Annotated in this window: 103 protein-coding genes (2 of these 103 running past the window's edge); 64 read left to right on the top strand and 39 right to left on the bottom strand. The window is 46.1% G+C overall.

Features of this window, described 5'->3' with window-relative positions; translation table 11 throughout:
* Both MHM94_RS08415 and MHM94_RS08410 read right to left on the bottom strand, forming a co-directional pair.
* Positions 1 to 286, bottom strand: partial view of a response regulator transcription factor gene (locus MHM94_RS08415; RefSeq protein WP_235419289.1) — the start only. Its footprint begins 380 nt before the window's first position; 286 of the gene's 666 nt are visible here — the first part of the coding sequence; its start codon is at positions 284 to 286; the stop codon falls past the left edge of the window.
* Entirely contained in the window at positions 267 to 1,400 is a 1,134-nt protein-coding gene (locus tag MHM94_RS08410) for a histidine kinase (protein ID WP_235419290.1), read from the bottom strand. Before MHM94_RS08410 ends, MHM94_RS08415 begins: the two co-directional genes overlap by 20 nt.
* A gap of 151 nt (positions 1,401 to 1,551) precedes the next feature.
* Here MHM94_RS08410 and MHM94_RS08405 point away from each other — a divergent pair, with 151 nt between their 5' ends.
* The 4 genes from MHM94_RS08405 (at position 1,552) to MHM94_RS08390 (ending at position 5,763) form a co-directional block, all read left to right on the top strand.
* The gene (locus tag MHM94_RS08405) at positions 1,552 to 2,289 is read left to right on the top strand and encodes a hypothetical protein (protein WP_235419291.1); all 738 of its coding nucleotides are present in this window, start codon (positions 1,552 to 1,554) and stop codon (positions 2,287 to 2,289) included.
* Positions 2,290 to 2,352: 63 nt separating this feature from the next.
* Entirely contained in the window at positions 2,353 to 2,958 is a 606-nt protein-coding gene (locus MHM94_RS08400; RefSeq protein ID WP_235419292.1) for a fumarylacetoacetate hydrolase family protein, read from the top strand.
* 46 nt (positions 2,959 to 3,004) lie between these two features.
* Positions 3,005 to 5,143, top strand: a complete 2,139-nt coding sequence (locus tag MHM94_RS08395) for an exonuclease domain-containing protein (RefSeq protein ID WP_235419293.1) — start codon at positions 3,005 to 3,007, stop codon at positions 5,141 to 5,143.
* A gap of 2 nt (positions 5,144 to 5,145) precedes the next feature.
* On the top strand, positions 5,146 to 5,763 hold the full coding sequence (locus MHM94_RS08390) for a LysE family translocator (RefSeq protein WP_235419294.1): 618 nt from the start codon (positions 5,146 to 5,148) through the stop codon (positions 5,761 to 5,763).
* On the opposite strand, the gene MHM94_RS08385 is transcribed toward MHM94_RS08390, so the two are convergent.
* A complete protein-coding gene (locus MHM94_RS08385) occupies positions 5,720 to 6,622 on the bottom strand; it encodes an ABC transporter substrate-binding protein (RefSeq protein ID WP_239348337.1) in 903 nt (300 codons plus the stop codon). The genes MHM94_RS08390 and MHM94_RS08385 overlap by 44 nt on opposite strands.
* A gap of 184 nt (positions 6,623 to 6,806) precedes the next feature.
* On the opposite strand from MHM94_RS08385, the gene MHM94_RS18510 reads away from it, so the two are divergent.
* A complete protein-coding gene (locus MHM94_RS18510) occupies positions 6,807 to 9,896 on the top strand; it encodes an ATP-binding protein (RefSeq protein WP_235419296.1) in 3,090 nt (1,029 codons plus the stop codon).
* Positions 9,897 to 9,918: 22 nt separating this feature from the next.
* Here MHM94_RS18510 and MHM94_RS08375 read toward each other — a convergent pair whose 3' ends face one another.
* The 3 genes from MHM94_RS08375 to gorA form a co-directional block, all read right to left on the bottom strand.
* Complete coding sequence (locus tag MHM94_RS08375; RefSeq protein ID WP_045979671.1) at positions 9,919 to 10,971, bottom strand: aldo/keto reductase; 1,053 nt, start codon at positions 10,969 to 10,971, stop codon at positions 9,919 to 9,921.
* Positions 10,972 to 10,975: 4 nt separating this feature from the next.
* Positions 10,976 to 11,413: a thioesterase family protein gene (locus MHM94_RS08370; RefSeq protein WP_022944255.1), complete on the bottom strand. Its 438-nt coding sequence runs from the start codon at positions 11,411 to 11,413 to the stop codon at positions 10,976 to 10,978.
* 254 nt (positions 11,414 to 11,667) lie between these two features.
* Positions 11,668 to 13,026, bottom strand: a complete 1,359-nt coding sequence (gorA, locus tag MHM94_RS08365) for a glutathione-disulfide reductase (protein WP_022944254.1) — start codon at positions 13,024 to 13,026, stop codon at positions 11,668 to 11,670.
* A 138-nt stretch (positions 13,027 to 13,164) separates the two neighbouring features.
* Between gorA and prlC the strand changes: the two genes are divergently transcribed.
* The 5 genes from prlC (at position 13,165) to MHM94_RS08340 (ending at position 19,753) form a co-directional block, all read left to right on the top strand.
* Positions 13,165 to 15,204, top strand: coding sequence for an oligopeptidase A (gene prlC / locus MHM94_RS08360; protein WP_235419297.1), 2,040 nt, complete (start codon positions 13,165 to 13,167; stop codon positions 15,202 to 15,204).
* 127 nt (positions 15,205 to 15,331) lie between these two features.
* Positions 15,332 to 16,378 (top strand): response regulator, encoded by a 1,047-nt coding sequence (locus MHM94_RS08355; RefSeq protein ID WP_045979654.1) that lies wholly within the window; start codon positions 15,332 to 15,334, stop codon positions 16,376 to 16,378.
* 72 nt (positions 16,379 to 16,450) lie between these two features.
* A complete protein-coding gene (locus tag MHM94_RS08350; RefSeq protein ID WP_130148631.1) occupies positions 16,451 to 17,209 on the top strand; it encodes a class I SAM-dependent methyltransferase in 759 nt (252 codons plus the stop codon).
* 101 nt (positions 17,210 to 17,310) lie between these two features.
* A complete protein-coding gene (locus MHM94_RS08345) occupies positions 17,311 to 19,254 on the top strand; it encodes a methyl-accepting chemotaxis protein (RefSeq protein ID WP_235419298.1) in 1,944 nt (647 codons plus the stop codon).
* Between the two features lie 25 nt (positions 19,255 to 19,279).
* Complete coding sequence (locus MHM94_RS08340) at positions 19,280 to 19,753, top strand: peroxiredoxin (protein WP_022944249.1); 474 nt, start codon at positions 19,280 to 19,282, stop codon at positions 19,751 to 19,753.
* Between the two features lie 62 nt (positions 19,754 to 19,815).
* Here MHM94_RS08340 and MHM94_RS08335 read toward each other — a convergent pair whose 3' ends face one another.
* The gene (locus tag MHM94_RS08335) at positions 19,816 to 21,957 is read right to left on the bottom strand and encodes a S8 family peptidase (protein WP_022944248.1); all 2,142 of its coding nucleotides are present in this window, start codon (positions 21,955 to 21,957) and stop codon (positions 19,816 to 19,818) included.
* 206 nt (positions 21,958 to 22,163) lie between these two features.
* On the opposite strand from MHM94_RS08335, the gene MHM94_RS08330 reads away from it, so the two are divergent.
* Positions 22,164 to 23,348: an NAD(P)/FAD-dependent oxidoreductase gene (locus tag MHM94_RS08330; protein ID WP_235419299.1), complete on the top strand. Its 1,185-nt coding sequence runs from the start codon at positions 22,164 to 22,166 to the stop codon at positions 23,346 to 23,348.
* A 161-nt stretch (positions 23,349 to 23,509) separates the two neighbouring features.
* Here MHM94_RS08330 and MHM94_RS08325 read toward each other — a convergent pair whose 3' ends face one another.
* The 8 genes from MHM94_RS08325 to MHM94_RS08290 form a co-directional block, all read right to left on the bottom strand.
* Entirely contained in the window at positions 23,510 to 25,054 is a 1,545-nt protein-coding gene (locus tag MHM94_RS08325) for an N-6 DNA methylase (RefSeq protein WP_235419300.1), read from the bottom strand.
* A 28-nt stretch (positions 25,055 to 25,082) separates the two neighbouring features.
* Positions 25,083 to 25,958, bottom strand: a complete 876-nt coding sequence (locus tag MHM94_RS08320) for a hypothetical protein (protein ID WP_235419301.1) — start codon at positions 25,956 to 25,958, stop codon at positions 25,083 to 25,085.
* On the bottom strand, positions 25,958 to 27,709 hold the full coding sequence (locus MHM94_RS08315) for an AAA family ATPase (RefSeq protein ID WP_235419302.1): 1,752 nt from the start codon (positions 27,707 to 27,709) through the stop codon (positions 25,958 to 25,960). Before MHM94_RS08315 ends, MHM94_RS08320 begins: the two co-directional genes overlap by 1 nt.
* Positions 27,709 to 29,472 (bottom strand): restriction endonuclease subunit S, encoded by a 1,764-nt coding sequence (locus MHM94_RS08310; protein WP_235419303.1) that lies wholly within the window; start codon positions 29,470 to 29,472, stop codon positions 27,709 to 27,711. The genes MHM94_RS08315 and MHM94_RS08310 overlap by 1 nt, the downstream gene beginning before the upstream one ends.
* Positions 29,469 to 32,276 carry a type I restriction-modification enzyme R subunit C-terminal domain-containing protein gene (locus MHM94_RS08305; RefSeq protein WP_235419304.1) on the bottom strand — a complete coding sequence of 936 codons (2,808 nt, stop codon included), beginning with the start codon at positions 32,274 to 32,276 and terminating at the stop codon, positions 29,469 to 29,471. Before MHM94_RS08305 ends, MHM94_RS08310 begins: the two co-directional genes overlap by 4 nt.
* Before the next feature lie 8 nt (positions 32,277 to 32,284).
* Entirely contained in the window at positions 32,285 to 33,202 is a 918-nt protein-coding gene (locus MHM94_RS08300) for a restriction endonuclease (protein WP_235419305.1), read from the bottom strand.
* Positions 33,203 to 33,215: 13 nt separating this feature from the next.
* Complete coding sequence (locus MHM94_RS08295) at positions 33,216 to 33,401, bottom strand: helix-turn-helix domain-containing protein (RefSeq protein WP_235419306.1); 186 nt, start codon at positions 33,399 to 33,401, stop codon at positions 33,216 to 33,218.
* 182 nt (positions 33,402 to 33,583) lie between these two features.
* Positions 33,584 to 35,137 carry a BCCT family transporter gene (locus tag MHM94_RS08290; protein ID WP_328283189.1) on the bottom strand — a complete coding sequence of 518 codons (1,554 nt, stop codon included), beginning with the start codon at positions 35,135 to 35,137 and terminating at the stop codon, positions 33,584 to 33,586.
* 256 nt (positions 35,138 to 35,393) lie between these two features.
* On the opposite strand from MHM94_RS08290, the gene MHM94_RS08285 reads away from it, so the two are divergent.
* From MHM94_RS08285 to MHM94_RS08260, 6 genes are all read left to right on the top strand, one after another.
* The gene (locus MHM94_RS08285; protein ID WP_235419307.1) at positions 35,394 to 38,270 is read left to right on the top strand and encodes a M14 family metallopeptidase; all 2,877 of its coding nucleotides are present in this window, start codon (positions 35,394 to 35,396) and stop codon (positions 38,268 to 38,270) included.
* A 107-nt stretch (positions 38,271 to 38,377) separates the two neighbouring features.
* On the top strand, positions 38,378 to 38,593 hold the full coding sequence (locus MHM94_RS08280) for a hypothetical protein (RefSeq protein WP_235419308.1): 216 nt from the start codon (positions 38,378 to 38,380) through the stop codon (positions 38,591 to 38,593).
* Between the two features lie 97 nt (positions 38,594 to 38,690).
* A complete protein-coding gene (gene murI, locus MHM94_RS08275) occupies positions 38,691 to 39,548 on the top strand; it encodes a glutamate racemase (RefSeq protein ID WP_235419309.1) in 858 nt (285 codons plus the stop codon).
* 175 nt (positions 39,549 to 39,723) lie between these two features.
* The gene (gene pdsO / locus MHM94_RS08270) at positions 39,724 to 40,440 is read left to right on the top strand and encodes a sortase-associated OmpA-like protein PdsO (protein ID WP_022946505.1); all 717 of its coding nucleotides are present in this window, start codon (positions 39,724 to 39,726) and stop codon (positions 40,438 to 40,440) included.
* A 28-nt stretch (positions 40,441 to 40,468) separates the two neighbouring features.
* Positions 40,469 to 42,568: a marine proteobacterial sortase target protein gene (locus MHM94_RS08265; protein ID WP_235419310.1), complete on the top strand. Its 2,100-nt coding sequence runs from the start codon at positions 40,469 to 40,471 to the stop codon at positions 42,566 to 42,568.
* A complete protein-coding gene (locus MHM94_RS08260; protein ID WP_235419311.1) occupies positions 42,561 to 43,154 on the top strand; it encodes a class GN sortase in 594 nt (197 codons plus the stop codon). Before MHM94_RS08265 ends, MHM94_RS08260 begins: the two co-directional genes overlap by 8 nt.
* Here MHM94_RS08260 and MHM94_RS08255 read toward each other — a convergent pair.
* Complete coding sequence (locus MHM94_RS08255) at positions 43,058 to 44,002, bottom strand: DMT family transporter (RefSeq protein WP_045979711.1); 945 nt, start codon at positions 44,000 to 44,002, stop codon at positions 43,058 to 43,060. The two genes, MHM94_RS08260 and MHM94_RS08255, sit on opposite strands and share 97 nt — an antisense overlap.
* Positions 44,003 to 44,124: 122 nt before the next feature.
* On the opposite strand from MHM94_RS08255, the gene proB reads away from it, so the two are divergent.
* The 6 genes from proB to MHM94_RS08225 all read left to right on the top strand — a co-directional run bounded on the left by proB (position 44,125) and on the right by MHM94_RS08225 (position 50,066).
* The gene (gene proB / locus MHM94_RS08250) at positions 44,125 to 45,231 is read left to right on the top strand and encodes a glutamate 5-kinase (RefSeq protein WP_235419312.1); all 1,107 of its coding nucleotides are present in this window, start codon (positions 44,125 to 44,127) and stop codon (positions 45,229 to 45,231) included.
* Between the two features lie 84 nt (positions 45,232 to 45,315).
* On the top strand, positions 45,316 to 46,305 hold the full coding sequence (locus MHM94_RS08245) for a GGDEF domain-containing protein (RefSeq protein ID WP_235419313.1): 990 nt from the start codon (positions 45,316 to 45,318) through the stop codon (positions 46,303 to 46,305).
* A gap of 54 nt (positions 46,306 to 46,359) precedes the next feature.
* The gene (locus MHM94_RS08240; protein WP_235419314.1) at positions 46,360 to 46,719 is read left to right on the top strand and encodes a glutaredoxin; all 360 of its coding nucleotides are present in this window, start codon (positions 46,360 to 46,362) and stop codon (positions 46,717 to 46,719) included.
* 116 nt (positions 46,720 to 46,835) lie between these two features.
* Positions 46,836 to 48,326: a glutamate--tRNA ligase gene (gene gltX / locus MHM94_RS08235; RefSeq protein WP_235419315.1), complete on the top strand. Its 1,491-nt coding sequence runs from the start codon at positions 46,836 to 46,838 to the stop codon at positions 48,324 to 48,326.
* 140 nt (positions 48,327 to 48,466) lie between these two features.
* A complete protein-coding gene (locus MHM94_RS08230) occupies positions 48,467 to 49,165 on the top strand; it encodes a DUF3581 family protein (RefSeq protein WP_235419316.1) in 699 nt (232 codons plus the stop codon).
* 130 nt (positions 49,166 to 49,295) lie between these two features.
* Positions 49,296 to 50,066 (top strand): MipA/OmpV family protein, encoded by a 771-nt coding sequence (locus tag MHM94_RS08225; protein ID WP_235419317.1) that lies wholly within the window; start codon positions 49,296 to 49,298, stop codon positions 50,064 to 50,066.
* On the opposite strand, the gene MHM94_RS08220 is transcribed toward MHM94_RS08225, so the two are convergent.
* Together MHM94_RS08220 and waaA are read right to left on the bottom strand one after the other, a co-directional pair.
* Complete coding sequence (locus tag MHM94_RS08220; protein WP_235419318.1) at positions 50,047 to 50,595, bottom strand: DUF1415 domain-containing protein; 549 nt, start codon at positions 50,593 to 50,595, stop codon at positions 50,047 to 50,049. The two genes, MHM94_RS08225 and MHM94_RS08220, sit on opposite strands and share 20 nt — an antisense overlap.
* A complete protein-coding gene (waaA, locus tag MHM94_RS08215; RefSeq protein WP_235419439.1) occupies positions 50,588 to 51,850 on the bottom strand; it encodes a lipid IV(A) 3-deoxy-D-manno-octulosonic acid transferase in 1,263 nt (420 codons plus the stop codon). The genes MHM94_RS08220 and waaA overlap by 8 nt, the downstream gene beginning before the upstream one ends.
* Positions 51,851 to 51,984: 134 nt before the next feature.
* On the opposite strand from waaA, the gene MHM94_RS08210 reads away from it, so the two are divergent.
* Both MHM94_RS08210 and hldE read left to right on the top strand, forming a co-directional pair.
* Positions 51,985 to 52,569 carry an SIS domain-containing protein gene (locus MHM94_RS08210; RefSeq protein ID WP_022946494.1) on the top strand — a complete coding sequence of 195 codons (585 nt, stop codon included), beginning with the start codon at positions 51,985 to 51,987 and terminating at the stop codon, positions 52,567 to 52,569.
* Positions 52,570 to 52,574: 5 nt separating this feature from the next.
* Positions 52,575 to 54,020, top strand: a complete 1,446-nt coding sequence (gene hldE / locus MHM94_RS08205; RefSeq protein ID WP_235419319.1) for a bifunctional D-glycero-beta-D-manno-heptose-7-phosphate kinase/D-glycero-beta-D-manno-heptose 1-phosphate adenylyltransferase HldE — start codon at positions 52,575 to 52,577, stop codon at positions 54,018 to 54,020.
* A gap of 36 nt (positions 54,021 to 54,056) precedes the next feature.
* Here the strand turns inward: hldE and MHM94_RS08200 are convergent, their stop codons facing one another.
* A complete protein-coding gene (locus MHM94_RS08200) occupies positions 54,057 to 55,616 on the bottom strand; it encodes a capsule assembly Wzi family protein (RefSeq protein ID WP_235419320.1) in 1,560 nt (519 codons plus the stop codon).
* Between the two features lie 179 nt (positions 55,617 to 55,795).
* Between MHM94_RS08200 and MHM94_RS08195 the strand changes: the two genes are divergently transcribed.
* Positions 55,796 to 56,905 (top strand): glycosyltransferase family 1 protein, encoded by a 1,110-nt coding sequence (locus MHM94_RS08195; protein WP_235419321.1) that lies wholly within the window; start codon positions 55,796 to 55,798, stop codon positions 56,903 to 56,905.
* On the opposite strand, the gene MHM94_RS08190 is transcribed toward MHM94_RS08195, so the two are convergent.
* Entirely contained in the window at positions 56,900 to 57,625 is a 726-nt protein-coding gene (locus tag MHM94_RS08190) for a 3-deoxy-D-manno-octulosonic acid kinase (RefSeq protein WP_235419322.1), read from the bottom strand. The two genes, MHM94_RS08195 and MHM94_RS08190, sit on opposite strands and share 6 nt — an antisense overlap.
* Positions 57,626 to 57,758: 133 nt before the next feature.
* On the opposite strand from MHM94_RS08190, the gene MHM94_RS08185 reads away from it, so the two are divergent.
* From MHM94_RS08185 to glpG, 6 genes are all read left to right on the top strand, one after another.
* Complete coding sequence (locus MHM94_RS08185) at positions 57,759 to 58,805, top strand: glycosyltransferase family 9 protein (protein WP_235419323.1); 1,047 nt, start codon at positions 57,759 to 57,761, stop codon at positions 58,803 to 58,805.
* Positions 58,802 to 59,347, top strand: a complete 546-nt coding sequence (gene gmhB, locus MHM94_RS08180) for a D-glycero-beta-D-manno-heptose 1,7-bisphosphate 7-phosphatase (protein WP_235419324.1) — start codon at positions 58,802 to 58,804, stop codon at positions 59,345 to 59,347. The genes MHM94_RS08185 and gmhB overlap by 4 nt, the downstream gene beginning before the upstream one ends.
* A gap of 173 nt (positions 59,348 to 59,520) precedes the next feature.
* A complete protein-coding gene (locus MHM94_RS08175; protein ID WP_022946487.1) occupies positions 59,521 to 60,717 on the top strand; it encodes a glycine C-acetyltransferase in 1,197 nt (398 codons plus the stop codon).
* Between the two features lie 10 nt (positions 60,718 to 60,727).
* Positions 60,728 to 61,753, top strand: coding sequence for an L-threonine 3-dehydrogenase (gene tdh / locus MHM94_RS08170; protein WP_022946486.1), 1,026 nt, complete (start codon positions 60,728 to 60,730; stop codon positions 61,751 to 61,753).
* Between the two features lie 56 nt (positions 61,754 to 61,809).
* Positions 61,810 to 62,127, top strand: a complete 318-nt coding sequence (gene glpE / locus MHM94_RS08165) for a thiosulfate sulfurtransferase GlpE (RefSeq protein WP_022946485.1) — start codon at positions 61,810 to 61,812, stop codon at positions 62,125 to 62,127.
* Positions 62,124 to 62,945 carry a rhomboid family intramembrane serine protease GlpG gene (gene glpG / locus MHM94_RS08160; RefSeq protein WP_235419325.1) on the top strand — a complete coding sequence of 274 codons (822 nt, stop codon included), beginning with the start codon at positions 62,124 to 62,126 and terminating at the stop codon, positions 62,943 to 62,945. Before glpE ends, glpG begins: the two co-directional genes overlap by 4 nt.
* A 24-nt stretch (positions 62,946 to 62,969) precedes the next feature.
* Here the strand turns inward: glpG and MHM94_RS08155 are convergent, their stop codons facing one another.
* The gene (locus MHM94_RS08155) at positions 62,970 to 63,320 is read right to left on the bottom strand and encodes a flagellar basal body-associated protein FliL (protein ID WP_231658170.1); all 351 of its coding nucleotides are present in this window, start codon (positions 63,318 to 63,320) and stop codon (positions 62,970 to 62,972) included.
* Positions 63,321 to 63,532: 212 nt separating this feature from the next.
* On the opposite strand from MHM94_RS08155, the gene MHM94_RS08150 reads away from it, so the two are divergent.
* Entirely contained in the window at positions 63,533 to 64,075 is a 543-nt protein-coding gene (locus tag MHM94_RS08150) for a chorismate lyase (RefSeq protein ID WP_268838133.1), read from the top strand.
* A complete protein-coding gene (ubiA, locus tag MHM94_RS08145) occupies positions 64,072 to 64,941 on the top strand; it encodes a 4-hydroxybenzoate octaprenyltransferase (protein WP_053911417.1) in 870 nt (289 codons plus the stop codon). The genes MHM94_RS08150 and ubiA overlap by 4 nt, the downstream gene beginning before the upstream one ends.
* Here ubiA and MHM94_RS08140 read toward each other — a convergent pair.
* The 4 genes from MHM94_RS08140 to MHM94_RS08125 all read right to left on the bottom strand — a co-directional run bounded on the left by MHM94_RS08140 (position 64,938) and on the right by MHM94_RS08125 (position 68,778).
* Positions 64,938 to 65,558, bottom strand: a complete 621-nt coding sequence (locus MHM94_RS08140; RefSeq protein ID WP_053911415.1) for a 2OG-Fe(II) oxygenase — start codon at positions 65,556 to 65,558, stop codon at positions 64,938 to 64,940. The two genes, ubiA and MHM94_RS08140, sit on opposite strands and share 4 nt — an antisense overlap.
* A gap of 211 nt (positions 65,559 to 65,769) precedes the next feature.
* Complete coding sequence (locus tag MHM94_RS08135) at positions 65,770 to 66,657, bottom strand: LysR family transcriptional regulator (RefSeq protein WP_022946479.1); 888 nt, start codon at positions 66,655 to 66,657, stop codon at positions 65,770 to 65,772.
* A gap of 141 nt (positions 66,658 to 66,798) precedes the next feature.
* A complete protein-coding gene (locus MHM94_RS08130; protein WP_130148577.1) occupies positions 66,799 to 68,325 on the bottom strand; it encodes a DUF3369 domain-containing protein in 1,527 nt (508 codons plus the stop codon).
* A gap of 48 nt (positions 68,326 to 68,373) precedes the next feature.
* Positions 68,374 to 68,778 carry a DUF2721 domain-containing protein gene (locus MHM94_RS08125; RefSeq protein WP_235419327.1) on the bottom strand — a complete coding sequence of 135 codons (405 nt, stop codon included), beginning with the start codon at positions 68,776 to 68,778 and terminating at the stop codon, positions 68,374 to 68,376.
* A gap of 203 nt (positions 68,779 to 68,981) precedes the next feature.
* On the opposite strand from MHM94_RS08125, the gene MHM94_RS08120 reads away from it, so the two are divergent.
* The 3 genes from MHM94_RS08120 to MHM94_RS08110 are packed head-to-tail and all read left to right on the top strand — an operon-like array spanning position 68,982 to position 71,321.
* On the top strand, positions 68,982 to 70,418 hold the full coding sequence (locus MHM94_RS08120) for a hypothetical protein (protein ID WP_130148573.1): 1,437 nt from the start codon (positions 68,982 to 68,984) through the stop codon (positions 70,416 to 70,418).
* Positions 70,418 to 70,747, top strand: coding sequence for a DUF2007 domain-containing protein (locus tag MHM94_RS08115; RefSeq protein WP_022946475.1), 330 nt, complete (start codon positions 70,418 to 70,420; stop codon positions 70,745 to 70,747). Before MHM94_RS08120 ends, MHM94_RS08115 begins: the two co-directional genes overlap by 1 nt.
* A complete protein-coding gene (locus MHM94_RS08110) occupies positions 70,731 to 71,321 on the top strand; it encodes a YjaG family protein (protein WP_022946474.1) in 591 nt (196 codons plus the stop codon). The genes MHM94_RS08115 and MHM94_RS08110 overlap by 17 nt, the downstream gene beginning before the upstream one ends.
* A gap of 14 nt (positions 71,322 to 71,335) precedes the next feature.
* Here MHM94_RS08110 and rsmD read toward each other — a convergent pair whose 3' ends face one another.
* Positions 71,336 to 71,938 carry a 16S rRNA (guanine(966)-N(2))-methyltransferase RsmD gene (rsmD, locus tag MHM94_RS08105; protein WP_053911406.1) on the bottom strand — a complete coding sequence of 201 codons (603 nt, stop codon included), beginning with the start codon at positions 71,936 to 71,938 and terminating at the stop codon, positions 71,336 to 71,338.
* Between the two features lie 138 nt (positions 71,939 to 72,076).
* Here rsmD and ftsY point away from each other — a divergent pair, with 138 nt between their 5' ends.
* The 4 genes from ftsY to rpoH all read left to right on the top strand — a co-directional run bounded on the left by ftsY (position 72,077) and on the right by rpoH (position 76,789).
* Positions 72,077 to 73,903 (top strand): signal recognition particle-docking protein FtsY, encoded by a 1,827-nt coding sequence (gene ftsY / locus MHM94_RS08100; protein WP_235419328.1) that lies wholly within the window; start codon positions 72,077 to 72,079, stop codon positions 73,901 to 73,903.
* 27 nt (positions 73,904 to 73,930) lie between these two features.
* Positions 73,931 to 74,611, top strand: a complete 681-nt coding sequence (gene ftsE, locus MHM94_RS08095) for a cell division ATP-binding protein FtsE (RefSeq protein ID WP_022946369.1) — start codon at positions 73,931 to 73,933, stop codon at positions 74,609 to 74,611.
* Positions 74,608 to 75,594, top strand: coding sequence for a permease-like cell division protein FtsX (gene ftsX, locus MHM94_RS08090; protein WP_022946368.1), 987 nt, complete (start codon positions 74,608 to 74,610; stop codon positions 75,592 to 75,594). Before ftsE ends, ftsX begins: the two co-directional genes overlap by 4 nt.
* Positions 75,595 to 75,925: 331 nt before the next feature.
* Positions 75,926 to 76,789: an RNA polymerase sigma factor RpoH gene (gene rpoH, locus MHM94_RS08085; RefSeq protein ID WP_053911402.1), complete on the top strand. Its 864-nt coding sequence runs from the start codon at positions 75,926 to 75,928 to the stop codon at positions 76,787 to 76,789.
* A gap of 102 nt (positions 76,790 to 76,891) precedes the next feature.
* Here rpoH and ispB read toward each other — a convergent pair whose 3' ends face one another.
* Entirely contained in the window at positions 76,892 to 77,863 is a 972-nt protein-coding gene (gene ispB / locus MHM94_RS08080; protein WP_235419329.1) for an octaprenyl diphosphate synthase, read from the bottom strand.
* A gap of 344 nt (positions 77,864 to 78,207) precedes the next feature.
* Between ispB and rplU the strand changes: the two genes are divergently transcribed.
* From rplU to MHM94_RS08040, 8 genes are all read left to right on the top strand, one after another.
* On the top strand, positions 78,208 to 78,519 hold the full coding sequence (gene rplU, locus MHM94_RS08075; protein ID WP_022946364.1) for a 50S ribosomal protein L21: 312 nt from the start codon (positions 78,208 to 78,210) through the stop codon (positions 78,517 to 78,519).
* 17 nt (positions 78,520 to 78,536) lie between these two features.
* Positions 78,537 to 78,794 carry a 50S ribosomal protein L27 gene (gene rpmA, locus MHM94_RS08070; protein WP_022946363.1) on the top strand — a complete coding sequence of 86 codons (258 nt, stop codon included), beginning with the start codon at positions 78,537 to 78,539 and terminating at the stop codon, positions 78,792 to 78,794.
* A gap of 111 nt (positions 78,795 to 78,905) precedes the next feature.
* Entirely contained in the window at positions 78,906 to 80,063 is a 1,158-nt protein-coding gene (gene cgtA, locus MHM94_RS08065; protein WP_045979625.1) for an Obg family GTPase CgtA, read from the top strand.
* 51 nt (positions 80,064 to 80,114) lie between these two features.
* Complete coding sequence (folA, locus tag MHM94_RS08060) at positions 80,115 to 80,606, top strand: type 3 dihydrofolate reductase (protein ID WP_235419330.1); 492 nt, start codon at positions 80,115 to 80,117, stop codon at positions 80,604 to 80,606.
* Between the two features lie 77 nt (positions 80,607 to 80,683).
* Positions 80,684 to 81,055 carry a DUF3718 domain-containing protein gene (locus tag MHM94_RS08055; protein ID WP_022946360.1) on the top strand — a complete coding sequence of 124 codons (372 nt, stop codon included), beginning with the start codon at positions 80,684 to 80,686 and terminating at the stop codon, positions 81,053 to 81,055.
* Positions 81,056 to 81,185: 130 nt separating this feature from the next.
* Positions 81,186 to 81,815 carry a uracil phosphoribosyltransferase gene (gene upp / locus MHM94_RS08050; RefSeq protein ID WP_053911398.1) on the top strand — a complete coding sequence of 210 codons (630 nt, stop codon included), beginning with the start codon at positions 81,186 to 81,188 and terminating at the stop codon, positions 81,813 to 81,815.
* A complete protein-coding gene (locus MHM94_RS08045; RefSeq protein ID WP_235419331.1) occupies positions 81,815 to 83,053 on the top strand; it encodes a uracil-xanthine permease family protein in 1,239 nt (412 codons plus the stop codon). The genes upp and MHM94_RS08045 overlap by 1 nt, the downstream gene beginning before the upstream one ends.
* A gap of 109 nt (positions 83,054 to 83,162) precedes the next feature.
* The gene (locus MHM94_RS08040; RefSeq protein ID WP_130148563.1) at positions 83,163 to 83,726 is read left to right on the top strand and encodes a phosphoribosyltransferase family protein; all 564 of its coding nucleotides are present in this window, start codon (positions 83,163 to 83,165) and stop codon (positions 83,724 to 83,726) included.
* A 75-nt stretch (positions 83,727 to 83,801) separates the two neighbouring features.
* Here the strand turns inward: MHM94_RS08040 and MHM94_RS08035 are convergent, their stop codons facing one another.
* Positions 83,802 to 84,452 carry a Crp/Fnr family transcriptional regulator gene (locus tag MHM94_RS08035; RefSeq protein WP_022946356.1) on the bottom strand — a complete coding sequence of 217 codons (651 nt, stop codon included), beginning with the start codon at positions 84,450 to 84,452 and terminating at the stop codon, positions 83,802 to 83,804.
* A gap of 248 nt (positions 84,453 to 84,700) precedes the next feature.
* On the opposite strand from MHM94_RS08035, the gene MHM94_RS08030 reads away from it, so the two are divergent.
* The gene (locus tag MHM94_RS08030; protein WP_045979623.1) at positions 84,701 to 84,931 is read left to right on the top strand and encodes a YgjV family protein; all 231 of its coding nucleotides are present in this window, start codon (positions 84,701 to 84,703) and stop codon (positions 84,929 to 84,931) included.
* Here the strand turns inward: MHM94_RS08030 and MHM94_RS08025 are convergent.
* The 8 genes from MHM94_RS08025 to lptD all read right to left on the bottom strand — a co-directional run bounded on the left by MHM94_RS08025 (position 84,916) and on the right by lptD (position 95,450).
* The gene (locus MHM94_RS08025) at positions 84,916 to 86,577 is read right to left on the bottom strand and encodes an amidohydrolase (RefSeq protein ID WP_235419332.1); all 1,662 of its coding nucleotides are present in this window, start codon (positions 86,575 to 86,577) and stop codon (positions 84,916 to 84,918) included. The two genes, MHM94_RS08030 and MHM94_RS08025, sit on opposite strands and share 16 nt — an antisense overlap.
* A 129-nt stretch (positions 86,578 to 86,706) precedes the next feature.
* Positions 86,707 to 88,722, bottom strand: coding sequence for a methyl-accepting chemotaxis protein (locus MHM94_RS08020; RefSeq protein ID WP_053911390.1), 2,016 nt, complete (start codon positions 88,720 to 88,722; stop codon positions 86,707 to 86,709).
* Between the two features lie 103 nt (positions 88,723 to 88,825).
* Positions 88,826 to 89,644: a symmetrical bis(5'-nucleosyl)-tetraphosphatase gene (locus tag MHM94_RS08015; protein ID WP_053911388.1), complete on the bottom strand. Its 819-nt coding sequence runs from the start codon at positions 89,642 to 89,644 to the stop codon at positions 88,826 to 88,828.
* Positions 89,645 to 89,648: 4 nt separating this feature from the next.
* Positions 89,649 to 90,038, bottom strand: coding sequence for a Co2+/Mg2+ efflux protein ApaG (gene apaG, locus MHM94_RS08010; RefSeq protein ID WP_235419333.1), 390 nt, complete (start codon positions 90,036 to 90,038; stop codon positions 89,649 to 89,651).
* The gene (gene rsmA, locus MHM94_RS08005; RefSeq protein WP_053911387.1) at positions 90,022 to 90,828 is read right to left on the bottom strand and encodes a 16S rRNA (adenine(1518)-N(6)/adenine(1519)-N(6))-dimethyltransferase RsmA; all 807 of its coding nucleotides are present in this window, start codon (positions 90,826 to 90,828) and stop codon (positions 90,022 to 90,024) included. The genes apaG and rsmA overlap by 17 nt, the downstream gene beginning before the upstream one ends.
* The gene (gene pdxA / locus MHM94_RS08000) at positions 90,825 to 91,817 is read right to left on the bottom strand and encodes a 4-hydroxythreonine-4-phosphate dehydrogenase PdxA (RefSeq protein WP_053911490.1); all 993 of its coding nucleotides are present in this window, start codon (positions 91,815 to 91,817) and stop codon (positions 90,825 to 90,827) included. The genes rsmA and pdxA overlap by 4 nt, the downstream gene beginning before the upstream one ends.
* A 5-nt stretch (positions 91,818 to 91,822) precedes the next feature.
* Positions 91,823 to 93,115: a peptidylprolyl isomerase SurA gene (gene surA, locus MHM94_RS07995; protein WP_022946348.1), complete on the bottom strand. Its 1,293-nt coding sequence runs from the start codon at positions 93,113 to 93,115 to the stop codon at positions 91,823 to 91,825.
* A 13-nt stretch (positions 93,116 to 93,128) separates the two neighbouring features.
* Positions 93,129 to 95,450, bottom strand: a complete 2,322-nt coding sequence (lptD, locus tag MHM94_RS07990; protein ID WP_235419334.1) for an LPS assembly protein LptD — start codon at positions 95,448 to 95,450, stop codon at positions 93,129 to 93,131.
* A 244-nt stretch (positions 95,451 to 95,694) separates the two neighbouring features.
* Between lptD and djlA the strand changes: the two genes are divergently transcribed.
* On the top strand, positions 95,695 to 96,534 hold the full coding sequence (djlA, locus tag MHM94_RS07985) for a co-chaperone DjlA (RefSeq protein ID WP_235419440.1): 840 nt from the start codon (positions 95,695 to 95,697) through the stop codon (positions 96,532 to 96,534).
* Here the strand turns inward: djlA and MHM94_RS07980 are convergent.
* From MHM94_RS07980 to rapA, 3 genes are all read right to left on the bottom strand, one after another.
* Entirely contained in the window at positions 96,531 to 97,385 is an 855-nt protein-coding gene (locus tag MHM94_RS07980; protein WP_235419335.1) for a DUF3530 family protein, read from the bottom strand. The two genes, djlA and MHM94_RS07980, sit on opposite strands and share 4 nt — an antisense overlap.
* Positions 97,386 to 97,483: 98 nt before the next feature.
* Positions 97,484 to 98,137 (bottom strand): bifunctional tRNA pseudouridine(32) synthase/23S rRNA pseudouridine(746) synthase RluA, encoded by a 654-nt coding sequence (gene rluA, locus MHM94_RS07975; protein WP_235419336.1) that lies wholly within the window; start codon positions 98,135 to 98,137, stop codon positions 97,484 to 97,486.
* Positions 98,138 to 98,179: 42 nt separating this feature from the next.
* Positions 98,180 to 101,071: an RNA polymerase-associated protein RapA gene (gene rapA / locus MHM94_RS07970; RefSeq protein WP_235419337.1), complete on the bottom strand. Its 2,892-nt coding sequence runs from the start codon at positions 101,069 to 101,071 to the stop codon at positions 98,180 to 98,182.
* Positions 101,072 to 101,388: 317 nt separating this feature from the next.
* Here rapA and MHM94_RS07965 point away from each other — a divergent pair, with 317 nt between their 5' ends.
* From MHM94_RS07965 to MHM94_RS07905, 13 genes are all read left to right on the top strand, one after another.
* Positions 101,389 to 102,756, top strand: a complete 1,368-nt coding sequence (locus MHM94_RS07965) for a PIN domain-containing protein (protein WP_235419338.1) — start codon at positions 101,389 to 101,391, stop codon at positions 102,754 to 102,756.
* Positions 102,756 to 104,138, top strand: coding sequence for a PhoH family protein (locus MHM94_RS07960; protein ID WP_062566157.1), 1,383 nt, complete (start codon positions 102,756 to 102,758; stop codon positions 104,136 to 104,138). The genes MHM94_RS07965 and MHM94_RS07960 overlap by 1 nt, the downstream gene beginning before the upstream one ends.
* A gap of 194 nt (positions 104,139 to 104,332) precedes the next feature.
* Positions 104,333 to 104,695 (top strand): hypothetical protein, encoded by a 363-nt coding sequence (locus MHM94_RS07955; RefSeq protein WP_016708261.1) that lies wholly within the window; start codon positions 104,333 to 104,335, stop codon positions 104,693 to 104,695.
* 208 nt (positions 104,696 to 104,903) lie between these two features.
* Positions 104,904 to 105,941, top strand: coding sequence for a hypothetical protein (locus MHM94_RS07950; protein WP_016708260.1), 1,038 nt, complete (start codon positions 104,904 to 104,906; stop codon positions 105,939 to 105,941).
* Positions 105,938 to 106,255: a hypothetical protein gene (locus tag MHM94_RS07945; protein WP_045979610.1), complete on the top strand. Its 318-nt coding sequence runs from the start codon at positions 105,938 to 105,940 to the stop codon at positions 106,253 to 106,255. The genes MHM94_RS07950 and MHM94_RS07945 overlap by 4 nt, the downstream gene beginning before the upstream one ends.
* A 13-nt stretch (positions 106,256 to 106,268) precedes the next feature.
* Positions 106,269 to 106,616 carry a hypothetical protein gene (locus MHM94_RS07940; RefSeq protein WP_045979609.1) on the top strand — a complete coding sequence of 116 codons (348 nt, stop codon included), beginning with the start codon at positions 106,269 to 106,271 and terminating at the stop codon, positions 106,614 to 106,616.
* Between the two features lie 156 nt (positions 106,617 to 106,772).
* Positions 106,773 to 107,138 carry a hypothetical protein gene (locus MHM94_RS07935; RefSeq protein WP_235419339.1) on the top strand — a complete coding sequence of 122 codons (366 nt, stop codon included), beginning with the start codon at positions 106,773 to 106,775 and terminating at the stop codon, positions 107,136 to 107,138.
* A gap of 107 nt (positions 107,139 to 107,245) precedes the next feature.
* Entirely contained in the window at positions 107,246 to 107,743 is a 498-nt protein-coding gene (locus MHM94_RS07930; protein ID WP_016708256.1) for a DUF411 domain-containing protein, read from the top strand.
* A complete protein-coding gene (locus tag MHM94_RS07925) occupies positions 107,743 to 109,170 on the top strand; it encodes a TolC family protein (protein ID WP_062566153.1) in 1,428 nt (475 codons plus the stop codon). Before MHM94_RS07930 ends, MHM94_RS07925 begins: the two co-directional genes overlap by 1 nt.
* Positions 109,170 to 110,927 (top strand): efflux RND transporter periplasmic adaptor subunit, encoded by a 1,758-nt coding sequence (locus tag MHM94_RS07920; RefSeq protein ID WP_055022008.1) that lies wholly within the window; start codon positions 109,170 to 109,172, stop codon positions 110,925 to 110,927. The genes MHM94_RS07925 and MHM94_RS07920 overlap by 1 nt, the downstream gene beginning before the upstream one ends.
* Before the next feature lie 14 nt (positions 110,928 to 110,941).
* The gene (locus MHM94_RS07915) at positions 110,942 to 114,106 is read left to right on the top strand and encodes an efflux RND transporter permease subunit (RefSeq protein ID WP_055022009.1); all 3,165 of its coding nucleotides are present in this window, start codon (positions 110,942 to 110,944) and stop codon (positions 114,104 to 114,106) included.
* A gap of 79 nt (positions 114,107 to 114,185) precedes the next feature.
* Positions 114,186 to 114,806 carry a PepSY domain-containing protein gene (locus MHM94_RS07910; protein WP_235419340.1) on the top strand — a complete coding sequence of 207 codons (621 nt, stop codon included), beginning with the start codon at positions 114,186 to 114,188 and terminating at the stop codon, positions 114,804 to 114,806.
* A protein-coding gene (locus MHM94_RS07905; protein WP_045979604.1) for a 2Fe-2S iron-sulfur cluster-binding protein crosses the window boundary here: on the top strand, positions 114,806 to 115,343 show its 5' end (the start). Its footprint extends 1,295 nt past the window's final position; 538 of the gene's 1,833 nt are visible here — the first part of the coding sequence; the start codon lies at positions 114,806 to 114,808; its stop codon lies beyond the right edge, outside the window. The genes MHM94_RS07910 and MHM94_RS07905 overlap by 1 nt, the downstream gene beginning before the upstream one ends.

The following is a 115,343-nucleotide window of genomic DNA, read 5'->3' as shown; positions in this document are numbered from 1 at the left end:
ACAAAATGTCGCTGTCGTTGAAGGTGGTTAGGATAAGGCAGGGAGGCGCGTGGTACTTCGCAAGTGCCTGTAGCACGCCTATGCCGTCTAATCGTGGCATGCGTACATCCAGTAGAATTACATCCGCATCCACGTTTCCCTGTTGATAACACTCTAAAAAGGCTTGGCCGTCCACAGACTCACCACTGACATGGATGCGCTTATCGAGCGCCAGCAAACTCGCCAACCCTGCACGAACTAAGTGTTGGTCGTCAACCAGATGAACTTTAATGGCTGTCGTTTGCATAGGGAAACTCCGCATTTAACACCATGCCTTTGCTATTGGGGGTGAACGTAAACGTGCCGCCCAAGGTTTCAACGCGCTCCTTTAGCCCCAACAGGCCATTGCCAGGCACTGGATTATGTAAGTGACCACCATTGTCACTTATCGTCAACCGCAGTGGGTTATGGTTATATAAATGTATATGTAGCTCCGTAGCAAGCGAATGCTTTAAAGCATTGCTAATTCCCTCTTGAGCACAGCGCAGCACACATTGGGCATAATTAAGTTGTGCCAGCAGTGGGTGAGCTTGGTAGTGTACAACCACCGCAATGCGTGGCGTGCTTTCAGCTAACTGCATTAAGGTAGGCTGTAAATCAATCGGGCTGTGGTTGCGTTTATCACTGACCACAGAGCGGACACTAGCAAGCGTTTGCCGAGCATGTTGATAACAGTGTTCAAGTTGTGGTTTAAGCGTATCCGAGGCGGTACGCCGAGCAATATCTAGTTGCATTATAAGGCTCGTTAATTGATGGCCTACATCATCATGCAGTTCACGCGCAAGGTGTAAGCGCTCTTCACTTGCTCCAGCTTGGATTAATAAGGCTTGAGTGGTTTGTAATGAAGCATTACTGATTTGCAGTGCTTCTTTGGCTTGCTGTTCGGCCATTGTGCGTTGACTCACCACTAACGCGAATAAGCAAAAGGCGCTGGTAGAAAGCGTATTCAAAACAGGCCATGGGTGATGCCAATAAAATCGCTGTAGGAGTAAAAAGAGTACCGCGTTAACAGCAATGCTGAGGTAACAGTAACGCAGCGGCAAGTAATAAACTAAAATGGCGCTAAACATCACCATGTAGATGAGAATCAGTGTTGCGCTAGTGAGCAGTTGCAGGCCGATAATGCCCGCGCCAATAACAACGAGTAGTACATAGCGTACCGGGTAGCCGTAACTTTGCTCTTGCTCGTTTATGACCAGTAGTAAGCAAAACAACATGAGTGTGTGTATCACCACTTCTATGGTGGCTAATGTAGTAACCCCATGCTCAGTGTTGACCATGATGCGCGGTATCGCGATAACGGCCCAAGTTACGAGCACGACCACTAACCAAGATAACTGATAACGAAAGTATTTTTTCATTTCTTAACTATATCCACAGCACGCATCTAACACCAGCAGTGCAACGCATGTTGTGACAGATGTCATGCGCCAAAATGACGAATGTGACTTACCGTGCCAGCATGGCGTTTGTACTCTAACACTGTTAATTGGCAACACAGTGAGAAGAGTTATGTATTGGTTACATCAAGGGGCGCTTTATATACATATTGTATTAGGATGCATTGCTTTAGTGTTATTTTGGCTGCCAGTGTGCGCGGCCAAAGGCTCCCGGCTGCACAATCAAAGTGGTAAGGTCTATGCGTATGTGATGTACGCAATTGCAGGCAGTGGCCTTTTGTGCTGTGCACTAGTGCTATTAGACCCGTTGGGCGCGCGCAATATCGACTCCCTGAGCACGGCAGAAGAGTTGCGCCGCTATCTACAGGTTAACCATCGTATGGCATGGTTTTTAAGCATGTTATCAATATTGGTGTGGGTGTCGGTTTATCATGGTCGGCGAGTGTTGGTGGCCAAGGAGCAGCGTTCCTTATTACGCACGCCAGCTCACCTTGGGCTTATTGCAGCACTGGCTCTATGTGCTTGTTATACCTTTTACCTAGGGTGGCAACAGCAACAAGTGTTATTGCTGGCGTTTTCGGTGTTAGCCATGGTTATCGCAGTCACTATGGCGCATTATATTTACCGATCCTCTCTGCGGCCTCGTAGCTGGGTTATTGAACACCTAAGCGCCATGTTAGGCTCCGGTATTGGTGTATATACAGCTTTTGGTGCCTTTGGCGGACGCCGTCTATTTAATGCGGTATTAGGAAGTGATGCCCAGTTAATTGGTTGGCTGCTACCCACTTTGGTAGGTAGCGCGGGCTTGATGTACGCCGCGCAGCACTATCGTCGACGCTATGGTGTCTAGCTTGGCGCTCTTTATAAAGGCAGTTACACTGAGCGGCAAATAAAGAAAAAAGAGATAACGCCCATGAGCTTACCGGGAAAAATTGTATGTATTGGCCGTAATTATGTTGAGCATATTCACGAGTTGGGCAATGCTATTCCAGAGCAGATGGTGGTATTTAACAAGCCTAGCAGTAGTCTTAGCCAGCATCTTTATGCTCAGCATCAAGGCGATAGGTTACATTACGAAGCTGAGATCTGCTTGCGTATGACCGAGCAAGGTCTCACTCAAGCAGCGGTGGGCCTTGATTTAACTAAGCGCATGCTGCAAAGCCAGCTCAAGCAAGCAGGACTGCCTTGGGAGCGTGCTAAAGCCTTTGACGGTGCCGTGGTGATGAGCGACTTTATTGATATTAGCGAAGCACAGATTTCGCAATTGGGTGTGCGTTTACTGATTAATGGCAAGCAAGTACAACACGGTGAAGTAAAGCATATGATGTATCCGCCTCTTATGGCGGTGCAAGAGCTGGCCACATTTATGGCTTTGCAGCCGGGCGATTGGCTGATGACTGGCACCCCTAAAGGCGTTGGGGAAGTGCACGCAGGGGCTGAGTTTACGGCGCAGCTGCTGCTCTCCCAAGAGGTGATAGTGAGCCAGAGGTGGCGCGCAAGAGATAACTTGACTGTATAAATAAACAGTATTAGGCTTGTGCCACCAAGTCGGAATTACCGAGTTTATGTACAACAAGTCTTTACCCCCAACCTATTATCATGATCACTTCTTGGAGTTGCTGCATTTTTTCCAGCACCAAGGCTGGCATTTATGCGGTGCCCATGAACAGCGCTTTATTGATAACTTTTTAGCCTTACCAAAAAATGCCCAGTGTGTGTTGGTGCGTGGCTTTAATCGCAAGTCTGATTTTCTTGAACAAAGCAGCTTGCATTATGACGAGATAGAGCAAGCGCCACTGGCGCTCGCCTTACTCAAGCGTCGAGGTTGGTTGCGTCATGTACACGAGGGGGAGTTTGAACAATGGTTGGTGGCATTAACCAAAGCTGAGCTAGTCGCACTTTGTCGTGAACTGGGACTACCCGGGGTGGCGTTGTCTAAGCGTAAAGAGCAATGGTTGGGCTATTGCCAAACCCACGTGAGCTTTGCCAAAGCTTGCCACAGTCATGTATTCCTCAGTTATGTAGTCCATGCCTATAACCCGGTTTTAGCTTATTTATGTTTTATCTTTTTTGGTCGCCTACAAGCTGGACTGGGTCATTTTTCGTTACGTGATTTAGGGATCATGCGCACCCAACAAGGCAAGGTCATCCCGCGCTTTGACACCTTAGAGGAGGCTAAAAGTGCGTTCACTTATGCGCAATTACGGGCCCAGGTTAGCGAGTTGAGCGAGCAGCAGCTGATGCAGCATGGCGAGCAAGTAACGCAGCTACCAAGCGCTATAGGTGCGCTGGCAGAGCGCTACTCGCATGAGTATCTCTATCGTTTAGGTAAAGCCTTACTCGCGGAAGCGCCGCATCAAGATTTAGCATTATCAGTGCTAGCACACAGTGAGGATAACCGCGCCATTGAGTTGCTGCTGCGTCAGCGCTTTAAAAAAGGGCACAGGCAATGGGTTGAGCAGCGTTTATGCGCACTGATTGACGATCCGCCTAGCGATGAGGTATTTGTATTTGCCGAGGATTTTTACGCTTTAAAATATCAAGGCAAACGCACCAGCGTACTGAGCGAACTGCTGGCTGAGAAAGAACCGTTGGCTATAGATGAGGCGTATCGCCATCAAGTCGAGCAGGGGGTGATAGATTTATATACCCAACGCGGCGAACAAGCGCTACATAGCGAAAATCAGCTGTGGCAACACTTATTTGCGCTCTGTTTTTGGCACTTATTGTTTGATGGCGAACAGGCTGGCAGGGGGAGTGAGTTTGATGTTTTTCCTGCAAGCTTACGTGACGGCCAGTTTTACCAATATTATCAGCAGCAAATACGCGAACTGTTCGCAGAGCATAGCAGTAAAGGGGCGTTAATCACTCACATCAGCGCGGCGGCCAGTCGCTACTACCATCAGCCTAACGCATTTATTCGTTGGCATGAAGAAGTATTAGCGCCATTGGTCGCACTCATCAACCATGCCCCCCTAAGTGCGGTTTATACACAGCTGGAAACCATGGCGAAAGACTTCCGCAGCGCCAAGGACGGTTATCCAGATTTGATGGTGATCACATCTGGCAAAGTACGTTTTGAAGAAATAAAAGCGCCGGGTGATAGCTTGCGCCGTAACCAGCTGGTGGCGTTAAAGCAATTGCAGCGTGCCGGGTTTGATGTCAGCGTGCAAGCCGTATGCTGGCAGGTGAACAGTGAACAGCCTTATGTGATTGTTGATATAGAAACCACCGGTGGGCGCCATCAAAGCCATCGGATCACCGAAGTCGCCGCTATCAAGGTGGTGGCTGGTAAGGAAGTCGCACGTTGGCATTCGTTAGTTAACCCACAGCGTCACATACCGCGAGCAATTACCGAGCTTACCGGCATAGATAATGTGATGGTGGCCGATGCCCCTGTATTCGCAGAGTTGGCAGAATCGCTGTGGCAATTTATGCAAGGCTGTATTTTTGTCGCCCATAACGTTAACTTTGATTATGGCTTTTTAAAAGCAGAATTCGCTCGTACCGAGCGCCACTTAAGTATGGCGAAACTATGTACAGTGCGCTTGGGTCGCAGTTACTTGCCCGGACATGCATCATACTCTTTAGCACGTTTAAGTGCCGATTTGGATATTGCATTGTCGCGGCATCACCGCGCCATGAGTGACGCAGAAGCAACGGTGGCAATTTTTAATTTAATACAACAACAAAGGCAAGAATAACAATGGAATTATCAATGTGGTTAGCGCTGGTAGGAATATGCTTAATGGGGGCGATGTCTCCCGGGCCTAGTTTGGCTGTGGTGCTGAAGCATTGTCTAGCCAGTGGCCGTACGGCGGGTATTATCACCGCATTGAGCCATGGTTTTGGTGTGGGTGTGTATGCCTTCATAGCGGTGTTAGGGTTGGGCGCACTTATTCATCAGTGGCCGATGTTGTACACCGCGCTCATTTATGGGGGGGCGGCTTATCTCGTATACCTCGCTATTAACAGTTGGCGTAGTAGCGCAGGAAAGCTGACCATTGAGACAACCCGAGGGAGCTATAAAAAAGCCGCCACAGATGGCTTTGCTATCGCTTTTTTGAATCCTAAATTAGCCATTTTCTTTATCGCGTTATTTTCTCAATTCATCCCCGCAGAGCAAGTCAGTACCGTGCAAGGCGCTGTTATGGTGGCAACGCCTACCCTCATTGATGCGAGTTGGTATGTGATAGTGGCACTATTGTGTAGCCATGGTCGATTTTTACCTGTATTGGAGCGCAATCAAGTGTTGATCAATCGCTTACTCAGTGTTGCCTTTATGGGTCTTGCGTTGATGGTGGTTGCTCGTCAGTGGCTTTGAGCACGTGAGTTTTATAAACCGCATCAAAGTCAGTGAAATAGGGGGCTAACCAAAAACGCTGTGACAGCACGTAATTGGTATTTTCCAACACGTCTTGGTTGAGCGCTTTGTTGATGGCCGAAATAGCTTGCTCAGCGAAGCCGTCTGCAGCGCTCGCGGAGCAGCCTACTGCGCCTCTGACTAAGTCTTGTGTGAGGTTGGTTTCTAAGGCGCGGATATTGCCGTATTTCTTAGCAAAATAGCGAGCCATATACGGGTAATCAAGGGTGTAGTCGATGATGTCATGTTGTAGCATTTCGGCAATTGCACCGCTTTCGCCATCGGCGCGATAACTCAATACCGCAGGGCGGGAGTGAGCCGTTTGTTGTAGCAACGTTTGCAGCTCGCCACTAAAACGTCGCGCAGCCACTTGGCCATAAGTAAAAGAGTCATCGGCAAACAAACTCGCCAAATTAATAGGCTTGCCATGGACTTGTGTGAGTTTATCGCGCTTGTCTACCGTAGTGATAAGTGTAAAGGGAGGATACACCGCTGTGGGGATACTGAGCCTTGCAGTATGTGTATCTTTATTTCGGTGGATCATACACGGGAAGCACACCTTTTCGCCTTCATTCATATAGCGGTGAATACGCTTTTGCGGCAATAGTAGCTTTTCATGTTCAATATTTGGCATATTGGTGATGAGCTGGTTTAGCAACTCATCACATAGCCCTGCAAAGGGATACTCTGTAGTACGAGGTAAATGGAAAGGCGGAGTCTTGCTTTGTAGCCAAATGATTTTCTCTACCGTTTGTGCCTTGGTACTCCAAGCTGTACATAAAACCAAAGTGGCAACAAGTAGTTGTCGTGGCTTAAGCATAGTCTCTCCCTGTGCGGTAATGGTATTTACAGTGTGCTCTAGGTGAGTATAGAAATTCACATGAGTCTCGCCAGTTTCTCTAAGGGGAAGACAAAGCGCGAGATCCATGTTGTGAAGTGCGGGAACTCATCTAGACTAAAAAGACGGGTGTCCATGAGGCATAATCACTAAAGGGACGATGACAGTGACATGGTTTGAGCGCTACGGGTTAATAGTCATGCTGGCCGTTCTCACTACCCTGTTTGCGGGGGTCGGTTATTACGCATACGTGTTGGTCCAAAGCAGCGAAGCAAGTAACGCCAAACAAACAATCAATAGCCAGCTAGCGATGCGAGTTGACGACGTACAGCAGCATTTCGAATACGGGCGCAGCCAAGTTCGATTTCTTGCTAATACTCCTCCTAATCGTGGCATTATCCGCGCCCTTGATAACCAAGGCTTTGATGAACAAGATAAAACATCGCTAAGTCAATGGCGTGACCGCCTCGCGACTATATTTCGCTCCTACATTCAAGAGCACGGAGATGTGCTGCAAATTCGCTATATTTTGGCTGATAAAAATTATTCCGAATTGGTTAGGGTGGAGCTCGTCGACGACGAAATAGTACGTACACCACAGTCCCAACTACAAGCTAAAGGGGGCAGAGACTATATATCCCATAGTATGCAGCTGCAAAGCCAGCAAACCTATGTCTCTGATATTAACCTGAATCACGAGTTTGGACGCGTGCAAGAGCCTTACCAGCCGACTTATCGCATCACGCAACTGATTCATGATGAGCAGGGCCAACCCCGGGCCATATTAGTCGTCAACTATGACGCTAATGTATTGATTAATTCGATAGCACAGGGGCTTGCTCAAGGCTTAGAGTTAATTGGTATCGGCGCTCAACAGCAGTTTTTTGCTCATCCTGATACACGCTGGCTATTTGCCAATGAATTCAATGCTACCTTCGTGCCCGCGCAGCAGCAATTTGTTCGCACCAATAAACAAGAGTTGGGAATGCCGGTGTACTTAGATAAGCTTTCTGCTCAACACGTTTATGCGCAACAGCAGTCGATAACCGTTGGCAGTCCACAAACACCTATCGCCCTAAGCCTTGCACTTTATCTCAGTAAGGAAAGTCTCGCCATGGCGATAGATAGGCGTTGGCAGGTGTGGCTGGGGGTCCTCATCATTCTCTATGTTATTTTGCTACTCAGTGCCCTAACGTATCACCATTTTGTTATTCGTCAGCTGACCTTGTCGCGCACGATTCGTGAGTACCACACCATTTTTCAACGCACCGCAATGCCTGTGCTGCTGTTAAATAGCAAAGGGGCTGTGTGCAGTGCTAATCCGGCGGCTGAGCAGTTATTTAATTCTGTAAATGGTTCGGAAAATCAGCACTTTGCCACATTGTTGGGCTTCGAAGAGCGGCAATGCAAGCAAATTCAAGCCGCTATCGATAAGCGTGAACACCTTGATATGGAATTGGGTATCAGTAAGGCTGATGGTGAAGAACGACAAGTCAATGTTAGCGTGCTACCTGTGTACGAGCAGAAGCAGCCAACCTCTTCTGCGGTGGCTGCATTGCTGCTTTATGATCATACTACTGAGTTTAATTTACGCCGACAATTGCAGAGTATGAATGCCTCTCTCGAGACTAAGGTAGCCGAACGCACAGAGCAACTTGAAGCGACGCGCAAGGAAGCGGAGCAAGCCAACGAAGCCAAAAGTCTATTTGTAGCCAATATGAGCCACGAGCTGCGCACCCCCATGAATGGCGTATTTGGCATGCTCAACCTGATCAAAAAAGAGCCGTTAAGCGAGCAACAAAACCATTATCTGCAATTAGCACAGGCCAGTGCTACGAATCTAACTGGGCTGATCAACAGTGTGCTTGATATCTCTAAAATCGAAGCAGGAAAGATGGAGCTTGAAGTACAAAGTGTCAATTTAGAAGTGGTGCTCAGTGAGTTACTGCAATCCAATTCCATTCGCCCAAAAGAGAAGGGGCTGTTGCTGTTATTAGATAGCAGTGGCTTGACTCAACCTACGTTTTTGGGAGACGTCACCCGTATTCGACAAATTTTTACCAACCTGCTTGGTAACGCCATTAAATTTACCGACAATGGTCATGTGTTAATCAAGGTGCAAAGTCGGCTACAAGAAGGTCAGTACCGTATTGATTTTGTTGTAGAAGATTCAGGTGTGGGTATTGAGCCAAGCAAGCTAAAAGATCTCTTTAACTCGTTTACGCAGGCGGATAACAGCATTACCCGCAAGTATGGCGGCACCGGACTAGGGTTAGCTATCACTAAACAACTTGTGCAGCTGATGGGGGGCGAGATCCGTGTTGAGAGTGAGCTTGGCAAAGGGTCGCGCTTTATCGGCCATATCATGTTAAGCAGTGCTGAAAACCGTGCGGTAATGGCTGAGCCTTTGGCTGGGTCTCGCGCAGTTATCATCGATGAAGTGGCCATACGTAAACAGGTGATCACTAATCATTTGCGTCAGTGGGGCGCAGAAGTAATCGACGCCGACTGGCATGATGTTGACGAACTCGCAGCTTCTGGTGATTTCCATCAGTTGTTATTGTTTGTCGACGCTACGAAACAAGGCCGAGAGGTGCAAGCGCATTTACATACTTTATTACATGCCCAGCACAGTGAAAAACTTAAAGTCATCGTCAATTGTAGTCAGTATCAAATGAATACGGCATTTGCTGAGCAATATGACAATGTTGAATGCCTCTTACCACCTATTTCTGCTGTGGTGTTGGCCCATATTTTGTTTTCAGCCGAAGGGGCGGAGCAGCCACTGTGTGATAGCCCACCGGTCACCGCACTCGACTTTCATTCGGTTTCAGGTGCAAAAGTGCTAGTGGTAGACGATAACGCTATTAACCAAGTGGTTGTGACCGGTGTCTTTAAAGATTTACCCATTACCCTAGTCAGTTGTGGGGATGGCAAACAAGCGTTAGATATTCTCAATGCTGATCCGCACTTTGACGTCATTTTAATGGATTGCCAAATGCCGGTGATGGATGGCTACAGCGCCAGTTTAGCGATTCGCCGAGGGGATGCGGGTGAGCATTACACCGGCATTGCGATTATCGCGATGACCGCCAACGCCATGGCAGGGGATCGCGAACGCTGCTTGCAAGCAGGTATGAGTGATTACATCACCAAACCTGTTGATGCTGATCAGCTGTTAGAGAAAGTGTATTACTGGCTCAGCGTAGCCAATGTGAAAAAGCGCACGCAAATAGATGTAAAATCAGAAAAGTAGCCCGTTACAGGCTACTTCCACATTAAAAGGGAGCGGGATAGGCTTTTAACACTGAGTCGATTTGCGCCAGTGCTTCGTCCTCAAGCTGGATATCAAATGCAGCAATGTTTTCCTCAAGTTGTGCCACAGTGGTTGCACCAATGATTGTGGAGGTAACCCCTTGCACTTGGTTACACCACGCCAGGGCCAATTGTGCCGCCGTCATGTTGTGCTCTTTCGCGATAGCCTGATATTTAGCAACGGCTTCTTGCGCAAGGTGAGTATCGCGGAACAAGCCGTTACGCTGGGCAATGGTCCAACGTGAGCCTTGTGGCCGAGCCCCTCCTAAGTACTTACCACTGAGCATGCCGCCCGCTAAAGGAGACCAAGGCAAATAAGCGATGTCCTCATGGTGACACTGCTCAAGCAGATAAGGCCAATCTTTGGCATGCACTAGACTGAACTCATTTTGCATCGATACCATGGCCGGTAGCGAATACTGCTTCGCTAGATCAAGGTACTGATTTAAGCCCCAAGGCGTTTCATTTGAAAGCCCGCAGTGGCGAATCTTACCGGCACGAACACACGCATCTAAGCCCTCTAAAATAGCGTGCATTTGCGCCCGCTGCGCGCTTTTATCTATTTGCTGCAAATCCACCATACCTGGCCACTGTTTACCAAAATGTGGCGAGGTGCGGTTAGGCCAATGAATTTGATAAAGATCGATATGGTCGCTCTGTAAACGTTGCAACGAGCCATCAACGGCACTGATGACTGACTCTTTGGTGATGTCACCGCCGTCACGGACCCAAGCTAGGCCATTCCCTGCCACTTTGGTGGCAATAACCACATCCTTACGTTTGTCGCTATGGCGGCTTAGCCAATCACCAATAATGGCTTCGGTTTTACCATAGGTTTCCGGCGTCGGGGGAACTGCATACATCTCTGCAGTATCAATAAAGTTAACGCCTTGAGCCAGTGCGTAGTTGAGTTGCTCATCGGCATCTTGCTGAGTGTTTTGCCTACCCCACGTCATACTCCCTAGACACACCCGCGATACGTTTAAACCACTGTGACCAAGTTTTGTATAGTGCATTGAGTTATCCTTTTTCATTCGCATGCAGGAATGTACGTAAGGTATCACTCAATGGTGCTTTTTGCGATGTCTTGAAATCGAACATCACCACTCGAGCTTGACCCTCGGTAACAATGGCTTGCTGGGCACAAGAAAATACCGTGTAGTGAGTCATAAAACCTGCTTCGGCAATCTCGCTAACGCTGACTCCAATGAGTAAGGTGTCGGGGAAGGTAACCGGGCGCTTGTATTTACAATAGTTGTCAGCCAGTACGGGGCCTATCTTCTCTGCCTCGAGGCGATCAAACAGCCCCGCTTGCGCAAAGAAATCAATACGCGCTATCTCAAAGTACTTAAAATACATACTGTTATTGACGTGTTGTAGCGCATCCATATCACCCCAAGCCACTTTAATTTCACAGGCGTGCGGAAAGCGTTCTAAAAACTGTTGTTTATCTGGCATGAGTAAATCCTTAGAGTTTTTACTCAGACTAGCACGACAGCTTGTGCAAACAAACAACAAGCGACAAGTGTTTTACTCGTAGTAATAGAACAGAGATTTGAGTAGTTTGATAAGCTTAATAAGTACTTTTGCTACTCAAGGGTGAGAGGTTGGTCGATGTATATTGCAGGAGCGATTGAATTTAGTTAAGGGTAATAAACAAGGCAGCAGGCTACTTTGAGCAGCCTGCCAGAGGTTATCAATAACTCAGCGTGTTAGCGCATAGTAACAAACTCTTCTGAGCCGGTGGGGTGAATGGCAACCACGGCATCAAAGTCGGCTTTGGTCGCGCCCATTTTCATTGCTACCGCAAAACCTTGGATCATCTCATCAACGGTGAAGCCAATACCATGTAAGCCGACCACTTTTTCGTCACTGCCAGCGCATACTAATTTCATTGCGCATGGTTGGCGGTGTTGGGTGACGGCGGTATACATTGCTGCAAACGTAGAGCTGTACACTTTGATATTTTCTTCGCCATATTGGTTGATGGCCTCTTGCTCGGTGAGACCAATAGTGCCGATAGGTGGGTGGCTAAATACCACGGTCGGAACTAGGTCATAATCCATTTTCGCATTAGGCATTTCTGGGTTGAAAAGGCGCTCAGAGAGTAAGCGGCCCGCTTTAACTGCAACCGGTGTGAGTTCAATGCCATTTTCGATAATGTCGCCAACGGCATAAACGTTTTTGGCGGTGGTATTTTGGTACTCATCGACCTTCACATAACCACTTTCGTTCACCTCTACACCCGCAGCAGCAACGTTAATAGCATCGGTGGTAGGCGTGCGGCCAATGGCCCAAATTACTTCATCGACATTTTGGCTGTGGCCATTTTCAAAGTGAATGGTGAGGCTGCCATCACTTTCTTTCACCACCTCTTTAGGCGAGCATTCGGTATGTAGGGTCGGCCCTTCTTTTTTCATGACCTCCACTAACGTCTCTACCAGCATGTTATCGAAATTGCGCAGTGGTGCATGACGGCGCACAAATAGGTGCGTTTCTGTGCCTAGGGCGTGAAGCACACCGGCAATTTCTACGGCAATGTAGCCAGCACCCACAACCGCAACGCGTTTAGGTTGCTCGGTGAGTTCAAAGAAGCCGTTCGAATCAATGCCATACTCAGCACCAGGAATATTTGGAATAATAGGGCGTCCGCCCACGGCAATAAGGATATGATCGGCACTGTAGTGCTCGCCATTCACCTCTACGGTATTGCTATCAACAAACTTAGCGAAACCATTAATCACGGTTACACCGTTGCTGGCTAAGTACTTGTTGTAGCCTTGGTGAATACGGCCAATATAGGCCTCACGGCTTTCTACCAGCTTACTCCAACTGAAACTCTTTAGTTCAACATCAAAACCATAATCTGGGGCGTATAGCTTAATTGCTTCTGCAACTTGGGCACCATGCCACATCGCTTTTTTAGGCACGCATCCTACATTCACACAAGTGCCACCTAAGTGAGTTGCTTCAATTAATGCGACGTTAGCACCACGCATGGCCGCTCTATTTGCCGAGCCAATGCCGCCACTACCACCGCCAATACAAATATAATCAAAATGTTGAGCCATAATTTTTTTATTCCTATGAACTGATGTTGTCATCACTATATTGCCATACCTTAGCAGAAATAAGGCGGTGGATCTGCACTTGCATTTTCCATCATCGCCCCAAGAATGTAGGTATTAAACGAATAATGAGAGATTACTATGACCAACCCGTTGATTGGCCTTGAGGGCTTACCGCCATTTTCAAAGATCAAACCCGAGCATGTGGTGCCAGCCGTGGAACACGGTATTGAGCAGTGCAAGAAAACCATTGAACAAGTGCTTGCTGGCAAAGACTTTACTTGGCAAGGGTTAGTGATGCCGCTGGAGGAAGCGGACGACAAGCTAAGCCGACTGTTTTCGCCCGTGTCGCATATGCACTCGGTGGTAAACTCTCAAGCTCTGCGTGAGGTGTATGACCAAGTATTACCTAAATTAAGTGAATACAGCACCTATGTGGGTCAGCACCAAGGGTTGTTTGATGCTTACACTGCTTTAGCGCAAAGCGATGAATACGCGCAGCTGTCAAGGGCACAACAAAAAGTTATTGATAATGCCTTACGAGACTTTAAGCTCTCTGGCATCGCGTTGAATGCCAGTGATAAAAAACGCTATGGCGAAATATCCAGTCGCTTAAGTGAGCTTGCCGCTAAGTTTGGTAATAATGTGATGGATGCGACACTGGCATGGCAAAAGCATATTACCGATGAGCAGCAACTCGCTGGCTTACCTGAATCAGCAAAGGCTTTGGCGGCGCAAACAGCGCAGAGCAAAGAGTTAGAAGGGTGGTTGTTTACACTGGATATTCCTTCTTACCTGCCGATTATGACCCATGCCGATAACCGTGAACTTCGCGAAGAGGCCTACACCGCGTTCGTTACTCGTGCGTCCGATCAGGGCCCCAATGCCGGTGAATACGACAACAGCGCTATAATGGATGAGGAATTGGCACTGCGTCATGAATTGGCGCAGTTATTGGGTTTTGAAAACTATGCGCAAATGTCGTTAGCCACTAAAATGGCAGACTCCACTGAGCAAGTGTTTGGCTTCTTAAATGACTTGGCGGAAAAGTCGAGACCACAAGCGCAAAAAGAGCTAGAGGAGCTGTGTGCCTATGCCAAAGAAAAACACGATATTGATCAGCTCGAAGCGTGGGACTATGCCTACTACAGTGAAAAGCTAAAGCAAGAAAAGTACGCCATCAGCGACGAACAATTACGCCCGTACTTCCCTGAAGATAAAGTCCTCAGTGGTCTATTTAAAACAGTTGAGCAACTGTTTGGTGTGCGTGTTGAAGAGCAGCAAGATATCGATACATATCATGACGATGTGCGTTTCTTCGCCATTTATGATGGTAATAACACGCTGCGCGGGCGTTTTTACCTTGATTTGTATGCCCGTGAGCACAAGCGCGGTGGTGCTTGGATGGACGACTGCATGGGCCGAAAAGTACGCTTAGGTGGGCAATTGCAAACCCCAGTCGCCTATTTAGTGTGTAACTTTAACCGCCCAATAGGGGATAAGCCGGCACTGTTTACCCATGATGAAGTGGTCACCTTGTTCCATGAATTTGGCCATGGTCTGCACCATATGTTGACTCAAGTGGATGCCGCTGCCGTTGCTGGTATAAACGGCGTGGCTTGGGATGCGGTGGAATTACCAAGCCAGTTCTTAGAAAACTGGTGCTATGAGAAAGAGGCACTTGCCTTTATCTCTGGCCACTATGAAAGTGGCGAGCCCTTACCGCAAGAGCTGCTATCAAAACTGCTCGCGGCAAAGAACTACCAATCCGCTATGCAGATGGTTCGCCAGCTCGAGTTTTCGTTATTTGATTTTCATATTCACGCCGATTACAACCCCACTGCGGGCAGTGAAATTCAAATCATACTCGATAAGGTGCGCCAGCAGGTGGCAGTTATTCAGCCGCCGAGTTTCAATCGCTTCCAGCATGGTTTTGCGCATATTTTTGCCGGCGGTTACAGCGCGGGTTATTATTCTTATAAGTGGGCAGAAGTGCTCTCGGCCGATGCCTTTTCTAAATTTGAAGAAGAGGGCATTTTTAATAGCGATACCGGTCGTGCTTTTTTAACCAATATCTTGGAAAAAGGCGGCTCTGAAGAGCCAGCGGTGCTATTTGAGCGTTTTCGTGGTCGTGCGCCAACCGTTGACGCATTGCTTAGGCACAGTGGCATTGCGGCTTAAGCCATACAACTGACAGCGCCTGCGGGCGCTGTTTGCTTTTCCTCCCCTATAAAACTCTCACTTTCTCTCGCAAAATCAGTCACTCATACTATGCTAATAGTAACTTTTCTAAGTATGCGAGTGGCCAATGGCGAAAATAGTGCTGACCATCGACGATGACAAAGTGATTCACCATCTAGTGGAAGAAGCGTTATCTGGGGTTGCTCAGGTGATCCACGCAAAAAACGGCGAACAAGGCATACGTCAAGCGCAAAAGCACCAGCCTGATATCATTTTGCTTGATGTTGAAATGCCCAAAATGGATGGTTATGCGGTATGTAAAGAACTTAAAAATAATGAGCTTACGCAAGGCATTCCCATACTATTTTTATCCGGTCGTGCAGATTTAGAAGAACGTATTCGCGGTTATAATGCCGGTGCTGATGACTACATCATTAAACCTTTTGCCAGTGACGAGCTGGCAGCGCGTATTGATGTCTTGTACCAATACAAACAGCGCTCTAAGGAGTTAGAGCACGAGGTAAATCGCGCCCAAAGTACCGCTGAGATGGCCATGACCGACTCGGGAGATATGGGACGTGTTATGCGCTTTGTCAGTCAGTCGTTTGCTACTCATGACTTAGCGAGCTTATCGCGCAACTTTTTGGCGTTTTTTGAACCAATGCGGCTCGACGTCGTGGTGGCGTTTTGGCACGAGGATGAGCATCAGTTCTTTGCTAACCATGGCGCAGAGTGTCCGCTAGAGCAGGAGCTACTGTTGCAACAGCGCCACGGCGAGCGCTTCGTTGATTTTGACGACAACACCATTATCAATTACCCCAAAGTGTCATTATTAATAAAAAATATGCCCATTGATGACAGTGCGTTGTATGGGCGCTATAAAGATTTATTCCCACACTTATTAGAGGCCACGAACGCGAAGCTACAGGATATGGAAAACAGTGACCAAGCACTGCGCTGCGCAGCATTATTTGGTGAAGCGTTTATGGCGTTTGAAAGCCAGTTAATGAACAAGCTTGAGGCCCATGGTGAAAAAGAGTTATTGCGCCTAGTTGCCACTCAAGGCGCGCAGTTACAAAGTATTCGCAATGAGCTAATTCATTATATTGAGCAGTTCGCCCAACCCCCTTCAGAACAACAGTGCAGCAGTCAAACGGATGTTGAGCTGTTTTAGGCGGGAATTTAGTCCCTGCGAATAACGAACTTTTGTTATTATGGACGCCTTGGTGATTTCTTGGAGCGAGCTGTGCAAATCTATTGCCGAATTCCGCAGGCACAAGGCTATGTTGATACCCTAGCAACACGTTTTCAACTAGCAGAGTATAACGACAACGACACTTTTTATCTTCAGTACGATGAACACGGCTTATCTTTGGTGAAACGGGATGAGCCAAAACTCGCGCCTATTCGTGTTGATTTCGTCAGCGGCGGCGCTGCGCACCGTCGTAAATTCGGTGGCGGCAAAGGCCAAGCGATTGCCAAAGCAGTGGGGCTAAACAAAGGCGCAATTCCCCATGTTCTTGATGCCACCGCAGGGCTAGGAAGAGACGCTTTTGTGCTGGCATCGCTTGGATGCACAGTGACTCTATTTGAACGCCACCCTGTGGTTGCTGCATTACTTGCCGATGGTCTAGAGCGGGCTTACATGGATAGCGAAATTGGCCCTTGGATGCGTGAGCGTATGCGCTTAGAGCATGGCGCGTCGCAGCAGTTATTACCCATTGTCAGTAGTGAGCAGCCTGTTGATGTCGTGTACCTTGATCCTATGTTCCCGCACCGAGAAAAGTCGGCTTTGGTAAAAAAGGAGATGCGCGTATTTCAAACCTTAGTGGGGGATGATCAAGACGCGGATGCGTTATTAGCACCGGCTCTTTCATTAGCGACAAAACGGGTTGTGGTAAAGCGCCCTGACTACGCCCCGTTTTTAGAAGGTAAAACGCCTAGCACACAAATAAAAACCAAGAAAAACCGCTTTGATGTTTATGTGAATGCGGCCATGAAATAAACCAAGTCGGTGGCGCCTTCAATATCTCCTATATGTGTTTTTTAATACAACTGTCATAAATAAGTAATACGCTATCCCCACTTGCATTGGTGGGGTTTTTTATGCGTGTTTCTACTTTTACTCGTTTGGTAGCACTGTTGCTCTCAACAGCCAGTTTGGTGCTTGTTGCTGTACTGTGGTGGGCATCTAAAACCTTAGTCTCTTTGGAGCAACAAAACACCCACTATGGCGCTCTTAAAAATGACATTATCATCGGCTTATCGGGTGACATCGAAGACTACTTAAGTACTGGAGATGCGCAAAATCTGGTAGACGCCAAACAGCGTATCGAAACTATTCAAAATCAATACTTGCCCTCGTTGTCGGCGCAATTGCAGCGCCAGCTCAATACCCGTTTGCAAGTACTGCTCGGTGGCATTGACGGCGATTATCGCGCTCTGGGTAAGCTCTCTGGAAATGAAACCGCGTTATTAGATAACGCACTTCGGCAAATGGCGGGCTCGGCAACCTCGTTAATTAATTATGCCCAACAAGCACCGCAAGATAAGCGCGGCAGTGCCTCAAGGTACATTGAGTTGGCGGGAGATTATTACCAAGGCGTCCTTGATTTAAGTCTCGCAACTCAAGCGTTGTACCAAGGTTATAGCGCCGACAAGCAGGTAGCGGTTGAACAAGCGGTAAAGCAGTTGAATGCTTTAGCGGCAGAGATTGAAAATACCGAAAACCTCGGGGTGATGAGTGAGGTAGATGAAGACGAGTTGTTTTTTGGTGCTGAGCCTGAAGACCTCGCCGGCGATATCAAAGCGGAGATCCGCAGCTGGCCAAAACGTTATCCGCGCGATTTGCAAAGTACCATTGAACAAGGCCAAATTCACCAGCAGGGCATAATGCAACTGCGTACAGAAGTAAGCAGTGTCGTTGATGTGGTTATTGATGCTGAACAGCAGCTGCGCGCGGCTCAGAATGTTCTCAAGCAACGCCTTTTAGTGGTATTTGGCATTGCCATTGGTTTGTTATTTATTTTGGCTGCAGCGGTATATTGGTTGCAGCGCTCGCAAGTGCTGAACCCACTGCGCCAATTGCGAGACGGCTTCGCCACACTCATAGAAAGCAACGAACTTAACCCCATAGTAAGCAAAAATAGCGAAACGGAAGTAGGCGAAATTGCGGATTACTTTAACCAGCTTATAGAGCGCCAACGCAATGAAGTGCGTGAGCGCCAAGAGATGCTGCGCGTGATCAATGAGTTTATGAGTGACATGAGCGATAACCTGCAGCATATTCGCAGTGGTGCTGAGCAAACCTCAGCACATGCGTCGCACAGTCAAACCTTACTCGGTGAAGTGCAACGTATTGGCGATGATGTCAATGAGGTGAATAGCCAAGTGGCTGATAACGCCCAGCATACGCTGACCACCATGGCGCAAAGCTTAGGGTTCGCCGATGCTATGTTAGCGGCTTCGTCGACCACCGAGCAACGTATTGAGCAAGGCATGCAAAGTCTTAATCAGTTACTCGCTGGTGTTGAGGATGTCTCCAAGGTGTTGGATGTGATCAATACCATTGCCGAGCAAACCAATTTGCTAGCGCTTAATGCTGCTATCGAGTCGGCTCGTGCTGGTGAACATGGCCGAGGGTTTGCTGTCGTGGCCGATGAGGTGCGTAAACTGGCGCAGCAAACACAAGCTTCTTTGGGCGATATTCACGCCCAACTCAATAGTTTAAGTGCTAATTCGCAGCGCGTGTCACAACACATTGGCGAGTTGGCAACGCAAGCGCAAGCACAAACAGACAACGCCGAAGAGCTTAAGCGTAACGCCGAAGATATCTCTCAAAGCGCAGAGCATGCTAACCAAGTGGCGGCACAAGCAACCGACTATGCGCATCGCCAGCGTGATATGCTGATTGAATTCGAGCGCTCCATGCAAGATATGCAAACGCAAATTAGCGCATCGGATACCCGGGTTAAAGATATTCACCTGAGCCTGCAGCAACAAATGCAAAGTATTCGTGCTAGCCTAGGGCTTGATAATCAATCGGTTTAACCCCGTTTAAAAGAGGAAATAAATAATGATAGCCCAAGGCCAAGCGCTCCCTTCTGCCACTTTTTCCCTCCTTGATGAGCAAGGAATGACCCACCCCAGCACAGAGCAGCTTTTTGCTGGCAAAAAGGTTGTACTATTTGCTCTGCCAGGCGCGTTTACCCCTACCTGCTCGGCTAAGCACCTTCCTGGCTTTATTGCTCATCAAGCGCAGTTTAGCAGCAAAGGTGTAGACAGCATCATCTGTTTATCGGTGAATGATGCCTTTGTCATGAAAGCTTGGGGTGAGCACCAAGGTGCGCAGGGGATCACCATGCTAGCTGATGGTGATGCCAGTTTTACCAAAGCCATTGGCTTGGACAAAGACACCGCTGGTTTTGGTGGCATACGCTCGAAACGTTATGCCATGGTGGTTGATGATGGGGTCGTGACGCAGTTATTTGTTGAGCAAGACAAGCAATTTGGCGTTTCAAGTGCAGAGCAGGTTCTGGCGAATCTGTAAAACACGCGAGAATGCATAAAAAAGGGCCGCAATTGCGGCCCTTGGTGTTTTCGTAGGGTTGTTTACGGGTTGTACTGTGCGTTTAGCGTAACTCCAGAGAAGGTCTGGTACGCATTAATGCTAATGTGCCAAGTACCTGCTTGTGGGTTGCTGAAACTACAGCTTTCATTGTTTCCTGATTTATAAGGACGGCAATCGTAGCTGCTGCTTGTTGGTTGTGAGCCAAAGCGCACGAAAAGGTCACCGTCACCTGTGCCACCCGACATATCAATGTCTAGTGTGCTCATACCTGCAGGTACTTCTAGGGTGTAATGTTTCCATTGGCCAGAGCTTGCAGAGATGTCTGTAACGCTGCCGCCGCCACCTTCGCCAGTGCTGCCACCTGAGGTAGTTAGCTCACCTAGTAGGCTGGCATTGTTGTAGCTGCTATAACCACGTAGCATCACGTAGTAAGTGCCTGCTGCCGGGTTATCAATGCTACATACTTCGTTGTTACCACTTTCGTATGGACGACAGTCATAGCTTGAAGTTGTTGGGGCGCTACCTGCTTTTACATACATGTCTAGGTCACCGCTACCACCGCTGGTGGTGAAGGTCACGTTCGACGCACCTGAAGGAACGGTCATTGTGAAGGTGGTTTCAGAACCTTGCGCACCACTTAGGCCTGTTTCTGCTTGGCCAGGAGTAAGCTCATTATTGCCACTTGGTGGTGGTGTCGTGGTGCCACCAGCTTCGGCAACCGCTGCTGCTGCATCGATGATACCTGTACCGCAGTTATTACACGTTGCACCAAAAGACTTGGTGGTTGCTTTAAGAATATTTTCAATTTCATCTGGCGTAGCAGCAGGTTTTGCTTCTTTGATCAAGGCAGCAACACCGGCAACATGCGGCGCAGCCATTGAAGTACCTTGAGAGTAGGCGTAGTTGTCGCTACCCGGTGAAGTTGAACCGCTGTTTAGGGTTGAAAGAATCCCTTCAGGGTCGTTTGCAAAGCTTTGTGCACCACCAGGGGCTGCAACATCGATGTTGCTGCCGTAGTTTGAATAGTATGCACGACCACCGTCACGACCTACCGCAGCGACGTTGATAACGCCGTTACAGTTACCTGGGTTGTAGTTGGCAGAGTTGTCGTTATCGTTACCAGCTGCCACTACAATGGCTGTGCCGTTAGCGCGTGCTTGGTTAATCGCATTTTGCGTAGTTGAGCTACAAGAGCCTGAACCACCTAAGCTCATGTTGATAACATCAGCGGGGTTCGCGTTTGCAGGCACACCCGATACACTGCCACCAGACGCCCATACGATTGCATCAGCAATATCAGACGTTAAACCACCACATTTACCAAGAACACGAACCGGAACAATGTTGGCGTCATAAGCAACACCCGTCACACCTTCACCATTATTGGCAACGGCTGCAACCGTTCCTGCCACGTGTGTACCGTGCCAACTAGAACCTTGCGCGCCATGAGTGTAGCCACATTCGTTTGCGGTGATTGCATCACCTGGATCGCGTGCATCATTGTCACGACCGCCGCCATCGTTAGCAACAAAGGTATCGGAGATCATGTCATAACCAGCAAGAAGGTTAGCAGCTAAATCGGCATGTGGACGATAACCAGTATCAAGCACGGCTACAGTGACACCCGCGCCTGTTGCGCTATCCCATGCACTAGGCAAGTTAATGCCAGCTGTTTGCTCGAAGTAATGCCACTGATCGCTGTAGCGCGGATCGCTCGGCGTAGCAAATGGTTGTAGCATTTGGTCAATTTCAATGTATTCGATTTCACCGCTCGACGCCATGCTTTGCATAAACTGCTGAGCTTCTTGGGCGCTTAACTTTTTGTCTGTACGAATAACGTGGTGGTCTTGCATGGCCATTTCACGCACGTATTGAGCGCGAGCTAGGCCTTTATTCTTAAAGTTGTTTACAAACTTTTGCGCACGAAGATTGGCATTTGCCGCTGTAGCAGGGCTGTTAACACCGAATTCAGGTACATTTTTGTATTTTATGATGAATTGAGTACCTAGGGACGATTGGCCTTGCAGTTTGGCTTGTGTTTGCGCCATGGTTGCTTGGGCTGGTACAGAAACTTCTTGAAGATCATTTGCTAAGGCTGAAGTGGTGCTTAGCGCCATTGGAATTGCCAAGGCTAAAACGGTTTTCTTGACGCTCAATGAGCGAGGGGTTTTTGTGGTTGTCATAAGGTATCCCTTTTGTTGAATTTTTACATTTGATCTGGATCAAATGAGGGAACAATCGTAAAGATACTGTGAACATTGTTAAAATAATATTTTGAAATAAAACTGGTACAAAAAGTTATATCAAGCCGTATAAGTGGGTAAAGTTGCTGTCGCTGAGCTGTATTCAGCTGTTATAATGCAGCTTTATGTTGATGTGGGTTTAAGTGATGCAACAAGTCGATGTACTGGTTATAGGCGCTGGCGCTGCGGGGCTTATGTGCGCTGCACAAGCAGGGTATCGTGGGCGCAATGTGGTGGTCGTCGACATGGGCAAAAAGCCCGGACGTAAGATTCTTATCAGCGGCGGCGGGCGTTGCAACTTTACCAACGAGCATGCCAGTCCTCATAACTATTTATGCAATAATCCCCACTTCGTTAAATCCTGTCTCAGTCGCTACACTCAGCATGATTTTATCGACCTAGTCGAGCGCCATGGCCTGGCATATCACCATAAAACCTTGGGGCAGTTATTTTGCGATAACAGTGCGCAAGATATTGTCGATATCCTTATGACCGAATGTCAGTGGGCGGGCGTTCATGTGCAGCTGCGCAGTGAAGTCATCAGTGTTGAAAAAGCGCAGCAGGGCTATGTGGTCACCACCAGTACGCAAACCTATGCATGTGAATCTCTGGTCGTAGCATCTGGCGGCCTAACCATGCCGAAACTAGGCGCGACGCCAATAGGCTATAAAATTGCTGAACAATTCGGCTTAAAGGTGTTACCGACTATGGCGGCCTTAGTGCCTTTTACGTTGCACCAGCACGATAAAGACCGCTTTGATGGACTCTCCGGGATTAGTGTAGAGTGTGAAGTGAGCAGTGAGTGCAACACGCAGTTTCGAGAAAATATACTCTTTACTCATCGCGGCTTGTCGGGCCCCGCTATTTTACAAATAAGCTCGTTTTGGCGTGCCGGCCAAGCGGTGACTATTAACCTTTTACCCGATCTGAGTGTTGAGCAATGGTTAGATCAGCAGCGTCAAGATAACCCGCAGAAGTCGCTAAAAAATGCCTTGGCCACCATCTTACCGAAGCGATTTGTGGAGATGTTACACGAGACGAATGCCATTGCTGATTGTAATGTAAACCAGTTAAGCCACAGCCAGATAAACGAGTTAGGCAACTACCTTCACCGCTGGCAGATTAAGCCCAACGGCACCGAAGGTTATCGCACCGCCGAAGTGACCTTAGGCGGAGTGGACACCGATGAGCTTAGCTCGAAAACCTTCGAAGCAAAGCAAAGCCCAGGACTTTTCTTTATCGGCGAAGTCACCGACGTCACCGGTTGGCTCGGCGGCTATAATTTCCAATATGCGTGGAGCTGCGGCTGGGCCTGCGGCCAGGCGTGTTGATTGATTTGAGTTTATTAAAACGAAGACAATTGAAATTGCACCGAAGACAATTGAAATTGCACCGAAGACAATTGAAATTGCACCGAAGACAATCTCATTACGGCTTTATACCAAAAAAGGCTTAACTTATTGAAAGTTAAGCCTTAAAGATTATCATCGTTTTATTGTGCTGAGCTTGTTGGCAATCCCACTGTTACATCTTTAAATGCAGCTAACGCAGCTTCTAGGTGGTCGATGATTTCTTGCTGTAAAACATCAGGCGGTGGCAGGTTATCTAAATTATCTAAGCTGTCATCTTTTAGCCAGAATATATCCAAGCTCGCTTTGTCTCGATTGATTAGCTCATCATAACTGTAGTGTTTGAACCTCTCAGTCTCTTCACGTTCATGACGGTTTTCAGGGTTGTAACACTTGATGAAGTCTTTTAAGTCATTCAGTGTCATTGGTCGTTGTTTTAGTGTGAAATGTGTATTGGTTCTTAAGTCGTAAAACCAAATACCTTTGGTATGAATTTTTTCATCACGGGCAGCATTATCAAAAAACACAACATTCGCTTTCACACCATTAGCGTAAAAAATACCTGTTGGTAGTCTCAAAATGGTATGTACATCACAGTTATTTAACCACTTTCTCCGTATACGCTCACCTGCACCACCTTCAAACAATACATTGTCAGGTAATACAACAGCAGCTTTACCAGTGTCTTTTAAGCTTGAAACAATGTGCTGTAAAAAGTTTAACTGTTTGTTGGTTGTGGTTGCCCAAAAATCTTGGCGCTCATAGGTTAGCGCATCTTTATCTTCACCGCCTTCAGCATTGGTGATGGTTACACTGCTCTTTTTTCCGAAAGGTGGATTCGCCAGAACATAATCAACCTTATTTTCGCCAGTTATTGGTGTTAATAATGCGTCAGCTCTTTCAACTTCAGGTTGCCCATCAATGCTACCAATATTATGTAAAAACAAGTTCATTAAGCACATACGTCTTGTTGAAGGGACGATTTCATTACCTCTAAATGTCTTGTCTCTTAACGATTGTGCTTGTGCCTTATTTAACTTCGACTTTGGAACAATGGTTTCATCATGCTTTGATGGATTCCAATGGCTCATGCCTTTTTGAATCCACTGCGGATCGCCATAAGCAATCCAATCACTAGCACTCAAAAAGAATCCACCCGTTCCGCAAGCTGGATCTGCAATGGTTTTCTCTGGTTCAGGCTGAACACAGGCTAATATGGCATCAATTAATGGTCTGGGCGTGAAGTATTGACCTGCACCGCTTTTCGTATCTTCCGCATTCTTTTGCAATAGCCCTTCATATAAGTCACCTTTGGCATCTGCATCTAAGCTTATCCAATTTTCGTTATCAATCATTGTAACAATACGAGACAGCTTTGCTGGGTCAGGGATCTTATTTTCAGCTTTATAGAAAATAGCGCCTAACATACCGGGAGCGCCTGCCAAATTTTTCAAAACTCGTCGGTAATGGTCTTCTAGTTTTTCACCAGTTAACCCACGTAGAGATTCCCAATTATATTCAGTCGGTACTTTAGTATCTCTGACGTAAGGTGGCTGCGCATACTCATGCGCCATTTTTAAAAATAATAGATAGGTTAACTGTTCTAAGTAGTCTCCATAACCTACACCATCATCACGTAATGTATGACAGTAATTCCAAACTTTTTGTACTAATGCAGGAGCATTCATTTATCAATCTCATTTTATAGTTGGCTAATTAGCCAACTGTTTTTATTAATTCGCCAATCCAAGGGTGTAGAGTGTCTTTTTCTTTGTCTTGCTCTAATTGGTAAACAAGATAACCCAAGTAAGTGTTTTTGCTTTTAGGATTAAACCATTTCCCTATTTTTCGTAGCTCTTTTTGAAAACAAGCTTCAGCTCCTTGATCTCGTCTTAATTTTTTCAAATACCACTTTTTAGCGTCCGTGATTAATGGCTTAAATAAATTCCATTGAGCGAGGCGCCCTTCGTTTAGACGTTTTTGATCTAAGTGATAAAGTCGAATTGAATATTTAACTTTTAGATCTTCCTCTGAACCTTCTGCATGACGAGAAAATGGTGCCCCACTTTTGTCATATGACAGCATTCTCCAGTCAAGTCTTTTACAGGGATCTAATAAACTGGGGTTTTCGTTGTCTTCATCAAGTTCGTCATAAGCTCTTTCAGCTTCCTCAATTAGCGGAAAATAGTTCCATTTTCCCCCCGCAGTTCCTTGCAAATCTTTTCTAAATTCGTTGCAATGTTGGCAAGAGAATCTAAAGTTTTCTTCTTTAAAAGCTGCCCATTTGTAACCAGAATGCTCGGGAGCGATATCATATCTAGTGATATTCTTACCGCCCTCATCTATAGAAACACCTTTAACTGTTCCTTTAGGTCTATAGTGATCAACCGCGTTATCTGTTCTCGGTATATTGGTTTCGCAATACCAGCATCGACCATTTGAAAGTAATTCTAAGCTTTCTTTAAGCTCCTTCCATATAGTACTTCTATCATCTGCTACAATATTGCCATTTATCAGGTCTTGCGTTGCAGCTTCTGCACGATCTTCCCACCCATCAGGTAAGTCAATAAAAGTATTGTCAACGAACCTCATTACTCGTCCTCATCAAGCAATGTTTTAATAGCCTCAGCCGCAACTTGGTCACGCTCTTGTTGCGATAAACTTAGTGCATAATCTACAAGTTCTTTAATGCTTTCGGAACCAGACCTTTCTTTCAACAACGCATTTCGGATTTTTATATACCTTTCGTAATCATCATCTCTTTGTGTCATCGTAAACCTATCATTTTCCAACCACTCCGAAATGACCTGTAAACGCAATTCTTCAAACTTACTTTTGTCTTCTATACTCGCAAGTGCTCTATATTTTTCAAGCCTTCGCTGAGTTCTCTTGTCAAGAGAAGAGCCTAATCCGAACATATCACTTGTGATTATTCCCGCATATCCCATTCCTTGAGGGTCGTAATGAGGCTTATGCGATTCTATAATTCTGGTTTCGTTGTCACGGCTAAGGATTTGAACTTGATCACGAGTTAATTCTGCAATAGCAATTGGGTTATGTGTAGTGAGAACTATATGGCTATTGTTTTCACCTTTAGAGCCAGAGGTAACAAATTTATTTAAGTAATCAATGTAGTTAACACTCCACTTAGGGTTTAAGTGAGTATCTGGTTCATCAAGTAAAAATAGGCTTTCTTCCTCTGCTGTGAATCTTAACAAGCCCAATACAGTTAGCAATTGTTGCTCACCTTCACTTAACTCTCTGAAGGTAACACTACCATCATTCTTTTTAAGTTTTACTCTAATGCGAACTTCGCTGATTAGCTCAGAGACGTAAGTACTTTCTAGGTCGCGAAAAAACTTTCTAGGTTCTTGAGAACCTACTAGTTCATCAAGTTTTTTTAAATCCTTGATAAACATATACAGATATTCGCGTGTTTTACTATTCCAAAGAGTCGATTCGTCTTTTCTTTTTAGTTTGATTGGTGCAGAAGATACCTTGTGTACACGATCTAAAAATTTACGAACTACACCCTCTGCACCCCAAAAAATATCAGGTTTTGCTTGGCAGGCATTGTGTTCGCCTTTAGGAGTTTTACTTTTATTTAGGTTCCAAGAAGGTTCATTCAACTCTAATAAGACAGAATCAATGCTTTCCGCATTTTCATCAGTTTCTAAACCTAATTGTGTGTCTAGAAAGTGCCTAACTAAATCATCTTGTCTTAATACAAAGGCAAGTAATACAAATTGGCTATGTACAGGTAACGCATAAAATAAACGCCTTAACCCCGGATCTTCGGATTTTGCATTGCGAAGTTTTTTATCATATTGCTGGAGGTATGGCCTAAAAACAGATTGCATACGATCACTATGGCCTGAATAATAACCAAACACGTAATTAGGTAAAAAATCATCTTGTCGCTTTTTAAATTTATTAAATGTAATTTCAGCTAACTCTTTCTTTCCCGTTAGCACACTCAATAAATCTGCTTGAGCAGACTCCTCTGATTTAACTTCTCCTAAGTCTCTGTAACTGATTTTATAGGCTTCTTTTTCGCGCTCAGGATCAGCATCTATCTCGATCTCTTTTTCATGGCAAAAGTAGCGAAGGATGTAAGAAAACGTTGGTTTATCTTTTTCTCCTCTCTCATTTTTACCCATAATAAGATCGCGAAATAAAACGGCTAATGCTTCAAGCACATTAGATTTACCTGTGCCATTCCAACCAATGACTAGCGTGATCCATTCTTCTTCTTCAAAGTCGATGGTAACGTTTTTAAGGTTTTTAAACTGTTGTCGAATACCATCTCGCTCCGAGCCAATGGTAAATGAGGCTAATCGCATTAATCTTCCTTAATAAACCTTATCTGGTCATAACTACCATTGCGCTCAATTTCAATTTGACCAGACTTTTCAAGCTTTCGTAACTCAGCATAAATTTCTTCAACGCGGTCTATTGATGAACCGTCTACAATGCCACATTTTTTAAATGCCTCTTGAGCATCAATCCATCTGTCTTCTGCTGTTAACACTTCTAATAACGTATTCATCACATCAACTTTTTTTTTTGTTTGGCGTTTCTTGCTAGGTTTAGCTTGCTTTGCTTGTTCTTCTCTTTCTTTTTTTATTGCTTCTAAAAGTGAAAAGGCTGGCTCATCATTTTCATCCTGAGAAACAAGTTCTCCAGCAAATGCGCTTTTTAGAATGTTTTTACGTTGTACTTCAGACTGTTTTAAACTTATTTCAGATGCAACAAATTGTCGATTTACAGAATCCAATTGATTATTTATTTCCGTTAAAAGAGCCGTTTGTTCTAACTGTGGAGGAATAGGAATTGCAATACTTCTAATGTAGCCAAGATTGATTCTCGGTCTTCCAACACCTTTTACTGCTGATTTAGTTCTTGATCGAACTGGAATTGAGTTCAGAAAATGCATGACTAAATGTGAGTTTACAATCTCATTATTTAGCCTTACTCGCGCACAGTCAGCTTTAACGATTGCTGGTGAAATATCATTTGGGGGCAAACATGCTCTAGGTAAATCCTCCCCCATCATTGCAATCAGAATATCATTCGGCTCGACTGCATGTTTAATAAGATTATTATAACGTTCTTTTGATATGTGAGCTTTGTCATTCAAAAACTCTCCATCACCTATATTTTGAAGTCGAATAACTCTAGGCCCAGATTCAATGTAATGCTCTGTCTTTAAATTAGAACCAAATGGTCCGTCAGTAATGTCTTTTGCTTGCTCGATACATTGATCTAAGCTTGCCCAAACCCATCCTTCTGGAAGTTCAGGTAAATCAGTTGTATCAGGCTGGACTGGTTCTGGATATTTTTCTTGCCAGTTTTTAGGTGGTGTTTTGCCTTTCTCTTTAAACTCTGCGAGTTTCGCCTGTTCCCAGCGTTGCTTACGCGCAATAAGAATGCGATTTAAAAGTTCTTTGCCTGTTTCTTCAATTTGATATTTATTATCATCTCGCCATTTTTGGGTAAGTGCGCCTTCAACCGCACTTTTAAGTAGGGACTGACGATAGTGCTTAAGTTTAATTTGAGCAGTATTTAACTCTTTAACACCTGCTTCAAGTTCTGAGAACAGCTCATCAAGCTTTTCGGCAATCCTTTTTTGTTCTTTTCTTGGGGCAACTGGAATTTGGACGCTCTTTAAATCTTTTAGATAGATATTTTTTTGAGTAACGCCTGATCCTAACTGGTTTAAATTTTGCTTTTGGCTTTCTAGGAAATAATATAGATACTTAGTTTCAAACCAATCATTTTTTGGAATTGCTGTCGCTATTGCTTGATTGGTTGCGAGATCTCTACCCGCAATCCCAAGCTTACCAATAGAACCATACAAGGCTAACAATATAGAATCTTTAGGAACAATCTTTGCCGAGCTTTCATTTAAGCCTAGCTCAGTAATGTGCGTCAAAGTATCTTCCACAACACCATTATTCAAGTCAGCTATTGTTACCCACGGAATAGAACCACCGTCATAATATTGGTTTACACTGCGTTTGGGAGTGCCACCGCTCCCCCAAATTGCAATATCATCTAAAGTGGACCACTCCCACCCTACAGGCAAGCCATTTTTTCTACTCACGCAATTAATTCCTGATTCATCTCAGCCAATAGGCTATCTAATTTGTTTTGAGCTTCGCTGTTAAACAAGCCCCATGCTTTTTGTAAACCACCACGATCTGAAAATGGGCTATAGTCAAAATCATCGCGTTCAATAGAACAGCTAGCTGCAATATGGTCTTTGATCAACCGCAGCCACGTAGTTTGTTCTTCGGTAAATGCTGTTTTTCTTTGGGCATTATGGCGGAAGATCCATTTTTTAAATTTAGCGTCTACTTGCTCAGCAAAAGGCTTAAGCTCTGCCTCTAAACCGATAGCATATTTTACTAGTGATATTATATCGGTTAGCTGCCTTTGGGTGTTGACCTTTTTACCTTTACTATTGCTATTTGCTGAATTTATGCGCTCATAAGCAGTCCATAGTTTTTCCGTTGTTAATAACAACGGAGGGTTATTTAACGCTTGGTGCAATTCTTCTAACATGGAAAAAGTTAATGGTCTGCGCTGATAAGGTTGCTGGTAGAAAAAGCTGAGCGCTTGAATATCATCTTTATGCTGCTCAATAAATTCTTTAAAGCTTTGTATTACCTTTTCGGCTTTTTCTTCTGCTTGAGCACTGTAGCCAGAGTAAGTCAGCGTATCCAAATTGATATGGTCGATAACTTGTTCGCGTTCTCTTCTGGCAGACTCAATCACATCTCTGGCAGCAGGGTTATCAAAACTTTCACATGCTTTATCAATCAATTGTTGTTTTGCTGTTTCGCGCTCACTATCGATAAGTGTTTCTTCACTTCGTGTAATACCTTGTGCCTTGGCATTTTCTAATGCTTTTTGATTGATTGCGTCAGGGTCTAGCGCGGTTAATAGTTCTCTTGCTAATTGAGCAACTGGTTTACCTGTGAGTTTCTCTATTTTCTTGTGACCGCGAGTATCAATTTGTTTTCCTAAACGGGTTAAGCGGTTTGCCAAACTTTGTATTGTGTCATCATCACGATGTCCCATAGCAACGCCTTGAAGTAAGTCTTTCATTGAAAGGTTAGAATTACGTTCTAACGGACGGCTCTCTGTTTTTTGAGACTTTTCAACACCTACTGCATCGATTAGTACAAACCTATCTTTGGCACTCGTTGCACTTTTGCTGACATTGCGCAGATCTTCAAAACCTAAGCTTCTTACGCCACGACCTTTCATTTGTTCGTAATAGCCTTTGCTGCGAACATCACGCATAAACAGTAGAACCTCTAATGGTTTTACGTCTGTTCCTGTGGCGATCATGTCAACAGTCACGGTGATGCGTGGGTTAAAATCATTACGAAAATCATTCAATATGCCATCAGGGTCTTTTGCGCTATATGTAACCTTTTTACAAAACTCATTTCCTTGCCCGTACTCTTCACGAACAATTTGAATAATGTCATCAGCGTGGCTGTCGGTTTTGGCGAATATAAGTGTTTTTGGCACTTCTTTGCGGTTAGGAAATATTTCAGTTTCGACTGCCTTTTTCATTGCTCTAATAACTTGGCGGATTTGGCTGGTATTAACCACAGAGCGATCAAGCTCTTTGCTGGTGTAAGTGTTATCTTCTTCTGCTTGTGCCCAGCGTTTTTTGCGAGTTAACTTATCTCGATGATCTAGCCATTCTTTGGCTTTCAGTTCAGCACCTTTGTTACCGATTTCGGTTTCAATCTCATAAACATCGTAACCAACATTTACTCCATCAAGCACAGAGTCTTCATAACTATATTCCGCAACGATGTTTTCGTTGAAAAAGCCTAATGTGCGTTTATCAGGTGTGGCAGTAAGACCAATAATGAATGCATCAAAATAATCGAGCACTTGTTTCCAAAGGTTATAAATAGAGCGGTGACATTCATCAACAATAATAAAGTCAAAGGTTTCAATTGGAACTGCTGGGTTATACTTCACCAGTTTTGCTTGTTGTTGATTTTGCTTTTGTTCATGTAGTGATAAATCTTCTGCGCTTTCGTCTATCGGTTTACCACTTAGAATTGAGTACATCCTTTGTATAGTACAAATACAAACTTCAGCGGCATCATCTATGGTGCTGCTATTTAGTCGCTGTACTATGTGATTTTCATGAAAAAATGTTTCTTTACCATGTGGTTTAAAAGCATGAAACTCTTGTTTTGCCTGCTTACCAAGGTTTCTGGTATCAACCAAAAACAAGATTCGTTTAGCACCACCATTATTTAGTAATCGGTATACTGAGTTAATTGCGGTAAACGTTTTACCAGCACCTGTTGCCATATGAATTAATGAGCGAGGTCTGTTATCGGCAAGGGATGTTTCTAATCCTGTGATCGCGTTTATTTGGCAGTCGCGTAGTTTCGCTTTCGGCAATTCTGGCATTTCATTTTTTAATCGAGAACGCAAAGAGCTAGTTTGCTTTTGCCAGTCTTGAAGTGTTTCTGGTTTGAAGAAATGGAAAATCTCTCTTGCTCTGGGAGCAGGATCTCTTAAATCTGTAAAATGAATAACTTGGCTTGTAGCTTCGAATAAGAAAGAAAGAGGCTCTTCATCTTGTCGGAATTTTATTTTGCTCGTGGCATATCGAAGTGTTTGGTCTTCTATTTGGGAGAGAATGGTTTCGTCTTTTTTGGCTTCAATAACACCTACTGCTTTACGATTTACAAACAGTAAATAGTCAGCGGGACCAGTATCGGTTGGGTATTCTCTAACCACAACCCCCAAACCTTCGCCAAGGTTAACCTTAGGCCATGTTTGTACTTTCCAGCCAGCGACCTTTAATTGTTCGTCAATGCTTAATCGAGCTTGGGTTTCAGGCTTTAATCCTTCAATATCCATAACCTTTCCTAAACTTCGTCAAAGAAATCTTCATCTATCTTTTTAATATGCAATACATCTTCATCTCGACTGCCGATGTTATAGCGCAGCATGAGTTTGGCTAGCTCTTTACCATTAATTAAGACGATTCGAGTGCCTAGATTGTTTGCTGTTTCTTGTGCTGATGATGTGAAATCTGATGTTGTGATAAAAATACCTTTTTGCGCACGTTTAAGATTTAGCGCTCCAAAAAAATCTCTAATATCGCCAGAACTCACATTATTACCTTCGGCATAACGTTTGGCTTGAATATAAATTTGATCAACGCCAAGAGGGTCTTGGTCGATTACGCCATCTACGCCATTGTCGCCGGTTTTACCAAGTGCATGGGCTGCACCTTCATCTGTACCGCCATATCCCATTGCGACGAGAAGCTCAATCAACAGGTCTTCAAAAAACGCTGGGGTGACTTTACGGGTCCTATCGAGAATATCTTGCGCTAATGCATCGTTAATCTTTTTGTAGGCGGCTCTAAGTGCTTCATCAGGGGTAATGTCTGTGGCTGACTCTACATCAACGCTAGGCGCATCTGATTCATTTGTCTTTTGCTTAAATGCGACAAATTCATCAAATTGCTTTAGATAGTCATTATCAATTTTAACACTAGGATCTTGCAAAGCTGATATACCACGAGCGGTGATCACAAAATGTGCTCGTCGTGTGGTTTCAAGCAAGCCTGCTTTGGTTAGGTAAGTCCTAGCCCAACCAACACGGTTATCAAGAATAGATTGTCTGCCGCTTGGCAGTGTCTCTTCACGTTCGGCTTCAGTTAGACTGAACTTATCAGCTAACTGATTTATCACATCGCGTAACCTAACTTCTTTACCATCAGCTTGATGAGCAATTTCAAGAAAGGGGCGCATGAATTCTTGATAACTAGGGATCATATAACGTCCTTATTTATTCTTTTGGTTGAGGACTCTTTTGTTCTTCAATCCACTTTTCCAAATCTACGCGCTTAAAGCGCCAACTTCCACCTACCTTAAAACCAGGCAATTTACCTTCAATTACAAGACGATATGCCGTCTTTTCATTTAGCTTAAGGTAGGTGGCGACCTCTTTAATAGTAAGTATTTCGTCTGTCATTGGACTATCTCAATAATGAACTTAATTACAATATGAGAAAATCGCGGAAGTAACAAGAAATACACTTTGTCTTACTAGTTTCGAGTGCCGCTATAAGGTTTATTAAAGAAAAGTATGGTTCTCAGGTCCTGCATAGCACTCAACAAGATCCTCGCTTTTGCACCCCAACCTTGAACTCACCCTCACGTATGGTTTGGCGGATTTTTTGCCCGAGCAAATACAATGCGCGGTGCATCCCACAGCGAGGGCAGTAAGATAATAGAGACCGGCACGGCGGTGACCACTATAAACGCTTGCAGTTTGTCGATACCGCCAGAGCCTATGATGATTAAAATACTGCCCATCAAGCCCATGGCTATCCCCCAAAATACCCGAATGGGCACGGCGGGGTGCTCTGAACGTGAGGTCGAAACCGACAATACATAGGTCATCGAATCCCCCGTAGTGGCGACAAATGTCAGGGTTAGAATTAAAAACAGGAAAGACACTAACCCGCCTAGTGGCAAGGCCTGAGTGATGGCAATTAATGCTGCAGGAAGGTTAAAACCAGCAAACGCTTTGGAAATAGTATCGGCTTGTTCTAGTTCGAGGCTTAACCCGGTGCCACCGACGATGGTAAACCAGAACATGGTAATAAGCGGAGCCACGATACACAGCATAATAATAATGGCGCGAATAGAGCGGCCACGACTAATGCGCGCGATAAAAATGGCCATCATCGGGCCGTATCCTAAAAACCAGCCCCAAAAGAACACTGTCCACCAACCAAGCCAGCCGGCATCATTAAATAATCCTGCCTCGCCCCGGTATAAGGCCATATCAAAAAAGTGGCTTAAATGGGTGATAAGGCCGCTAAAAAAGCTCGTGAAAATAAATGAGGTGGCTCCCGCAACCAATATAAATGCCAGTAACACCAGCGCAAGTAACATGTTCAAACGACTGAGTATCTGAATGCCTTTGGTAACCCCAGAGACGGCCGACATCACGAAAATAAAAGTTAGCACGCCTATCACGCTTACTTGGGTGAGCGTGGTATCGGGAATGGCAAATAACGCATTCAAGCCATAGCTTACCTGTAAGCCTAAAAAGCCGATTGGCCCCACGGTACCGGCCACCACAGCCACAATACACACGGCATCGGCGATAACGGCAATGGGCCCACTCAGGGCTTTTTCTTTAAATACCGGGTAGAGCAAAGTGCGTGGTGCTAAAGGCAAGCCTTTATCATAGTGATAATGCATCAGCATAATGGTGGTTAAACTACCGAGTATGGCCCAAGCCAGAAAGCCCCAATGCAAGTATGACTGGGCCAAAGCGTAGGGCACCGCCTCTGGGGTTGCCGCCGCGACGTGGTTAAATTGGGGCGGCACGGATAAAAAGTGAGCCATAGGCTCTCCGGCGGCCCAAAATACGCCCCCGCCCGCGAGCAGAGTGCACATAATCATGGCTCCCCATTGGAATAACGAAAATTCCGGGGCGGCTAAGTTGCCAATACGCTGTTTGGCTGCGGGCAACATGGCAGTGGCGATGGCAATGATAAAGGTGGCTAATAACAACAACTGCCAGTACAAGCCAAAATACTTAGCCGACCAAGCAAAGCTGGCATCAACCCACTGCGATAGGGTCTTGAGGTCGAACAGGGCAAAAAGGCAAAAGCAGATGATGAATCCGGCGCTGAGTAAAAATAGAGGTGCGTCGACACCGAGGCGGTTGAGTTTAGTGCTGGTTAAATTGATTGTGCTTCCCCAATTACGCGTTTAGCAAAGGTTCATTGCCCTTTGTCACGCTTAGGTGGGTAACAAAAACCAATGGTGTATAGCCCTTATTATAACGTGGCACAGAAACATCATGCCAATGTTTGCTGCAATTGCTGTTGCGCTATCTCGCGTTATGGTTATCGCAGCATAATGCTATTTAGCTCAAATAGCGCTCGGCTTAGATTGCAGCTGCTATAGTGAAAGCGACGTAAAACCATAATAAAAAGGTAAATTTATGAAGCTAAACAGGATATTAGCAAGTGCTGCATGGGGCTGTGCAGTGTTTGCGGCCAGTGCCCATGCCACAGTGCTAATGCAGCCCACGTCGGTGCCCGGTGGCGACTATCCCGCGTTACATCAAGGGCAATATGCGGCAAATATCACCCCAGCCAATGAGGTGCTTGGCTTTGACGTGGGTCAGCGCACCGCCACGCCAGCGCAAATTACTGAGCTGGTAAATAAGTGGGCCGAGCAAAGTGATAAAGCAAAAATCGTTGAGTACGCCCGCAGTTATGAAGGGCGCCCGTTGCATTATTTAATGATTAGCTCAGCAAAGAATCTGGCCAATATTGATGAAATTAAAGCGAATATTAGTAAACTCAGCGAACCGGACGCGCTCTCATCATCACAAATAGATACTCTCATTGATTCGACTCCAGGTACGGCATGGATGGCCTACAGTATCCATGGCAATGAATCTTCCGGTGCGGATGCATCTTTAGCGCTTATTTACCAATTACTTGCCTCACAAGACTCAGAGATAGAATCGCTCCTAGATGATTTGGTGATACTGGTCGACCCATTAATGAACCCCGATGGTCGCGCCCGATTTACTAAACGCCTGCAAGAAAGCCGCAGTGCCGCGCCTAACTTTGACACGCAATCACTGCTGCACAGCGGTTCATGGCCATTTGGGCGGACTAACCATTATTACTTCGACCTCAATCGCGATTTTTACTTTGCCGTAAATCCAGAATCAAAGGGTCGTATACAAGCCATCAATGAATGGTTTCCGCAACTGATGATCGATGGCCATGAAATGGGTGCCTTAGACACCTTTTTAATGGGCCCGCCGCGTGAACCGCTGAACGTGAATATTCCCACCAGTACGCGTAAATGGAGCAAGGTATTTGCCGGCGATCACGCCAGCGCCTTTGATGATAAAAACTGGCCTTATTACACCGGCGAGTGGTTTGAAAACCTCTACCCGGGTTATTCCAACTATGCCGAGTACAAAGGGACGGTACATATTCTATATGAACAAGCACGTACCGCAGAAGATGGCGTGCGCTTAAAAAATGGCAATGTGCGTAGTTACAAAGAGTCTGTTGATCATCAATATATTAGCTCTTTGGCTAACCTTAAGACCCTGCAACAGCACAGTAAAGCTATGTACCGTGACTTTGTCAGTAACCGCTTAGCGCATATTGACCCCGACGGAAAATATGGTGAGCGCAGTTTTGTTATTCTCCCGACCGATAATACCGCGCGCCTGCACAAGCTATTGGATATCCTTGATTTACAGGGCATCGATTATTATGCAACCACTGAAGAGCTTAAGGTACGCAAGGCCAAAAACCACCTCGGGCAGGTGCGTGATGCGACCATCCCTAAGGGCGCTATTGTCATCCCCAATCGCCAGTATGATGCGCCGTTACTGGCAACCATCATGGAGTTTGACGCTGAGTTAAGTGATGCGGTGCTATTGGAGGAGCGACAAAAGACCCTGCGTGATGGCAGCTCAATTATGTATGACACCACCGCGTGGAATGTATCGATGATGTTTGGTCTGCCGGCATTGGAAGTACCTGAACACCTTGATGATGATCTCACCACCTACCAGCGCCCCAGCGAAGCCGGTGTACAACCTCGTGATAATGCCATTGCTTATGTTGTTGATGGCGCCAGCGATGCCTCTGTGGCGTTTGCCGCGCGCTTACTTGAGCAGGGCGTAAAAGTGCGCGTATTGGCTAAGCCGGGTGTGTTTAACGACACCCGCTTCAACCGAGGCTCGGTGGTGGTCAATAATTATGATAACACCCTAGAGGGCGGCGAATTGAGCGCCTTATTGGATAAGGTGGCAAAGGAAGTCGGCGTGTCTGCCATCGCCATAGACCAAGGTTTGGGTAAAGGAGACTTACCCGATATTGGCGGCGAAAACTTTAAGTTATTGAAAGCACCAAAAATAGCCTTTATTAGCCAAAATGGCATTGCTCCGGGCGATATTGGCTCGATGTGGCATATGCTTGATACCGAGCTTGGTATTCGTCATAGCCATTTAAGCCAAGAGATGCTCTCTTACAGCGATCTTCGTGGCTACAATGTCATCATTGTCCCTAGTCGTTGGTATGGTGAGTTATCGAAAAGCCATATTAGCGCGTTGGACAAGTGGGTTGCGCAGGGCGGCACCTTAATCGTTAATGGTAACTCGGCTGCGCAATTAGCCACAGCAGAAGACTTCTCAAAAGTGGCGCTGTTGAAGCAGAGCTTTGATAAGGCCGATGAGTATGATCTGGCGCTGATGCGCGAGTGGCAAGCCAAGCAGCAGCGTATCGCCAATGCTGATTTGATTAATGCCCATAAGGTTTCTGCACAATTGCGTTTCCCTTGGGATAAAAGCGACGATGTGAAGCCTTTGAACAAGGAGCAGCTTGAGCGCTGGCATGATTGGAGTGCTGCATTTATGCCTTCTGGGGCGATAGTCGCTGGGCGCACAGATCAAAAACATTGGCTCAGCTATGGGGTTGAGCAGCAGCTGCCGGTATTAGCTGGTGATGTGCCTTTGTTTATGGCCAAGCAAGGTGTTGATGCGGTAGTGCGCTACGGTGTGCTGCAAGAAAATAGTAAGGCCGAGCAGCGCATGATTGGCTGGGCGACCATTCCGCAAGGGCAAGACTTGTACGTGCGTATGAGTGGTTTGTTGTGGCCTGAAGCGGCGCAGCGAATGAGTAATGCCGCTTACCTTACGCGCGAGAAAAAGGGCAATGGCCAAGTGATCATGTTTGCCAATATGCCTAACTTCCGTGGTGCCACTAAAGGCACCGCACGGTTACTGCTCAATGCCATTGTCTACGGCCCTGGGCTAGGCACTGATGCGGTAATTCAACTTTAAACTGGGATGTTTTTAACGAAGCCGAGTACCATGCTCGGCTTTTTTGTGCCCTGCAACTAGGACCAGATGGTGAGTGCTGGGTAACCATTATTGTATATTCCTATTACTTGGCCAGTGCCTGGAACTTACCAAAAGACACCTGCCAGCTTATTTTACGCCACCATGATCACCACTTTTTTAGTAGCTGCCAAGATGAAACTTTGCGTATGACTATGGCAACGCTGAAAATGGCGGAAAACTTCGTGCATTTACAGCGGCGGTTTTCACCGTCTCAGGATTGGCAGTACTTTGAGGCGTCGGCCTTAGCCGTGCTCGACCTCTAAAATGACGGTTACCTCGATATTAAAGATGATGTCGAAGAGTACTTTATAGACAAGCAACTGTAACCTTTAAATACCTGGCTAAGCTGTTTTTTGTTGCTTGGCTTTGTGTCATAAAGGCTCTACACTTGGCCGCCTTAGTAACCCTGAGCGCGCTATTTTGTTCCACTCTTCTATCGGTATTTTCGACTCTGGCGTGGGTGGTCTTGCCATTGCCCAACAAGTGCGACAATTGCTGCCCCAGTATGATATTCACTATGTTGCGGACAGTGGCTTTATGCCCTATGGCGACAAAAGCCCCGAGCAAGTGATATCAAGGTGCTCGCGTATTACTTCTTACTTATGCGAGCATGGGGCCAGTGCGATTGTTTTGGCTTGCAATACTGCGACGATGGCAGCCATTGATACTTTGCGAGCACAATTCACGCTGCCTATTGTGGGTGTTGAACCCGGCGTGAAACCGGCATTATCATTGAGCAAAACCAAGGTGGTTGGGGTGTTAGCAACACCCAATACCGTGGCTTCGCCACGATTCATTCAATTGTGTCAACGCCAAGGCGAGGCCTCGGGGCGTATTATTTTCCAACCTTGCCCTGAGCTGGCAGGCACCATAGAGCAATTGCAACTGAGTGGCAAAAAGGTGGAGCAACTGCTGCACGGCTACGCGCAGCCCTTGATTGACCAAGGCGCCGATGTGTTGGTGATGGGTTGCACACACTATGCCTTTATTGCTCCTGTTTTGCGAAAGCTATATGGCCCACACATTGATGTGCTGACCACCGAGCAAGCGGTGGCCCTGCAACTGCAACGGTGCTTACCCAGCCAAGCAATTAATCCGGCCTCTAAAGTGGGGAAAACACGCTTCGCAACTTCCGCTTGCCCCGACTATTTTCATCATCAGCTGCGGTGTTTATGGCCGCAAAACGTCTCTATAGAGGTGATTTCACTGCCATTTTAAGCTGGCGCTCAGGCTTGCCATTTTATTGCCATAATTGCCCTTCATTTTTCCTTTTTTGCTCCCCTTTGTTGCCACTGTGTCTTGTTTTAATAACTCCTAAGCAAGACAGCACAGTCACCAACCACTTTGTTGCTTGCAATACACCAACCAAATTAAGTATTGAAGGATGAAGACGATGAAAAAACAACTACTTGCAACTGCACTTATTTCGACCCTAATGGCTGCACCAGCGATGGCGAAAGAGAAAAAAGAAATGGCCTCAGAAACTGCATGGGGACTTGGCACGGGCGCAACCATTGGTGCCGTAGTCGGTGGCCCGATTGGCGCTTTCGCAGGCGCATTTATCGGCGGCATCATCGGCGAGAAAGAAGCTGCAGAGAACACCGTTGAATCACAACAAGTGATGCTCAGCCAATATAAAGACACAGACCAACAACTGCGTAGCACCTTAGACCGTAACCGTTCACTGACGGCGCAAATCGACGCATTAGAAAATGAACAAAACCGCTTAGAACAAGCGCGCATTGATAACTTACTGGCAATGACGGTGCAATTTCGCTCGGGTTCGTCGCGTATCGAGCCACATTTCGCCGAGCAGCTCGACCAGCTCGCTTTAATCCTTAAGCGTAAGCCAGAACTGAGTCTGAACTTGAACGGCTATGCCGATGTTCAGGGCGATGAAAGCGCAAACCTGAGTTTATCACAGCGTCGTGCTGATGCAGTGCAGGCTTACCTTGTTGACCAAGGCGTGAGTGGCGAACAACTCTATGCTCAAGGCTATGGTGAGCAGAAACTGGTCGATAACGGCAATGAATATGAAACTAACTTCTTCGATCGTCGCGTAACATTAACGGCCCGTGGTGCGACGCAAAGCCAAATGGCTAAAAACTAAGTTTGCCAATCATCACGAGGACCCGATTATGTTGAGTAGTCCTAGCAAAGTGCTCACAGCTCTCGCTGTGGGCCTTTTTTCTCTACTTCTATGTTCGCCAGCTTTAGCCAGTAATGATAGTCATGCAGACAACAAAGCGCAGCTGCGCTTAAGTGATGCCCATGGCACCCATGTAGCGCCCGGAGTGTTACTGAATACGCAAGCAAAAATGCGTATTACTGGGTTAATTAACCATGTTGAGGTAACGCAAACTTTTATCAATCGTCACCCGTTTGCGGTCAATGCCCAGTATGTGTTTCCGCTACCCAGTGAGAGTGCGGTACACGCCATGGTTATGACTGTGGGAGAGCGCAAAATTGTCGGTAAAATTGCTGAGAAACAAGCGGCAGAGCGTCAGTATCAAGCGGCTAAACGTGCCGGTAAGCGTGCGGCTCTAGTTAACCAGCAACGTGCCAATATGTTTACCTCGCGACTGGCCAATCTTGGCCCCGGTGAGCAAGTACGCATTACCTTGCAGTATCAAGAAATGGTGTCTTTACGCGATGCCCAGCTCAGCGTGCGTTTGCCGATGACCTTCACGCCTCGTTATCACCCAAGGCAATATCGTCTTGATGGTGCTGATAAGGTTGCAACGCTTAGCAGCCCTGAACTAGAAACGACTGCAGGGGCGACTGCAGGGGCGACCGCAGGGGCGACTGTAAGTAAGGCAGCAGAGTTAGCGTCAGGCTGGATGAGCCCGCGTTTTGTTCAACAAGCCACCGGTCAGCAGCCACTGACCAATACACAGCCGAAGTTGCAGTTACAGGTAGATATCGATTTTGGCCTCGCATTGCACAGCATTCGCACCCCTCATTATAAGGCGGATATTCGCAACCCTAGCTTTGGTCGTTACCAGCTTTTAGTGAGCGACGAAAGTATGAACCGCGATTTTGTGCTGCGCGCCAAAGTGGAGCAAAGCGACAAAGCACGTGCCGCTTTCTTTAGGCAGACAGCGCAAAGTGGTGATTATGGGCTGTTAATGCTACTCCCACCAAGCGATGAATTTAGTGCTCAGCAGCGTTTAGCGCGAGAGCTCATTTTCGTGATTGACAGTTCCGGCTCAATGCATGGCAGCTCCATGCAGGCGGCAAAGCAGGCGCTGTTTTATGCGCTGGACAACATGAATGAAAATGACAGCTTTAATATCATCGACTTTGACTCTACGGCGCGTTTATTCCGACCCAGTGCCGTGGCGGCTAATGAGTTTAACCGCAATGAGGCAGAGCGATTTGTTTATAACCTTGACGCCGATGGCGGCACCGAAATAGCCGGTGCGTTGCATCACGCGCTAGACGCCAAGCAACACCCGGGGTTTGTTCGTCAGGTGGTGTTTTTGACCGATGGTAGCGTGAGTAATGAGCAAGCGCTGTTTGATTTGATCAAAGCGCGATTAGGCGATAGCCGTTTATTTACGGTGGGCATCGGCAGCGCGCCCAATAGCTACTTTATGCGCCGTGCTGCGCAAGTGGGTCGTGGTAGCTACACCTTTATTAGTGATGGCTCTGAGGTGCAAGCGCAAATGCAAGCATTGATAGCACGCCTTGCCAACCCTGCACTGAGAGACTTGCATCTCGCTGGGGCGCGCAGTGGTGAATTAGACTACTGGCCCAAACCCTTACCGGATCTTTATTTTGGCGAGCCGTTAATGGTGGCAATTAAGCTCGACAGTCAGCAGCAAGGTATCCACATTAACGCCACGTCGCAACATGGTCCATTACGTCTGAGTATGCCAATGCATGAGAGTGCGCGTAATTATGAGCGTAGCGAAGCCATTGCGAGAGTCTGGGCGCGTCAACAAATAGCGTCACTGTTACTTTATAATGAACAGCAAACGGTGCGTGAGCAAGTCTTGGAATTAGCGCTAGAGCATCAGCTGTTAAGCCCATTCACCGCCTTTATCGCGGTTGATGAAACGCCAGCTAAAAGCCCGGCAATGCATGATGAGCAAGTACCTAACCCTGTGGCCCAGGGGCAGCGTCTTATGCGTTTTGCGCAAACAGATGGTCAATCATTGTGGCATGTACTACTGGGCATGATGCTGATGGTGATTGCATCCGCTTGGCTTAAAGTGCGAGGTCAACATGGGTAAACAGAGGGGGCGTTACGCCCTTTATGGGGTGTTTGCACTGGGGTTGTTGCTCTTTACTCAAGGGGGCTATGTACAAGCCAAGGCATGGTTGGCTCAGCACCTTATTGAGCGGGCTTGGCAGCAAAGCTTGATACGCCAAGGCGCCGCAGTCGCGCCTTGGTATTATGCTGATACCCATGTGGTGGCAAAGCTCAGTGTGCCGGACTTAGCGCTTGAGCGCTATGTGCTGGCCGGAGCCAGCGGCCGAAATTTGGCGTTCGGCCCCGCTCATGCTTTGGCCTCGAGCCCATTGGGCAGTGATGGTAGCAGCGTGATTGCTGCGCATAATGATACCCACTTTGCTTTTTTACGCCATGTGCAGGTGGGCGACATACTGGTGTTGTCGCTCGCTGATGGTCGTCAATTAAGTTATCGCATTGAGCAAAAACAAGTGGTGCACCAGGAGCAGACCGCAGCGGCCAGTGCTCCCGGTTTGCATCTGGTGACGTGCTACCCTTTTAATTCGCCCGCCTCTGGCACGGATTTGCGCTTGTTAGTTTCTGCCTCATTGATTTCTTCCTCTTCCAAGTCAACGACAATCGCCTGATGTCGTTGGCTTATCATCACCCCAGCGAACACCACGGCAATGCTTAACCATTGACCCAGAGTCAGTACCTCGCTGAGCACAATGGCAGAGAGCAACAGGGTAAAAATAGGGATCAAGTTTGAGTAGGCGGCGGCAGTGAGCACCGATACTTTACTGATGGCATAGTTATACATGCCATAGCCGCCAAGGGTTACAAAGGTGCCTAAATAGAGGATATGAGCAAAGGCAATGGGATCATGGTTCTGCGGCACTTCTACAAAAAGCAAAAATGGCGCAAAGAACAGCGAGCCTGCTAACCCTTGCAAAGCAATCAAGCTCAGCGGTGAGTAGCGCGCCGCGAGGTGTTTTACGCTCACAGTGTAATAAGCGGCGCAGAGCATCGCCAGTAGCTCTAGGGTGTTGCCAACAATGGGGTTGGGCGCATGCTCAGAGGCAGGAGAGAGCATAGTGAGCAAAATACTGCCACCGATACACAGCGTAAAGCCGACAATAATGGCGCGGCTGATACGCTCCTTGAGCATAAAAAATGCCAGTACAGCGACAATCAGCGGTAAACACGACACAATCACCCCTGCCTGTGATGCTGAGGTGTGCTCCATAGCGTGGCCTTCGAATAGAAAATACAGGCAAGGCTCGGCTAAACTCATCGACACTAGGTACTTCCAGTCACCCTGGCGATAATCAAAACGCGTAATAAAACGCCACAGGCATAGGCTTACGGCTAGAGTGGTGAGCATACGCAAGAAAATAACCACAGCTGGGTCGTACACGCCAATGGCATACTTTAGCGAGATAAAAGAACTGCCCCATAAGAAGGTGGCAATAATTAAACATAAGCTTGCAGGCATAAACAAACGTGGGGTTAAGCAAAATTGCGGCGATGCTAGCACACTTGAATTAATTTAACTTGTTTGTGCGCCTAGTCCTAGGGTAATAATTAGTCATCATTTCCACAAAGTGAAGCAATTAAGTGCAAACTATTGTCGTTAAGTTGGGCACCAGCGTGCTGACCAATCATGGCCGAGGCCTAGATAAAGCGCACATGGTTGATTTAGTGCGTCAGTGCGCGCAATTGAAGCAACAAGGCCATCGTATAATTATCGTCACCAGCGGGGCGATTGCAGCGGGGCGAGAATTATTGGGCCGCCAACCTGGTACTGAGACCTTGGCACAAAAGCAGATGTTAGCTGCTATCGGGCAAAGCCAGCTGCTGCATACCTGGCAAAGCCTATTTGCGCTTTATTCAATTGCCGTGGGACAAATGTTACTGACACAAGCGGATTTAGAAAACCGCGAGCGCTACCTCAATGCTCGTGATGCGTTGCTAGCTATATTGCAAGAGGGAGCGGTACCCATCATCAATGAGAACGATGCCGTCGCAACCACACAAATTAAAGTGGGCGACAATGACAACCTCTCCGCTAAGGTAGCCATATTAGCTCGCGCTGATACCTTGTTGTTGCTAACTGATCAGCCTGGATTATTCACCGCCGATCCGCGCAGCCACCCCGATGCCGAGCTGATTGCGGAAATCCGCCATATTGATGATCAGGTAAAGGCGTTAGCAGGAGGTTCAGGCAGCACCGTGGGCACAGGGGGGATGGCTACTAAGCTTGAAGCTGCGAGTATTGCCCGTCACGGTGGTGTGGATGTGGTGATCAGTGCAGGACACGGCCAGAATGTCATTATAAATTGTTTGCAGCAGCAAACAGGCACCCGGGTATTGAGCTTAAAAGCACCTCGGCGCAGTCGCAAGCTGTGGTTGCTAGCAGGGCCGATGAGCAAAGCCAAGGTGGTGCTTGATGGCGGTGCGGCAGCAGCGATTGCAAAAGGTGGGGCCAGTGTACTTCTGGTTGGTATAACGCAATTAAAGGGGCCGTTTAGTCGTGGTGATGTCATCACTTTGTGTGACGAGCAAGGGCTTAACTTAGGCAAAGGCGTGGCGAGATATGACAGTGTGGCTGTGGCCCAATTGCTGGCTCATAAAGAGCAAACTATCGTCGAAACCTTGGGCTACAGTAATGGCGCTATGCTGGTGCATCGCGATGATTTTATCAATTTCACTGACAGTGTTTAGCCTGCACACAGTCATTGTGCACTGGGCACAGAACCCTTTTTGTTCGTCTACACTTAGGAGAATCAAGCAGCAAAACAAGCGCCTATGCAAAGTAACTCCTGTGGTCATCAATGGATCATTCGTCTAACGCAGCAACAAAGTGAACGTGCGTTGGATGCAGCGCTTATTGATATACTTAGCCAGGTGTTTGCCGATAACAATTTTGCTCTGTACATGAATAAACAATTTACTTCGCAGGGCCACATACGATGTAGCTATTCAGGGGGCTCAGCAGCAATACTCAATGATGAACAAGCTCAGCAGTTAGTGGCAAAAATTGATGCTGAGCGCATGCGCATTAGTGGTAGCCAAGGACAATATGTGTACTTTCCTATCTACCATCTTGGTGCAGTGATAGGTTTTGTGCAAAGCAGCAGTGACTTCGCGCTGACGCATGATTCCCCCTTCGTGATCACTAATATTCTTAATATTTACGCCAACCAGCTGTATTTGCTGTATCGCTCGCGATTAGACCCACTCACTGAACTGCTTAACCGGCAAACTTTTGACTCTCAGGTGATGGACATCATCAATGGCGACGGCTTCGCTGAGCGCCGTGACAATGAACTTGAGCGCCAATGGTATCTTGCCATGTTCGATATTGACCACTTTAAACGCGTTAATGATACCTACGGCCATGTGATTGGTGATGAAGTTATTATTCTCGTAGCGCGAATTTTAAAGCAGAGCTTTCGCAGTGAGGATTATGTGTTTCGCTATGGAGGCGAAGAGTTCGCCGTGCTATTGCTGTGCGATAATAAAGACCAAGCGATGCAAGTGTTAGAGCGACTGCGCGCAACTGTGGCAGATTTTACCTTTCCGCAGGTGAAAAGGTTGACTATTAGCACTGGTTTTTGTGCTTTTGATAACACCTCAATGGTCCCTGAGCTGGTGCATAAAGCCGACCTAGCTCTTTACAATGCGAAAAATAATGGCCGCAACCAAGTGGTCGATTTCCATAGCTTAAATATTCCTGATAATCCCAAGGGTGCAGGCGACGATGATCTAGACGACGATATGTTGGAGCTATTTTAACCACTTTCAGAGCGTGCTAAACTCTGCGCCGAATTTTTCTGTTTGAGAGTGCTTATGAAGTTTGTACGTTGGTTGCTAGGCCGTATTATTTTGTTCTTTAATTTTGTCTTTACTCCGCGCAGTAAAAAACGTCCTGCTGAAGCGCAGCAGCAGTTAGATGCGCAAACCGCGAATATGGCATTGTATCAGTTTCACGCCTGTCCTTTTTGTGTCAAAGTACGCCGCGCGATTAAGCGTAACGGCCTAAAAATACAAACGCGGGACGCTAAAAACAATGACATTTACCGCCAAGAGCTTGCTGAGCAAGGGGGCAAAGTAAAAGTGCCATGTTTACGTATTGAACAAGACCAGCAGGTGCGCTGGTTGTATGAATCATCCGACATTGTTGCCTACCTTGATGATTTAGCTGCTTAAGCAACCATTCTATTTATCGTTAACGCCGCAATTGCGGCGTTTTCCACTACGAAGTTTTGCCCCTTTGTGCTAGCATTTGCAGCAAATTTTTGTTGCTAATTGAAAGAGAAGCTAGCATGACTGACCACACCTGTGTTCGCACCCGTGTTGCCCCTTCACCTACGGGTGACCCGCACCTAGGCACTGCCTATATTGCCCTGTTTAACTACTGTTTTGCCAAGCAGCAAGGCGGTGAATTCGTATTGCGTATCGAAGACACTGACCAAGTGCGCAGTACCGCAGAATCAGAACAGGCGATCATGGACAGCCTACAATGGCTAGGCCTGCAATGGGATCATGGACCGGATGTCGGTGGTGAGTTTGGCCCATACCGTCAGTCAGAGCGCTCAGAGCTTTATAAAAAGTATGCGCACCAGCTCGTGGAGCAGGGCAAAGCTTTTTATTGTTTTGCCAGTGCCGAAGAGCTTGAGCAAATGCGTGAGCAGCAAATGGCCGAAGGCTTGCGTCCTAAGTACGATGGGCGTGGGTTACTTTTGAGCGAAGAAGAAATTCAAGCCAACCTGGATGCTGGTAAGCCTTATGTGATCCGCATGAAAATACCGGAGCAAGGCACCTTTACTTTCAATGACTATTTGCGTGGTGAGATTGAAATCCCATGGGAAAATGTCGATATGCAGGTGTTATTGAAGCAAGATGGTTTCCCTACTTACTTCTTAGCTAACGTGGTGGACGACCACCACATGCAGATTAGTCATATTTTCCGTGGTGAAGAGTGGATTAACTCGGCACCAAAGCTACTGAAACTATATGAAGATTTTGGTTGGCAAGCGCCGGTATTAGGGCATTTACCTTTGCTGCGTAACCCTGATAAGTCAAAGCTTTCAAAGCGCAAAAACCCAACGTCTATTAATTACTACAAGGAAATGGGCTTCCTTCCTGAGGCCGTATTGAATTACTTGGGTCGTATGGGTTGGTCGATGCCTGATGAGCGAGAAAAGTTTACCCTCGCTGAGATGATTGAACACTTTGATATGAAACGTGTTTCTTTGGGTGGTCCGGTATTCGATGTGGAAAAGCTAAAGTGGCTTAATGGCACTTGGTTGCGTGAAGAGTTTAGCGATGAGCAACTGATTACGCGTTTTGTCGACTGGAAATATAACGCTAATATGCTAAAGCGCATACTACCTGAAGCGAAAACCCGTATTGATACACTCTCTGACTTAGTCGACTTGGCCGGGCATTTTGTCGCCGGGATGCCTGAATATGACCCTGCGCTATTAACCGATGGTAAAGCGCCAGAAGATGTGGTGCGCCAAGCACTGCAGTTCTTTATTTGGGAGTTGGAAACACTGCGCACCTGGGAAAAGTCAGCGATCTTTGCTATTGCGAAAAAAGTGGCGACCTTCCATGAATTGAAGATCAAAGACTTTTTAGAGCCTATTTTTGTTGCTATTACGGGCAAGAAGTCATCTACATCGGTGATTGATGCGATGGAAATTCTTGGCTCTGATATGTCGCGAGCACGGTTGCGTGTAGCGCTAGGGCACATCGGTGTATCTAAGAAGCAAGCGAAGAAACTAGAAAAAGCCTACCGCGATTTTAATTAAGCATTGGCAAAAAGACAGCCGCAGCCTGTTATGCTGCGGCTTTTTTGTGCCTTTTTTCCATAAATTGCAACAGATTCGACCTCTCTATGCGTAAATTTTGTTACACTGCCGCAGTTTTTTTGAACTAAAGCAGAGCAGGTATGTTAGAGCAGTTTTATCAAGACTTTGGTACCCATGTGTGCATTTCTCGTGAGCAAGGCAGTCGATTTGCCAAAGCGGTCGCCGATGACTTCAACCCGTTACATGATGTCGAGGCGAAGAAATTTTGCGTGCCTGGGGATTTACTGTTCTCGGTGGTACTCGATAAATATGGAATTAATGAGCAAATGCACTTCACCTTCGCCAATATGGTCGATGAGGGTGTAAAGCTAAGCATGCCGCAAGGAGAAGCACAGTTCGATATTAAAGACGGCGACAAATGCTATCTAAGCGTGCAGCGTGAGGGCGAAAACAGCCAATGTAAAATCCTGACCAATGCGCTGATCAAAAACTATGTTGAATTCTCGGGAAAGGCCTTTCCCCATGTGGTTGTGCCACTGATGGCAAAGCAAGGTGTAATGATTAACCCTGCGCGGCCAATGATCATTTATGAATCAATGAGTATTCATATGGACACTCTAGCAGTAACAGCTCCTGAACTGCGCGAAGCCGAGCATGTATTTACCTACGAAGGTAAGCGCGGCAAGATTATTTTGCGCTTTGATTTACTGGCTCAGGGTGAAGTCGTGGGTCGTGGAGAAAAGCATATGCTGGTCTCGGGAATTCGTGAGTATTGTCAGGACACGGTGGATGAACTGATACGCGGCTATAACGAACGCAAAGCGGCATTGAAACCGTAATAAAGCACAGATAGAAAAGCGCCTCAAGGCGCTTTTTTTGTCTTTTTTCGCATCCAGTGACATTTGGCACAGGTCGAATGGGGTGTTGCTCTTTACAGTGGCATTTCAATCACATCACAGGATACGAACAATGAAAAAAGTATTGAACGCTGCCTGGTTCTTGTTAGTCGCCGTGCAGGCTCAGGCCGAGCAGTCTACTCAATGGCAGGTCACCCTCGGTGCTGGCGGAGCCATTATCACAACCCCTTGGGCTGGAATGGCAACACAACATCAGTCACTGCCGTTTGTAAGTGCTCAATATGGACGTTGGCGCTTTGGTGTTGACCAAGGGTTGGTGAGCTACCGCGTGTTGGATAGCCAAGTCGATATTGATATGGGTCTTAACTTTCGCGACCCCAGCTACGACAGTGTTTTGTTATATAAGAGCGACCTTTCTGACGACCCTGTATTCACCTCTTATGATGACCCTAATGGCGAGCTGGTCGCAACTATGGCGCTCAACTATCATGGCTTCTCGGCCCGTTTTGCCCAAGATATTAGCAATGAATCCAGTTCGCTGGCGGCAAACGTTTCCTACACGCTGTCTCCTTGGGAGTTGAGTGACAAGCTCCGGGTACACACAAGATTCGGAGTTCGGTTGCTCAGTGAAGATTATACCCAACACTTTTATGGTGTAAGTAAGGTGCAAGCTGCCCCACAGTATGGGCGCACGGAGTATCACTCCCAAGGCGCTATCAACCCTTTTGCACGTGTTGCCTTGAGTTATCAATTCGCACCGCAATGGCAGGCAGTAGCCGCTTACCGAAGCGAATTCTGGGACGATGAAATTTATCACAGCCCTTTAGTATCGACACATTATACGCACCAGTTAATGGTCTTTTTTACTTATCGGCTGCGTTAGTGCAGTGTTGCAACAGTTGCTGCCAAAAACGGCTACCTTTACGCCGAGCCAAACGAATGTTGTTTTCGGGAATACTTTCAGGGTCATCGTACTGTGCGAGTGCCTGCTCCATACTGTGTTCGCGAATAATATGTAAGGCCGGGTAGGGCGCGCGATTAGTGCAATTTGCGGCATCCTCCGGCTCGGCGTCAGCAAATACATAGTGCGGATGAAAGTGGGCTAATTGATAGGTGCCCTCAAAGCCCTGTGCAACTAATAAAGCATTAGCTAAATCTATCAGCTCGAGAAAATCATCAAAGTCGTTAAAACCCTTAGCAAAAATCACCAAGGTGGTTTCAATGTCGCTATCGTTATCAAGCACACGACACTGCTCTAGGGTGTCAAGCACCGCCTCATCAACGCTAACGGCATCACTGGGATGATAATGAATGCGTTGGCTTTCGACTTCTTTGCGAGCAAACGGGCAAAAGTTGTATTTAACAATGACCGCACTGACCCATTCACGCATGGCTGCAACACAGTTAGACATCAGTGTATTCCTCTATAATCGCCAATGTTTTCGCTATCGCCCCTTGGTTTTTCTTCACTACATTAAGACCTATCGCGCCCATTTGTTGGCGCTTATGAGGGTCATGGCTGAGTGCAATCAGTTGTGCTGCTAAGTTATCGGCTTGCACTTGCTGCGCACCGCCTTGGTTGATGAGCTCTGGGTAAACGTGGGCAAAGTTGAAAGTATGGGGGCCAGTTAAAACTGGAATGGCGTGGGCGCACGCTTCTAATGGATTGTGTCCGCCGCGCGCGATAAGACTGCCGCCGATAAAAGCGAGGTCAGCGCAGCCATAAAGCATGGTCAGCTCTCCTAGGGTATCTGCGAGCATGACGCTCTGCCCTTGGCAGTCGTTGTGACTACGACGACAAAAATCATAATTCTGCTGTTTAAGCACGGTGGCAACATTGTCAAATTGCTCCGGATGACGCGGGGCAATGATCAGTAAAGCCGAGGGCTGTTGCTTCAGTAATTCCTGATGTGCTTGAAGGAGTAATTCCGGCTCGCAAGGGTGAGTGGAGCCGGCAATCCAAACAAAGGGTTTATTGAACTTGTGACGCAATTGCTGAGCTTGTTGCTGGTGCTTTTCGCTGACGGTGATATCGAACTTGATGGAACCGGTAACATGCACTTTATGCTGGGCCAGACCCAGCTTTACAAATCGCTCGGCGTCATCATGATGGTGGCAGGCAAGCACATCAATATGGCGCATTATATCTCGAGTGAGGGGGGCTACTTTGGCATATCCGTTGGCGGATTTCGCCGACAGCCGCGCGTTAATAATCACGGTCGCTAAACCTGCTTGTTTCGCCTGCTTTAATAAGTTCGGCCACAGCTCGGTCTCTATTATAGACAGTACTTTTGCTTGTGTACGACGGATAAAGCGCCGTTGACACCAAGGCAAATCGAACGGTAAGTAGCAGCAGCTTAAACGTTCTTGGCTTATGGCGTCGGCGAATAAAGTGGTGATTTGCTCACGCCCGGTGGGGGTGTTGCAAGTAATGATTAAGCGGTACTTGGCACCGAGCAAGGCTTTTATCAGTGGTGCGCTGGCAAGCACTTCACCGACTGAGGCGCAATGCAAAATAATATCGCCAGTGGCCTGAGCGTAGCCAAAGCGCTCGCCAAAGTGTTGGCGATAACCAGGGTTCTTACGACCACGTAAACAATATAAGTATACCCAGGCTATGGGGATCAGTAGTACTAAAACAAGCGAATAAAGAAAACGGGCAAACACGATAAAGCCTAATTGTGAAATTCGACTAAAGTGTACCGCAGGCAATAGGGCAAGCCAAAGCTTGGCTGACAAAAACGTGCATTTATCAGTACTCTTTGGAATAATGCCGATAAACCCGTGAATGAGGACGCTTTATGGCTAATATTGACAACGCCGCCAACACTTACCTCGATAGCCTTGCGCGCCACCGCGCACTATTCGACACCATGGAACAATACCAACCGCAAGTATCGCAATTGTTGAGCGCCTGTCATCAGGCACTAGCTGCTGGTGGTAAGGTGATCTGGTTCGGTAATGGTGGCAGCGCCGCAGATGCACAGCATCTCGCTGCAGAGTTTGTGGTGCGCTATAAAAAAGAGCGCGGGCCACTGGCATCCATTGCCCTGACAACGGATACTTCCATTTTAACCGCACACTCTAACGACTATCATTTTGATACTGTATTTGAGCGTCAAGTTCAGGCGTTGTGTAAACCACAGGATTTAGTGATTGGCCTGACGACTTCGGGAACCAGCGCTAACATCAATCTTGCGCTCCAAGCGGCCAACGACATCGGTGCTTACACCGTGGCTTTGACTGGCCGTGAAGGCGGCACCGTTAAAGATATTGCTAAACTTCCCATTATCATCAGCAATGATGAGACCGCGCGTATCCAAGAAGCCCATATGTTTATCGGCCACTGGTTGTGTGAAGCCCTAGATATGCTAGTGGCGGAGTAAGCAACATGGATTTAGGTCTGTTAAAACAGCTGCACAATGCCAAGGTCTTGGTGGTTGGGGATGTCATGCTTGACCGATACTGGCATGGTGACTCCGGGCGCATTTCCCCTGAAGCGCCGGTACCGGTGGTCAAAGTGAACCAGCTTGAAGACAAAGCCGGTGGCGCTGCCAATGTTGCCAAGAATATCGCGCGCCTTGATGGTCAGGTAGGCCTGCTAGGGCTTATTGGTGAGGATGAAAGTGGTCAAATTCTAGAGCGCATTCTTGCTGATGAACACATTGACTCACAGTTAGTCCATGCTGTGGAATTACCGACGATAGCCAAGCTCAGGGTGATTAGCCGACACCAGCAAGTGGTGCGCCTGGACCAAGAAGAACAGTTTTCTAAAGAGCATTCGCAGTTATTGTTGAATCGTTTAGAGCGTGTGGTGGGTGACTATGATTTCATTGTTTTCTCAGATTACAACAAAGGCTCATTGACGCTCATTGAGGCCATGATCCGGGTAGCCAAAGACGCGGGAAAAACCGTATTGGTAGATCCTAAGTCGCCGCAGTTAGGCTTATATCGTGGTGCTGACTACATCACGCCTAATTTAAATGAGTTTAAGCTCGCCGGTGGCGATGCCAGCAGCGAGCAGGCATTGACTGATACGTCGCGGGCATTAATAAAAGAGGCGGGAATTGGCGCGATGTTGCTGACTCGCTCAGAACAAGGTATGTCGTTGATTAGTGCCAGCGCTAAACACGACTATCCCGCACAAGTGCAAGAAGTGAGTGATGTCACAGGCGCTGGCGATACTGTAATCGCAACTTTAGCGGTGATGCTCGGGGCAGGAATGCCAGATTCTGATGCAGTAGAGCTGGCCAATTTAGCAGCGGGTATTGCTGTGAGTAAGCTAGGAGCGGCTACCGTGTCGCCTGAGGAGCTCAGTGCAAAACTAGGTCAGTACCTGCGTGCGAATGGCGAGCATTACCAAACGCCTTTTGAATCCGTAATCCAGCATATTGAGTTTGCGAAACAAAATGGTGAGAAAATTGTATTCACCAATGGTTGCTTCGATATCCTCCACGCCGGTCATGTGCGCTATTTGGCACAAGCGAAAGCCATGGGAGACAGGCTCGTTGTTGGCTTAAATACCGATGACTCCATTGCCCGGCTGAAAGGGCCTGAACGTCCTATCAATCCTTTAGCTGAGCGGGCCATGGTATTGAGTGCACTGAACTCTGTGGACTGGGTGATCCCTTTCGGCAAAGAGCACGAGGGCGACACGCCAGCAAAACTGATTGAGCAAATCAGCCCGGATATCTTAGTCAAGGGCGGAGACTACAAAGTAGAAGAAATTGCAGGGGCCGAACATGTGCTGCGCCATGGCGGCCATGTTGAAGTGCTGGAGTTTCTCGATGGTTGCTCAACTTCCAACGTGATAGAGCGAATTAAAAAAGGACAGTAAAAAAGGAGCTACGGCTCCTTTTTTGATGAGTCAGGTTTAAAAGTTGTATTCAAACTTTAGGTATGCGCTGGTGTCTGTTTCTGAGCCCTCAACGGTATCATTGTTAGCAACAACGCCACCCACAGTGAAGCGTCCTTTCATCGCTAAAAAGCGATAGCGAGCTTCCAGCTGCTGGCTATCAATCGGTGTTTTGGTAATGCTATGACCAAGGTCAGGGTTGTTGGGGTAACGATCGCTGTTGTCACTGTTAAAGTCGATTTGGCGCAACTTGACTTGCCAGTCATGACCATTACTTTGTTGGCCTAAAACAGTAAATACCCAAGATTGCGTGTCGTTATCGTAAGCCGAGCCAATAGTCCGTCCTTGATAACGATAGCCGGATAGATAAATAGAGTGCTCATAATAGCAGTTTTCAATATCCGGTGCCTCGGCGGCACAGCTGACGCCAGTATCGATATATTCCAGGTTAAAAGTCAGGTTTTGCGCGAATGCATATGCGCTGGTTTGGGCGCCAAAGACATAAGCTCTGTCTGCCGGTTTAAAGTAACTGCTTGCATCTTCTCCAATTGTGCTGACATACAAGGCATAAGGCTGAGAAAAAAGCGTGTCTGACCAACGCACATCGAGCCCCGCAAGTTGGTTACCGAGTTTGGTCTCCTGCTCAGAGGTACAGCTGTCAGCGCCGTTTGCACATTCGGTTTTACCTAAGATCATATCAACAAAGTCTCCTAAGGAGCTTGGCTGACCCTCACCTGCCCATTGCGCTGACCACGATAAAGCGACTTCAAGTTGTTGTAGCGGGCGGAAATTAACGCGGGTGCTCCATAGCATCGCATCAGGCTCGACCCGTGTTGACTCAAGTTGCGCCATCTGTGCGGTAAATGACCAAGGACCAATCCAACTTAGCCACGGCGTCTCAAACGCGGTGGCCTTTTCACGGCTCACACTAATCGCTGGTAGCGGCTTGGCGTTGGTGGACATAATCAAGCTGTTATCAATACCCGGCCCCCAAAACTGCTCAACCGCACCGGCACGAAATATCCAGTTTCCTAAACGATAAGCGATATAACTGTGGTCCAAAGTCGTGTCATCACATTGCTCGAGTGCTTGCTCATTGGCCACGATATCCGCTTGGCCTTTATCTTTGACATAACAATTACGTCCGTCTTCGCGGTGATTAACTGCCAGTTTTGCCGCAAAGTTCTCTCCCAAGTAGCTGTAACTTGCAAGCATTTCTGTTTGCTGAGAGTGGCTCATCCCAAAACTGCTGACTGCACGGGGATCGGTGGCTTTAAAGCTATGCACTTGAAAGTTGTGAGGTTGGCCATTTTCGGATTCAAAGCGGTGACGTACACGCAGTGCCGCATCTTGAAGCTCAGCACTTAATGACGCAACCGGTGCCGCGCGCAACTCGTCGATAAAGCTATTCCACATAAGTGGAAATGTGGTTACCGGGGCTGAGATTACACCGGCATCGGCAAGGCGTTGGATATCTGCACGAAGACCATAATCATCAGGCTTAACCCAAGGCTCAGCAAAAACTGAAGAACTAACTAAACACAAAAAAGTGCATAATGAAGAAGTAGAGAAGCGCACGTTATTAGTCCCTAATACAAAACGAGCGAGTAGTCTACCAAGCTAATAGTGAGTTTGCAGCAGTTGAAATGCGCTTTGATAATTTATTAAATATTCAATACAGCGACCGTGAGGGTATCGAAAACTACATCAACCCCCTATATAATGAGGCGATTAACGCAAGCCAGAATGTGGAGTAAATGGAACATTCCGAGCGCATTAGCCCAATAGCACCAACAAGTGTAAAACGGCTGCTATTCATTCCGGTCTCATCCACTGAAGGTATCGGCGAATATATACGTTCTCTAACCCTAGCCCTGAGTTTAAAGCAGCGCTACGCGGATGCTATTGATGTGCATTTTGCTCTTAATCAGCACACCAAGTACGCCAGTACCTGTCCCTTCAATACCACCTTACTGGCGCAGTCGCCGACAAAAGAAAATACGCGTGTGTGTGCGTTAATCCAAGATTATAAGCCCGATGTCGTGATTTTTGATTGTGCTGGAAGAGCATCGCAGATGCGCAGTGCCCGTGCAGCGGGAGCCCAGGTTGTGTTTATTTCTCAGCACGCTAAAAAGCGCGCAAAAGGGCTCAAGCTAAATCGCGTTGATTGTATTGATAAGCACTGGGTGGTGCAGCCAGACTTTTGCATCGAACCACTAAGTTGGTTGGAACGCCTTAAAATTCGCTGTTTCAACTTAGTTGAGCCAATCAACATAGGCCCTTACTTTGCGCTCCCTGATGCTCAATCAACACGACAAGCAATGGCCGATAGAGGGGTTCAAGCGGGTCAATACGTTGTTGTTAACGCCGGCTCAGGCGGGCACCTGAGTGAGCAAGGAGTCTGTGCCGATGTATTTTATAAGGCTGCACAAGAGTTAAGTGAGCGCTTAAATATCCCGACGGTGGTCGTATTTGGGGCTAATTACCCTGACGCTTTGCCAGTATCGAGCGACCCCTTGGTGCATGTTGTCGGTGGCTTGAGTAATGCTGAGTTTATTGCTTTACTGGCTAATGCCAAGATGGGTCTGCTGAGTGCCGGCGATGCTTTATTACAAGCGATTGCTTTGCAGCTCCCTTGTGTTGCCGCGCCCGTTTCTAAAGATCAGCCTAAGCGCCTAGCAATGTGCTCTGCACAGGGGTTAGTGCATGCTGCGCCGTTAAACCGTAACACGCTGACTGCACAAGCGGTAGCACTGCTCAATGATGAACAGCAGTGGGCAAGCATACAAAACGCTTTGCAGGGGCGTGCGCAATTGCATAGCCAAGATTTCATTGCCAAGCAATTTCAAGAGTTGTTGGCGTTATAGAGCGTTTAGGGTATCGAGGTAAGCTTGCTCTAAGCGTTGCCAATGGTGTTCTTGCCAATGAAAACTGGGCTGTCGAGCGGCTTCTTTAGCGAAACTACGTTGCAAGCGGGCGATATTCTGCTGCTGCCATTGTTGCTTGGGAATGCGCAGCTCGCCACGATCAAAATCGATAACATGGGCCTGGTTGTCAGCGCCAAACAAAATATTATTAATATTTAAATCGGCATGATACACCCCGGCTTGATGGAAGCGAGCCAGGGTGGTGCCGATATGGCTTATCAGCGTATCTTCTAGGGGCGCGGAAACTAGCTTTTCACACAAACTTTGCGCCCCTGGTAGTGCCCGGGTGATAATGTCGCCTCGGTAAATTAAGCCGTTGCGGCGAATCATGGCAGCTATGGGTTCAACTACAGGCAGGCCTTGTTCATGAAGTTGGCAGGTGAGGGCGAACTCTTTGTATACTCGGGTGTTGGCTAAACCAGTATAAAAATACTGATCGCTCAGCACCTTACCAATCAATCCGCCGCGCCAATAGTGGCGAAGCACTGCCCGTAAACCCTGATGTTCGAAAAAATAGGTGGTTGCTCGGCCGCTTTTTTGTGCATAGACCTTATTTTGCTTTAACCAAAACGTCGGCTCGAACCAATGTTCCTGCACAGATTGCGCCGGGTATTTGTACGTTAATAGCGTGTGCTTGGAAGAAAGTGGGCGAGTATGCATGAGTGTTACAAGGCAAACAAAATAATGGCGCTAGTGTAGCTGCTTTTGGAGTCAGGTTAAACCGCTTCACGCTTGCATTGCGCTGGGGTTGCTTTACCATTTGCGAAGATTAATTGCTATTAGGAAATACCGCGTGCCACTAGAGTCTGTGCAATCCATTTGTATCCTTCGTTTGTCTGCGATTGGCGATGTGTGTCATGCCGTCAGTGCCGTGCAAGCTATTCAAAAAGTGCATCCTAATGCCAAGATTACCTGGGTGATTGGCAAGGTTGAAGCCATGCTATTGCAAGGGTTACCGGGGGTCGAGCTGGTGGTGTTTGATAAAAAGCAGGGAAGGGCAGCTTTTAAAGCTTTAAAGCAACGCTTTAAAGGCCAGCGCTTTGACGTGTTATTGAACATGCAAGTGGCTTTTAGAGCGGGCTTGGTTAGCCGTTGTATTCCTGCGAGGGTGAAATTCGGCTTCGATAAAGCACGTTCAAAAGAACTGCACAGCTTATTCATTAATAAACGCATCGACGCTAAGAGTGAACCTCATGTGCTCGAAGGCTTTATGCAATTTGCCGAGCAATTAGGGGTGCAAGATTTTACCCCACACTGGCAGTTGCCCTTGAGCGGGGCAGATAAAGCCAAAGCCATTGAGCTGGTGGGCGACAATGGCGATCCGTTATTGGTGATAAGCCCTGCGGCAAGTAAAGCGGAGCGTAATTGGCTACCTGAACGTTATGCTGCTGTTGCCAGGTATGCGGCGAGTAAAGGTTTCAAGGTGGCACTCACCGGCGGTCCGACCGACATGGAGCGCGCTTTAGCCGCTGATATTATCAGCCAGTGCGATTTTGAGGTGAATAACTTGGTGGGCCAAACCTCGCTTAAAGAGCTGACCTGCGTGTTGGCTTTGGCCACTGTGGTACTGGCTCCCGATACCGGTCCGGCGCATATGGCAACGACCCAAGGCACACCCGTTATTGGCCTATATGCGCACTCAAACCCGAAGCGAACCGGGCCCTACCTATCGCAGCAGTACGTAGTGGAAAGCTATTTTGACGCGGTTAAAGAACAGCATGGTAAGCCTGCTGAGCAGTTACCTTGGGGCACGCGGGTTAAAGGTGAGCTAATGCATCGCATTAGTGTTGAAGCTGTGACCGCGATGTTTGATAAAGTTGTACACGAGCACCGATTATGAGCAATAGAGCCGTTTTTTTAGACCGCGATGGCGTTATTAATGTCGACCATGCCTATGTCCACAAACCCGAAGATTTTGAGTTTATTGCGGGCGTGTTTGCCGCCTGTCGCAGTTTTCAACAGCGTGGCTATCGACTGATAATTGTCACGAATCAATCGGGTATTGCCCGTGGCTATTACAGCGAACAACAATTTGCTGAACTTACTACCTGGATGAAAGAGCAGTTTTTACAGCACGATGTGCGCATTGATGAGGTGTATTACTGTCCTCATCACCCCACTAAGGGGATAGGCGACTACCGCCAGCAGTGTGGCTGTCGTAAGCCTGAACCGGGCATGTTGCAACGCGGCATTGCTGCGTTTAACCTCGACCCCGAGCACTGTGTCATGGTCGGTGACAAACATGGCGATATCCAAGCTGCACAGCGCTGTGGCATTGGCACTAAAGTGTTGGTGCGTAGCGGCCAAAAGTTTGACCAAAAGGCGCAAAGTGATGCCGATTACACCTGCGACGCGCTCGCTGATGTGCCTGCACTGCTGTGAGGGAATCTTTACATCCGGGATGGGTTACCACGCTGTGCTGTGGTCCAACCGCGTGTACAAACAATGCAATTGTACGTGTAACCTTTTACAATACCCCTAACTTTGTTTAACAAGCGAACCTACCCACGTCTTTGACGTAGCATGGGTCCCCCGTTCAAGTATTGGAGAAATCTATGAGAGCCTCTGCGTTTTATACTCAACTGCAAGCGCAAATCGAGCAAGTCAAAGCCGATGGCCTATACAAAAGCGAGCGCATTATTACCTCGCAGCAACAGGCTGAAATTGACGTTGCCAGCGGCGATAAAGTGATTAACTTTTGTGCTAATAACTACCTTGGTTTAGCGAATCATCCAGAGCTTATTAAAGCAGCGCAACAAGGCTTGAACGATCATGGTTTCGGTGTTGCTTCCGTGCGTTTTATCTGTGGTACGCAAGACATTCACAAAACCCTTGAAAGCAAAATCAGTGACTTTTTACAAACCGAAGACACCATTCTTTACTCTTCTTGTTTTGACGCTAATGCGGGTCTTTTTGAGACTATTCTAGGTCCTGAAGACGCCATCATTTCCGATGCCCTAAACCATGCCTCAATTATCGACGGTGTGCGTCTATGTAAAGCTAAGCGTTTCCGCTATGCCAACAATGATATGGCCGACCTTGAGCAGCAACTGATTGCCGCTGATGAAGCTGGCGCTAAAACCAAGCTGATCGCCACTGACGGCGTGTTCTCGATGGATGGCGTGATTTGTAACCTTGAAGCGCTGTGTGATTTAGCTGATAAGTACGATGCCCTCGTTATGGTCGATGACTCTCATGCTGTAGGCTTTGTTGGTGAAAACGGCCGTGGTACGCCTGAGTACTGTGGCGTGTTAGACCGTGTCGATATTATCACTGGGACCTTAGGTAAGGCCTTAGGCGGCGCATCAGGCGGTTATACCTCAGGTAAGAAAGAAATCGTTGAGTGGCTACGCCAACGCTCACGTCCTTATTTGTTCTCGAACTCGCTGGCACCCTCCATTGTGACTGCGTCAATAAAAGTGCTGGATATGCTGGCTGATGGCAAAGAGTTGCGCGATACTTTATGGTCCAATGCGGCTTACTTCCGCGAGCAAATGGAAGCGGCGGGTTTCACTTGTGCTGGTAAAGATCATGCCATTATTCCGGTGATGTTAGGAGATGCCAAGCTCGCTGGGCAAATGGCCGATAAACTACTGGCTGAAGGCATTTATGTCACCGGGTTCTCATTCCCAGTGGTGCCAAAAGGGCAGGCGCGTATTCGTACCCAAATCTCTGCTGCACACAGCAAAGCGCAACTCGACAAAGCCATTGATGCCTTTATTCGTATCGGCAAAGAGTTGGGCGTAATTTAGGAGCGCAGTGATGAAAGCATTATCAAAATTAAAGGCTGAAACCGGGATTTGGATGACTGATGCGCCAAAACCGGAAGTGGGTCATAACGATTTATTGATTAAAATTCGTAAAACCGCTATTTGCGGCACCGATGTGCATATCTACAACTGGGATGAGTGGGCGCAAAACACCATTCCGGTGCCTATGGTGGTAGGTCATGAGTATGTCGGTGAGGTTGTCGATATGGGCCAGGAAGTACGTGGCTTTGAAGTCGGCGATCGGGTTTCTGGTGAAGGTCATATTACCTGTGGTCATTGTCGTAATTGTCGTGCTGGGCGTGTACATTTGTGTCGTAATACCACAGGTGTAGGCGTTAACCGTGAAGGCAGCTTTGCGGAATACTTGGTTATTCCGGCGTTCAATGCCTTTAAGATCCCCGATAATATCTCCGATGAGCTGGCCTCTATTTTTGACCCGTTTGGCAACGCTGTACACACTGCTTTGTCGTTCGATTTGGTCGGTGAAGATGTATTGATCACCGGCGCAGGCCCGATTGGTATTATGGCTGCAGCTGTAGCTAAGCACGTTGGCGCACGCAATGTGGTGATCACCGACATCAACGAGTACCGCCTTGATTTGGCCCGTAAGATGGGCGCTACACGGGCCGTTAACGTCAGTGAAGAAAAGCTCGAAGACGTGATGACAGAGTTGGGGATGACAGAGGGCTTTGATGTTGGCTTAGAGATGTCAGGGGTGCCGGTGGCATTCAACTCAATGCTTGATAACATGAACCATGGCGGCAAGATAGCCATGCTGGGTATTCCGCCCTCAGATATGGCTGTAGACTGGAACCAAGTTATTTTCAAAGGCTTGGTAATCAAGGGTATTTATGGCCGTGAGATGTTTGAAACCTGGTACAAAATGGCCAGCTTGATTCAGTCAGGTCTTGATATTTCCCCAGTGATCACTCATCAATTCAATATCGATGACTTTCAGCAAGGTTTCGACACGATGTTGTCGGGGCAGTCAGGTAAAGTTATCCTCGACTGGCAATAAGTAGCCTATGAAGGCGGCTAAGCCGCCTTTTCAGTGTTTAGTAAAATTGGAGTCCCATGGCTTTTAAACATATCTCGGTGTCGCAGACACATGAATTACTAAACGACGATAATGTCGTTATTGCTGATATACGTGACCCGAACAGTTTCGCAAGCGGCCATATTCCTGGTTCCGAGCATTTGAGTAATAGTAATATCGGTGAGTTCATGCTGCATAAGGAGTATGAGCAACCTATTATTATTGTGTGTTACCACGGTATTAGCTCGCAAGGCGCTGCTGGTTACTTAGCTGAGCAAGGGTTTGATGACGTATACAGTATGGATGGCGGCTTTGACGCCTGGGCGAAGCAATTTCCACAGTCGGTTGAAAAATGATTGAACTAGGGAGCACCAATAACGTGCGTGCTGCTCAAGGGTTTATTGATTACTTGAGTACTCAAGGGCTGCATGGCGAGCTCAAACCCGCTCAGCAGGGGCATGTAATTATTGCTGTTGATCCGAAGCATTTTCATGCTGCTCAGCCGTTATGGAATGAGTTTAAAACAGAGCCGAATCATCCGCGATACAGTGATGCCGCTTGGCAAAGTGGGCGTACCGATTCAGGCTTGGTTTACAGCGGCAATAAGCTTAATTTGTGGCAACGCTTCAACGGGCTAAGTTTATTGGTTAAAAGCGTCAGTATTATCAGTGTGATTATCTATGCGCTGTTTTTATTGGGCCAGTTTAGCCATATATTCCCACTGTTACAGTTTAAAGCATCGCAGCCGCTCTCTTGGATAACGCCAGCAGTCGTTCATTTCTCTGCAATTCATTTGATATTTAATGTGCTGTGGTGGTTGACGTTAGGGCCCGCTATCGAACGCCAGACATCGAAACTCACTTTATTGAGTGTATTTTTACTTGGCTCTTTGACCAGCGCGTGGGCGCAATATACTATGGTTGGCCCTAATTTCGGTGGTCTTTCAGGTGTTGTGTATGCACAGGTAGGGTTTTGTTGGATTTATCCTTTGCTAGCGAAAACTAAACCGATGATGACCAAGGCGATGATTGGTTTTCTGCTACTGTGGCTAGTTTTTGGTTTTACCGATACTTTCTTTATGCCTATGGCCAACTGGGCGCATTTAGGCGGTTTAGTCAGCGGTATCGTGTTAGCGCTGGTGATGGCCTTTGGAAGTAATAAAAAAGCGGCTTAAGCCGCTTTTTTATTACTCGTGATGTTAGTGATAAAGGTATTTGGTAAACAGTACATCGCGAATAATATCTTTACCGGTTTCCTGCTTCAGTAAGGTTTTAAGCCGTTCGATGCATTTCTGTCTTATCTCTTCGCGGCCCGTTAAACTTTTGATTTTATCCTCTGGCTCTTGCGATAAGATTTCAACAATGGCGTCACGCAGCAGTGGCATGTGATGTTCAACCACTGAAATATTGCCAACATCTTCTAACATCAGATCGACAGTCACTCGCACATAGCCGAGCTTCTTACTTGATTGGCTAATGTAGTTCGCAACGATATCAGGCTCAAAGCCATAATAACCAACATCTCCCGCCGCCTTTGCGGGGCTGAACATGAGCAGAGTAAAGGCACTGACAAGTAATAGTTTGAGCGCTCGAGGCATAATAATTAGTGTGCTAGTTTTCATCAAGTTATCCATATTTTAGCGCGCTTAGCGATTTATCGTCCAGATTTATTAGTAAAGGGGTTACTGTGCTCTGTGAGAGCTTTTGCCATTAGTGTAGCAGTGGTATGATCGAAGCAATAGTCGAATCAAGGTAGTATGTTTTGCCTGCACACCCTATACCTCTTCGCGCGCAGTGGATAAGCATCGAGCACGCTAAGGTGACTGACACACTAGCCGATTGGCTACTGGAGTCTGGCTCGCTAACGAAGCGTTTAAAGTCGCAGTGCCAACAATTTGCGGTGGAAGTTCTAAGTGAAAAAGTGGTAGCCAGTCGCTTTTGCGACCACACTATTTTCAAGCCCCTCAGTACGAATGTGCGTGTGCGTGAAGTGTTGCTGTTTTGCGATAATGAACCTATGGTCTATGCGCAAACTTGGCTTCCTGAACAGCAGTCGCAGCAAGGGGTTGATTTAGCCCATTTGGGCAATAATCCATTGGGCGAAGTGATTTTCCAAGACCCGCAAATCCAACGAGTAGGTATGGAGGTGGCTGATTTCGCTCACAATCAGAGTCTGGCTGAGCTTACACACTCGTTAAAGCTGCCTGGTGGGCCGCTATGGGGACGCCGTAGTTGCTTCAATTTAACGGACCAACAAATAATGGTGTGCGAGATATTTTTACCCGGAGCCTATCCTTACCTATGAAACTAGCACCACTTAAGGCGATGCATTGGCCTTACTATAAGCAATTGATGCGTATTGATAAGCCTATCGGCACCTTGCTACTGCTGTGGCCCACTTTTTGGGCTTTGTGGCTTGCTGGTGCAGATTGGCCGCCGGTGAGTCTCGCGGTTATTTTTGCCTTGGGGGTGTTGGTTATGCGTAGCGCAGGGTGCGTGATCAATGACTTTGCCGATCGTAATGTTGATGGTGCGGTGCAGCGCACTCAACAGCGCCCTCTGGCTGCAGGAACCGTGAGTGCCGGTGAGGCGCTGAGCTTATTCGCTTTGCTGGTGGTTATGGCTTTTGCGCTCGTGTTATTACTTAACTGGCAGACGATATTACTGTCATTTGGAGCGCTTGCCTTGGCTGCGTGTTATCCCTTTATGAAACGCTATACCCATTTACCCCAAGTGGTATTAGGAGCGGCGTTTAGCTGGGCAATTCCAATGGCTTACATGGCCACTATCGAAGCGCTGCCGATATATGCATGGTTACTGTTTTTTGCCAATGTAGTGTGGACTGTGGCGTATGACACCTTATATGCGATGGTGGATAGGGATGATGATGTTAAAATAGGAATCAAATCCACCGCTATCTTATTTGGTCGTTACGACCTTCTGGCGGTGGCTTTATTGGATGCCACCTTTATTGCACTGTTGGCCTATATCGGCTTGGATATGCAACTCTTTTGGCCATTTTGGCTTGGTCTCAGCATTGCTACTATGCTGTTGGTGCGACAGCTTTACTTGTGTCGCCACCGAGAACGAGCCGAGTGTTTCAATGCATTTTTGAATAACCACTATGTCGGCCTAGCCATTTTTATTGGTATTGCCGTTAGCTTGCTTTAATTCGGCGGGTCAACAAAGCCGGCGACAGAATTATTCTTGCGAAACCAGCCAGCGATAGAGAAGCGTGACTGCTTTGCTGGCAATACCTCATGCATAAATAGCTCACTTTCAAACACAACCAGTGTGCCACAGCGAGGGGCTACGCGCCGGGCCACTAATTTGGAGCGCGGTTGATAGATCACTAACTCGCCTCCCTCATCAGGGGTGTTTAGGTAGCAAACCGTAGTAAATACACGGTTCGAGCGCCCCTTAAAAGCATCATAATGCTTTTTATAGAAGTCCCCAGGCTGATAATGGGCAAAGTGGCATTCATAATCGAACAGGCCAAGGAAAAAGTGTCGGTTAATGTGCAGGCGCAATGCTTCCATTAAAGCTAGGTAGTCTTGCTCTGCTTGCGAGTGTCCGCTAAACCACAAAGTTTTGTCTTTTCTTATTTGCTCGTTATGTTGAAACTCTTGGCGGCGGCCGATTCCAGCTGGTGAAAAAGCATCGTATTGTTGTTGCGCTGTATTCAGGAGCTGGCTGGTTAAAGAGCTCGGTAATGCCTGTTCAATCACTGCATAACCGTGCTGATGCACATCATCGATGATCTGTGCAAATAATGGTTCTTGATTCACATGAGGAAATTCAAGTTAAAAGGTGGCTTAGTATACCTTTGAAATGACAAAGCTCTACTGTTTATTGGTGTAAATGTGGGCACATTGATAGTTAAGCCTCGACCGCCTAGTCTTGGCTGCTATTTTTTTGGTTTGGCACTTAAGGAGTGGCAGTAATACTCGCTCAAGTTTGAGCGAGTAGGTAGGTGTATACTTAGAAGCTGTGAAGCAGTTAAGCACTCAAGTGCCGAGCGCTGGCAACTTGTTCAATCACATCTAATAGTTGAATAATGTGCTGTTGCTGCTCCAATTGCTCTTGGGTTTTGACGATTAAACGCGAGTGCGCTTCATCACTGGCTTGTAGACATATAAGGTCATCGTGGTTGTTGATAGCATTTGTATGTTCAATACCGCCAATGGCAATGCTTTGCCCGTTGGTCACCGCGTTTATCACTTCTTCTAAGCTACCTAAACGCAGGCCATTGCCTTTGCGCAGTACGTCGGCAGCCTCTTTTATCATGCTTTGCACATGTTGGCTTTGCGAAAAACAACCAAACAGCGGATAGGCATCAAGGTCATGTAAGGTGACGCTGGCTTTGTGTGCTAAAGGGTGGTTGCGACTTGCAAAGAGTACGAGCTGATCCGGTAGATGGATATCGCTGCCACCGAGGCAGGCGTTTTCTTCACTGACAAAAATATCAATTTCGCCTCGTTTCAGACGAGAATGTAACTCTTGCTGATCTTGTAGCTGCATCTCGATTTTCACTTCAGGATGCTGTGCCATAAACTGACCGCAAGACATTGGCACAATGGAGCTCGCAGAGCTGGTATAGCCAATTACAACACGGTTTTCACTTTTGCCACTGAGTTTGTCGAGTAATTGTTTGGTGCGTGCATATTCATCTAGGGTATTTTGGCAAAAACGTAAAAAAACTTCGCCTTCCTTCGTTAATATGACTGAGCGTGTAGAGCGTGATACTAGTTGATGACCAACTTCCTCTTCCAAAGTTTGAATGCTTCGTGTTAATGCGGAGGTACTAATGTTGGTTTTTTCTGCCGCTTGGCGAAAATGGCGCAAAGAGCCAAGGGCGAGGAATTGTTTAAGTTGTTCGAATCTCACTTTTAATTCCTTTTAAGTAAGTTATTAGGTGTATGGATTGGGGTTAATCCTCCTCAATACTAGTACATTGTACCTGAAATAAAAAGATGTCTTTTGTAACAAATTTTTCAAGTTCATCGTGGGGTTAATTAATAAAAATCATTAGTCGGGGTAGCGGTTTTTTATAGCAATGAATTCATCAATATTTTTGATCATTAATTCGACTAAAGTCGGGTCGAAATGATGCCCTTTTTGTTGTTCTATAAAGTCTATTATATCCTCCATAGGCCAAGCCTTTTTATAACAGCGTTCGCTCCCCAGTGCGTCAAATACGTCTGCCAGAGCCGTAATTCTGCCAACAATGTGAATGGCCTCTTTGGCAAGGCCTTTAGGGTATCCAGAGCCATCCCATTTTTCATGGTGTTGGCCAGCGATTATTGCACCACATTGTAAAATTTCGTTACTGGATCTGTGGAGTATTTCGTAGCCTACTTGTGCATGTTGTTGCATTATTTCCCATTCTTGATCATTGAGCTTTCCGGGCTTATTTAAAATATGATCCGGGATGCTGATTTTGCCAATATCATGTAACGGTGATGCCAGTTTAAGTACTTCAGCTTGATAATCACTTAAGCCATAAAGTGTTGCCAATAGATAACTGTAATTAGCCACCCTTTTTACATGAGAACCGGTCTCTTTCGAGCGTTTTTCCACGGCTTCACCGAGAATATACGAAAGCTCTTTTTGCGACTCTCTTACCGTTTCCCGTAATTTTAAGTTGTTGTAAGCCAGCGCTACGTTGTTGGCGAAAAACTCTAGTAATTGGTGTTCATGAGTATTCAAGTGGGCGCCGCGATCTACATATAGCATGGTCTCCATGCCATTTTGACCTGGGAAGTAACCGACATAGTTACTATCATTTTTTATTGAACGTTTGCGCTGGTGAGCACTGTGAAAATCTTGGCGCACATTGTGTGGTAGTTTACTAATGTCTGACTCGGGAGGGTGTCCTGAAGCCGCGAGCAATTTAAACTCAGTATCTTCTTGGTTGCTGCTGTAGGTCACCGCAGCACAGTATAGCTCGGCATCTTCTAGGCCCAGTATATGGGAAATGTTATTGAGCACCACGGACGCAAATTGGTGGATGCTGTCACACTTGAGAAACACCGTAGAGGCGTTGATAATGCGCTCTAACCCTTGTTTCTGCCGGTTAATCAATTGAATATCGCGATATCCGCGCAGCGCCGAATAAACCAATGTTTTGAGTTTTATAGCGGTAAGCTCAGTTTTATTTTTGTAGTCGTTAATGTCGTAGTCGCGGATAATCGACTCTTCGGGAGCTTCTCCTGGTTGCCCAGTGCGTAAAATAAGACGGATATCATGGTTATCAATTTGCTCGCGAATATGCTTTATGAGCATCAATCCGGCGTGATTGGTTTCCATAACCACATCGACTAGCGCGACAGCGAAAGTGCTATCTTGTTCCAGTAATTCGATAGCTTCTTGTGCTGAATAGACGTGTGTTAATTCTACATAGCGATGCTCGAACTCAAAGTTAGAGAGCACTAACCGAGTGACATGGTGAATATCTTGGTCGTCATCAACAACAAGTACACGCCAAGGCGGTAAACTAGTTTCTGTTGTTTGTGTTTCTGCATCATCGACTTCGGAAAAAAGATACTCACTCACACTGGGTTCCACCATCTCAGGTCAATGTAACCTGAGTATAGGTGAGATTTATTTCTCTGGTGAGTGAGAATGTTTTCCTATGCTTTCTAATTCAATGGCAATCGCATCACAGGAAATATGTATTTCGTATAAAGAGGTGAGCAAAGAGATCATAAGTGCCACTAAGCTTATGCCAAATAAGGTCGTGCCTAGAGGGGTAAATTCAACAAATAACGCAAACATCGCTAGGGTACACAGTAAAAATGACGCCACCCCCCAAAATTGCATACTGCGGATAAGTCGAATTCGCTTCTTTAAGTTTAATATTTGCTCAATCACAAAGGGCCTGATTTGCTCGCCTTCGCGGGCATTAAGTTCGCGGATCAGTTGTGCCAGTACGAGAAAACGATTGGTGTAGGCTAACAGGAGAAGAGAAATCGCTGGAAAAAGCAGTGCAGGGGTGGTTAATGTCATCATTTTTTCCAATTTTTATGTGTATAATTAGGGAATGTTAACTATGGGCTAGACATTTTTACAAATAACGGGCTTAATGTTAACAATTTGCCGCTCGCCAATTCAAAAGCTAAGGCAAAAGACAAGATTAATCAAGAATATGCGTATGCGTAGAGGGCTCGTGTCGGTGATACGGTGCCGCACGTTGATGCAAAGGGGGAGAGATGGCTATCAACAGTGGTGAATACCATCACAATGAAGTAACGGATAAATTAGCAAGTGACTTCGCACAACGTTGTGCTGATTTGTTCAATGTTGAGCCAGAGCAGTTAAATCAAGCCTTGGCGGCTTCATCCAGTGATCAACAAGTAAATCAACTTGCCGCGCAATTAAGTCAGCAGCTGAGCATTGCTCTCGTTGCAGCGCAGCTGGGTCGTGGTGGAGATAGCGCAGAGCTAGACGAATTGCGTAACGAGCTCAGTGCTATTAAAGAGCGCTATGCCAAACAGAATCGTCAGTTACTAGAGGCGCAGCAGGAAAATGCGCAGTATGCCGATGAGCATGTTCAGCTAAAGCAAAAACAACATGAACTGGCGGCATTGAAGCATCGTTTAACGGAGCTTGAGAGCGATAATTACAATTCGCAAAGTGAACGCCAAGAGTTACTGGATGCCGTAACAGCGTTGCGAGAGGAAAAAACACGGTTGGAGCAAGACAACCAATCGTTGAAGCAGGCGCTTGAGAGCCAACGTCAAAGCAATATGGCGTGGCAAGAAAAACTGCAAGAAGTGTCTTCGCAACAGCAAGGTAACGAGCAGCTCGAACAGCAGCTCACTGATCTGCAAAAAGAAAATGAAGCTGTTGCAGAGCAACTAGCTCACTACGAGCAGCTTGTTAGCCGTCAGAATCAGCAACTCTCGGAGCTGTCTGAAAAGCTGAATGAAACAGAGCAGCAAGGTGAAAATCACCAGCTTACTGTTGAGCGCTTACAGCAACTAGGTGAGCAGCTACGTGAACAGCTCAGCGAGGAACAAGCTGCGGTTGCTCAACATAAGGAAGAAAATCAGCAACTCATTGAACGTTTAGAGCGCCAAGATGCGAGTAGCGGCGATATGGCTCAGCAAATTGAGCAGTCGCAGCAGAAAATCGAGCAACTTACGGCACAGCTGGGCACCATTGATGAGTTGAAGCAGCAAATGCAAGCGCAAAGCGAGCAGCATGAGCAAGCTCTGCAAGAACAAGCGCAACAGCAACAAGCTCAATTTGAACAGCAGCAGCAACAGTGGCAAGCGCGGTTAGAGGAATTAGAGCAGGGCTTAGCTGAGAAGCAATCGCAAACCGAAGAACTGGATCAACAGAAGCAATCGCTTGCTGAAGAGCTTGAGCAACATAAAGTACGTTGTGAGCAAGAAGAGCAAGAAATTGAAGAGTTGAAGAAGCAAATTCAAGAGCTGACCAACCGCCATCGCGATGAGCGAGAGCGTAATGAGAGCTTGCGTTCACGTATTGATAATGATTCACGACAAGCTCGCCAAGCTTTTGATAGCTTACGTTCTGAGCACATCGAACTCAAAGATGAGCTAGAGCAAGCACAAGAGAAAATGATGGAATACAAACTGAAATTTGACTACGCCCAGAAGCAGCTGCAAAGCGATTCGTAGTGGATTTCAAGTGGGTTAAGGTCTTCGACGCTGAGCACGGCGTCGAGGCCAATATCATTAAAGGTCGCCTACAACATGCTGGTATAGAAAGTCGTTTGACCGGCGAGGCTCTGCAAGGGGCCTTGGGAGAGATCCCTTTCATTGAGGCTGGCGTTGGTGTGTGGGTGTACGATATAAAACTGTCCGCCGCCCAACAAATCTTGTTAGAATATCGACAATCGAAAACATCCGCGCAGAAGTGGCAATGCCACCATTGTCAGCAGTGGAACCCTGCAAGCTTTGATCTGTGTTGGTCCTGCATGAAAGAAAAACATGAACAAGCCCAATAACTTTCAGCGTATTCGTGAGTTGAATACGGTGCAAAAGGCTGCGTTAGCGGCAGCCTTAATGGAACGTATGCTTCCTAACTACTCGCTATTCAGTGATGCACTTGAATTTGGAGATCCCGCAGTACTCAAAAATGCACTCGCTTTATGTTGGGAAAAAATTCTCTTACCAAAAAGTAAGATTAGTATCGAGAAGTTAGTCGAGAAAGTTGAGCCAAATGTGCCAGAAGTGTCTGATTTTGATGTCTTTGGTGTATATCCAGCTATCGATGCGGCAACCGCGCTGCTAACGCTTTTGCATGGGATTCAAAGCAAGGATGAGCAAGAGTACGTCAACGTATGCAAGATTGCTCAAGGTACAGTAGCACGATTGATTGAGTATCAGTTTGAGCTGGACGAGCAACCTTATCAAGCCAAAGATGTAAACCAACACCCATTAATGGAATACGAGGTTGGGGTGCTAAGTGAGTTAATTGACTTTGTCTCGGCCTTGAATCGCATCGATAAAGACAATGTTAAAGCCTTGCGCCATCTTGCTGTAGAGGATGGGCACACTAACATTGGTGTAGAAATTTAGCCCAACGCCACATATCACATGCGCTGGTATAAGCGTCCCCAAGCTTGCCCAGCGCGTTTTTCCTTTCGCAACTGCCAGTTATCAGGAGCAGTGAAGTCGGCGTTATTCGCCTCCACTTCCACATACACTAACGCATCGTCAGCTAGCCAACCATTTTCTTCCAAGGCTTGGGCACATTTATATGCGAGTCCCTTATTAAAAGGTGGGTCAATAAAAGCAATATCATACGCCGCACTGCCTGGTTGAGCTAACAGAGTTAACGCATCCCCTTGTTGTACACTCACGTTTAGCATGTTAAGGAGCGCCGCGTTGTCGTGTAGTTGCTGTGCCGCTTTAGGCTCCAACTCAAACAGAGTCACTTGTTTGGCAAATCGTGATTGGGCTTCAAATCCTAAGCTGCCGGCACCTGCAAAGCAGTCTAATACCTGAGCATCACGAATATCCATCATGAGCCAATTAAAAACGGTCTCTTTTACGCGATCTGTGGTTGGTCTTAGGCCTTCAATATCATGTACTGGTAACTTTCTGCCTCTATGTTGACCACCAATAATGCGTATTTGCCCTGTTTTTGTTGTGCGTTTATGCGCGGGTTTTGCGGCTTTTCTATTGATGGGCATGCATTTACTCACTATATGCTTTTTCCACAGGCTGGGAAAATGGTAATATAACGCGCAATTATAAATAATATTTGTGGCTAACGACAGCTGCTTTAAAAGGCGAGTGCATCGCCATGACTGGAAATATGGTTTCATACAATGGCTAAAAAAAGTAAGTTTCTGTCCTGGTTTGGATTAGGCAAAAAAGAAGAGCAAGCAAAACAAGAAGAACAGGAACGCCTTGCAAAAGAGCAGGCTGAGCGTGAACAGCAGGAGCGCTTAGCTAGAGAACAGGCCGAGCGTGAAGAGCAGGAGCGCTTAGCGAAAGAGCAAGCAGAGCGTGAAGAGCAGGAGCGCTTAGCTAAAGAACAAGCAGAACGTGAACAGCAGGAACGTTTAGCGAAAGAGCAGGCAGAACGTGAAGAACAGGAACGTCTTGCAAAAGAGCAGGCTGAGCGTGAACAGCAGGAGCGTTTAGCTAAAGAACAGGCAGAACGTGAAGAGCAGGAACGTTTAGCGAAAGAGCAAGCTGAGCGTGAAGAGCAGGAGCGCTTAGCTAAAGAACAAGCAGAACGTGAACAGCAGGAACGTTTAGCTAAAGAACAAGCTGAACGTGAAGAGCAGGAGCGCCTAGCGAAAGAGCAGGCAGAACGTGAAGAGCAGGAGCGCTTAGCGAAAGAGCAAGCAGAGCGTGAACAGCAGGAGCGCCTAGCGAAAGAACAAGCAGAACGTGAAGAGCAGGAACGTTTAGCGAAAGAACGAGCCGAGCGTGAACAGCAGGAGCGCCTAGCGAAAGAACAAGCAGAACGTGAACAGCAGGAGCGCTTAGCTAAAGAGCAGGCAGAACGTGAAGAGCAGGAGCGTTTAGCGAAAGAGCAGGCCGAACGTGAAGAGCAGGAACGTTTAGCGAAAGAACAAGCCGAGCGTGAACAGCAGGAGCGCTTAGCGAAAGAGAAAGCAGAGCGTGAAGAGCAAGAACGCTTAGCGAAAGAGCAAGCAGAGCGTGAAGAACAAGAACGCCTCGCCCAAGAGCAGGCAGAAAAAACGGCTGTAGTTGAGAAAAAGCCAGGATTCTTCTCACGACTCAAAAAAGGACTATTAAAAACTAAGTCAAACATCGGTTCCGGTTTTGCGTCTATATTTAGCGGCAAAAAAATTGACGATGAATTATTCGAAGAGTTAGAAACACAATTACTAACAGCCGATGTCGGTGTTGATACCACCGTGAAGTTGATTGATAGCCTTACCGATGCAGCAGATCGCAAGCAGCTCAAAGATGGCGAGGCGTTATATGAGCTACTGAAGCAAGAGATGGCAACAATGTTGGCAAGTGCTGAACAGCCATTAAACCTTGAGGGCAAAGATGGACCGTTTGTCATACTTATGGTCGGTGTTAACGGTGTCGGTAAAACCACCACCATAGGTAAGCTTGCTAAACAGTATCAACAACAAGGGAAGTCGGTAATGCTTGCCGCAGGGGATACCTTCCGTGCCGCAGCGGTGGAACAACTGCAGGTGTGGGGAGAGCGTAATGATATTCCCGTTATCGCGCAGCATACCGGAGCTGATAGCGCTTCTGTGGTCTTTGATGCTTTCCAAGCTGCAAAAGCGCGCAATGTTGATGTGCTGATTGCTGACACCGCCGGGCGCTTGCAAAATAAAGACAATCTAATGCAAGAGCTTGAAAAAATAGCGCGAGTGATGAAAAAAATAGACCCTGAAGCGCCCCATGAAGTGATGTTGACCATTGATGCGGGAACAGGTCAAAATGCGATAAGCCAAGTAAAACTATTTGATCAGGCCGTTGGTTTGACCGGGATCACTTTGACTAAACTAGATGGTACGGCGAAAGGGGGAGTCATATTCGCCATAGCCGATCAGTTTAAAACACCTATTCGCTATATTGGTGTGGGTGAAAGCATCGATGACTTGCGCACTTTCAAAAGTGATGACTTTATAGAGGCGCTGTTTAGCAACGAACAATAATTACCCTAACATTGGGAAATAATAACAATGATAAAGTTCCAAGAGGTCAGTAAAACCTATCCGGGGGGGCATCGAGCCTTAGAGAAAATCAGCTTTCATATCGAAAAAGGAGAGTTGGCTTTTCTCACCGGGCACAGTGGCGCCGGTAAGAGTACACTGCTTAAGCTTATTAGCTTAATGGAGCGCCCTTCAGCTGGTAAAGTCGCCATTAATGGCGTAGACCTCGCTGCTATCAAAGCAAAGCAAATTCCATTTGTGCGCCGCGATATAGGTATTATTTTTCAAAATCATCGACTTCTTGAACGTTACTCCGTTTTTGATAATGTCGCGTTACCGCTGATTATTGAAGGGGCCCATCGCAAACAATTAGAAAAGCGTGTCTATGCTGCGTTGGATAAAGTGGGGCTCAGTGATAAAGCCCGCTGTAACCCAACAACTCTCTCTGGGGGTGAACAACAACGGGTGGGCATAGCCCGCGCAATCGTTAACTCCCCACCTTTGTTGCTCGCGGATGAGCCCACGGGTAACTTAGACCCTGAGTTATCGATGGAAATTCTGCAATTATTTGAAGACTTTAACCGCCATGGTACTTCTGTGCTTATCGCCACTCATGACCTTGGTTTAATAGCGCGGATGAAATATCGTAGCCTGACGCTTAAAGAGGGCCGTCTGCTCAGTGATCCACTGGCTCAGGAGGCGCTCTCATGAGTCTATTATTTAAAGGTCGGGAAACTGATTATCAGCGCAAAGGCCACTCGCCCGTTGCACGCATGTACTTCGGTATTATTAATACGATTCGTCAAGGGGTGCAGAGCTTAGGGGAGATGTGGCGTACACCCACTGCATCAATGATGACAATCCTCGTACTGGGACTAAGCTTAACCTTACCTTCTACTTTGTACTTAGTCGTTAAAAATGTACAGAAAGTCAGTAGTGGCTTTGATAATGCAGCGGAGATTTCCTTATTTGTTAAAGAACAAATGTCGGAGCAACAAACACAAAGTTTGGTAAAACGTTTGGCGCTCTATAAAGAAGTTGAAGAAGTGCGCTTTATTAGCAAGCGCCAAGCGCTAGAAGAGTTTAAACAGGTGTCTGGCTTTGCTAATGCGTTAGATTATTTGGATGACAACCCTTTGCCTGATGTGGTGCTGGTCACTCCGGGTGAACGCTACCGTAATGCAGATGCTGCTAATGCGCTACTAGATAAATTACAACAAGAGCGAGAGGTCGACTTTGGTAAGTTGGATATCGAGTGGCTGGAGCGTCTAAATGCAATTTTGAATCTTCTCAAGGAAAGCGTGATCACTATTGCCCTATTATTACTCACTTCTGTCATTCTTATTATTGGCAATACCATTCGTTTGTCTATTATTGATAAGCGCAGTGAAATTCAAGTAATGAAGTTAGTTGGTGCTACCAACGGCTTTATTCAAGCTCCGTTCTTATGGACAGGCATCTGGTATGGCATTATTGGCGGCTTTGTGGCGCTAATTTGCAACCTGCTGATGATGTGGTGGCTAGAGTCGGCCGTTGTGCAAGTGACCGGAATATATCAGTCGAACTTCATTCTAGAAGGGCTCGATGCGAACGAATTCCTCATTCTTATTGGCCTAGCGGTGATCTTAGGGTTTAGTGGTTCGTACTTATCTGTGCGTCGGTACATTAAGGAAATTGAACCGGATAAAGTTTAATGGGCTGGCACCGCTTGTAAGCACGGTTGTTTCATCAAGTGATGCTCACAGCTTTGCTTGTGGCAAGTGCGTGAGGCGGTGCTATAGTTCACTTCTAATTCAGGGCTTCTTTGCTAGGTTGAATTTAAAAGTTGTTGTTATTCTTTTGTCATCTTTCTTAGTTACAATTGAATATCTCAACTTATTTTCCTTTTTTATCATTAAGTTAGAGCGCATTAAGAAGATTTGTAGAACTTCTTGATATGCATAAGGTCAAAGGTTACAATGCGATTAGCACTCTCGGTTAAAGAGTGCTAAATTAAATGGACAGATTGATCACCCGAGGTGAAAAATGAGCACGAATTTAAATGCAATGGCATTAACGGTTGGCCAACAAAGCGCGAGCATCGAAGGATATTTGCAGGCTGTTAGCACCATCCCAATGCTCGAGGCCGAGGAAGAACGTCGGTTAGCGACTCGATTACAGCAAGAAGGCGATCTAGAGGCTGCAAAGCACCTGATTATGTCGCATCTGCGTTTTGTCGCCCATATTGCCAAAAGTTACAGTGGTTATGGTTTGCCACAATCAGACCTAATCCAAGAGGGCAACATTGGCCTTATGAAAGCAGTTAAACGTTTCGATCCCAGTGTGGGAGTGCGTTTGGTGTCTTTTGCCGTACACTGGATCAAAGCTGAAATCCATGAATATGTGCTTAAAAACTGGCGCATCGTAAAAGTTGCGACCACTAAAGCGCAGCGTAAACTGTTCTTTAATCTACGCAAAAACAAAAAGCGTCTAGGTTGGTTCAACCAAGAAGAGGTGGCCACAGTGGCCAGCGAGCTAGGCGTTAGTGAAAAAGAAGTACGTGAAATGGAATCACGTATGAGCGGCCAAGATATGGGCTTCGATTTAAGTGCTGACGAAGATGATAGCAGTGTTGGGCAAAGCTATTCGCCAGTGCAATATTTAACTGACAACGCTTCGGATTTAGCCGAAAGTGTAGAGCAGGAGCAATGGCAAGAGCAATCTCATGCACGCTTATTCTCAGCACTGAAAACGCTGGACGATCGTTCGCAGGATATCGTTACATCGCGTTGGCTTGCAGATGAGAAAGCGACACTACAAGAGTTGGCACAAAAATATGAAGTGTCAGCAGAGCGTGTACGCCAGCTAGAAAAAACGGCGATGAAAAAGCTGCAAAATGCGATGGCATAATTAGTAATACCGTGCTCAAAAAAGGCCAGCTTAGCTGGCCTTTTTCGATCTAAGTAATCTTTTATCAAAGCACTACTTATAGTGTGTTTTTACTTGCACCTATTAATGGTCGCGTTTGACTGCGATATTCGCTAAGGCAACAAGCGCCTCTTTCTCTGCGCTTTCAGGCAAAAAATCCAATGCCGAAATGGCTCTGTCGGCTTCTTGTTGAGCGCGCTGCATAGTGAAATCAAGCGCTTTGGTTTGTGTTAATGTTGCCAAGATATCATCGAGGTAATCTAAGCCATTTCCTTGCTCTATTGCTTCGCGTATTTGTTGTTTCTGCGCCGCTTCGCCATGCTGCATAGCATAAATTAATGGTAACGTCGGCTTACCCTCAGCTAAGTCATCACCAATGTTTTTGCCCAGCGTGTGGGCGTCGGCGCTGTAATCCAACACATCATCAACGAGCTGGAAAGCCGTACCGAGGTGCATACCGTACAAGCGCATTGCCTCTTCAACGTTTGCGTCTTGCTCGGTGATCACTGCTGCTAATTGAGTGGCTGCTTCGAACAGTTTAGCGGTCTTCGAATAGATGACCTGCATATAGCTTTGTTCGGTGGTATCTGGGTCGTTACAGTTCATTAGCTGTAGAACCTCGCCCTCGGCGATAACATTGGTGGCATCGGCCAAGATATCCATGATCCGCATTTGCCCTAACCCGACCATGAGCTGAAAAGAGCGGGTGTAGATAAAATCCCCCACAAGCACGCTGGCTGCGTTACCAAATTCGGCATTAGCGGTAGGCTCGCCGCGACGTAAGTCAGATTCATCTACCACGTCATCATGTAATAAGGTCGCCGTATGGATAAACTCAACGATAGTCGCTAGGGTGACATGTTTATCGCCTTGGTAACCTAAGGCCCGGGCTGCGAGCAGCGCTAACATGGGGCGTACGCGTTTGCCGCCACTATTTACTATGTATAAACCAAGCTGGTTAACCAGTGCGACGTCAGATTGCATCTGCGCATGTATTAACTGATTGACGCTGTTCATATCGTCAGCGATAAGCGTCTGGATAGCTTTTATATCCATTTAACTCCGTGCCCACTGTCGGTTGTTCAAGGAAATGCGCGATGAATTGTACATGAATTTTTGCCATTGCTCGACACTTTCCCAGCAAAGCATCATTTTTATAAGCTTTAGCAGTAAAAATAAGCCAAAGCTAAAAAAAGTGATTAAAAACTGCTTAATCTGCTTGGCAACGGGCTAAAAACAGATAGAATAAGGAAAATTTTTTTCATGTCCTCATCGACGCCATTTTTTCAAGTTTTTATTGAAAAAACAGCTTGTCAAGCCGGGCGTTTTAGCGTAGACTTCGCGCCCTATTGAAGAATATTTAGTTGCGTCGATTTGAGGGCGCACAGACGGAGTTAATTATGTACGCGGTTTTCCAAAGTGGTGGTAAACAGCACCGTGTGACTGAAGGTCAAACAATTCGTCTAGAGAAACTAGACGTAGAAACTGGTGCAGCGGTTGAATTTGACACAGTACTTTTAGTTGCTGATGGTGAGAAAATCGAGATCGGTACCCCGTTCGTAAACGGTGGTAAAGTAACAGCTGAGGTTGTTTCTCACGGTCGTGGCGAGAAAGTGAAGATTGTTAAGTTTAGACGTCGTAAGCACTCTCGCAAGCAGATGGGCCATCGTCAATGGTTCACTGAAGTTAAAATCACTGGCATTAGCGCTTAATTTAGAGGTACAGAAAGATGGCACATAAGAAGGCAGCTGGTAGTACTCGTAACGGTCGTGATTCAGAAAGTAAACGTCTAGGTGTTAAGCGCTTTGGCGGTGAATCAGTTCTTGCGGGCAACATCATCGTACGTCAACGTGGTACTCGTTTCCACGCGGGTTCAAACGTAGGCATGGGTAAAGACCACACACTATTTGCAACATCAAATGGTAAAGTTCAATTCGAACAAAAAGGTCCCCTAGGTCGCAAATACGTAAGCATCGTTGCTGAATAATCAGTAACCCAGCTTACAGAAAAACCCCGCTTTTGCGGGGTTTTTTGTTTTCAATACATATAAACTTGTATAATACAGGTATTCAATCGCAGATCCGCTAAGTGAAAAATCATGAAATTTGTTGATGAAGTCGAAATCCGTGCAGAAGCTGGCGACGGCGGCAGCGGCGTGGTGTCATTCCGACGCGAAAAATATGTCCCAGACGGCGGCCCTGATGGTGGCGACGGCGGTGATGGTGGCAGTGTCTACTTAGAAGCAGACGAAAACCTTAACACCTTAATTGATTACCAATTCGAGCGTTTTCATCGGGCCCAACGTGGTACCAATGGCCAAAGTCGAAATTGTACAGGTAAAAAAGGTGAAGACCTTACCTTGAAAGTGCCCGTCGGCACGCGAGTCACCGATGTTGATACGCAAGAAGGGTTAGGGGATTTAACCAAGCATGGACAGAAACTACTGGTAGCAAAAGGTGGATTTCATGGCCTTGGTAACACGCGCTTTAAATCAAGCACCAACCGTGCACCACGTCAAAAGACCCTAGGAACACCTGGCGAAGTACGTAATCTCAAGCTTGAATTGATGTTGCTTGCTGATGTGGGATTGTTAGGTTTACCTAATGCCGGCAAGTCGACCTTTATTCGCAGCGTTTCCGCAGCCAAGCCGAAAGTGGCCGATTATCCATTTACGACCTTGATACCCAACCTCGGTGTAGTACGCCCGGCCTCTGGGCAGTCATTCGTTATTGCTGATATTCCAGGGCTTATCGAAGGGGCGTCTGATGGTGCCGGTTTAGGGATACGCTTTTTGAAACACTTAGAGCGTTGCCGAGTGTTATTACACATCATCGATGTGTTGCCTGTTGACGGCTCAGACCCTTTAGACAATGCGTTTGCCATTATTAATGAGCTACACCAATACAGCCCTAAGTTGGCTGACAAGCCGCGCTGGTTAGTTTTTAATAAGATTGATTTACTCGATGAAAGCGAAGTAGATGAGGTATGTAACCGCATTGCTAATGAGCTAGGTGTCGAGCATGATATTTATAAAATTTCAGCGGCGAGCGGCTTGAACACCCAAGCGTTATGCCAAGATATTATGCAACTTCTTGAGTCCATGCCGAAAGAAAAATTCGCGCAAGAGCAGGAACAAGAAGAAGTTGAGTTTAAGTGGGACACCTACCACCGTCATGCCACTAAAGACAGTGATGACGATGATTGGGACGATTGGGATGATGACGACTACGACGTAGAGATCATTTACGAACGTTAACAACTGTTATGAAGGGCGCACTTGCGCCCTTTTGTATATAGGATATCTGTAGTGAAAATATCGATGATTGCGGCCATGGCCAAAGGCCGCATAATTGGCAAAGACAACGATATGCCATGGCATCTTCCAGCCGATTTAAAGCATTTTAAGCAAGTGACCTTAGGTAAGCCCGTTATTATGGGTCGTAAGACGCTAGAGTCTATTGGGCGAGCGCTTCCAGGACGACGCAATATTGTCATCACCCGCAACTCAGACTATGCTTTTGAAGGAGCCGAAGTGGTTACGTCGGTGCAACAAGCGCTAGCGCAAGTTGAGGATGTTGAAGAGGTAATGGTCATCGGTGGCGGGCATATCTATGAGCAGTTTTTACCCTTAGCCTCATCCTTATATCTGACCTTTATTGATTTGCAAGTAGAAGGCGACACTCGTTTCCCTGATTATGAGCAAGTTGGCCAGTGGCGCTGTGTAGAGCGGGTTAGCCATAGTAAAGATGCGACGAATCCACATAACTACGAGTTTGTTACACTTAATAAAGAAGTGTGAGTTGATTGATAAAATTAGTGCTTGTTGGTAAACTATTAGTCTACTTTGTAAGAAAAAAGTATTAAAGGGTGCTACAAATGAAATTAATGTCAACGCTTATCGCTACTGCCGTATTAGCTGGAAGTGCGCTGTATACCACTCCTGCAAGTGCGAATGATCGCCTAGCTATTAGTATCTGTGAGTATATTGCTGCAGATGATAAAAACCGTTTACGTAAGACGCTGCGCTCAGCACGCCTTAAGATTCGTGATATCAGCGATGCTGTAAAGTGTAATGGCAACAACCTAGTCCGTCACGCAGTTGCGAGCAACGCAGTTGACACCGGCGAGTACATCATTAAAAGCTTACCGAAAAGTTCACTAGAAGATGGCGCCGATTTAAATTGGGCAACAAGCAATCACGCGGGTTCACCGCTGATCGCAGCCATTAAGGACCGTGCCGGTCTTTAAGCACCGTCTACAAAAAAGAAACCATGGCCAAGTCCATGGTTTTTTTTTGCCTATAATTGGCGATAGCCATTCAGTTCTCTTCCTATACTGAGATAAAATAGCAGTTACGACAACATTTCAGGAAATCAATATGGCAGTTCATGTAATCAATCATCCTCTTGTTCAACATAAACTAGGTTTAATGCGCGAACACGGCATTAGTACCAAAAGTTTTCGTGAGTTAGCATCGGAAGTGGGTACATTACTTACTTATGAGGCAACTCAAAACTTAGAGTTAGAAGATAAAACCATTGATGGATGGCAAGGAAATGAATTGTCAGTGCAAAGCATCAAAGGTAAAAAGATTACCGTAGTGCCTATTTTGCGCGCTGGTTTGGGGATGCTAGAGGGGGTGATGCACCTGATCCCTGCGGCGAAAGTAAGTGTTGTTGGCCTTGAGCGCAATGAAGAAACTTTAGAGCCGGTGCCTTACTTCGAAAAGCTGGTCGGCAATATTGATGAGCGCCTGAGCCTAGTTATCGATCCAATGTTGGCCACCGGTGGCTCAATGATTGCGACCTTAGATATGTTGAAAAAAGCAGGCTGTACACAAATTAAAGTGATCGTGTTAGTCGCTGCCCCAGAGGGGATAGAAAAGACACTGGCAGCACACCCAGATATTGATATTTATACTGCATCAGTTGATAACCACCTCAATGAAAAAGGATACATTGTGCCAGGGCTTGGAGATGCCGGAGACAAGATTTTTGGTACCGTTTAATGACGCCTTTATTTGCACCTAAAACCATCCTCACCGGCGCGCAAATGTTGTTTGTCGCCTTTGGCGCTTTGGTTCTAGTTCCTTTATTAACAGGCCTTGATGCGAACGTCGCATTGTTTACTGCCGGGGCTGGCACATTGGCATTTCAGCTTATTACTCGCGGGCAAGTTCCGGTATTTTTAGCTTCGTCCTTTGCTTTTATCGCACCTATCATTGCCTGTAACCAATTGTATGGCAGTGCCGCTACCATGGGCGCGTTAATGGCTGCAGGTGTCGCCTACATGCTACTGAGCGTACTTGTTCGCTTGAAAGGCACAGACATGCTGCACCGCGTGCTACCACCGGTGGTTGTCGGCCCGGTGATCATGGTCATAGGTTTGGCGCTGGCGCCTGTGGCAGTGAATATGGCCATGGGCAAAAGTGGTGATGGCAGCGCCCAATTAGTGGCCTATGATCATGCAATTTGGATATCCATGGCGGCTCTGGTGGCAACGCTGGTTTTTGCTGTGTTTGGCAAAGGAGTGTGGCGTTTAGTGCCTATTTTAGCGGGTGTTGTTGTTGGCTACGGCTTGTCGTTGGCCTTTGGCGTAGTCGATTTTGCGGTGATCAACAATGCCCAATGGCTCGCAGTGCCTGCATTCAGCGCGCCAGAATTTAAGTGGCAGGCCGTGGCGTTTATGATCCCCGTGGCCATTGCGCCTGCTATTGAACATATTGGCGATATGATGGCTATTAGTCAGGTTACCGGTAAAGACTACCTAAAAAAACCGGGCTTACATCGCACACTGATGGGAGATGGCGTCGCGACGAGCCTTGCTGCCAGTATTGGCGGACCGCCCAATACCACTTATTCAGAGGTCACCGGTGCAGTGATGCTGACCAAGAACTTCAATCCCAAGGTTATGACTTGGACCGCCGTTATCGCGATTTTGCTGGCGTTTATAGGCAAAATGGGGGCGGGTTTGCAAACTATTCCGGTCCCAGTAATGGGGGGCATTATGATTTTGTTATTTGGCTCTATTGCTGTGGTTGGATTAAAAACCTTATTAAAGGCTGATTTGGATGTGAGTGAACCACGCAACTTAGTGATTATTGCACTTATTTTGGTGTTGGGTATTGGCGGTATGCAAATAGGTGGTAATGAATTTGCCCTGCAAGGCGTTAGCTTGTGCGCCATATTTGGCATTGTGCTCAATCTTGTTTTACCCAGTAAAAAGCAATCGTCAGTGCAAGGCTAGAGCATTTATTCTGAAAATGCGATAGAATTTGCCGCCACACGTTATCGTTTGGTGGCGGCACACTAAGACACAGTGTTCAACTTCAGCCACCACAAACTAGGGGCAACTTATGTCAGATAAGCTTTATATTACCGCACAGCAACTATTGGAAGATTCGTTTCGTGTTGCTGCGCAAGTCTATAAGGACGGCTTTCGTCCAGATTTTATTATTGGTATTTGGCGCGGTGGTGCTCCTATTGGGATTGCTGTACAAGAGTTTTATGATTATAAAGGGATAGAGACCGATCATATCGCCGTTCGTACCTCTTCTTACTATGGTATTGGTAAGCAATCGAAAGAGATCAAAGTACACGGTTTGCATTACATCATTGAAAATGCCAATGCAGGTGATTCACTCCTGATTGTGGATGATGTATTCGACTCAGGACGCAGTATTTTTGCATTAAAAGAAAAGTTAGCAGAATTGATGCGTTTGAATCTGCCTAAAGACATTCGCGTAGCTTGCCCATACTATAAGCCGAAAAATACTAAAGTTCCTATGAAGCCTGACTATTACATTCATGAATCGGATGAGTGGCTGGTGTTCCCTCATGAACTTTCAGGGTTAACCACTGAGGAATTGATTGAAGGTAAATCGGATTTAGCCAACATTAAAGACTTATTAGTCGATTAAAAAAAGCAGCGTAAGCTGCTTTTTTTATCCCATTTTTACAACCCAAGTGGGGGCAAGCTTGTGCTCTGAGCTCACTTACGTGAAGCTTTCTACAAACTCCTCTAAAGCTGACACATCAATTGTTTGTAAGCCTTCTTTACTGCGTACAATAAGCCCTTTATCAACCAGCTCGGTAACCACGCGTCGATAAGCCCGCTCTGTGGTGGCAAAGCGCTCAGCCTCGGCGCTCACAGTGGGATAGGCGCGTAACAAGGTAGGGTTGTTGTTTTGTGCCCGCATTAAGCAATCTTTGGCAATATTATAGCTTAGCGGCAGTAACAGTTTATCAAGGTTAACCTTTTGGTTTTCCTGAAACTTCGCGGCTATAGTTTGCGCTGTGTACAAGCTCAGTTGGGGGTTCTCTAACAATACTTGGCGCCAATGCTTGAGCTCAATAAGGTTATAACTTACATCGCTAAAGCAGGTTACGGTATAGATACAGGGCTGATTGTTGAGCGCTTCTATTTCCCCAATAAGGGTGTTGTTGCAATCAAGCTGACCTAAGAGCAAACGTCGCCCATTGCCCACATCGTAGCTAAAAGACACGGTACCGCTGCGCACCAGTACCAGCTTTTTAAGCGGTTGATCTTGGTGTAATAGCACTTCCTTTTTTTGCTGCTGGTAGCGATTGCCAGTGAAATGAAGTAGCTGCTCTACCAAGTCGGTAGAAAAATGATATTGAAACATAGTCAAAACTCGTTGGGACAATTGTCCTTTTTGTTACACCAATATGTCGCTACGATGAAAATGTAGCGTTTTTTATGCCAATTTACGCACAGAGACTGAGTCCGTCATAGGTTTAATCATTCCCGTGTTTACTTATTCGTTTTTACTCAGTGGTGTGAATTGGCTTTTTTATCTTATTCTCGCGATGTCGCCGACAAGGGCTTATAACAAGCGAGGTTTATGCTAACTTAAAGCAGAGGAGAGAACAAATGACCTGGGAATATTTAGGCTATGTCGCTTCTGCTTTGTTAGTTACGTCACTGGCGATGAGCGATGTCGTGAAACTACGTTGGTTTAATCTCGCCGGCTGTATCGCGTTCACTGCCTATGGGGTCGCCATTGCGGCGTGGCCAGTGGCACTGACCAACGCCTTACTCTCTGTTGTTAACATCTATCACTTGCACAAATTAGCACAGGCTAAACGTCAAAGCGCAGGCTGACGCTGGTAGCGACGCTGGCCTGCCAACCAAGTTTCTAACACCTTGGTTTGCCATACCTGTTGCACCGGGGCATGAATAATGTCGGTGTCGACAAGGATAAAATCTGCCCACTTGCCTTTTTCTAAACTGCCAACCTTAAACTCTTGGAAGGCGCTGTAGGCAGCGTCTAGTGTGAATGCTCGCAAAGCTTGTTCGCGCGAGAGCAATTCTTTAGGACGCCAACCTTGCTCAGGTAAGCCTTGATGGTCTTGACGTGTGATAGCGCTATAAAGACCATGGAAAGGGTTCGCAAGCTCCACGGGAAAGTCTGAACCCGCTGCCACACGAGAGCCTTGCTCTAGAAATGTGCGCCACGCATAAGCGCCTGCTAGCTGTGAGTCGCTCAAGCGTTGCTCGGCCATATGCATGTCAGAGGTGGCATGAACCGGCTGCATAGAAGGAATAATCTTAAGTGCTTTAAAGCGCGGGATATCATCGGTATCAACAATTTGCGCATGCTCAATACGGTTACGTAGCAAAATACCACCTGTGCGTTTAAAGACATTCTCGTAGGCGTTAAGCACTATTTGGTTGGCTCTGTCGCCTATAGCGTGGGTATGAGCGGAGAAACCATGCTTAAAGCATAAACTGAAAATATCCTCGAGCTGTTGTTGGTCCTCAAGCATCAGGCCTCGATGCCCCTTTCTGTCGGCATAGTCTTGCAGTAGGGCGGCACCACGAGAGCCTAGCGCGCCATCCGCGTATACTTTCACACTGCGAATAGCCAACATGTCTTCATTATCATCGACTTTACCAGCTTTGAGCATGGCTTCGAGCTTGGCATCTGTGGCCCCGAGCATAGCGTAAATGCGCAGCGGAAGGTTGTTGTCTTTGGCGCGTTGTTTATACAGTTGCCAAGTATCAAAATCGATGCCGGCATCATGGGCACTGGTAATACCTAAGCTTAATAAATGTTGACCGGCTTTATCTAACGCTGTGGCGAGGGCTTTCTCGCTGCGCTTGGGAATGTGTGCTGTGATCAACTGCTCTGCTTTATCTATAAATACGCCGCTCGGACTCCCTTCGGCAGTGCGTATTATTTCACCTCCGGCCGGGCTTGTTACCTTACTATCAAGACCTGCTAACTCCATGGCTTTGGAGTTGACCCAAATAGCATGACCATCTACGCGACTTAATACCACGGGTCGGTCGCTTACGAACTTGTCTAAATCAGCGGCACTGGCGAAGGTTTTTCCAGGCCAAAGTTCCTGGTTCCAGCCACGACCTATGATCCATGGTTGTTCAGACTGTGCGGCGAACGCCTGAAGACGCTTGCCCACCTCTGCAACCGAGGTTGCGCCACGTAAATCAAGCTGCATTAGGTTTTGCCCTAAGCCAATGATATGACCGTGCGCATCGATAAGGCCAGGAAGTAGCACCTTACCTTGGCCGTCGATGCGCTTTGCATCAGGGTAGCTTTTACTAAGTTGTGCTTTGCCGCGATTGATCACTCGGCCATCTTTAATCACTAAGGTTGCAAAGGTCTCAAGCTCGCCTTTTTGAGTGGGTGTATAACCTTTTATATTATGAATAACCGTGGTTTGTGCCAATACTGTGCAAGGTATAGAGCACATCATTAATAGTGCAACGAGTCTGTTTTTCATCATTTTTATCCTCTTTAGCAGCTTTGTGAATGTAGCAAATTTATACGCGAGGGAACAGCCAGTAAGAGGAGGATAATTAAGCAGCAACAAAAAGGGCCGCTAAAGCGGCCCTTATCATCAGCACTTAGCTGTTTATACCTTAAAGCGGTCTACAGACTGGCGCAACTCTTCAGCGAGCTTGGCCACTTCAGTACTTGATTCTGAAGTCTGGTCGGCCCCTTGAGCTGTCTGCTCAGCGATAGAAACAATTTGCTCCAAGCGCTCACTTATTTCTTGCGACACTTGCTGTTGCTCCATCGCTGCCGATGAGATTTGCTCGCTGACATCGTGGGCAGTGGCAACGGCATGAGTGATTGAGTCTAGCGCAGTGGTTGCATGTTCACTTTGCTCAACACAGGACTCGGCTTGTTGACGGCCTTTCGACATCGCTTCTACAGCAGCTTGAGCGCCGGTTTGCAGCGATTCAATCATGTTCTGAATCTCTTGCGTCGACTCTTGTGTCTTACTTGCCAATGAGCGTACTTCATCAGCTACAACGGCAAAGCCTCGCCCTTGTTCGCCTGCTCGTGCGGCTTCGATGGCAGCATTCAATGCCAGGAGATTAGTTTGCTCGGCAATGCCACGAATAACATCCAAGATACCGCCAATTGATGCGCTGTCTTGATGCAGCTGATTAATAACCTGTGAGGCGTTATCAACTTCAATAGCCAACTGTTCGATAGTCTCTTTGTTTTGGTTAGAGATCCCTTTAACACGGCTAGCTTCGCTGTCGGCATTCTTAATCTCACTCAGTGCTTGTTGAGCACTGTCGTTCACCGCCTGAGAAGTACTACTCATTTCGGTTGTTGCAGTCGCGGCTTGCTCTACCTGAGCGCGCTGCGATTGAATTGCGTGGCTTGACTCAGAGGTGATGGTCGACGTCTGCTCTGATGCTGCAGCAAGTTGCGTTGAACGCGAGATGATGCCTTGAATCAAAGCTCGCAAGCTGTCAATTAGGGTATTACAACTGCGTGCCAGCTCACCGAATTCATCTTGTGCACTGTCGTCTAAGCGCTGCGTCATATCTCCTGAGGCAACAATATTAAGCACGCTGTTTACCTCACTCAATGGTTTAGTAATACGGCTTACGGTGAAATAAGCAACAATCACTGCGATGATGGTGGCTATGATCATGCCTAACCAAGTCCACAGGTTAGCGGCACTGACATCGGCACGTACACCTTCTTGTTGCTTGAAGGCAAGGTTATTCACTTGCTTCACTAAGGTGGTCAGGTTTTTGATCGCCTGCTCAGTGGTTACTTCTGAGTTTTCAAGATTAACCGTGGTTTTATCTAAGGTGTTAAGTAATTCCAACTTGTTTGCGGCAAGAGAACTTGAGCCTTTAACCGCATCGCTAATGGTACTTACATAGGTATTTAAATCACTGTACAGCGACGCATCTTTAGCGCTTACAGCTTCTTCAATCAGCCCCATTGAGCGTTCAAGCTCGTCCATATAAAACAGTTGGTCGTTCTTAATAATTTCCAGTGTTTGTTTATTCTTAACAGACAGAATATCGTTGCCAGTGGTGGCAATCGCGGTGAGGTTGTTTTCCAATTGCGTAACTGCCTGGTAAGCGCGTGGTGAGTCTTCTTCTAGGCCGTCTAAGTCAGAAATATCAAGAACCACAGAAATGGCATCTTCTGCATTTAAGTCGATATCGTCAAACTGGCTGCGCAGTGTATTGCGAAGTGCCAGCGCTTTCGCTTTGTTGTTAAACAGCTGAGTGACTTGGCCCTCAAACTGGGTGTAAGTTTTTTCTACGGTTTGCGCGAGCTGTTTTAATTCTGGCTCATTAGCAACCACATCCATAAGGTTAGCCATGGACTTATCAAAGCGCTTTTGCTCTTTATTGTAAGCTTGCTTTAGCTCAGCAAGGGACTTTTCATCCTCGCTATTGTAGGCGCCCAATGCTGCTTTACTCATGAGCACAAATTCAACTTGTAGCTCAGAGCTTTTATCTAAAGCAGGTAAAGAAAGTTGGTTAACACTTTGCGTCGAGCTATCAATATTCGCAATGCGAACAAGAGAGTTGCCACCTATAACCAAAAGGAGGAGGGTGATAAAGATGAATCCACCCCAGATACGTTGACTCACAGTAAGCTTCATAGATGTTCCTAACTACATAAAATATCTTAACTTATCGGCAGGATTAAGGATAAATTAAGGTAACTATTGCTAAAATGTAACAACTTTTTGCGTTTTTATCAGCTTATTGCGATAAAAATTCGCATTGCTTTACAACTTTTTTCTTACTCTGCAAGTCCATCAGAGTCATGCTGCCACCCCAAACACATCCTGTGTCCAAAGCATGTACATTATCTCGCCCTGTTTTACCTTCTAGTGCCGCCCAATGCCCAAATACAATGTCAAAATCATCATGCTGACGATGGCTGTGAGCAAACCAAGGTACAAGCTGATCATCGCACCCTGGTTTACCTTTTTCTTTTAGGTTTAAAGCACCGCTGGGTTCCACAAAGCGCATGCGGGTGAAACTATTGATAGTATAGACAAACTTTTCCATTTCGCTGAGAGAATCGCACCATTTTACAGGCCTGTTTTGATACATGTGCGCGAAATAATGAGCCGCGTCTTTTCCCTGATAACAGCGCTGCGCTTGTTGCGCTTGCTCAAGAGCTTGTGTAAGTGACCAATGTGGAGACAAGCCAGCATGACATACCAGTGTGTTCAGCGGCGCTAACCAAAGAGCTAAGGGTTGGTTACGTAAAAACGCGAGTAAGGAATCAAAATCGTCGGCGGCAAATAAAGGGGCGAGTTTATCTTTTGGGTTGGGTTCTTTATTTAATGCTGCACAAGCCAGTAGGTGTAAATCGTGATTACCTAAGGTGACACTCACACTGCCTTGCAATTGCACAAGTCGGCGCAGACATGACAGCGAGTCGGGGCCGCGCGCAACGATATCACCTACACAATAGAGATGATCTTGGCTGGGGTTGAAATTAACGCGCCGCAACAGTGCATCAAATTCATGATAACAGCCTTGCAGATCACCTATTGCGTATAACGCCATGAGCTTAGTGTAAAATGTTGGGGCGGTTCAGGCGGAAAACATCAATGGGCGCCTGGAACTCATTGCCAAATTCGCTGCGCATCACGTAGTAGCCTTGCATGGTGCCCACGGGAGTTTCTAACACAGCGCCACTGGTATAACTGTAACTCTCACCCGGGCCGATGGTTGGCTGCTCACCAACCACGCCTTCACCTTCTACCTCGACTTCTTTGCCATTGGCGTCGGTGATAAGCCAATAACGACTGACGAGCTTGGCGCTACTCAGGCTGTGATTCTTTATCGTGATGTTATAAGCAAATACGTATTTGTCTTGCTCTGGCTCCGATTGACCTTCAACGTAGAAGGTCTCGACATTCACTTTAATCGCTGAATCTGTACTACTGCTTGTTGTCATATAACCAATTCGCAATCTCAATAAATTGTTGTAAACTCAGGCTTTCTGCTCGCAAACTTGGATCGATACCTAGGCTTTTTAGCTGCGCTTCATCCAATAAATTGCTCAAGCTATTTCGCAGTGTTTTACGGCGCTGATTAAACGCTTCTAAACACACGGTATTAAGTAACTTAGTATCTTTAGCGCTGCGTTGTGCTTTGTCTTTCGGCACTAAGCGCACCACGGCCGAATCCACCTTAGGTGCCGGTTTAAAGCAATTAGGCGGCACTTCAATAACAGGAATGGCATGGCAGTAATATTGTGTCATTACGCTCAAACGGCCAAAGGCTTTGCTACCAGGACCTGCGACCATGCGATTAACCACCTCTTTTTGCAGCATAAAGTGCATATGCTCCACCTCATCAACAAAGTTGAATAGGTGGAATAGCAGTGGTGTTGAAACATTGTAAGGCAGATTACCAAATATTTTTAATTTGGCGTCGTTGCGTAGCAGCGAGGAAAAATCGAATTTCATCGCATCGCCTTGATGTACCGTTAGCTTCGGTGCCATAAAGGGATGGTGAATCAGGCGCTCGGCTAAGTCTTTATCAAGCTCAACCACGTTAAGGTGGTCGGTCAACTCGCACACCGGTTCGGTGATTGCGCCCAAACCTGGACCAATCTCGACTAGGTTATCGCCCGGACGCGGGTCGATAGCGGTGACTATTTTGTCAATGACGGTTTCGTCATGAAGAAAGTTTTGCCCGAATCGCTTTCGAGCATAGTGGCCTAGGTGTAATTTATCTGTCATTGTCTCTTAGCTTTTTTGCTCGCCATTTTGATTGCTTCATTTAAAGCAACGCGAAAACTGCCAGCGTCTGCTTGGCCACTCGCAGCTAAGTCAAGGGCAGTGCCGTGATCGACTGAGGTGCGAATAAAAGGAAGGCCAAGGGTGATATTTACGGAATTTCCAAAACCCTTATATTTTAACACAGGCAACCCCTGATCGTGATACATCGCTAGTACTGCATCCGCCTCATTGAGGTATTTATCTTGGAAAAGGGTGTCTGCAGGAAGGGGGCCCACTAAGTTCATACCTTGTTGATTTAGCGCTTCCAAGGTCGGAGTGATCACTTCAATTTCTTCACGGCCAAGGTGCCCGCCTTCGCCAGCGTGTGGGTTTAAACCACAGACTAAAATGCGCGGTTTGGCAATTGCGAATTTAGTACGTAAATCGTGCTCAAGAATACCAATTACCTTTTTCAAGCGCTCTTCTGTGATGGCTTTGGCAACATAGGCCAGCGGGATGTGCGTGGTGACTAACGCAACTCGCAGTCCTTGTGTTGCTAACAGCATCACGACATCCGGGGTATTTGATTGTTGTGCAAAATATTCGGTGTGCCCGCTGAAAGAAATACCCGCTTTATTAATGATACCTTTGTGAACTGGGCCTGTAACGATGGCATCGAACGTGCCATCCATGTTTTTCTCACAGGCGATACGCAGAGTATCAAGCACATACTCGCCATTTTTCTCATCAAGTTCACCAGCCACCACAGGCGTTGCTAAATCGACTTGATGGATATACAACTCACCCGCTTCGCTGGGCTGGGCAGGAGCTTGCTCATCAAAAGGCGTTAACCGTAGCGGCAGACCCAGCGCTTTGGCTCGTTGTTGCAATAGCTTAGCATCAGCAATAGCGACCAGTTGTGCGGGCCACTGCTGCTGTGCTAATTCAAGCAATAAGTCCGGGCCTATGCCAGCCGGCTCCCCCGGAGTAATGGCGATACGTAAGGTCATAACCATTAATCCTCTGCGAAGATCTCAATGTGTGCTTGCTCGCGGATCTCCTGCTGGAACGCAAAGCTCTCTTCTTTGAACTTACGATTATATAGCAGCTGCTGAGCACGGTTTTTCTTCGCTAAATCGGTTTTATCGGCGACGCGTTTATCTAACAGCTGCACGATGTGCCAGCCGAAAGTGGAACGGAACGGTTCACTGATCTCGCCTTTTTCTAGCGACATTAACGTATCGCGAAACGCAGGCACATAAGTAGTAGGGTCGGTCCAATCGTACTCACCACCTTTAAGCGCTGAGCCCGGATCTTCAGAATATTCTTTTGCCAATTCGGCAAAGTCAGCATCACCGGCACGCAAGTCTTTGACAAAGCCTTCAAGCATTGAGCGTGCTTTCTCTTCACTCAATATAATTGAGGGCTTGAGAAGAATGTGACGTGAGCGCATCTCGACAGTTTCCACGACTTGGCGGCCACGCACGTCTTGTACTTTAATGATGTGAAAGCCCGCGCCACTGCGCAGTGGGCCAACAATCGTGTCTTTTTTCTTACCTTTCACTGCCTCGGCAAATAATGAAGGCATTTCATTGGTGCTCATCCACCCTAGCTGTCCACCTTCGAGCGCCTTAGAGCCACTGGATGAGGCGATTGCGATACGCTTAAACTCTCGGCCTTCTTCGAGTAATTCAATAACTTTAGCTGCACGGTCTTGCGCACTGGCAATTTCCTCTGGCGTTGCAGAGCTGGGAATATCGATAAGAATATGGCCAATATCATATTCCTCACTGTTGCCGCCTTGCTGCTCCATAATTTGTAAAAGGTTTTCAATCTCTTGCAAGCTAATGTAGATACGACGATCGACGTTAGCGCGCAATACCTGCTGAGTGGTGATCTCTTTACGAATATCTTCACGGAATTGGGCGAAGCTTTCACCGGATGCTTCCACTGAGCGACGCATGTCGGCAATCGTACCGCCTTGGTCTTTTGCCATGGTTGCAAGAGTTTGATCAAGCTGGCCATCGGAGATTTCTAACCCCATACGGTCGGCCATTTGCATCAGTAAGGTTTGATTGACGAGTCGCTCAATAGCTTGCACACGTAAAGCACTGTCAGTGGGAAGATCTTGACCACTTTCTTTGGCTTGTGCTTTTACTCGGTTAACAATGGCGTCCACTTCACTTTCAAGGATCACCCCTTCGTTAACGATACCTACGACTTGGTCAATAAGTTGTTCTTGTGCTTGTACACCCTGAGATAACCCTAGGGCGAATAAAGTTGTTGCTAAAAAACGTCTGAATTTCATACTTTTTATTGCTTTAATTGGTAAGGAAATAGGGGCGACGGTAGCCAAAAATGCCTTCTCTAAGTAACTTTTGTGCATCATAACTGCTCTTGCCTCCAAGTCCTTTAAGGACAAATTTGATGCCGATCCCCGAGTCGAAGATGGCTTGCTCTTGGTTTATGCTTTGGTTTAAGTCCGTTTCTATTTGTCTGCGGCCAGTGATCTGCACTGCCCAACAACATGACTCATACTGTAAACCACTGAACACTTCGATGCTACGACCGGTTTCAATATCACGGTGGTAGCTGGCCACGAATTGCCAGTTATCGTCAATTGGGACACTGGTAAACATACCTATTTGCTCAATTGTATTCCCTGAGACATCGTTTGCATAGCGATGGTTCAACTGCACCAACTCATTATCGTCGCCCTTATAATCTAGGGTCACATGGGATTGGATTATTTGCTTGCCATCGGTGTCGTACTGAATGCCGCCAGAGAGATACCAACGACGGTGCCAGTGCCACATGGCTTCACCGGCGAATAACGCGTTGTAATTGTTTTCGCCGGCAAAGTCTTGCTCTGTGGGTTTAGCAGAATCAGAGAGATAAAATATTTGCCCGACACTGAGGTTAAATAATTCCTCATTTTGTTTATCAAAGATACGCGTTGTCGCCCCGAGGGTAATTTGGTTAGCCGCAGCGATGCGGTCTACACCGGAGAAACGACGATCGCGGAACAGGCCATAAAAGTCGTCTTGGAGTTTGGTGGTATCAAACAGGCCAATGTTATTTTGGTCTTTATTGGGGGTGTACAAATATTGAATTTGTGGTTCCAGGGTTTGAATACCATCTTCGACGAGTAAACTGGTGTCGCGCTCGAAGTTAAGTTGGCTGTATAGGCGAACTTTCGGTAGGGTTCTGTTTACCGTTTGCTCATACTGCGTCCCTTCAAGATTACCTTGCTGGTCATAATAAGTGTGCAGCACACTGAACTCGGAGAGAAATGACCACGCATAACGCTCTTCACTAAAACGCAGTTGCGGTTCTATATGCACTCGTGTGGCTTCATCAATAGTTCGCGTGCTGTTACGGAAATGGCTCAACTCGCCGCTTACTGTGGCGTCAAACCAACCCAATTTATAGGCATTTGTCTGAGTAAAACCGATGCGAGGCAAGGTTGTGTAGGACTCAAGATGGTCGCCCAGGACTTCATAATCTTGCAATTGTATATCAGTGCGCCAACGCTCACCCAAATGGGTAAGAATCCCCGTACGGGCTAAGTGGGTGTCGGTTTTATTGGCGTAATTAGAATTCAGGTCGGTGAGGTAGTTATCGTCACTCACATTCGTAATATCTACGCCTGCACGCCAGACATCACTAAAGTAGCTCTGCTGCTGCCAGTGGAATAAATAACGGTTTCCAAGCTCGCGCTCACTTTTATCTGAATCCAAGTATTCGAGCCCTAGCAAACCTTGGCTGCTCGGGGTTAAATAACGAAACTCAGACTGCAGCTGAATACCTTTTTTGGACATATAGCGCGGCGTTAATGTGAGGTCGTAATTAGGAGCCAAGTTGATGTAGTAAGGAGTGATAGTCTCCACGCCAAATCGGTTTGAGCTGGAAATCTGTGGTGCTAAAAACCCTGTTTTGCGTTTATCATCAATAGGAAAGGTAAAATAGGGCAGATACAACACCGGAGTATCATAAATTTTCAGTGTGGCACCGTAGGTCTCGCCCCAACCTTCTTTTTGCGAAAGAATGATCTTATCGGCGCTGATTGCCCAAGTTTCGCTATCGACCGGGCAGGTCGTGAAGCTGGCATTACTCAGCTCTAAGGCGTCCTCGTTAACCTGCAATTGTTCAGCGCCACCACGGCCTTGCTGTTGAGTGAGCTGATAATCGGCACCAAGAAGGCTGATATTAGAGTCGTTTAAGCTTGCATTTAAGCCGCGACTGGTGATTTTAGAGACACCGTCTCGGTAAGTTAGCGGCCCAGTCGCATTTAATAAGCCTTGTTGTTTGTCGATCAGTGCCGACTGTGCTTGTAAGCTCATGGTGCGCGTATTGATGTTGACGTTGCCGTCAAACTGAGCACTATCTTGGCCTATTAATTCAACATCGTCGGAAACAATTTCTACTAGACCCAAGGGTAAGTTAGGGGCTTGCCAAGGCGCAGGGCGTGAAGCAGCTAAGCAGTGCGCTACCTTAATATTTTGTGATAACTGTTTTTTATCGGTATCTGTGTGCTCTTGCGCCGAAGCGGTGTTGGCCGCAAGCTCTGCTGTGCGCGCAAAAACGGCGCCTGCGCTGGCACCATACAGGGCGAGAATAACCATGCCCCACAATTTATTCATCGACTTCCCTTAAACTTAATGTTGCTTGCCAAGTGCACTGGAAATAAGCATGACATAATAAAGCAATTTTTCCGTAATTACATCCGCTGACAAAGCGATGTCAGCGGATAAGGGTTAAAAATTGTTAGTGATAAAAGCGCTAGGGTATACAACTAGCTGCGCTACTGGGTCATGCTTTCGCTTGTTAGTTCGATGATTTTTCGTCACTATGTGGTGCACATTGGTTTTCAGAGGTATTTAGGTGATGTGGGGCAAGCTTCTTGGTGCCTGCTTTGGCTTTATGTTTGGTAAGTTTCTTGGCGCCTTATTGGGGCTGTTCGTTGGGCATATGTTCGATAGAAGCTTAAAGCAGGACTTTGACCGTGCTGGCGGTTTTCGTGGCTTTTTTAACCACGAAGATGTATCTCAGCGCCAAGCCTTATTTTTCTCTAGTTGCTTTGCTGTCATGGGGCACATCGCGAAATCCAACGGTCGCGTCAACGAGATGCACATTCGTGCAGCCACTCAGTTTATGGATGAAATGGGCTTAAGTGGTGAAGACAAGCGCGAAGCTCAGCATGCATTTCGCGCGGGTAAAGAGGCTGATTTCTCCATGAATGCGACGCTGCGAGAGTTCCGCGAGCATTTTGCCGGGCGCTTCGATATGTTGCAGTTATTTTTGGAAATCCAAATTCAGATGGCCTTCAGTGATGGCCACTTAGCTGAGCAAGAAAAAGCGCTGTTGGAGCAAGTCGCCAAAGGGCTGGGCGTCAGTAAAACCCATTTTAACTTTATCCTCAAACGCTACCAAGCCGAATTTGCTTTTCGCCAACAGCAGCAACGCTTTTCTCAGCAACAACAGCATCATCATCGAGGGCGTACATCAAGTACCAGCGATACGGGTATGAATCGTCGTCAGGCGTTGGATATTCTTGGTTTGGAAGAGGGAGCGGATGCGCGCACTGTTAAAAAGGCCTACCGCAAGTTGATGGCGCAGCACCACCCAGATAAGTTAGTCTCTCAGGGCCTTCCTGAGCATATGATGAAATTAGCACAAAAGAAAAGCCAGGATATCCAAGCGGCGTATGAGTACTTAAAGGCTTAGAATAAGCGCCGCAGAAAACCGTCGATTTCCGTTGCTAGGCGGTGTATTTGCTGCTGCTCACTAAGCTCAGCGAACAATGTACGTTGGCGGTAATCAAATTTTCTGTTTTTCTCTGCCCAGAGTCGCCGCTGTGGCCGTTGCTGTGTGGCCCAGCTATGATCAAAAGGAGTGTACACATCGAGCACCGCAGGGGGCATCACTGATAAATTGGCGCTAATGTGATGGTGGCGCGCAGGGACCGGCAAGTAGGCGCCCACAGCAATAAACGCGTTAATATCCACCTGTAGATTATCGACAAAGTACTCACTGAGTAAGCCAGCGCTGCGCCCAGCAGCGAACACACTAACCGCTTTGCCTTGCTCCTGTGCCCGCTCTAGCAGACTAACAAGTTGTGCGCTTAAGCGCTGTTGTTCTTTATCCAACAGTTCAGAGGAGATGGCTTGTTGATAGCCTGGGACATAACTGGGTTGCGACTGCTCGGTTTCGTCAGCAGGTTGTGGAGGCGGCTCCTGAGATTGCTGCGTTTGCTCTTGTTGCTGCTCTTCGCTAGCGTCTTGCTGGGCAGCTTCGCTCTGTTGCTCATCGTCATGTGTTGCTGGGCGGTTAACTAAGAGGTAGCTGCTGTAGCCACGCTCACTGAGCAGTGCCCGTAAAAATATAAAACCACGTTGATTACCATAGGGGTCGTCGATGCTCGGGATCATAAGCACGACACCGCGATGCTCTGACGCCATATGTGGGCGAAACACCACATTAAACTCTTCCCCTTTGGCGAGCAGCGTTTGTGTCTCATCGAGGCTAGCTAGGTAATGCCTATCGAGGGTCGGGCTGGCATTGGCTGGCCATTGCACGAGCAACCCTATTAATATCAGTATCAATCGCAGCACAGACGTTAAACACCCTCTATTATTTTATATCTACATAGCTATCGGCCAACGCCATAAAAAGTTTAGAACGGACACGAAGCGGTGAACTCCATCATCTCTTCGTTACTAGGATGGCGAAGCTGTAGCCAAGTGGCGTGTAGTTGTAGCCTATCTGCTCGCGCTTTGGCGCGTTCATGGGCGTAAAGTCTATCGCCGAGGATCACATGTCCTAGGCTAAGCATATGTACACGTAACTGATGACTGCGCCCGGTGATCGGGGTGAGTTCAACGCGAGTGGCGTCCTGCTCATAATCAAGCACCTGATAATGAGTGAGTGAGGGTTTTCCTCGGTCATGATCGACCATTTGCTTTGGCCGGTTTGGCCAGTCGCAAATAAGGGGCAAATCGACGCTACCACTTTGCTGTTTTAGATGACCCTCAACCCGAGCAAGATAACGCTTGGCCGTTTGCCGCGCTTGGAATTGCATACTTAGATGACGGTGTGCGGCTTTATTTAATGCCAGACAAATAACCCCGGAGGTAGCCATATCCAGGCGGTGCACAATTTTGGCGCTAGGAAAAACAAGGTTAGCGCGACGGATCACACAATCTGCATGCTTGGGGTCTTTACCGGGAACGCTGAGTAAACCACTGGGTTTATCCAGTACTAATAAGTCATCATCTTGGTAAAGAATGCGCAGATAAGGAGTGCGCGGTGGATTATAGTGTAACAGCATGGCCAGCCCCGTTAGATAAGGCCGGCCATTTTAAAGAAATGCTTAGTGGCTGACAACGATTAAGCGAATGGCATCGAGTTTAACCTTGGCTTTGTCGATGTAATCATCCATTTGCTGCTTGTTATCACGATAATAACTGAGCTCCTCGTCACGAATATTCGGATTGATTTCTTTCAGGTTTTGTAAGCGAGTCAGCTCTGTATCCAGAGCCTGATGCATGCTCTGTTTGGCCTGCTCACGTAGTTGCTCCATGTGCACCTGCGCCTGCTCATTACCTTGCTCAATCAGCGGGTGAATGGCACTTTGTAATGCGTTCACAAGTTTCGAAGCCGTTTGTCTGCCAACGGCATTTAATTGCTGATTAAAGGTATCAAAGGCAACATTGGCGCTGAGGTCGTTACCGCCTTTATCCAGTAGTAGTCGTATGGGAGTCGGCGGTAAATAGCGGCCTAATTGTAATGATTTCGGAGCCATGGCTTCGGCGATGTAGACCAATTCAACAAAGAAGGTGCCGGCCGGCAGTTTTTTGTTTTTAAACAGCGCCACCGAAGCGGTGCCAAAATCGTCATCACAGATCATCTCCATTGCCCCTTCGACCATGGGGTGATCCCAACTGATAAAGTGCAAATCCTCTTGCGCAAGCGCCGTGTCTCTATCAAAAGTGACACTGATGCCTTCTTCTTTTAAGCAGGGGAAGGTGGCACCAAGCATGTGCTCCGTGGGTTTGAGGATAATGCTATTTTCGCCTTTGTCCTCTTGGTTTACACCCCAAATATCAAACACATTGATCATGTAGCTGGGCAGCTCAAAACTATGATCTAAGGCATTGATATCCTGCACTAGGTGCTCAGACTGACCTTGGCCGCTGGAGTGCAGCTCTAATAATCGGTCACGTCCTGACTCCATTTGCGCTTTGAGCGCTAGGTAACGCGTATGAACGCGCTGTACCAGTGCTTGCAGCGGTTCATCTTGGTAGCTGCCATCAGCCAGTAACTCGATGAGCTCATCGCCAAACTCTTGATTGAGAATATGCCCAGTGCTGGCAGTGTGTTCAAAGGCATTCAGGCCATGGTGATACCACTGCAGCAGGGTGTCTTGCGCAGTGTGTTGAAAATAAGGCACGTGAATTTTAATGTCTTCGCTTTGGCCGATACGATCTAAGCGGCCAATGCGCTGCTCTAGAAGGTCTGGGTTGAGCGGCAAGTCGAACAGCACGAGGTGGTGAGCGAACTGGAAGTTGCGCCCCTCAGAGCCAATCTCAGAACAAATAAGGACTTGAGCACTGTCTTCAATGTCGGCAAAGAATGCGGCGGCGCGGTCACGTTCAATAATGCTCATGCCTTCATGGAACAGTGCGGCCTTGATCCCCTCGCGTTCACGCAGTGCTTGCTCAAGGCTTAACGCGGTTTCGGCTTTAGCACAAATCACCAACATCTTTTGCGGCTTATTGGCGTTAAGGGTGTCGATAAGCCACTGTACCCGAGGGTCGAACTGTGTCCAGCTGCTGTCTTGACCCTCGAATTCTTGGAACATTTTCTCTGGGAACAGCGCGCGCATGGCGTTGAGCTCAGCCGGCCCTGAGCTGCCTAAACTGCCCATTACGTTCATCGCCGTTTGGTATTGCGACGGCATTGCCATTGGGTAGGTGTGCAAAATACGCTCGGGGTAGCCGCTTATGCCACTGCGGCTGTTACGGAATAAAATGCGCCCTGTGCCATGACGGTCCAGAAGCTGCTCTAGCATGCTGGCTTTCGCTTGCTCATCGCCCTTAGCAATACCGGCAAGTAGTGCTTGCGCTTCGCTACCTAGCAGGTTGGTAAGTACTTGCTGTTGTTCAGTGCTCAGAGCTTGTTCTTGGAGTACGCTATTGGCTGCGTCAGCAATGTTTTGATAATGTGACTCTTGGGCAACAAAGGCGTCGTAGTCATAGAACCTGTCAGGGTCGAGCAGTTTCAAACGGGCAAAGTGACTTTGGTGGCCAAGCTGATCTGGGGTGGCGGTAAGCAAAATAAGACCGGCAATATCGCGACTGAGCTCTTCAATGCGCTGATACTCGGTGCTGGGTTTATCCACCGACCAGCTTAGGTGATGCGCTTCATCAACCACCATAAGGTCCCAATCCGCCAAGGTTGCTTGTTCAAACCAGCGTTTTTTCTTGGTTAGGAATTCTAAGCTAGTGAGCACCAACTGTTCGGTTTCAAACACATTGGGGCTGTCGGCATAGGCTTCGGCGCAGCGCTCTTCATCAAAAATGGCAAACTGTAAGTTAAAGCGGCGCAGCATTTCTACTAGCCATTGATGTTGTAAATTCTCCGGCACGACTATGAGCACGCGCGCAGCGCGCCCGGTAAGCAACTGTTGGTGCAAAATCATACCGGCTTCAATGGTTTTACCTAGACCCACTTCATCGCTGAGTAACACGCGCGGGGCAAAACGTTGTCCCACCTCACGGGCAATATGCAATTGGTGCTCAATAAGGCTAGCGCGTTGCCCAATTAACCCTTTTAGTGGTGACTGCGCGCGCTGGTAGCGATGTTGCCACGTGTTGTAGCGCAGCGTGTAACGGTCGAAACGGTCTACTTGACCAGCAAAAAGCCTGTCTTGAGGCTTATTAAACTTAATAAAATGATCGAGAAAAGTTTCTTTGAGTTCCACCGGTTCGTCATTATCAAGACGTTTGCCTACATAGGTATATAAGCCATCGCTTTGTGTTACTTCGCTGACCTCAAGTTCCCATTCATCAGCACTGCGAATAGTATCGCCAGGATTGAACTTTACACGGGTAACGGGGGCTTCACTTTGTGCATAGACCCGGTTTTCCCCGCTTGCAGGAAAAAGAATGCTTACTTGGCGTCCTTCCAATGCAACTACGGTACCTAATCCTAAATCGGACTCGGTATCACTGATCCAACGTTGACCTAAGGAAAAATTCATTACTTGCTCGACTCGACTTTGATTTACCTAGGCTTGAGCGCGTTGGCCCAAGCAAAAAAAGGCGGCTATATTAGCGTGCTCTTGATTGATTATCACCACAAAACGCAGAAAAGTTTCTACGCTTGTGTGTTTTATATACAGCAGCAAAAGAAGGGCATTTTTGCAAACAAAAAAGTGTGATTTTCATCGTCTTTTTTACTGTCATAAAAGCGTCTTTTGTAATCCATAGACTAAACTTGAAGTATGCCGTTACTGATTCAGGCTGTTTATTGAGCTGCGGCGGCATACATACAATAAAAGACAAATAGGAACGCGCTATGGACCAAGACCGCCACGCTACCAGTAGTAAAATGTATGTGCTCGACACCAACGTATTACTCCACGACCCCCTTGCTTTCCTCTCTTTCCAAGAACACGATGTAATTGTTCCAATGACTGTCCTCGAAGAGCTCGACCACATAAAAGACCGCAAACGTGATGTGAGTCGCGATGCACGAGTGGCTATTCGTGCACTCGATGAAGTATTGCGCGATGCCACCCCAGAGCAAATGTTGCAGGGGGTGCTATTGCCCAGTAATAAACGTGCACCAGAAGCGCCTCGGGGTAAACTCATTATTGTTAATGATCATTTGTTTGCAGATAGTATCTCTGGGCTGCCTGGGGATGAAAACGATCACCGCATCATTAACTGCGCAGTGTATCTGCAAAAGCAGTACAGCGACGCCAAAGTGGTGCTAGTGACCAAAGATATCAATATGCGTCTTAAAGCCAAAGGTGCGGGTCTGCATTATGTTGAAGATTACCGTACAGACCAACTGATTGATGATATTACGCTACTGACCTCAGGGTATAAAAAAATAGAGGGGGATTTCTGGCAGCATGTCGGAGAGTGTGAAACCGAGCAGCAAGGGCGCGATGCGCTTCATCACGTTGCCAGAGAGTTAGTACCTGATGTCTTTGCAAATGAATATTTGCTTGATGACAGTGGCCATTTCGCGGCTCGTGTAGTTGGCTATGATGAAGCACATATAACCCTAAAAGACCTAGGAGTCGAACGGCTATTGGCGCGCAGCGCCTGGGGCATTAAACCAAAAAATATTTACCAAGGCATGGCCATGGACGCCTTGCTCGACCCAGATATCGAACTGGTGTTACTCACAGGCCCGGCAGGGTGCGGCAAAACGATTTTGGCCTTAGCAGCCGCCCTTGAAATGATCATCGAAAAAGGCATATACGACAAACTAATTGTGACCCGCAATACCCCTGAAATAGCGGAGTCTATAGGTTTTTTGCCAGGCACAGAGGAAGAAAAAATGGCGCCTTGGCTGGCAGCGATCACCGATTCTTTGGAGGTGTTGCACAAAGGCGATGAGAACCCGATTTCCAGTCGCAACTATATTATGGAAAAAGCCAATATTCAGTTTAAATCAGTGAACTTCATGCGTGGGCGTAGTATCCAAAATGCCGTGGTAATTTTGCAACCCCGAATTGGGGATATTTTAAAGTTTTTACCCCCTTGTTTTTATTGGCCTGTAGAAAAAGTAAAAAGAATTTCCAAAAAAATTGATTACCTTAGCTACTCTGAGCAGTCTCTCAACAATAAACCTTTACTCAAAATTTGTAATTTACAAGAAAAGTACAACACAAAGCCTAGCAACGATTCAATCTTTTGGGAGGCTGCGTAATGAAAAGCTCTATTGATAATCGAAATCCTCGTGTACTAGACACATCTGCATTAGTACATGATCCAAAATCTATTTTTAGCTACAAAGATGATATTTACATCTGTCTAACTGTCCTTGAAGAGCTTGATAACCTGAAAGAAAGAACTAATAAATCGGTAAGTGCCGATGCCCGTATGTGCATTAGAATGCTTGAAGACATTATAAATGGACATACAGCCGAGGAAATGGAAATAGGTATTCCTTTACCATCTACCGAAACAGCCCAGAGAGGAAAGCTTTTCATTGGAATTGACACTCAATTGGATCTGGCTAAGGAGTTAAAGCACGGGATAGGAAGTGATGCTGATAACAGAATAATTAATTATGCTTTATATCTTCAAAAAGAACTCAATAAAGACGTAATAATTGTTAGCCGTGACATTAATATGCGCTTGAAAGCTCGAACCGTAGGGGTCATGGCAGAAGACGTTGCCGTAGATAATCAAATATCAGATATTGATCTTTTATACACAGGGGTACAAGCCTTTAAAGGAGATCTTTTTGATCGAATTAAATCAGACAAAGACTTCAAGGTTTCAGGAGAAGTTTATACTTTCCCAATAAGTCTATTTAATGATGAAGTTCAGCCAAACATGTATTGGTACGATGAAGCTGGACACATTGGGCGAATTTCAGAAGTAACAGATACTGAGGTATTCACAAAGCTATTGCCTCGTAAACAAGAAAAAGTATGGGGCATTTTGCCTAAAAATCAGCGTCAGTCGGTAGCTTTAAGCCAATTAACAGACCCTTACTATGATTTAAATATCATCCTTGGTCCTGCTGGCTCCGGAAAAACTTTTTTGGCAGTTGCTTCGGCGCTGCATCAAGTATTGGAGTTGAAAAAGTACAAAAAAATCGTTGTGGTGCGCTCCAGAGACTTTATGGACGACGATCCGGGATTCTTACCGGGGGATTTAACTGAAAAATCAATGCCTCTTCTGGCAGGTATTACTGACGCATTAATTTCGATGCACTCGGATGATAATCATGAAGGAAATGTCTACGCTACAGTCGAGCATGTGATTGAAAAAGCCAATATAGAATTTACTAGCATGGCTTATTTTCGTGGCCGTTCAATAGACGATGCTGTTTTAATCATTGATGAAGCTCAAAACATGACTAGAGCGCAAATCAAGGGCATGTTAAGCCGTGGTGGGAAAAATTGTCGGACAATCGTATTGGGCAACCTAGCCCAGATTGACGATAAGTTTGTAACACCTGCTTCTTCTGGTGCAAGTGCGGCTGTTAATGTGTTTCGTCATTATGAAAAAGGATCAGTGCTGATTTTTGATGAAGTAGAGCGTAGTAGCTTGGCTGAATTCACTGAAAAGAATATGTAGGCATCAAACTACCATTCACATTTCCTTATAATATTGCGACAATGGCCACTGCTTTTTGCAGTGGCTTTTCAGAGAAGCCCGTTCCCACGAAAACAGGACGAAATGGATTTACTCTGAACTAAAAGATTAAATATTCACATAAAAACTGAGTGACATAGGTGCGTGGCCTAGCGTTGCCGTTTTTTGGTGTATTGATGTCTTTTAAAAAAGAAGACCTGCTAGTAAATATAAAAAGGCAGGCAAAACGATTATCTAAATTATTAACTATTCCCCTTGGACAAGCCCAAGAAGGGGCAGCTATTTGTCTATATGGCTGTGACAGTTACAGCGATTTACTAGTAAAAATAAAAGCTGAATCCTTTGACAACCCATTGATAGCACTGTCTGCACTCTCACCAAACTCGGAAATATTTTTAGTAAAAATATTAGCTAGCCACCTAGATAGCATTATTGGAAATTTTGAAAAAAAATTTCCCGGCTCCAATATAAATGAAGAGATGGTCGTATCCTTGTTTGGGCTTAGCTTTTCAGAGTTCAAACTCAAAATATCTACCTAAAGTTGTACAAATACGTAAGTTGTCATTTTGTTTTTTGGCGATATTATAATAAGAAGGCTGAACGGACAGCCTACGCCTACACATGTTTTTCGCCTTGAAAAACGTGAACAGTGAAGCGGAGCATCCGTAAAAATTTGGTTATTTGAACAATAAATAAAGCAATGTGTTGGTAGGCCATTGTTTATTAGAAAGTTGTTTGGAGAACTAAATGATCTCACTTTATCAATTAAAGAATAAACTCAATAAACAAGCAAAAGAGTTTGCTGAGTTATTAGAGTTTCCTGATCTTTACGCCCAAGGCCTGTGGGCTAGAGGTGTTTATAACTGCCCTCATTTTTCTGATACCCATAATAGCCTCACTGAAGCATTTGAACAGAAAAAACTGGATTCAATTCTAAAGCACGATTCCCTGAAATACTTAATGATCAATGAATACGATGATCAAGAAATTATTGAATCGCTTCATAAAGAAATTGAGTCAATGGCAAACCGTATTGAAAGCCTGATGCTGGTAGATATCGAAACATTAGAGTTAGTTTCAGTGATATACCAAGTATTAGGGTTGCCAGAAGATGCCAAGTTTATTGTAAACACTGGTGCTGACTTTAGGCTGGAGTGGCGACCATATTTCGATGCTTTTGATGATCCGTTGATAGTTCAATATGCAGATTTAAAAGTTCATGGTTGTTATTTCAGGCTCATAGCTTCAAAGTTTCCGGTTGAAAAGCTTTCCTTGAATGACATTAAAAAATACATGTACATCAATCATGTAAACCATGATAGTGAGTTCGAAGGCTGTATTTCTGAAGGAAATACATTTTCTAAGCATGAGCACTGGCTGGTGTTGACACTTGAATTATTCCGTAGCGGCAAAGTAAATAAGGCTCAGTTCAATCCAACAACCTTCAAAATCGAAGGTATGCGCTATTTGGTATATGGCTTCCCACTGATTCCTTCCTTTGTATCTGATTGGCACAAACCTGATTTATGTCTACAGGTTAAAAATCTAGATGGTGATCAAAAGTTCATTGTTCGTATCGATCAGCAAGCTCTTGTTTTCCATGCACGACGTGTCGATACCAATTTTTTTAACACCATCGATTATGAAAAATATATTTCGTTGTATCAGTCTAGCGTTCTGTCACATTTTGATGCTGACAACAATTTACTAAAAGTTAATGGAGTTAAGTACCTTAGTTTTTTCCGCCCGTTTTGCCTAGAAGATAAGAAGGAAGCAAAAGCATGAGACCAAGAGTAAAACTAACTAACGCAACACTTATCTCAATTAAATCTGACTTAGAAGATAAGGTTGAACAGGTGCTTTACGCTACTTTTGCTGAGGATAGTAAGAACGGTAAAAAAGGTGAGGCTTTGTTTTCCACGAAAGTCATGGAAGTAAACGGTCTTGAATATAGAACTTTTGGTGCTGACTTTTATATCTTAGATGCAGAACCCCAAAAGTTTGATGTAGATGTATTTGAGTTCAATTTAATGCATGAGTGTATGTACTCTCCAAATGAGCTATTAGAGTTGCGAGAAATGCTCCCTGCTGGCTATTAGTAGGGAGTAACAAATGGACAAAACATATTTAAAGGATGCTTACATACTCTCGGTCTATGACTATAAAGACTTTGAAAAATCATTTCTTGGGGAGTTTTTGTCAGGGGTTGTTATTGACGATGAAACATTCAGATTTCGGCCATTTGAGCAAATGGTAACTTCAAAGATTGTTAGCAAATCTGCTGATGAGGATAAGTTAGAAATATACACACATAGTGAGAGTTGTTATGTGATTGATGCTGACCATAAGTTAATTGATATTTCGTTTGTTGAACTGGTTGTTATGAGGGCGGGAGCTTATTCGGTAGATCGAGTTTTAGAAATGAGAGAGCAACTTAAGTCTCAAAATAAAAGCCATTGAATAACGAAGATAAGAAGTCTGATGAGATTATTATTTGTCACTTACCTCTTTGAAAAAGTTGACGTTAGTCAAATATTCATAAATGTTTACATGACATCAATTTACTTATTCGAAAATTTGTATTAGCATAGACATGTATATTTTTATGAGAATTTTATGTCTATAGCATTTTCAAAAGTCTTAGTGATAACGCTTATGCTGTTTGCCTTTGTAGGGCAAGCATTTGCGTATTCTGCTATGCCTTGCGAAATGCCATCAGGTTCTCATGAATCACACATGAACATGAACATGAACATGAACATGGATCATGGTGATATGAATAAAAGCAGTAATGGTCAATCAGAAGATTGTTGTGACGTTGAATGTATTTGTCCTGCAAATGCTTGCTCATCTACGACAGTCCTAAATTCCAGTGTTGACTCGACAGATATTCAAATATTGAGTGAATCTGTAGCTGCTATGCAATCTAAACAACCTCATTCAATTTCCACTTCCCTTTATCGTCCACCAATTTTTGCCTAATACAGGATTAGTGCGTCCAAATTTCGCACACATGTAATTAATTTTTCTGTTAGTCAATATAGCGTCGTAGCGCTATAGCTATTTTCCAGCGACGTCTGGGGGCAAAAATGATCAATAAGTATTTAAAAATAGCAGTTGTAATGCTGCTTTCACCTGCGTTTGCAAACGCTAATGAACATAAGCATGCACACAATAACGACGTAACACCTTTGGAGTTAATCGTTTATAAAACCCCAACTTGTGGGTGTTGTAAAAAATGGATAACTCATATTGAAGACAAAGGGATCGTTGCGCATTCCAAAGATTTCCGAAACATCGGCAACATCAAAACTAAGTATGGTATCAAACCTAATTACCGTTCATGCCACACGGCAGTGAGTAGAAATGGGTTTGCCTTTGAAGGTCATGTACCGGCTAAGTTTATTCAGCAGTTCTTGTCAGAAGAGCACCCCAATGCGATTGGATTATCTGTCCCAGCAATGCCTGTTGGCTCTCCGGGTATGGAAGTCGGCGACCGCTTTATGTCATATAACGTATTAATTTTATTTAAAGATGGAACGAGTAAAGTATATGCAGAAGTTAAGGCTTATGAGGAGCAATTCTAATGAGATTAAATGTTTCAAGCCTTACTCTACTTTCAACTTCGCTAATTCTCGGCTTGTCTGTATTCTCAGCTCAAGCTGAGAAAGTAGTGTCACTTGAACAAGCTATCACCTTGGCTCAGCAAAATGATCCTTGGCTTCATGGGAGTCGGTTAAAACAAAGCGCGGTTGAAAATAGAAGTATCGCTTCAGGTACTTTGCCTGACCCCAAAGTATCACTAGGGATAATGAATTTACCAACAGATACTTGGGACTTAGATCAGGAAGGAATGACTCAACTAAAGGTTGGTGTTTCTCAAATGTTTCCTAGAGGTGATAGTTTAAAGATTAAACAAGAGCAATTAAAAATTGAGTCAACGAAATTTCCACTGCTACGAGAGGATCGTAAGGCTAAACTGATAAGCCAAGTATCACAGTTATGGTTAGATGCTTACTTAGCCCAACAAACCATTAAATTGATTGAAGCGGATTGGGCGCTCTTTGAGCAGATGGCGGAAGTTACTAAAGCTAGCTACTCAAATGTTGTTGGTAAAACCAGACAACAAGATGTTATTCGTGCTCAATTGGAAATCGTGCAGTTAGATGACCGATTAACTTCGCAAAAGCAGAAACTAGAAACAACAATCGCTCGCCTTAATGAGTGGCTTCATATCTACGATGCTGCTGGCTTGAATGAATCATTCAACTTTGATACGCAACCATTAGAGTTTAGGGTTTCTAAAAAGTTGCCTACAATTCATTTGAACAATTCAACAGTCCTAAAAGCATCTAATTACTCAAGAAATCTATTGGCTCAGGAGCTTTCGAATCACCCAGCCATACTTGCAATTGATATAAAACGCAAAGCTTCAGAAAAAGCAGTTGAGTTAGCTAAACAGCAATATGAACCGCAATGGGGTGTTAATGCTAGTTATGCCTATCGGGACAATATGCCCTCTGGTGATAGCCGAGCTGATTTATTTTCTGTTGGAGTAACGTTTGATTTACCCTTGTTCACCGAGAACAGACAAGATAAGCAAGTTGCAGCTTCTATTGCAGATTCAGAGACTATTAAAACCGAGAAACTATTACTGACAAAGCAAATGATCAGTATGGTGGAAAAGGAGCTTAGACAGCTTAAGCGTTTATCTGATAGGCAATCTATCTATCAAGAACAACTCCTTAAACAAACTCATGACCAAGCAGAAGCGTCATTGACAGCTTACACAAATGATGATGGCGATTTTGCCGAAGTTGTTCGAGCAAGAATCGCAGAATTAAATGCCAGAATATCAGCCTTAAGAATTGATGTTGACGCACTTAAAACAGTTGCTCGTATCAACTATTTCTTTGCACGTTCTCAATCTAACTCAAATGCTGAACATAAGTCGATGCAAACTTCACACAAAACTAATCAGCACTTATCCAATCAGCAATTTGGAGAAAAATAATGTCAACGAATACTAAAACAATTATTGCCATCATCATTGGTGCTGCGCTAGGCGCAGGAGTATTGAGCTTATATCAAGGTGCAGGGTCAAACAGTAATACAGATGAAACAACATCAGCAGAGAAAAAGCCTCTGTATTGGGTTGCACCGATGGATTCTAATTACCGCCGGGACAAGCCCGGTAAGTCGCCTATGGGGATGGATTTAATTCCTGTGTATGAGGAAGAATCATCTGGTGATGATTTTGGTCCCGGAGCAGTAAAAATTGCGCCTCATGTAGTGAATAACCTAGGGGTTCGCACTGCACCTGTTGAGCTGAAAAATATGCATACTGAAATATCAACGGTTGGTTACGTTCAATATGATGAAGATAAGCTAATTCATATCCACCCACGTGTTGATGGTTGGATTGAAAAACTCTATGTCAAAGCGGCAGGTAACCCTGTAGAGAAAGGGCAGCCTCTTTATACACTGTATTCTCCTCAGTTAGTTAACGCGCAAGAAGAACTTTTAATAGCTTTAAAGCGCGACAATAGTTCCTTAATTTCGGCGGCGAAAGATCGCCTTAAAGCGTTACAGCTTTCAGCAGATTTCATTCAAAAGCTAGAAAAGACTAGAAAAGTTCAGCAAACCATCACCTTTTATTCACCACAAGCAGGTGTTGTTGACGGTTTGAAGATTAGAGAAGGCTTTTATGTCAAGCCGGGAAACACTTTATTAAGCATTGGTCAACTAGATCAAGTTTGGGTTGAAGCAGAAGTGTTTGAACGTGACGCAGCCTTAATTAAAGAAGGACTGCCTGTATCAATGACACTGGATTATTTACCCGGAGAGGACTGGGCTGGTGTCGTTGATTATGTTTATCCAACATTGAATAGTAAAACACGCACACTCAGAGTGAGACTGAAGTTTGACAACCCAGACTATCAATTAAAACCAAACATGTTTGCACAAGTCTCTATTCACGCTAATCAAGCTGATAGCACGATACTCGTACCTAAAGAAGCCGTCATTCGCACAGGTAAACAAGACAGAGTTGTACTTGCCTTGGGGGATGGGCAATTTAAGTCTATCGAAGTGACAATTGGCCGGGTTGATATCGATAGTATCGAAATCTTAGAGGGTCTTAATGAAGATGATGTTGTGGTGACATCTGCTCAATTCTTGATTGATTCTGAATCAAGTAAAAACTCTGATTTTAAACGAATGACTCATGACGAAGTGCCTAGCTCTGTTTGGATGGAAGGCGAAATCAACAGCGTCATGGCGGGACATCGTATGGTTAATATTACTCATGGTCCTGCTGAGGCTTGGGATTGGCCTGAAATGACAATGGACTTCGATGTAGGTGAAAAGGTAGATATTGATTCACTGAAGTCTGGTCAATCTTTGCACTTTGAAGTGAGCAAAACCGAAGAGGGTGGATATGAAGTTACTGGAATTCATATCATGAGTGAGCCTGCTGATATGAGTGAAGAAGTATCATCAGCAACAGTATCAGGTTTAATTAATGCGATTGATATTGATACACGGATTCTAAATATTAGCCGAGGCCCAATAGAGAAGTGGGATAGACCTGCTGCGACGATGGATTTTATCGTCGCGGACAATATAGAAATAGTTGATTTCAATGTTGGTGATAATGTCACTTTCACTTTTGAGGTTAGGGATGACTTAGTTATCACTGAAATCTCTCTTGAATCAGATGAACAACACGGCAAGGAAAATAAAGCTGCTGTTGATCATTCTAATCATTAAGTGGGAGAAAAATAATGATTGAATCAATTATTAGATGGTCTATCGGCAATCGTTTCTTTGTTTTGTTGATTACCTTAATTATCGCGTTTGGTGGTTTGTATTCATTACAAAAAACGCCAGTAGATGCACTCCCAGATCTTTCTGATGTGCAGGTGATAATTAAGACGAGTTATCCGGGACAGGCACCACAAGTTGTGCAGGATCAAGTGACATTTCCACTTACTACAGCGATGCTATCAGTGCCGGGGGCGCAAACTGTTCGTGGTTACTCATTCTTTGGTGATTCCTACGTCTACATTATTTTTGATGATGATACTGATTTGTATTGGGCTAGAAGCCGAGTACTTGAATACTTAAGCCAAGTAGCATCAAGCCTGCCTGATTCGGCAAAACCTCAATTAGGACCTGATGCAACAGGTGTGGGTTGGGTATACATTTACGCTTTAACAGATAAGTCTGGAAACCATGATCTAAGCCAATTAAGAAGCATTCAAGACTGGTTCTTAAAGTATGAACTACAAACTGTTCCGGGCGTGTCCGAAGTTGCCGCCGTTGGTGGTATGGTTAAGCAGTATCAAGTGCAAGTAGATCCTGACAAATTGAGAGCTTACGATATTCCTCTAAGTTTAATACAAATAGCCTTACAAAAAGGGAACAAAGAAACTGGCGCATCCGTTGTGGAAATGGCTGAAGCTGAATATATGGTTACCGCAACGGGGTATATTCAATCAGTTAGTGATATAGAGAAAATTCCACTTGGTATTAACGAACAAGGCACGCCGTTGCGTATTGGTGATGTTGCCAACGTTAACCTTGGTCCTCAAATGCGCCGTGGTATCGCAGAACTTAATGGCGAAGGCGAAGTTGTTGGTGGTGTTGTCGTTATGCGCTTTGGTGAAAACGCTCAACAAACCATAAATGGGGTAAAAGAAAAGCTTGAGTCGCTCAAATCTTCTTTACCAGAGGGGGTGGAGGTTGTCCCTGTCTATGACAGATCGAAGTTAATAGATCGTGCTGTTGATAACCTTTGGAGCAAGTTGCTAGAGGAGCTTGCGGTCGTGGCTATTGTCTGTGTTGCTTTCCTATTTCATCTTCGCTCATCAATTGTGGCAGTTGTTACTCTACCATTAGGTATATTGGTGTCATTCATCATCATGTATATGCAAGGCATCAATGCCAATATTATGTCTTTAGGCGGTATCGCTATTGCTATTGGTGCGATGACTGATGGTGCAATAGTGATGATTGAAAATATGCATAAACATATGGAGAAAACACCACTAACAGATGAAAACCGTTGGCAAATTGTAGCTAAGGCTGCGAGTGAGGTAGGCCCTGCATTATTTTTTAGCTTGCTGATCATAACTGTCTCATTCTTACCTGTGTTTATCTTAGAAGCGCAAGAAGGAAGAATGTTTTCACCGCTCGCCTATACAAAAACCTATGCAATGGCTGCATCAGCAGGCTTGGCAATAACATTGGTGCCTGTTTTGATGGGCTACTTTATTCGAGGCAAAGTCGTCTCTGAAAAGAAAAACCCATTAAATCGATTATTGATTGCTATCTACATGCCTGTTTTAAAGCAAGTCATGAAGTTTCCAAAATTGACAATAGTCGCAGCAGTATTAGTGACTATCGTTGGTTTTTGGCCTGTCGATAAAATTGGTAGTGAATTCATTCCGCCATTGGATGAAGGCGACCTTATGTATATGCCTACTACATATCCCGGCATTTCAATCGGTAAAGCAAGAGAGTTATTGCAGCAAACGGACAAGCTTATTCGCACTGTGCCAGAAGTTGAAAATGTATTCGGTAAAGTAGGACGAGCTGAAACCGCAACTGACCCTGCGCCTCTAACCATGATTGAAACCTTTATTCAATTGAAGCCACGGGAGGAGTGGCGAGAAGGCGTGACAACTGAGTCGTTAAAAGCTGAGTTTGATAAGTTGGTTAAATTTCCGGGCTTAACCAATGCTTGGGTCATGCCAATCAAGACCCGCATTGACATGTTAGCTACAGGTATAAAAACGCCTGTCGGTATTAAAGTCGCCGGACCAGAACTTGATGTAATTCAGGATATCGGCCAACAAATAGAACAACTCTTGCCAGAAGTGACAGGCACAGCGTCAGTTTACTCTGAACGAGTTGCAGGTGGACGATATATCAAGGTTGATATTTCACGAGATAAATCAAGTCGCTTTGGGTTAAATATCGAAGATGTCCAACAAGTAGTTTCTACTGCGATTGGCGGTATGAATGTGACACAAACGATAGAAGGTCAAGAGCGTTACCCTGTTAATCTGCGCTATCCGCAAGATTATCGAGATTCTCCTGAGCAGCTAGCACGATTACCTGTTGTAACACCTAGTGGTCAACGCATTGCACTAGGTGATGTTGCTGATATTCGAGTAGAGAATGGCCCACCGGGTATTAAAAGTGAGAATGCCAGAATCAATGGTTGGACTTTCATTGATATTGATAGCGTTGATGTAGGTACTTATGTTGAAAATGCTAAAGAACACTTAGCAAATAACCTGACATTACCAGCAGGCTATTCAATTACTTGGGCTGGACAATACGAATATATGGAAAGAGCGAAAGAAAAGCTCACCTATGTATTGCCTTTAACACTCGCCATTATTGTTATTCTGCTTTACCTGAATTTCAGAGCGTTTAGTGAAGTGGCTATCATTATCGTTACCTTGCCGATGGCAATGATCGGTGGGTTATGGTTGATGTATCTAGAAGGGTTTAATTTCTCAGTAGCTGTTGGTGTGGGCTTTATCGCTCTAGCTGGTGTTGCGGTTGAGATTGGCGTGATAATGCTGGTTTATCTTAATCAAGCACTTGCTGAGCTTAAGGAAAAAGCGGTGGAGCGAGCAGAACTCATCTCAGATGATGCATATCAAGATGCATTATTGCACGGTGCTGGCTTACGAGTTCGTCCAGTAATGATGACGGTAGCTACAATCATTATAGGTTTAATGCCTATTTTATATGGTACTGGTACAGGTTCTGAGGTCATGAGCCGCATTGCTGCTCCTATGGTAGGCGGAATGACAAGTGCTGTGCTGCTCACGCTTATTGTACTCCCTGCAATTTACTCAATCATTAAAAAGCCTGAAGTAAATGCCTTTAACAAAGAGCTTTCTAACGTGGAGCCTGAGAATAATGCTTAGCACGGCTAGAAAATATCACAAATGGCTAATGGCATTTGTCGGAATACAATTCCTCTTCTGGTCTATTACAGGCGTGTATATGGTGACTATGGATATTCACTATATACACGGCGAAACCTTGGCTAAGAGTGAGGAAGCCAAAATAGATTTAGCAAGTATGGATTACTCCATTGTAAAGCTAGCTGCGGATTATCCTAAAGCTAGCCAAGTTACACTTACTCAAAGTATGGGCCGTCCTTTGTATTCTTTTATTAATGGAGAAAATGGAAAAGTAGCAATAGATGCTAAAACTGGAGCTGTTCAGGCCCTTGTAGATGAAACCAAGGCTAAAGAAATCGCACAATACCATTATGCGCTGAATCATCAAATCGACAGCATAAGGTTGATTAAGTCAGCGACAAACTTGCCTGCTGAGTTGTCCCCAAGGCATTTACCTGTTTGGAGAGTGACGTTTGAGCAATTCTCCACACCGACATTTTATATAAGTCAACAAACAGGATCACTTGTTGCCAAGCGTCATGATTACTGGCGATTGTTTGATTGGATGTGGCGGTTCCACATTATGGATTACTATGATGGAGAAAACGTATCAAACTGGTTTTTGTTCTTGGTCGCAACTCTAGGTCTAATGGGAGCAATTACTGGCGCAGTATTGACTTATTACCGAGTGCTTTCCCCAAATAAAAAGAGAGTCATTTGATGCGACTATTTAAGTTAAATACAACGATACACAAGTGGCTTTCTTTATTTGTTGGTTTACAACTGCTTATTTGGTTGGGAACGGGCCTTTACTTCAATTTGATGGATCACAGTAAAGCCAGTGGTAATGAACTTAGAGTTCATTCTCATCATGAAGGTAGCATTACAGGCTTTGACCTATTCCCTATTAAAGACATTACTAGTAATGCTCCGCAGGAAGTAAACCTTATATGGGTTTTACATCAGCCTTACTATCATTTTGTGTTCGATAAGGGGCAGCATAGCTATCAAGAGCGCCACTCAAAGCTATTTGATGCTGTAACAGGAAAGCCATTTAATTTGTCTGAAGAACAAGTACTAACTTTGGCAAAAAACTCCTACTCAGGACAGGGTAAGTTAACTACTCCAGTGTTATCTCAACCTCCGTTTTCTGATCACGTAAGGCAGCAAAATCCTATGTGGCAAGTTGCCGTTGAGGATGAGAACAATACAACTATTTATTTAGATAGTATTACAGGTCAAGTACTTCGCCATGCCA

The sequence above is a fragment of the Pseudoalteromonas sp. CNAT2-18.1 genome (assembly GCF_022347865.1).
GTDB lineage: Bacteria > Pseudomonadota > Gammaproteobacteria > Enterobacterales > Alteromonadaceae > Pseudoalteromonas > Pseudoalteromonas ruthenica.
This window is presented reverse-complemented; position numbering and strand designations above follow the sequence as displayed.

Excerpts from the sequence above, each read along its gene's own strand:
- MHM94_RS08410 (WP_235419290.1), bottom strand. The coding sequence starts at position 1,400 with ATGAAAAAATACTTTCGTTATCAGTTATCTTGGTTAGTGGTCGTGCTC.
- MHM94_RS08405 (WP_235419291.1), top strand. The coding sequence starts at position 1,552 with ATGTATTGGTTACATCAAGGGGCGCTTTATATACATATTGTATTAGGA.
- MHM94_RS08400 (WP_235419292.1), top strand. The coding sequence starts at position 2,353 with ATGAGCTTACCGGGAAAAATTGTATGTATTGGCCGTAATTATGTTGAG.
- MHM94_RS08395 (WP_235419293.1), top strand. The coding sequence starts at position 3,005 with ATGTACAACAAGTCTTTACCCCCAACCTATTATCATGATCACTTCTTG.
- MHM94_RS08390 (WP_235419294.1), top strand. The coding sequence starts at position 5,146 with ATGGAATTATCAATGTGGTTAGCGCTGGTAGGAATATGCTTAATGGGG.
- MHM94_RS08385 (WP_239348337.1), bottom strand. The coding sequence starts at position 6,622 with ATGCTTAAGCCACGACAACTACTTGTTGCCACTTTGGTTTTATGTACA.
- MHM94_RS08375 (WP_045979671.1), bottom strand. The coding sequence starts at position 10,971 with ATGCACTATACAAAACTTGGTCACAGTGGTTTAAACGTATCGCGGGTG.
- MHM94_RS08370 (WP_022944255.1), bottom strand. The coding sequence starts at position 11,413 with ATGCCAGATAAACAACAGTTTTTAGAACGCTTTCCGCACGCCTGTGAA.
- gorA (WP_022944254.1), bottom strand. The coding sequence starts at position 13,026 with ATGGCTCAACATTTTGATTATATTTGTATTGGCGGTGGTAGTGGCGGC.
- prlC (WP_235419297.1), top strand. The coding sequence starts at position 13,165 with ATGACCAACCCGTTGATTGGCCTTGAGGGCTTACCGCCATTTTCAAAG.
- MHM94_RS08355 (WP_045979654.1), top strand. The coding sequence starts at position 15,332 with ATGGCGAAAATAGTGCTGACCATCGACGATGACAAAGTGATTCACCAT.
- MHM94_RS08345 (WP_235419298.1), top strand. The coding sequence starts at position 17,311 with ATGCGTGTTTCTACTTTTACTCGTTTGGTAGCACTGTTGCTCTCAACA.
- MHM94_RS08340 (WP_022944249.1), top strand. The coding sequence starts at position 19,280 with ATGATAGCCCAAGGCCAAGCGCTCCCTTCTGCCACTTTTTCCCTCCTT.
- MHM94_RS08335 (WP_022944248.1), bottom strand. The coding sequence starts at position 21,957 with ATGACAACCACAAAAACCCCTCGCTCATTGAGCGTCAAGAAAACCGTT.
- MHM94_RS08330 (WP_235419299.1), top strand. The coding sequence starts at position 22,164 with ATGCAACAAGTCGATGTACTGGTTATAGGCGCTGGCGCTGCGGGGCTT.
- MHM94_RS08325 (WP_235419300.1), bottom strand. The coding sequence starts at position 25,054 with ATGAATGCTCCTGCATTAGTACAAAAAGTTTGGAATTACTGTCATACA.
- MHM94_RS08320 (WP_235419301.1), bottom strand. The coding sequence starts at position 25,958 with ATGAGGTTCGTTGACAATACTTTTATTGACTTACCTGATGGGTGGGAA.
- MHM94_RS08315 (WP_235419302.1), bottom strand. The coding sequence starts at position 27,709 with ATGCGATTAGCCTCATTTACCATTGGCTCGGAGCGAGATGGTATTCGA.
- MHM94_RS08305 (WP_235419304.1), bottom strand. The coding sequence starts at position 32,276 with ATGGATATTGAAGGATTAAAGCCTGAAACCCAAGCTCGATTAAGCATT.
- MHM94_RS08300 (WP_235419305.1), bottom strand. The coding sequence starts at position 33,202 with ATGATCCCTAGTTATCAAGAATTCATGCGCCCCTTTCTTGAAATTGCT.
- MHM94_RS08295 (WP_235419306.1), bottom strand. The coding sequence starts at position 33,401 with ATGACAGACGAAATACTTACTATTAAAGAGGTCGCCACCTACCTTAAG.
- MHM94_RS08285 (WP_235419307.1), top strand. The coding sequence starts at position 35,394 with ATGAAGCTAAACAGGATATTAGCAAGTGCTGCATGGGGCTGTGCAGTG.
- pdsO (WP_022946505.1), top strand. The coding sequence starts at position 39,724 with ATGAAAAAACAACTACTTGCAACTGCACTTATTTCGACCCTAATGGCT.
- MHM94_RS08265 (WP_235419310.1), top strand. The coding sequence starts at position 40,469 with ATGTTGAGTAGTCCTAGCAAAGTGCTCACAGCTCTCGCTGTGGGCCTT.
- MHM94_RS08260 (WP_235419311.1), top strand. The coding sequence starts at position 42,561 with ATGGGTAAACAGAGGGGGCGTTACGCCCTTTATGGGGTGTTTGCACTG.
- MHM94_RS08255 (WP_045979711.1), bottom strand. The coding sequence starts at position 44,002 with ATGCCTGCAAGCTTATGTTTAATTATTGCCACCTTCTTATGGGGCAGT.
- MHM94_RS08245 (WP_235419313.1), top strand. The coding sequence starts at position 45,316 with ATGCAAAGTAACTCCTGTGGTCATCAATGGATCATTCGTCTAACGCAG.
- MHM94_RS08240 (WP_235419314.1), top strand. The coding sequence starts at position 46,360 with ATGAAGTTTGTACGTTGGTTGCTAGGCCGTATTATTTTGTTCTTTAAT.
- gltX (WP_235419315.1), top strand. The coding sequence starts at position 46,836 with ATGACTGACCACACCTGTGTTCGCACCCGTGTTGCCCCTTCACCTACG.
- MHM94_RS08230 (WP_235419316.1), top strand. The coding sequence starts at position 48,467 with ATGTTAGAGCAGTTTTATCAAGACTTTGGTACCCATGTGTGCATTTCT.
- MHM94_RS08225 (WP_235419317.1), top strand. The coding sequence starts at position 49,296 with ATGAAAAAAGTATTGAACGCTGCCTGGTTCTTGTTAGTCGCCGTGCAG.
- MHM94_RS08220 (WP_235419318.1), bottom strand. The coding sequence starts at position 50,595 with ATGTCTAACTGTGTTGCAGCCATGCGTGAATGGGTCAGTGCGGTCATT.
- MHM94_RS08210 (WP_022946494.1), top strand. The coding sequence starts at position 51,985 with ATGGCTAATATTGACAACGCCGCCAACACTTACCTCGATAGCCTTGCG.
- hldE (WP_235419319.1), top strand. The coding sequence starts at position 52,575 with ATGGATTTAGGTCTGTTAAAACAGCTGCACAATGCCAAGGTCTTGGTG.
- MHM94_RS08195 (WP_235419321.1), top strand. The coding sequence starts at position 55,796 with ATGGAACATTCCGAGCGCATTAGCCCAATAGCACCAACAAGTGTAAAA.
- MHM94_RS08190 (WP_235419322.1), bottom strand. The coding sequence starts at position 57,625 with ATGCATACTCGCCCACTTTCTTCCAAGCACACGCTATTAACGTACAAA.
- gmhB (WP_235419324.1), top strand. The coding sequence starts at position 58,802 with ATGAGCAATAGAGCCGTTTTTTTAGACCGCGATGGCGTTATTAATGTC.
- MHM94_RS08175 (WP_022946487.1), top strand. The coding sequence starts at position 59,521 with ATGAGAGCCTCTGCGTTTTATACTCAACTGCAAGCGCAAATCGAGCAA.
- tdh (WP_022946486.1), top strand. The coding sequence starts at position 60,728 with ATGAAAGCATTATCAAAATTAAAGGCTGAAACCGGGATTTGGATGACT.
- glpE (WP_022946485.1), top strand. The coding sequence starts at position 61,810 with ATGGCTTTTAAACATATCTCGGTGTCGCAGACACATGAATTACTAAAC.
- glpG (WP_235419325.1), top strand. The coding sequence starts at position 62,124 with ATGATTGAACTAGGGAGCACCAATAACGTGCGTGCTGCTCAAGGGTTT.
- MHM94_RS08155 (WP_231658170.1), bottom strand. The coding sequence starts at position 63,320 with ATGTTCAGCCCCGCAAAGGCGGCGGGAGATGTTGGTTATTATGGCTTT.
- ubiA (WP_053911417.1), top strand. The coding sequence starts at position 64,072 with ATGAAACTAGCACCACTTAAGGCGATGCATTGGCCTTACTATAAGCAA.
- MHM94_RS08125 (WP_235419327.1), bottom strand. The coding sequence starts at position 68,778 with ATGACATTAACCACCCCTGCACTGCTTTTTCCAGCGATTTCTCTTCTC.
- MHM94_RS08120 (WP_130148573.1), top strand. The coding sequence starts at position 68,982 with ATGGCTATCAACAGTGGTGAATACCATCACAATGAAGTAACGGATAAA.
- MHM94_RS08110 (WP_022946474.1), top strand. The coding sequence starts at position 70,731 with ATGAACAAGCCCAATAACTTTCAGCGTATTCGTGAGTTGAATACGGTG.
- rsmD (WP_053911406.1), bottom strand. The coding sequence starts at position 71,938 with ATGCCCATCAATAGAAAAGCCGCAAAACCCGCGCATAAACGCACAACA.
- ftsY (WP_235419328.1), top strand. The coding sequence starts at position 72,077 with ATGGCTAAAAAAAGTAAGTTTCTGTCCTGGTTTGGATTAGGCAAAAAA.
- ftsE (WP_022946369.1), top strand. The coding sequence starts at position 73,931 with ATGATAAAGTTCCAAGAGGTCAGTAAAACCTATCCGGGGGGGCATCGA.
- ftsX (WP_022946368.1), top strand. The coding sequence starts at position 74,608 with ATGAGTCTATTATTTAAAGGTCGGGAAACTGATTATCAGCGCAAAGGC.
- rpoH (WP_053911402.1), top strand. The coding sequence starts at position 75,926 with ATGAGCACGAATTTAAATGCAATGGCATTAACGGTTGGCCAACAAAGC.
- ispB (WP_235419329.1), bottom strand. The coding sequence starts at position 77,863 with ATGGATATAAAAGCTATCCAGACGCTTATCGCTGACGATATGAACAGC.
- rplU (WP_022946364.1), top strand. The coding sequence starts at position 78,208 with ATGTACGCGGTTTTCCAAAGTGGTGGTAAACAGCACCGTGTGACTGAA.
- rpmA (WP_022946363.1), top strand. The coding sequence starts at position 78,537 with ATGGCACATAAGAAGGCAGCTGGTAGTACTCGTAACGGTCGTGATTCA.
- cgtA (WP_045979625.1), top strand. The coding sequence starts at position 78,906 with ATGAAATTTGTTGATGAAGTCGAAATCCGTGCAGAAGCTGGCGACGGC.
- MHM94_RS08055 (WP_022946360.1), top strand. The coding sequence starts at position 80,684 with ATGAAATTAATGTCAACGCTTATCGCTACTGCCGTATTAGCTGGAAGT.
- upp (WP_053911398.1), top strand. The coding sequence starts at position 81,186 with ATGGCAGTTCATGTAATCAATCATCCTCTTGTTCAACATAAACTAGGT.
- MHM94_RS08045 (WP_235419331.1), top strand. The coding sequence starts at position 81,815 with ATGACGCCTTTATTTGCACCTAAAACCATCCTCACCGGCGCGCAAATG.
- MHM94_RS08040 (WP_130148563.1), top strand. The coding sequence starts at position 83,163 with ATGTCAGATAAGCTTTATATTACCGCACAGCAACTATTGGAAGATTCG.
- MHM94_RS08035 (WP_022946356.1), bottom strand. The coding sequence starts at position 84,452 with ATGTTTCAATATCATTTTTCTACCGACTTGGTAGAGCAGCTACTTCAT.
- MHM94_RS08030 (WP_045979623.1), top strand. The coding sequence starts at position 84,701 with ATGACCTGGGAATATTTAGGCTATGTCGCTTCTGCTTTGTTAGTTACG.
- MHM94_RS08025 (WP_235419332.1), bottom strand. The coding sequence starts at position 86,577 with ATGATGAAAAACAGACTCGTTGCACTATTAATGATGTGCTCTATACCT.
- MHM94_RS08020 (WP_053911390.1), bottom strand. The coding sequence starts at position 88,722 with ATGAAGCTTACTGTGAGTCAACGTATCTGGGGTGGATTCATCTTTATC.
- MHM94_RS08015 (WP_053911388.1), bottom strand. The coding sequence starts at position 89,644 with ATGGCGTTATACGCAATAGGTGATCTGCAAGGCTGTTATCATGAATTT.
- apaG (WP_235419333.1), bottom strand. The coding sequence starts at position 90,038 with ATGACAACAAGCAGTAGTACAGATTCAGCGATTAAAGTGAATGTCGAG.
- rsmA (WP_053911387.1), bottom strand. The coding sequence starts at position 90,828 with ATGACAGATAAATTACACCTAGGCCACTATGCTCGAAAGCGATTCGGG.
- pdxA (WP_053911490.1), bottom strand. The coding sequence starts at position 91,817 with ATGACCTTACGTATCGCCATTACTCCGGGGGAGCCGGCTGGCATAGGC.
- surA (WP_022946348.1), bottom strand. The coding sequence starts at position 93,115 with ATGAAATTCAGACGTTTTTTAGCAACAACTTTATTCGCCCTAGGGTTA.
- lptD (WP_235419334.1), bottom strand. The coding sequence starts at position 95,450 with ATGAATAAATTGTGGGGCATGGTTATTCTCGCCCTGTATGGTGCCAGC.
- djlA (WP_235419440.1), top strand. The coding sequence starts at position 95,695 with ATGTGGGGCAAGCTTCTTGGTGCCTGCTTTGGCTTTATGTTTGGTAAG.
- rluA (WP_235419336.1), bottom strand. The coding sequence starts at position 98,137 with ATGCTGTTACACTATAATCCACCGCGCACTCCTTATCTGCGCATTCTT.
- rapA (WP_235419337.1), bottom strand. The coding sequence starts at position 101,071 with ATGAATTTTTCCTTAGGTCAACGTTGGATCAGTGATACCGAGTCCGAT.
- MHM94_RS07965 (WP_235419338.1), top strand. The coding sequence starts at position 101,389 with ATGGACCAAGACCGCCACGCTACCAGTAGTAAAATGTATGTGCTCGAC.
- MHM94_RS07960 (WP_062566157.1), top strand. The coding sequence starts at position 102,756 with ATGAAAAGCTCTATTGATAATCGAAATCCTCGTGTACTAGACACATCT.
- MHM94_RS07955 (WP_016708261.1), top strand. The coding sequence starts at position 104,333 with ATGTCTTTTAAAAAAGAAGACCTGCTAGTAAATATAAAAAGGCAGGCA.
- MHM94_RS07950 (WP_016708260.1), top strand. The coding sequence starts at position 104,904 with ATGATCTCACTTTATCAATTAAAGAATAAACTCAATAAACAAGCAAAA.
- MHM94_RS07945 (WP_045979610.1), top strand. The coding sequence starts at position 105,938 with ATGAGACCAAGAGTAAAACTAACTAACGCAACACTTATCTCAATTAAA.
- MHM94_RS07940 (WP_045979609.1), top strand. The coding sequence starts at position 106,269 with ATGGACAAAACATATTTAAAGGATGCTTACATACTCTCGGTCTATGAC.
- MHM94_RS07935 (WP_235419339.1), top strand. The coding sequence starts at position 106,773 with ATGTCTATAGCATTTTCAAAAGTCTTAGTGATAACGCTTATGCTGTTT.
- MHM94_RS07930 (WP_016708256.1), top strand. The coding sequence starts at position 107,246 with ATGATCAATAAGTATTTAAAAATAGCAGTTGTAATGCTGCTTTCACCT.
- MHM94_RS07925 (WP_062566153.1), top strand. The coding sequence starts at position 107,743 with ATGAGATTAAATGTTTCAAGCCTTACTCTACTTTCAACTTCGCTAATT.
- MHM94_RS07920 (WP_055022008.1), top strand. The coding sequence starts at position 109,170 with ATGTCAACGAATACTAAAACAATTATTGCCATCATCATTGGTGCTGCG.
- MHM94_RS07915 (WP_055022009.1), top strand. The coding sequence starts at position 110,942 with ATGATTGAATCAATTATTAGATGGTCTATCGGCAATCGTTTCTTTGTT.
- MHM94_RS07910 (WP_235419340.1), top strand. The coding sequence starts at position 114,186 with ATGGTGACTATGGATATTCACTATATACACGGCGAAACCTTGGCTAAG.